Here is a 115343-nt window from a genome sequence, read left to right on the forward strand (position 1 = left end):
CGTGTCCAAGATGTTTAATTATATATCTTAATTTAGGGTAATTTAGAAAAATATGCTCCTATTATGGTAGACAGTTAATACTAGGCTGTCAAACATAATAAGGAGCATATTTTTTATAGCGTATGAATTATGGATTATCTAATTTAGTAAAATCTTACATGAATAATGTTGAAGTTTTAACATAAAATGTTACAATAAAATTAGAAAAATGTAAAAATTAAAAGGAGGGAGGTTATATGCAAAATGAAACCTCACCAATAATAATATGGACCTTTATAAGTGAATGCCCTATTCCTGACGATGTTAAGGATTTACTTGTAGAGGGTGAAGAGGCAATTGCAGCATATAAAACATTGCGAGATAGTGCAATCTTTACAAACAAGAGATTAATAGTAAGAGACGCGCAGGGATTAACTGGAAAGAAAGTAGAGATATATTCTTTACCCTATTCATCAATAAATATGTGGTCAACAGAAAATGCAGGAAGATTTTTGGATTTTAGTGCAGAAGTTGAATTGTGGACAAGAGCTGGACATATAAAAATAAATTTAAACAAAGGTGTTGATATAAGAAAATTTGACAAGTTAATTGCCAATGCAGTGTTGACTAAAAAATAACTTTGGTAAGTTATATTCAAGTAATTTTTATGGTAATTTTACACTCCTTATAAAAGCTGCTTTGAAACGATTCATATAGTATTACTTTTTATTGATATATCATAAAATCAATTTGTTAGATTTAAATGAAAATTTTGTATTTATTAAGAATTACAAAAATATTTATATTAGTAAAAGAAATTAATTGGGGGATAATTTATGCCAGAAAAGCTAAGAGGTTTAACGGAAATAATATTTAATTTAACTTATCTATTTCTTATATGGTTAATGGTTATTAGTATGAAATTAAAAGAAAAGAGTTTACCAAAAGAAAATAAGAAGGTTGGCGAATACTTGCTTTTAGCATTTTTCCTACTTGCATTAGGAGATACAGGACACGTTGGATTTAGAGCTTATGCATACATGCTTGGGGGCTTGAAAAATATCCATCCCTAGTAGGATATGGTGCTTTAGCTACAGCTATTACTGTAACATTGTTTTATATTGCTTTTTTATATATTTGGAAATATAGATTTAAAAGGGAATTTGGAGTATTCCAGTATTTTCTCATAGCAGCAGGCATTCTAAGATTAATTATTTTACTTTTCCCACAAAACAATTGGTCTAGCTTAAATCCGCCGTATACTTGGTCTTTGATTAGAAATGCACCTCTTGTAGTTCAAGGTTTAGGAGTTGCATTTTTAATTTATAACGATGCTAGGAGACTGAAGGACAATACCTTTAAATGGATAAGTATTATGATATTTATATCGTATGCTTGTTATATGCCAGTCATACTTTTCTACAATGTTTATCCTATGATAGGCCTTTTGATGATGCCCAAAACTGTTGCGTATCTAATAGCTGGATATATAGGATATAGAGGGATATACTTCAAAAATATTCTTAAAGCAGTTGATTAATATTATCGAATTAACAATGCATTACAAACAATAATAATAGATGGAACTTTAGAAAAATTTTGAAGCACTTTATTGAATATTTTAATATTCAATAAAGTGCTTTTTAAACTTATTTTAATAATCCAGATAATATTGGACGTCCTGTTCTACCTGTTTGTGAGTTACTTGGAATTACATATACTTGATCTCCAACTGATAATAATGGAAAAAGCGTTATACTTCCTATCCATAAACTAAAAAATTGGCTAGGGCAACGATTTAAAGAAAAACCATATCCTCCAACTCCAGGAATTCCTACAAAGCCATCATATCCATCGAAATTACCGAAGGTTGATGGTGGGGGCAAGTTAATTCCAGCTATTGTAAGTTGATGTTCGCTGGGAGGAATTTTTGAACCATTGCACTTCCAAAAGCAATTGTCATCGCCGGATTTACTGGCCTTAATATTGAACAGCTTGGAAATTTAAGGGGAACAGGAACACAAAGGACGTCACCTGGGAATATAACATTGGGATCCGGTATGTGAAGATTATTTACAACAATTAAATCATTTGGAACCCCAATATTTTGTGCGATTTTGCTTATAGTGTCCCCTGCCTTTACAGTATAGCGATTGAATCCTAATGGGCAACTCTCTGGAACTCTTGGTTCACCAGGTTTAGGCTGAACAGGAACGCATAAAACATCCCCAGGAAAAATCTTATTGGGATCTTGTATATGAGGATTTTCAGTAATTAAAAAGTCTACGGTTACATTAAAACGTTTAGCAATCTTTTCTATTGTATCTCCAGCAACAACAGTATACCTTTGGAAACCTACACGACATCTCTCGGGAATTTGGGCACGCATATTGTCAATATCTTTGTTATTTTGATAAGAGTCGTTCCTTTTCAAAATATCACCATACAAACATATTAGTTCTATTTTATTATATGTAGGGTGAAATTTTATGTTCATGAAAAATGTATTTATCATGATAATAAAACATAGTTGACTTATTATGAATATCTATAGTTAATTTTTACCACCAAATTGAAAAGGGAAATTATTTTGATAAAATTATAGTTATGAAATACGATAGGGGGATTATGGTGGATAAGAGGATATCTAAACTAATATTGTTATTTGCATTAATGCTTATTTTTTACTTTGCATATTCTATAGGATTAATTGATTCTATTAGGGATATAAATAAATTTAAAGAACTGATAAAGGATTCTGGAGGCCTTGGATATTTAATATATATTTTAGTATATATTTTGGCAGCAGTTTTTTCGCTTCCTGCTAGTGTAATAACAATTGGTGGAGGCGTTTTATTTGGACCAATAAAAGGGGCTATATTAGCTCTAATAGGTGCAACACTTGGTGCTTCTGTAGCCTTTTTGATTGCGAGATATTTTGCAAGGGATTTTATAACTAAAAATTCGGCAATAACCCTATATTCAGAAAAATTGAAATAGGGTTTGAGAAAAATGGTAGGGATTTTCTCATTTTAACGAGGCTAGTTCCAGTTTTTCCATATAATTTACAAAACTATGCCTATGGAATAACAAATATAAAGCTTTCAACCTATACTGGGATATCATTTATAACGATGGCACCAGGGGCCTTTATTTATGCATATATGGCTGGAGATATTGCACAAAATGGATTTAATAATACTCTCTTTTTAAAGTTATTAGCTGCGGGAACGATTTTATTTATTATATCCCGAATTCCTAAATTTTTAGCAAGAAAAAAGGATTTGGATTTAGGAGGAGATGATTTTGAAATTTAAACAAACAATAGCAATTTTATGGGTATTCATTATTTTGTTTACAGGATGTGCAACAAAAACATAGAAGAAAACGTTTTAGATAAAAGTTGGGATGATATTTTAAAAATTGCAAAGGGAACTACTGTAACCTTTTACGGATGGGGTGGGGATGAAAATATTAATAGATGGTTTGATGGTGTAGTTGCAAAGGAATTAAAGGAAAAATATGATATTACATTAGAGAGGGTTCCCATGCTTCCTAATGAATATTTACCTAAGCTATTAAATGAAAAACAACTAAATAGTAAAGGAACTATAGATATAGTTTGGATTAACGGAGAGAATTTCTATTCTGCCAAAAAAATGGACTTTTGTTTGGCCCCTTCACTGAAAAATTACCTAATTTTAATGCATATATAGATAAAACTTCAACAGATATTTCATATGATTTTGGATATCCTGTTGAGGGGTATGAGGCACCCTATGGAAGAGCACAAATGGTTTTGATTGCAGACACTAAAAAATAGATTTTTACCTAAAAACCATAAAGAATTTTTGAACTTGCAAAAATATCCAGGTAAAATTACATATCCAGATGTTACTGATTTTACAGGGAGTGCCTTTGTTAGAAATATAATTTGTGATATAGTGGGGGCGATGCTTTGTTAAATGTTGAACCAGAAAAAGAAAAGGTTAAAGAGATAATAAAGCCTGCATTGGAATATCTTAGGGAATTAAAGCCCTACCTTTGGAGACAAGGAAAAACCTATCCAGCTTCTATTGCACAACTTGATAATATGTTTGCCGATGGGGAAGTATATTTAACTATGAATTATGCTCCATTTCATGCGGTAACTAAAATTGAGGAGGGAATTTTCCCAAAGACGACTAGATCCTTTGTTTTTGATAAAGGAATGATTGGTAATACCCATTTTCTTGCAATTCCATTTAATGCTCCCAATAAGGCAGGTGCCTTAGTTGTAATTAACTATCTTTTATCTCCTAAGGCCCAAGCTTCAAAATATGATCCAAAGGTTTGGGGTGATTTACCTGTTGTTGATTATAAATTGATGGATGAAAATGAAAGAAGGCTATTTGATGATATAAATATTAGGGAAGGCGTAATTCATAAGGATATCCTTCTAAAACGTAGAATTCCAGAGATTAGGGCTGAACTTGTTCCAATTATAGAGGAGCTATGGAGGGAAGTTGTATTGAAAAATGAATAATTTATTAAAGAATTTATATCCTTATATTTTGTTATTACCAGTTTTGATATTTATTATTGGTATTTTTATATTTGGAATTTTATCAAGCCTTCTTCAGAGTTTGGGATATTTCCCTGCAATAGGTCTTTACACATTTACTTTAAGATATTTTAAAGATATAATTAAAAATCCAAGCTTTATAAGTTCATTGAAATTTAGTTTATATATATCATTTATTTCTTCTTTTTTGCTGTTGTTTTTGGAGTGTTATTAGCTTATTTGATTTTAAATAATAAAAATAAAATTTATAATATATATAAATTACCTATAATTGTTCCGCATACGGTTGTAGCTCTTTTGATTTTTATTTTATTTACTCAAAGCGGGTGGATTCCAAGGCTTTTTTATAATTTGGGATTTATAAGCAATATTGAGGCTTTTGATAAGGTCTTGTTTGATGCAAAAGGGGTTGGGATAATAATTGCATATACATGGAAGGGGCTCCCTTCATAACTTTGATAACTTACGACACATTGAAAAAGCAGATGTAAAATATTCAAAAATTGCAGCAAATTTAGGGGCATCGCCTTTACAGATATTTTTAAAAATTTTGCTTCCAATAACTTTGCCAACTATCCTTTTGGGATTTTTAATGCTTTTTACATTTTCGCTTGGTGCTTTTGAAATACCTTATCTATTAGGGCCATCTTCACCTAAAGCATTGCCAATAATGGCTTATATCTATTACAAAAGCATTAATTTATATGATAGACCTTATGCTATGGCTATAAACATGTTTATTACTTTTTTATCGTTAATAATTGCAATAATTTATATATTTATGCAAAGACTTGTTAAAAAATATAATAAGCTTTAGAGAGTGGGTTAACATGAAAATTAAAGGATTATTAACAGGTTTAATTATTTCACTTTTATTCTTACCAATTTTAATTATGCTTTTTGGAGTATATCAGCATCTTGGCCTTGGCCGAAGATTTTGCCTCATGATTTTACATTAAGAGCATATTTTTATATTTTTGATTCTTCTAATAAAATATTTAAAATAATGTTAAATAGCATGCTTTTATCATTTATTGTAACTGTCCTAACTCTTTTAATCAGCGTCCCTGCAGCAAGAGCTCTTGCTTTTTACAGCTTTAAGGGTAAAGAATTTATAAAGATATTAATTTTTCTTCCTTTAATCATTCCTATTCTTCCAGCAGCATTAGGTATTCACTTAATCTTTGTCAGCTTAGGATTAGCAAACACATATTTGGGTGTAGTTCTAATACATATTGTTTTAGGAATTCCTTATGGAGTTAAGATATTGACAAATGTATTTGAATTTAATGGAAATAGTTTTGAACTTCAAGCAAGAACTTTAGGAGCATCTTCATTTCAAGTTTTTAGGGATATCACTATTCCTTTAATTAAACCTGGACTTATTGTGGCAGGGAGCATTATTTATATTATATCCTTTACACAATATTTTGTAACATTTCTAATTGGTGGAGGTAGAATACTCACATATTCTATGTTGTTGTTTCCCTTTTAGAATCGGGAGATAGGACCATAGCTTCTGCATTAAGCGTAATATTTGTTTTATCTGTTTTAATTGTTTTGAAAATAACTGATATAATTTTGGGCAAATTATATGAAATAAAAAACGAATACTTAATGTAAAGTGAGGTAATTATGGCAAAAGTTCAGCTTTATAATATTAAAAAATCCTTTGGAGAAAAGAATGTCTTAAATAGTGTAAATTTAACTATCAATGAAGGAGAATTCGTAGCTTTACTTGGTCCAAGCGGATCTGGTAAAACTACACTTTTACACGTATTGCAGGAATTATTTCCTTTGATGAGGGAAGTATTTACTTTGATGGACAACAAGTTGACTTTATTCCTATAGAAAAAGAAATGCAGTTTTAGTTGACCAAAATATATTACTGTTTCCCCACATGACAGTTTATGATAATATAGCATTTGGTTTGAAAATTAGAAAAAGAGCAGAGAAGAAATACAAAATAAAGTTAAAACCTTTGTAGATATGATGGAACTTTGCGGATATGAAAATAAATATCCCCATGAGCTATCTGGAGGTCAAAAACAAAGGGTTGCTTTAGCTAGGGCTTTGGCTGTAGAGCCAAAGGTTCTTTTATTGGATGAACCCTTTTCAAAATTAGATATAGTTCTAAGAAAGAATTTACAAGAATTTGTAAGTGGGATACAAAAAAAGTTGAATATCACAACGATAATGGTTACCCATGATAAAGAAGAGGCACTTTCTTTATCCGACAGAGTAGCAATTTTGATTGAAGGCGAAATAAAGCAATATGGCTCCCCAAAGAATATATATGAGAAACCTTCATCAATGGAGGTCGCAGATTTTTGGAAGGACTAATTATTTTAAAGGCAGTATTGAAAATGGGAAATTTATAACACATTTAGGCACCTTTAACGTTAATTTGCCTGATAAAACTAAGGTGACCTTTATGTTAAGACCTGAACAAATAATTATTAGTCAAAAAGAAAAATCTTGCCTTAAAGGGAAAATAATTAAAAGCACTTATTTGGGTGATAAAGTAAATTATCTTATAGAAATAAATGGACAAATTATTTGTTGTTCAACATTAATGGACAAAAACTTTAATGAAGAAGATTACGTATATATTTCTTTAGATTTCAATAATGCAGTATATTTTAAGGAGGCATAAAATGTTAGACACAAAAGCAAGAAAAGTAGTCCAGCCTTTATTTGAAAAGGGAGCAAATTTTTTTATAAATTCAAATTTTAATGCTAACGGGGTTACTTTATTAGCTTTTGTAGTAGGATTGCTTCCTTCAATTATAATTTATTTTGAATTACCTAAAGTGTTAGCAGTATTATTCTTATGGCTATCTGGATTTTTAGATGCAGTAGATGGCACTTTAGCAAGAAAAACAAAAACCTCATCACCCTTTGGAACTGTAATGGATATAGTGTTTGACCGTTTGGTGGAAATTTCATTGATAATTTCTTTATCGATAAAGTATTCAAAAATCCTAACTTTTTTTGGCTTTAGCCTGCAGTATAATTTTATCTATGACTATATTTTTAACTGTTGGTGCTGTGTCAGAAAAAAAGGGTGAGAAGACTTTTTATTATCAGGCTGGTCTCATGGAAAGAACGGAAGGATTTATTATGTTTACTATAATGATTGTTTTTACAAAATACGTTGATATATTAGCATTGATTTTTGCTCTTTTGATATTTTATACAGCTATTCAAAGATTTAAAGAGGCGTATTGTAACTTAGCTAAATAAGGTAAATAAGGCCCCTTTTGTCGGGGCTTTTTTATTTGAAAATGTTTATTTGACTTATTATAATATTAAATGTTAAATCTATTTAACAAATATAATCACGTAGGAGGTTTATTCATGAAAAAATTTAACGACGTTTTAGTAATTGGACTTGCACTTTTTGCAATGTTTTTGGAGCAGGTAATTTAATTTTTCCGCCATTTATAGGATTGCTTACGGGCAGTAAATGGTATTTAGCACTATTAGGTTTTGCACTTACAGGCATCGGCTTACCACTGATTGGAATCATTGTAATGTCAAAAACGAAGGAAACTTTGAGAAATTTGCTGGGAAAGTAGGAAATTCTTTTAGTAAATGGTTAGGCGTAATAATAATGTTAGCAATTGGTCCATTATTAGCAATACCTAGAACAGGGGCAACTACATATGAGATGGGGATAAAACCTATTTTTCCAAATGTTAATCCATATTTAGCTACCACTATATTTTTGCGATAAATTTATATTTTGCAATAAATCCATCTTCCGTTATTGATAAGATTGGGAAAATATTAACACCTATTTTGTTACTGATGCTATCAATTGTTATAGTAAAAGGAATACTTTCCCCAATAGGAATTCCTATAACTACAGATATATCAAATCCATTTTCAAGGGCTTTTATAGAGGGTTATCAAACTATGGATGCTTTAGCATCAACAGTATTTTCAGGTATCGTTATTGCAAGCGTTGTAAGTAAAGGATATACTAATAAAAAGGAACAAATAAAACTTACGGTTTTATCTGGTGCTATTGCTGCCTTTGGACTTTTAATTGTTTATGGGGGACTTATGTATTTAGGCGCAACGGCATCAGGATTGTTTAATGGTGAAATATCTAAAACAGAATTAACAATCGCAATTACTGAAATAATATTAGGTAACTTTGGGAAGATTGCTCTTGGGCTTGCTGTTGGATTTGCTTGTCTTACTACATCTGTTGGTCTTACAGCAACTGCAGGAGAATTTTTTCAAAGCTAACTAAAAACAGATTAACCTATAAATCTGTTGTAATTGCAGTTACTATTTTTAGTGCTATTATTTCTAATTTTGGAGTGGAAAAAATAGTTAAAATTGCGGTCCCATTGCTTGTTACAGTTTATCCGGTGGTTATAGTTCTTATTATATTAAATATTTTCGATGAGTTTATAAAGAATAAAAATGCTTATGCGGTAGCAGTTTATATTACTTTGATAATAAGCATAATTGATGGGCTTGCAGCTATTGGTTTCAAATTACAAGATGTTCAAAATTTATTATATAAACTACCTTTTGCAATTTCAGGCTTTGGATGGCTAATACCAGCTTTAATTGCTTTTCTAGTAGCCACGTTATTTAGCGGACATAGAATTAGAAAAAACAACATTAATTGGATTAGGAGTTGTTTTGCTTGAATGAGTTTTTCCTAAAATCATTCCTGAATTTACTGTGTTTAAATTTTTGGCAAAAATTGCAATAAAAGCTGTAGGGCTTTTGGGATATTACTTTTTCTTTATAGGATTGACTGTATTTATATGTTTAAAGTATGCATATAAGGCACTACAAGACGACCATATGGAGACATTTGTGTTAATTATTATATTTATGCTAATTTTGATTGGCGGTATAATAGCCTTAGTGAACAGCTAAGGCTATTTTTATAAAAATAACAAAAATTAAATTAAATTTTATGTTGTAAAAAGTCACAAATGTATAATTTAAATAAACAAGAGATTAATTTTATTTAACAAAGGAGTGAATTTTCTAATGAAGATTGCTTTAATTGCACATGATAAGAAAAAGGATGATATGGTAAGCTTTGTAAAGAAATATATTGATATCTTTGACAAACACGAATTATTTGCAACGGGGACGACAGGGATGTTGATTGCTGAGGCTACTGGCCTTAATGTTCACAGGTTTCTATCAGGGCCCTACGGTGGTGACCAACAAATTGGAGCACTAGTTGCTCAAGGGGATATAGATATGGTTATATTCTTAAGGGATCCTTTAACAGCTCAGCCACATGAACCGGATGTTACAGCCCTTCTAAGAATTTGTGATGTTCATGATGTCCCACTTGCTACAAATCTTAAAACAGCGGAATTGTTTTTAAAGTATTTGAAAAGCAATTAAAACAAGTAAGATTTCTAATTTATTGGGAGGGGCATTTGTATGGCCACACTCGAAGATTTTATGAAATTAGATATTAGAGTTGGTGAAATAATAAAAGTTGAATATTTCAAAAAGGCTAAAAAACCTGCCTATAAATTATGGATAGATTTTGGAAAGGAAATTGGTATAAAAAAATCTAGTGCACAAATTACTGAATGCTATAAAGAAGATGAACTTATTGGCAAGCAGGTTTTAGGTGTAGTTAATTTTCCACCAAAGCAAATTGCAGATTTTATATCTGAGGTTTTGGTTTTAGGAGTATATGCAGAGCAAGGGGTTGTATTAATTCAGCCTGAACGTCCGGTTGATAAAGGAGATAAGTTAGGATGAATTTTAAATTTGAATATTCATAAAATTGATATTTTTAAAACTTTATTTACAAACCTTGACAAATTGTCGATTTTATAACAAAATATTTACTATATAACTCAATATGCGTTGGTCATGATAGAGGCGCGGTGCCTAAGAGCATGTATCTGAGGTAAGCACGATGAGGATATAGGAAAGGAGTCACCGCCGAAGCGTAGAGCTGAAGCTTTAAGGCTCTATGGCTGGGGCTACATAGAACATATGTAGCACTGTCACAAACGCATTGTTTGTGGAGAGCTATCATGCAAGGACAGGATGTATATTTTTGGACATCTTATGTCTTGCTGTGATGGACTCTCCTCCTAGAAAAATATTAAAAAAGGAGGAGTTTTTTTATGTTAGGAATTTTTACACTTTTACCACCCCTTGTTGCCATTATCTTGGCATTTAGAACCAAAAATGTAGTATTATCCCTTTTGATTGGTGTTCTTACCGGAACATATCTTTTAAGTTTGCCTTCCCATGGATTTGTTTTAAGCTTTTTCTATGCATTTTTAGGCCTAGTCGATAAGATTTTAAATTCCCTTGCTGATAAATGGAATGCGGGGGTTATCCTGCAATGCCTTACGATTGGAGGTTTAATTGCTGTTGTATCGAGGATGGGCGGAGCAAAGGCAATTGCAGAATCCCTCTCTAAAAGAGCTAAAACAGCTAAGAGTGCACAAATAATAACATGGCTTCTTGGAATATTAGTTTTCTTCGATGACTATGCTAATTCGTTGATTGTAGGACCTATTATGAGGCCAGTAGCAGATAAGATGAAAATATCAAGAGAGAAATTATCATTTATAATAGATGCAACAGCAGCACCTATTGCAGGAATTGCAATAATCTCAACATGGGTTGGTTATGAAATAAGCCTTATTAAAAATGGTTATTCTCAAATTGGACAAGATGTTAATGCCTTTGGGGTTTTTGTTTCAACAATTCCTTATAGATTTTATAATATATTTATATTGCTATTCATTGTTTTGACAGCACTTCTTGCAAGGGAATTTGGCCCCATGCTTGATGCAGAAAGAAGGGCAAGGATATTAGGAAAGGTTCTTGCAGATGATGCAAAGCCGATGGTTTCAAATGAAACATCAAACCTTGAACCTAAGGAAGGGATTAAGTTAAGCATTTGGAATGCAATAATTCCAATAGGTTCATTGATATTATTTGCCTTTTTAGGATTTTATTATAGCGGCTATACAGGGATAATGTCTGGCGACGATAAGGAGCTTATTAAGCTTATAAAAAATACACCATTATCCTTTGATTCAATAAGAGAAATATTCGGAGCTTCCGATGCTAGTGTTGTTCTTTTCCAATCAGCCTTGTTATCCAGTATAATTGCGATTATAATGGCTGTAAGTCAAAGAATTATGACATTAAGTGAAGCAATAGATACTTGGATAGAGGGTGTAAAATCACTTATTATAACTGGAGTTATATTGCTGCTTGCATGGTCCCTTTCAGGAACAATAAAGGAACTTGGAACGGCAAAATACTTAGCAAGTATATTATCTGGAGCTATTCCAAAGTTTTTACTTCCAAGTTTAATTTTTATATTAGGTTCTATAATTTCCTTTGCAACTGGGACATCTTATGGAACGATGGGAATTTTAATGCCCCTTGTTATTCCGTTAGCCAATAGCATTTCGCCTGATGCAACCTATATGACAAGTGAGCATAGGAGCAGTTTTAACAGGGGCTATATTTGGAGATCATTGTTCTCCTATTTCAGATACAACAATACTTTCTTCCATGGGTTCTATGTGTGACCATCTTCACCATGTAAGAACGCAGTTATATTATGCAATTACAATTGCTATCGTTACGGTTCTTTTTGGATATTTACCAGTATCTTTTAATGTTCCTGTAGTTTTAGTATTATTATTGGGCAGCTTTGTATGTTATTTGTTGGTTCGTTTTGTTGGAAGTCCAGTTGAAGAAATCGAAGTAGAGGCTATAAATGAAAGTATTAATTTATAAAAAGGAGCTTTAAATTGGGCTCCTTTTCTTTTTGTGCTATAATTAACTTAAGTATTAAACTAAGGGGAATTTTAGATGAAGGATATGAAAATTTATAATATAATTTTTCCATTGTGGTTTGTTTTGTTTTTGCCACCAATTATACTTTTAACTTTAATTGGAAATTTTATAATCGATAGTTTAGTTGTTATATTTTGTTTTTATATGTATAGGCTAAGCAGGGAAGGATATGAACTTGGGAGTTTTTATAAAAATAACATAGTCAAAGTGTGGCTGTTTGGATTTTTAGGAGATGCTATTGGAGCAGCAGTTTTGTTTTTAATTCAAATGATGACATATATTTTTAACTAAACAGCAACAGAAGTCGTCCACTTCTGTAAGTGGGTGATGAATGTTGCTTGATAATTCCTTACTTGTAGAAACAGAAGTAGAAGAACTTCCTGATACAGAGTTGTCTAAGTTTATAAATGTATATAAAAGTGCTTCATCAAGATTGATAAAGAAAGAGTATCCTAAAATAAAAGAGCAATTATGGAAAAAATATTTTTGGTCAAGAAGCTACTGTTTACTTACAACAGGTGGGGTTTCAATTGAAGTAATTGAAAAATATATAGAAAAGCAAGGGAAGGAGGTGTAACTTTGCTAAAGGCTTATAAATACAGGATATATCCAACAAAAGAACAAGAAGAATATTTTGCTAAAGTATTTGGTTGTGTAAGATTTATATACAACAAAATGCTACATGACAAAATAGAATACTATAAAAAAACAGGAGAAATGCTAAACAATACACCTGCACAATATAAAAAGAATATTCTTTTCTAAAAGAAGTAGATAGTCTTGCACTTTCCAACGCACAACTTAATTTAGAAAAAGCATATAAAAAATTCTTTAGAGATAAAAAAACAGGATTTCCAAAGTTCAAGAAAAAGAAAGGTTACCAGTCTTATACTACAAATAATCAAAATGGAACAGTAACACTTGAAGGTAGTTATCTAAAAGTTCCAAAGTTAAAGACAAAAATAAAAATAAAACAACACAGACAATTTGAAGGAAAAATTAAATTCGTAACTATATCAAAAACGCCAACAGGCAAATATTATGCTTCTATACTTGTAGAAGAAGAAATTAAAGAATTACCTAAAATAGATAAAAAAGTAGGTATAGATTTAGGAATTAAAGAATTTGCTATTTTATCTGATGGAACAAAGGTAGAAAATCCAAAATGGTTAAGAAAAACAGAAAAAAGAATTAAAATTACACAAAAATCATTATCAAGAAAGCAAAAGCAAAGTAAAAACTATGAAAGGACAAGACAAAAACTTGCAAAACTACACGAAAAAATATCAAATCAAAGAAAAGATTTTCTTCACAAATTATCTTCTAAAATTATACACGAAAACCAAGTGATAGTTTTAGAAGATTTACAGGTAAAGAATATGCAACAAAATCATAAATTAGCCAAAGCAATAACAGAAGTATCATGGGCAGAATTTAGAAGGATGTTAGAATATAAAGCAAGATGGTATGGCAGAGAAATAATAATAGCACCACAAAATTATGCATCAAGTCAAACATGTAGTGAATGTGGATATAAAAATCCTGATGTAAAGAATTTAGCATTGAGAGAATGGAAATGTCCAAAATGTGGTGCAGTTCATGATAGAGATATAAATGCAAGCAAGAATTTGCTAAAATTAGCCATGTGATTGGTATATATGGGGAAGGAACAGCCCTTTGAGCGTGGGATAACTTACTCCGCTTTGAGTATTGACCACGAAGCCACCACTTCTATAAGTGGGGGTAGTTCACAAGATAGTCAGGAGAAGGTCAGAGAGTATCTTTTATCAAAAGGTATAAACAAAAAGATATGATTTTTTCTTCTATTGTTACGATGACAAATTACGAGATACTTCCTAACGGAATGCAATCAACAAAAATAGAAAGCTACAGATTATCTCAAACAATAGAGATAACTTCTAATGATGTAGATGAACTTACTAAAATATCTAGGGAGGCTACAGAACTTATAAATTTAGGAGTTCAGTTTGAATCTTATCCTCCACAATATTATTACACAAAAATTGCTGACTTAAAGGTGGATATGTTAGGGCTTGCAACCAAGGATGCAATGCAAAGAGCAGAACAAATTGCCAAAAATACAGGGATTAAAATAGGCAAGTTAAAATCAGCGAAAATGGGTGTTTTTCAAATTACAGCACCTTATTCTACGGAAGTATCCGATTACGGAATATTCGATACTATGTCAATAAATAAAGAGATAACAGCCGTAGTAAATTGTGAGTTTGAAATAAAGGATTAAAAAAAGTAGGCACTTTATTTAAAGTAAAGTGCCTACTTTAATTCGGTTAATGGTTTAAACTCATATCCTAATTCGTGAAGTTTATCTATTATGGTTTCCAAAGCCTCGGTATTGCTTTTAGATACAGCATGAAGGAGCATTATTTCTCCATTGTGATATCTATTCATAACCCTTTCAATTGTTACTTCTACAGGCGGCTGCTCATTAACAAGCCAATCTTTGTGGGCAAAGCTCCAAAATACAGTTTTATATCCTAATTTTTGAGTATAATAGAGGGATCTTTCGCTAAATTTACCCATAGGTGGCCTAAAAAATTTTGGCATTTCCTGCCCAGTAACCTCTTTAAAGGCTAATTCAGTATCTTCAATTTCCTTTTTAAATTTATTAAAATCTGTAGCCTTAGAAGGCATAGATGGATGGGTAGAACTATGGTTACCGACAACGTGCCCTTCTTCAACCATTCTTTTAATAAGTTCTTTGTTTTGGTTAATATACGGTCTTGTTACAAAAATGCAGCCTTTACGTTTTTCTTTTTAAGATATCTAAAATTTGAGAGGTATAGCCATTTTCATAACCTTCATCAAAGGTAAGGTAAATTTCTTTTTGGTTGTATCTCCTAGATAATAGGCATCATATTTTTTAAACATTTCTTGCATTGCCTTTGGTATTTCAGGGGGCATATGGTTTCTGCTGGGTGAAAGTCCAAAATCGTATTCTTTATTGTCGATCATCTCATTATCAGTTTTCTTTACTGTTTCTAAATCTTTTACGTCTTCAGGTGAGGTCTCATTGATAACTTTATTGCTTTCATTTCCTGTTATGCTTTTTGTTTCCTCTTTAATCTCTTTATTTTGCTCATTTAAACTTGGAGGCTTTGGTGAATTTTTTGCTATATCTAAAGGTTTACTTTTACAAGATGTTAACATAAATAATGCAATTATAAGTGAAAGAAATCTTTTCATCGGTCTTCTCCTTTCTTTTGCTTTTAAACTTATTTTGCATCAAAAGGCATATAATTATCAACAGGATAAAAATAGAAATTTTATTGATTTAATAAAAAACTCCACCATTTGCCTGGTGGAGTTTTTTTATTTTGCCCTTGTTCTTTCTCTATTTCCAAATAAAGTTCCAATGTAAATTGTCAAAGGAATAGCAATAACATGGAGTATAATCCAATAAGTCCATCCCATTCTTGGAGTATACATATTTATACCTCCCTATTTCTTTCTCTTCTTATCATTGAACTTCCTATATAAAGAAGTAGAGGAATAGCGATAATATGAAGTAAAAGCCACCAACCCCAACCAATTGTTGGTGTAATGTTTGTCATATTTACACCTCCAAATATTATATTTCTTTTACTTATTTTTAACTAATTTTATAAAAATATTCGTTGTTAAATAAACTTTCTTAAAATTAGCTGCTTTTTAAAATTATTTTTATAAAATAGGGAAAAATATACTTGTAAACTACAAACAAAAGATATATAATATTAATAGAAAATAATTATTAATTAATATAAATTTTAAGGAGGTAACACTATGGAAAGACTAGTAGGTAAAAAAGCACCAAATTTTGAAATGAAGGCGGTTAGTGGCGACGGACAGGAATTTATAAAGGTTAAACTTGATGATTATAAAGGAAAGTGGCTTGTTATGTTCTTCTATCCACTTGATTTTACATTTGTTTGTCCAACAGAAATTACAGGTTACAGCAAGAGGGTAGATGAATTTAAAAATTAAATGCAGAGCTTCTTGCAGTAAGCACTGACAGTGAATATTCACATCAAGCTTGGATTAAGGGTGACCTTGGAAAGATCAATTTTCCACTTGCTTCTGACTTTACAAAGACAGTTTCAAGAGACTTTGGTGTGCTTGTAGAAGAAGATGGGGTTGCTTTAAGAGGATTGTTTATAATAGATCCCGAAGGAAATGTTAGATATTCTGTTATCCATGATTTAAACATTGGTAGAAGCGTTGATGAAACATTGAGAGTTCTTGCTGCACTTCAAACTGGAGGACTTTGTCCAATTGATTGGCATCCAGGTGAAGAAACTCTATAAAAGTATTGACTTTAAGTTTATGGTGTGATAAATTAAATTTAGAAAAGCCCACGAAGGGTTTAACCTTCGTGGGTTTATTGTTTTAAGGAGGGGTTTTTATGCACATGTCAGATGCTTTAATTTCACCATTGGTTGGAGGTAGTATGATAATAGCAACTTCAGCTACTATTGGTTACTCTATTAAAAGAATAAAATACGAATATGATGACAAAAAGATCCCTCTTATGGGAGTTATGGGCGCATTTGTTTTTGCTGCACAGATGATTAATTTTACAATTCCAGGGACAGGCTCCTCTGGACATTTAGGTGGAGGATTGCTATTATCAATATTGTTAGGTCCCTATGCAGGATTTATAACTATGGCAACAATACTTTTAATTCAAGCACTTTTGTTTGCTGATGGGGGCCTTTTAGCATACGGTTGCAATGTATTTAATTTAGGATTTTATTCAGCATTTATAGCTTATCCTTTTATTTATAAAAGATAATTTCAAAGGGATATTCCAAAAAGAACATATTTACAGCATCAATACTATCTGCTATTGTAAGTTTACAGCTTGGAGCCTTTAGTGTAGTTCTTCAAACGGTGTTGTCAGGAAAAACAGAACTTCCATTTACAACTTTCCTCTTGCTTATGCAGCCTATACATCTTGCGATTGGAATAGTAGAAGGAATAATAACAGCCTTTGTTGTAAGCTATGTTTATAAAGTTCAACCTGAAATTCTAGAGGATAAGGAAAAAGAACATAATGAAAAGTTAAATTATAAAAAGATTTTAGTTTCCTTTATTTTAATAACTGCTTTAACAGGTGGAATTTTATCCTGGTATGCATCTAGTTATCCAGATGGTTTAGAATGGTCTATATTAAAAACAACAGGCAGTGAAGAACTAGAAGCAAAAGGGGCTTTTCATCAGTATTTTGGAAAACTTCAAGAAAAAGTTTCAATAATGCCAGATTATAATTTTAAAAATGCTAAAGAAAATTCCGATGGGAAAATTGGAACAAGCACATCGGGAATTTTAGGAAGCTCAGCAACATTAGGAGTAATTTTATTAATAGGTTACGCAATAAAGCGTTTTAAAAAGACTAATAATGTATAATCGGTGATAGTATGTCTAAATTAAATTATTCATTAAGACAAATTAGATTTTTAGATGAATGTTCAGAGGGGAAAAGCTTAATCCACAGGATAAACCCTATAGTAAAGATTTTGGTAACTTTAATATATATAATATGCGTTGTGTCTTTAGAAGGCTATGAAGTTAATAGGCTAATTCCCTTCTTTTTATATCCTGTTATTATTATTTCTCTATCTGACATCCCTATTGCACCTTTATTGAAAAGAACAGTGATATCATTACCTTTTATATTAGGGATAGGCTTTTTAAATCTTTTAATAGAAAGGAATTTACACGGATTATTAATTTTTTTAAGTTTATTGATAAAATCCATTTTAACAGTTTTATCTTCCCTTCTTTTGATTGCAACGACTGGAATGGACAACATAGCAAAGGGGCTTTTAGCTTTAAAAGTTCCTAAAATATTTGTTTTACAGCTTATGATGACATATAAATATATTTTGATTTTTACGGAGGAATTAATTACATCAGTTAATGCCTATGAGCTAAGGTCAAGTGAAGGGGGCATATCTTTAAAGTTTGCAGGAAATATATTAGGAAGATTTTTTCTAAGGGTTTACGATAGAGCAAAGAATATTTATAATGCAATGATCCTAAGGGGATTCAACGGAGAGTTTAATATAGGTAAAAAATAAGCTTTGCTAATAAGGATATTATATTTTTAATACTTTGGATTATTTATTTTGTTCTTATAATGTTTTTGATGTTGTTAAATTCTCTGAGCTAATTTTAGGAGTGGTAACATGAGTCACCATATGATTGAACTTAAAAATGTAAGTTTTAAATATCCTCAAGGAAATGAAGTAATAAAAGATATAAGCTTTAGAATAACCCATGGCGAGTCAGTGGGACTTATAGGAGCCAATGGTGCAGGTAAATCCACCCTTTTAATGCTTTTATCGGGCCTATTAATCCCTACCAATGGCGATATAATAATTGGAGAGACAAAGCTGACTAAAAAGACTTTAAAATATATAAGACAAAGAATAGGATATTGTTTTCAAAATCCAGATGATCAGCTCTTTATGAATACAGTTTACGATGATGTAGCCTTTGGCCCTAGAAATTATGGAATAGATGAAATTGAAATTGAAAAAGAGTAGATAAAGCCTTAGAAAGGGTAGGTGCCCTACATCTTAAGAATAAGTTTAGCTACAAGTTATCCGGAGGAGAAAAAGGATGGTTTCAATAGCAACGGTTCTTTCTATGGAACCGGATATTTTACTTATGGATGAGCCATCATCCTTTTTAGATCCAGGGGCAAGAAGAAGATTAATAAATATTTTAAATTCATTTGAACATACAAAAATAATAGCAACCCATGACTTAGACTTAGTATTAGAAACCTGTAAAAGAACAATACTTTTAAAGAATGGGAAAATAGTTTTTGATGGTAATACAAAGGATATTCTGACAGATAAAAAACTTCTTGAAGAATGCGGTCTTGAACTTCCTTTTTGCCTTCAGACTATTGACAAACCCTCATTGATGTTTAGTCTATGCAAGAGCCCCGTGAATGGATTTCAAAAGGCATCTCTCATAAGCTTTAGCAATTCTTGCTTTTCGACTTTTCAAAAGTCCGTAATTCTGCACACGGACGTGCAGAGCCGAGTGGCCGACACGGATGTCGGCTCACGAGGGTAGGACTTTGAAAACAAAGAAAAGCTTAGAATTGCTTAGCGAAATGAGCGAATGCCAGGGAAATCCTTCACGGGGCTTACAAAAACAACTTTTTCAACAGTCTGAAGGCACTCGATTAGAGTGCCTTAATTATATCTACTGATACATTTTTAAACCCTTCTATAACCATATCAGCATCCTTTAAAATTTCCTTTGAACCTACTCCAACAACCTTCATGTTAGCTCTTCTTGCAGCTTCAATTCCTGCTATTGCATCCTCAAAAACAATACATTCTTCGGGTTTTAAATTGAGCTCTTCTGCTCCCTTTAAAAATACTTCAGGGTCAGGTTTTGCCTTTGTTACTTTATTTCCATCGATTATAGCATCAAAGTATTGTTTTAAATTAGTATTTTCAAGTATTATCATTGCGTTTTTACTTACAGAACCTAATGCAATTTTATATCCATTCTCCTTAAGTTGAGATAAAAACTCCTTAACTCCTGGAAGAATTTCAGATTCATCCATTTTCGATATGTATTCCACATACCAATTATTTTTCTTTTCGGCAAGCTTTAGTTTAGTTTCTTCATCAAAGGATAAATTTCCTATTTCAAGAAGAATCTCAAGGGATTTCATTCTGCTAACTCCCTTAAGCCTTTCATTGTCCTTTTCAGTAAATTCAAAGCCTAATTCATTAGCAAGCCTTTTCCAAGCAAGATAGTGGTATTTAGCAGTATCAACTACAACACCATCCAAATCAAATATGCATCCTTTAATCATTTTTGTCCTCCTTCCTGAAAATCATGTTTAAATTATACCAAAAACGATTTTGGTAATAAATAAAAAAATGAACGAAATAAATAAAAAAATTGTATAAAAATCTAACATTTTATGATATAAAAAAGAAAATTAAGTATTGAATTTAATTTCTGACTATTTTATAATAAAATTAACAAAAACGTTTACGAAAATTTTAGGAGGTAAAGGGATGCAGTCACTTTGGGAGATTAAGTTAGAAAAATACGATAATAGCCAAAACAGAAAATATGAAACAATTTATACTCTGGCAAATGGCTATAGGGGATTTAGAGGAGTTCAGGACTTTTCTAAAAAAGGAGAATGCGGAAACTTTATTGCTGGAGTTTTTGATAAGAACGATGCACAGGTTACTGAGATTGTTAACTGTCAAAACCCATTGGTATTAAATATATACTTTGATAATGAGCAGTTAGATATAGATAACAGCGAGGTTTTAGAGTTTGAAAGAAATCTTAACATGAAGGAAGGAATTTTATATTCTAAATATCTTTTAAAGCTTCAAAGTAGACGAATTGTAAAAGTCGAAGTTGAAAAATTCGTCAGCCGAAACAATGTCCACAGATGGGCAGCAAAGTATAAAATAACGCCTGTTAATTTTTCATCTAAAATGTTTATCGAAAACATAATAGATGGGACAGTTACAAATAGTTCTTTAGATCCTTTTCTAAAGACAAAACATTTTGATGTAGAGGATGTATTAGATTTAAAACCAGGGATAGCATTAAAGAGTATTACAATTGATAAAAAATACGAGTTATAGAAGCAACTACTTTATTTTCAGAAAATCCATCAGGAAATATATTTATAAGAAGAAAGTTTGGAAGATTTGGAGAAGTTGCAAGGGAAGTTTATGAATCCTTTGTAAAGGAAGGAAAAGAATACATAGTAGTTAAATACGGTGTAACTTATACATCAAGGGATACAAAGGAAAGTATAATAAGCAAAGCAAAGGATGAACTTTTAATTTTATAAGGGAAGGCTACGAATCTGAAAAGGACAAGCATATAGAATATTGGAATAACCTTTGGGACAAAATCGATATAGAAATAAAGGGAGATGATGCAGCTCAAAGAGGATTAAGGTTCAATCTTTTCCAATTATCCTCTTCAGCCTACGATGGTGATGATAAAGTTAGCATCGCTGCAAAGGCCCTTCATGGTGAAGGGTATAAAGGACATGTATTTTGGGATACTGAAATATTTATGCTGCCTTTCTTCATATACACTAATCCTAAGGTTGCAAGGGCGCTACTTATGTATAGATATAATACTTTGGATGGTGCAAGAAAAAATGCTGAATTAAATGGTTACAAAGGAGCTCAATTTCCGTGGGAATCTGCCGATGATGGAATTGAGGTTACGCCAAAGTGGGGATTTGACTATGACGGAAATCCTGTAAGAATATGGACAGGAGATGAAGAGTTTCATATAAACGCAGATATTGCATTTGCTATTTGGGAATATTATAGAGCAACAATGGACAAAGATTTTCTTGATAATTATGGTATAGAAATAATTTTAGATACGGCTAAATTTTGGAACAGTAGACTTGAATATAACAAAGAAAAAATAGATATGAAATAAACAAAGTTATAGGACCTGATGAATTCCACGAGCATGTTAATAACAATGTTTATACAAACTATCTTGCAAGATGGAATATGATAAAAGCGCTTCAGCTTGTTGAAATGTTAAAGATAGAAAATCCAGTTTTACTCAACAAACTATGTAATAAATTGGGATTATCAAATGCTGATTTTGAAGAATGGGAAAAGAAGATAGAGCTTATATACATCCCGATGGCGAAGGATGGAAAGCTTATTGAGCAGTTTGAAGGCTATTTTAACCTTTTGGATATTCCAATTACAGAATATGACGAAAATGGAATGCCAAAGTGGCCAGACCTTAAGGGGTATAAACTTCACGATACACAACTTATAAAACAACCCGATGTTGTTATGCTTATGCTTCTTCTTGGTGATGAGTTTGACTTGGAAAGCAAGAAGATAAACTATGAATACTACGAAAAAAGAACAATGCATAAATCCTCATTAAGTCCATCTATGTATTCGATAATGGGGCTTGTTGTTGGTGATACCCACAATTCATATAAATACTTTATGAAAACAATATATACTGACCTTGAAGATAATCAAGGAAATGCAGCATTAGGGCTTCATGCTGCATCAACAGGAGGCTCATGGCAGAGCGCTGTATTTGGGTTTGGTGGATTGAGCATAGACCATGATGAAATACCAAACATCAATCCATGGATACCAGAAAATTGGGAAGAATTATCGTATAAGATAAATTGGAGAGGATCTATTATCAAAGTCACCGTTAAACAAGATAAAGTAGAGATATTCTCAGATATGGATAATGAAGTAAAGGTTTATGGAAATAAGTATAGCATAAAACAAAATCAATTACTTGAAGTTTCAAGAATCTAAACCTAAATGGTGCTTGCAGAAGGGAGGATTCCAATGGAAAAAATTGTTACAATTAAAGATGTTGCTAAAAAAGCTGGTGTTTCTGTAAGCACCGTTTCAAGGGCTTTTAACAATTATAGCGATATTAACCCGGAAACCAGAGAATATATTTTAAAAGTTGCAGAAGAATTAGGGTATAGACCAAATCTTATTGCTAAAAGTTTAAGTTCAAATAAGAACTTTAGAATTGGGATGCTTGTTGAGGATTATGACCAAACTGGTATGCTAAATCCACTTGTATTTCAAATGCTCATGTCCTTTAAAAATGCTGCAGACAGACAGGGCTTTGAAACTGTTCTTTTATCAACAAGTAGTGATATGCAAAAATCTCAAACTTTATCTAAATTATATCAAGAGAAACAAATAGATGGTGCATTTATTATGGGGCTAAAGCTTACCGATGAGTATTATAAGGAATTAAATGAATTTCAGTATCCTTGCGTCCTCTATGATATATATATAAATAATCCAAATGTTGGATGTATAGGAGTAGACAACGTAAAAGGTGCCTTTATGGCAGTTGAGCATCTAATTAAATTAGGTCATAAAAGGATTGCGATGATAAATGGGCACAAGGATGCCTTTGTAAGTTTTGAAAGACTTGATGGTTACTTTTTAGCATTGAATAGATATAATATTCCAATTGATAAAGAGCTTATAGTCTACGCAGACTTCTCAGATAGAGGAGGAGAAAAGGCGGCTGAGGAGCTAATTAAAAATCATAAGGACATAACAGCAATTTTTGCGCAAGTGACCTTATGGCAATAGGGGTAATGAACGCACTTAACAATTTAGGATATTCTGTTCCGGATGATATTTCTATTGTTGGATTTGATGATTTATATCTTGCACAGCTTACCAATCCAAAGCTAACAACAATTAGACAAGACACAGCTATAATAGGAGAATCGGCAGCAAATGTCCTAATTAATATGATATCAGGTCAAAGGATTGGAAGAGTAATAATTCAACCAGAATTAATAATTAGGGAGTCTACAAAGAATATTTAAGTTTATTACCCTTAATGGGTAAAAATAAATAAAAATGTAAAGGGGGATCCACATGAAAAAGTTAATCGCTCTTTTTACAGCTGCTGTAATGGCGGTTGGACTTTTTGCAGGAAGCACATTTAAACCTGCAAAGGTTAATGCTGCAACAAAAAGGTTATCAGGTTAGGAGTATGGGCCTCATCTCCTGCAGAATCTGAGCTTCTCGACAACCAAATAAAAGAATTTGAAAGACTTTATCCAAACATTAAAATTCAAAAATTAGTTATAACAGGGGATTATAACCAAGTGATGCAAGTAAAAATTGCATCAAGAACAGAACCAGATGTATTCTATCTTGATGTTTATCAAGCACCTGCATACATAGCAAAGAAGGTAATAGCCCCACTTGATAGTTATCTTGACAAGAACGACGTAAAGGATTTTGAACCGCCGCTATTAAAGGGTTTTACAAGTGGTGGAAAGATTTATGGTCTACCAAAGGATTACAATACATTAGTATTGTTCTACAATAAGGATATGTTTAAAGAAGCAGGGATTACAAAGGCTCCAACAACTTGGAAGGAACTTGAAGAAGCTGCAAAGAAGCTTACAAAGAATGGTGTAAAGGGGTTATCATTATCAATAGATGCTGCAAGATTTATTCCATTTATGTTCCAATCAGGTGCTAAGATAAATGATGGAGACAAGCCAGTATTTAATACACCACAAGCTGCCAAGGGATTAGATTTCTATGTTTCATTGTTAAAGAAGGGCTATGCAGCAACTCCAAAGGAACTTGGTGTTAGCTGGAATGGAGATGCCCTTGCACAAAAGAAGGTAGCAATGGTTATAGAAGGTGGATGGATGATTCCATTCATGAAGGATGCAGCACCAAATGTTAACTATGGAATTGCAAGATTACCAAAGGGAGATAAGGAAGGAGATTTGGTATTTACAGTTGCTTATGCGATGAGCGCAAGAACAAAGAATAAGGTAGAAGCTGCTGAAGTTATTAAGTTCTTAACAGGAAGACAGGCACTCTCAATGACTGCTGAAAGCGGTCTTGCTATTCCGTCAAGAATTTCAATGGGTGGTGTTTATACTGCTAAATACCCAGAAAGAAAGCCACTTGTTGACATGGTAAAATACTCACAAGTATATCAATTTGGTATAAAGAGCTCAAAGATTCTTGATGCTCTAAATAAGGCTTGTGAAAAGTTATACTATAAGAAGGTTAAGGATGCAAAGACTGCATTAGATCAGGCTATTAAGGAAGTAAAATAATACAGGGAAGCGGTTTTCCGCTTCCCATTTTTAAAGGAGGTCTTTAAATGAGCCTAGAGGTTAAAACAAATGTAGCACCTTCTAAAACAAAAGTTATGACAATGAAAAGATTAAAAAGAAGGGAAAAAATAGAAGGATGGCTGTTTGTATTGACATTCGTCATATCGGCGGCTGTGTTTTTTATTGGACCGCTTTTAGTTGCTTTTATGCTCAGCTTTAAAGAGTATTCTTATCTTGATATGGTCAGCATGTTTGAGGCGCCATGGGTGGGTTTATCGAATTATATAAATGCATTTCAAGATTCAACCTTTCTAAGGGCCCTTTTAAACACTAGTTTGTATTCGTTAGGTGTTGTTCCAATACAGCTTTTTATTGCCCTTGTTTTAGCACTCATAGTGGATTCAAACATAAAGGGTAAAACTTTTTTAGAGTAGCCTATTATATTCCAACTGTTACCTCTACCGTTGCGGTTTCGGTTATGTTCTTATTCATATTTAAAACAGACGGAATATTGAATAAAATTTTGGGTTTTTTCAATTTGCCACCATATAATTGGTTTGGTGACACAAGGCTTGCACTTCCAACTATTATGATGATGGCAATTTGGTCTTCAGTTGGTCTTTATATGGTTATCTTCCTTGCAGGCCTTCAGGATATTCCTATGTCTTTATATGAAGCGGCAAGGATAGATGGTGCAAGTAAAATACAAGAAGTTTTATATATTACAGTTCCTCTTTTAAAGCCTACTATATTTTTTAATTTAGTCGTATCCCTTATAGGAACGTTCCAGGTATTTGATCAAGCTTTTGTTGTATCCAATGGAACAGGAGGACCTCTTGATTCAACTATGACGGTAGTGCTTTATTTATACAAAACGGGTTTTAGAGATTTTCAGATGGGATATGCAAGTGCAATAGCATTTATATTATTTGCAATAATTTTTATTTTAACTCTTATACAAAGAAAGTTCTTCGGCGAGGAAACTGAGTTTTAGGGGTGATTTGATGCAAAAGGGTTTTAAATTGTCCAAGGTATTGTTCTACTTAATTCTTGTAGGGTATGCAGTGATCTGTCTTGGCCCATTTTTATGGAGTTTTATAACCTCCTTTAAACCTACCAGCGAAATCAATAATTTTAACATAGATTTCAAAACGCTTTCAGCGAAAAATTATATTTTTTATGGAAGGAATTTCCCTTTGCAAGATGGGTATTTAATAGTATATACGTTGCTCTTTTAGTTACTCTTGGGAATATACTATTTAACTCAATGGCGGGTTATGCCCTTGCAAGAATCAATTTCCGGGAAAGAAGGCTTTGTTTTTAGCAATCCTTGGTATGATGATGGTTCCAGGGCAGGTTGTTATGGTTCCAACATTTATCCTTTTATCCAAACTTGGGTGGGTTAATACTTATAAAGGGCTTACAATACCCTTTTTAACAAGCTTATTTGGAATATTTTTAATGAGGCAGTTTTTTACAACAATACCTAAAGCCATCGAGGAATCTGCTATGATAGATGGACTTAGTCGATTTGGAATATTCTTTAGAATAGTTTTACCTCTTGCAAGACCAGCACTTTCTACACAATTTATTTTAATGTTTACAGGGAATTGGAATAGCTTTCTTTGGCCAAGCCTTTTGGCTCAATCTGAAGAAATGTATACACTCCCAGTTGGGCTTAACTCCTTCTATGGACAATATTATCAATTCTGGGATCAGGTATTAGCAGGTGTTATGATTTTATCAATTCCATCGATATTGATATTCTTAATTTTCCAAAAGAATTTTATAAAGGGTATTGCAACTACAGGATTAAAGGAATGAGGCTGATCGATCAGCCTTTCAGACTGTTGAAAAAGTTGTTTTTGATAAGCCCCGTGAAGGATTTCCCGGCATTCGCTCATTTCGCTAAGCAATTCTAAGCTTTTCTTTGTTTTCAAAGTCCTACCCTCGTGAGTCGACATCCGTGTCGGCCACTCGGCTCTGCACGTCCGTGTGCAGAATTACGGACTTTTGAAAAGTCGAAAAGCAAGAATTGCTAGAGCTCATGAGAGATGCCTTTTGAAATCCATTCACGGGGCTCTTGCAAAGTCCAAACACCGATGAGAGTTTGTCTACAGTCTGTGAGGCTGATCCATAGTGTAAAATTATTGTAGGACGAAAAAGACAAAAATTTAAAAGAGACAACCCCTGTGATAAAATAAAAGTGAAAAAACACACAAACCAATAAGGGGTGTCTCTTTTGAATAATATTATACAACAACATTTAATAAATTTCACTACTAAATTAATAAAAAATGTTGAAGAAACTATATCAAAAGAATGGGATCTAACAAAACTTGTTGATGTAGTTAAAAAAATGACTGATGAATTAGGAGCAAACATAATAAAGGACTTTTTAGAAGAATTAGATAAAACGATTAAAGAAGATGAAAAAAGGAAAAAGGGATGGGTAGTAGAAAGGAAAGACAAGAAAAAGATTGTAACAATGCTAGGCGAAATAGAATATGCAAGAACGTATTACAAATCTAAGAAGAATGGGGAATATAGATATTTACTTGATGAAATTATAGGGATAAGCAAACATGAGAAGGTAGATAAAGAAGTAAAGATAAAGCTGGTGGAGAACGCAATTAATATGTCCTATGAGGAGAGTAGTAAAATAACATGTCCGGAGAAACTAAGTAGACAGACAGTATTTAATGCAATAAGACAGGTAGGAGAAGTAGAAGTAAAAGGGAAGTAAAAGAAAAGAGGAAAGTAAGGGTGCTATACATAGAAGCAGATGAGGATCATGTGGCATTGCAGGATGGGAAGAAGGAGATGCCAAGGCTTGTATATATACATGAAGGAAGGCAAAGCAAAAATGGGAGAAACGAATTAAAGAATGTATATTACAAAGCATACGTTGGTGTAGAAGCTGAAGAAATATGGATAGATGTAGCGAATTATGTGTATGACAATTATGAAATAGAGAGCATAGAAAAGATATACATAGCAGGAGATGGAGCAAGATGGATAAAGGAAGGAATGGAATGGATTCCGAAAGCGAAATTTGTATTAGATAGATATCATTTGAACAAATACATAATAAGAGGGACAGCAAAGCGAGAAGAATATAGGCAAAAGATATGGGGAGCGATAAATGAAGGGGATAAGAAGGTTTTAAGGGAGATATTTAAGGAGTTAATAAATATAGCAGAAACTAAGACAGAAAAGGAGAGAGCAAAAGAAGCAAGGAGATATATATTAAATAACTGGGAAGGGATAGTAATATATAAAGAGGACGAGGATGTAATAGGATGCAGTGCAGAAGGGCATATAAGCCATGTATTATCAGCGAGATTAAGCAGTAGGCCATTAGGATGGAGTAAAGAGGGATTAAAGATAATGGCAAAGCTAAGGGTATTTAGCAGGAATGGAGGTAATTTAAGGGAAATAAGTATATACAAGGAAGATGTTGAAACATTTAGATTAAATAAAAAGAAGATAAAAGAAACAATTAAAAGAATAAATAATTCTTCACGAGAAGGAATAAATAATATAACAATATTAAACATTGGAAAAGTAACACCGATGTATAAGATATTAAAATCAATTAAATATGAAAATATAATTTAAAGTTTAAAAGTTTACGAAAGTCTTGATTTTAAACATTTTAGGGGGTTGTCTATAAAAAATTAACCTACAATATCTTGACACTATCGGCTGATCAATCAGCCTTTTTATTTTATTTTAATTTAGTATAATATATTGACTTGTGGAATATAATATACTAAAATAAATTTTGAAAATAAAAATATTTGATTATCAAAATAAAGGAGGAAGATAATTTGCCAATTAAAAAATTACAAAGATTGCTCTGTTTGCAGCAATTTTGAGTGTTTTATCCTTTATCTCAATTCCAATAGGAACTGTTCCTATAACCTTACAAACCTTTGGAGTATTTTTAGCAGGTTTATTATTAGGAGCAAAGGAAGGGGCTGTAGCTTGCTTAGTTTACATATTACTTGGTGCTGTAGGACTTCCTGTTTTCGCAGGCGGAAGGGGAGGATTAGAAGTATTAATTGGGCCTACTGGGGGATATTTAATCTCTTTTCCAATAGCGGCCTTTATTTTAGGAAAAGGGGTAAATTTTAAAAACAGGATTTTAGATCTATTAATTGTGATACTTTGCGTATTTTTTATATATGCCATCGGAGTTCCCTATTTAAAGTATGTGACAGGGATGGACTTTGATAAGGCGCTAAAGATAGGGATGATTCCATTTATAATTCCTGATATAATAAAGACAGTAGCAGCATATTTTATATCCGTTGAAGTAAACAAAAGAATAAATATTAGACTTTGAGGTGATTTGATGGATAAGTCCTACAGTGTATTAAATCAACTTCTTGTGGATATTTTTAATGATATCTTGCTGATTGAACAAAACGCCTTAAAAAGCGGTGAGCTTTCAGACCTTTCAATAACTGAAGTTCATGCCATTGAGGCAATAGGGAAAGCTACTGAAAGGACGATGGGGGAGGTTGCACAGGATTTAAAGGTTACAATGGGGACCCTTACAATAATGGTTGATAAATTAGTAAGAAAAGGATACGCAGAAAGGTTTAGATCAGAAGAGGATAGAAGGGTTGTTTTTGTAAGATTAACAAAAAAGGCGAGCTTGTTTACAAGCTTCATGAAAGGTTCCATCATGAGATGATAAGAAGTATTATCGATGGACTATCGGAAGAGGAAGAAAAGATTCTCATTAGTTCTCTTGAGAAACTCAAGGAGTTTTTAGAAAAAATATGACCTAATTTTAAGAAAAGAGTGATGAGATGTGAGAAATGTAAAATTATTATCAACCGGAAGTTATGTTCCTGAAAGCATCTTTGATAATTCATTTTTAAGCTCAATAGTTGAAACTGATGACGAATGGATTACAACAAGAACTGGAATTAAAACAAGGCATATATCAAAGGGTGAGGATACATCGGATTTAGCATATAAAGCAGCAATAGAGGCGATAAAAGGTGCAAAGATAAATCCTGAGGAGATAGAGCTTATAATCGCAGCGACGGTAACGCCAGATAATTTTACGCCTTCGGTATCTTGCATGCTACAGGAAAAGCTAAAAGCCTTACGGGCTGCCTGCTTTGATATAAACGCAGCCTGCAGTGGGTTTTTGTATGCCTTGTCGATTGCAACATCCATAATAAAGGGTGGCAGCGTTAAAAATGCCCTTATAGTTGGGGCAGAGGTTTTATCAAAGGTTGTGGATTGGAAGGATAGAAATACCTGCGTTTTGTTTGGCGATGGTGCAGGAGCAGCATTTTTAGGGCTAAGCCAAGAAAAAGGAATAATCAATCACTTTATTGCCTCTGATGGTTCAAAGGGAAAACTTTTAAAAATACCTGCAATTTCAGTAAATAATCCAATAGTTTCTAAGGAACAACCAAAATCACATATATTTATGGATGGAAGGGAAGTTTTTAAGTTTGCAACTGAGGTTATAGTCGACAGCATAGAAAGGGTGTTAAAGGACAGCAATTTAAGTTTAGATGACATAAAATTAATTATCCCACATCAAGCTAATATAAGGATAATAGAATTTGCAGCAAAGAAATTTAAAGTAAGCTTTGAAAAATTTTATATAAACATACAGCATTATGGCAACACTTCTGCAGCCAGCATTCCAATAGCCCTAGATGAAGTATATAAAAAGGTCTAGTTCAAAAGGGTGATAAAATAATCCTTGTAGGCTTTGGCGGAGGATTAACTTGGGGTGCGGCCCTTTTAGAAGTTTAATTTAATACCATATATTTTGAAAATAAAAATATTTGAAAATCAAATGAAAGGAGAAGTAATTATGGTATTTGAAAGATTAAGGGAAATAATTTCAGAAAACATGGGAATGGAAAAGGAAGAAATCAGTTTAGAAACAAGCTTTGAGGACTTAGGACTTGATTCATTGGACCTTGTTGAACTTGTTATGAATGTTGAAGATGCATTTGGAATTGAAATTGAAGAAGGACAAAACTTTAATACTGTTAAGGATGTTGTTGACTACATACAAGAAAGAATTTAATTGGGGGAATTGAAATGTTTGAAACAAGAATAACAAAGATGATAGGGACAAAATACCCTATTTTTCAGGGTGGAATGGCTTGGATTGCTGATGCTACCTTAGCATCAGCAGTTTCCAATGCAGGAGGCCTTGGAATAATTGCTGCAGGGAATGCCCCAGCAGAATGGGTTAGGGAGGAAATAAGAAGGGCAAAGGAACTTACAGATAAGCCCTTTGGAGTAAATATAATGCTTTTAAGTCCATATGCTGATGAGGTTGCCAAGATTGTTGCGGAAGAAAAGGTTAAGGTGGTAACAACAGGGGCAGGAAATCCGTCAAAATACATAGAGCTTTGGAAAAAGAATGGGACTATTGTCATTCCCGTTGTTCCTTCAGTTGCCCTTGCAAGAAGGGTTGAAAAATATGGTGCTGATGCTATTATCGCAGAAGGAGGAGAATCTGGAGGACATGTTGGCGAGCTTACAACGATGGCCTTAGTTCCTCAAGTGGTTGATGCAGTCAATATTCCAGTTATAGCAGCAGGAGGAATTGGAGATGGAAGAGGTTTTGCAGCAGCCCTAATGCTTGGTGCTGAAGGTGTTCAGCTAGGAACAAGGTTTTTAGTGGCAAAGGAATGCACTTGTCCATGAAAACTATAAAAAGATGGTTTTAAAGGCAAAGGATATCGATACTGTTGTAACCGGAAGATTTACAGGGCATCCTGTAAGGATACTTTTTAATAAACTTGCGAGGGTTATGCTTCAGATGGAAAAGGAAGGCGTTGATATTGAAAAATTTGAGGAAATAGGAAAAGGAAGTCTAAAGCGAGCGGTTAAGGAAGGAGATATTGAAAATGGCTCAGTGATGGCAGGACAGATTGCAGGACTTGTCAAGAAGGAAGAAACATGTAGTGAAATAATAGAGGATTTGGTAAAGGGTGCAGAGGATACTATAAAAAATATGGTTAAAAATTATATCAAGGAGGATTAGTGTGGGTAAGATCGCGTTTGTATTTTCAGGACAGGGTTCCCAATGCGTAGGCATGGGAAGGGAGCTTCATGAAAAGTTCGACGATGTTAAGGAAATTTTTAATTCAGCTAATCTTCATTCAAAAAAGACATAATAAATCTTTGTTTTAATGGACCTTCTGAGGAGCTTGATAAAACTGAAAATGCTCAGGTATGTATTTTAACAGTAAGCATAGCTTCCCTATTAGCATTAAAAAGTATGGCATAAAAGCTGATTATGTTGCAGGTTTTAGCCTTGGAGAATATTCAGCCCTTGTTGCTGCAGATGTTTTAAGCTTTGAGGATGCTGTAAAAATAGTTGCGTTAAGAGGTAGCCTCATGCAAAATTCCTTTAAAGAAGGAAATCATGGAATGGCTGCAGTTATAGGACTTGATTTAGATGAAGTAAAGGAAATAGTAGAAAGAGCACAACAGGAAGAATTTTTAAGCATAGCAAATCTAAATTGTCCAAAGCAGACGGTAATTGCAGGGCACATAAGGACACTGGAAGTTGCAAAGGAGCTTGTAGAAAACAAAAAGGAAAATTTGTAAGGCTTTCGGTAAGTGGAGCTTTTCATACAAAACTTTTGACGGAAGCGTCAAACATTTTTATGAGAATATTAAAGGGTTTGAGTTTAAAAATCCTTCAATTCCTATAATTGCTAATGAAACTGCAAAGCCCCTCGATGGAAATATAAGAGAATCCTTGAAACTTCAGATGATAAGTCCTGTCCTTTGGGAGGATAGCATAAGATATTTAATAGACGCTTGGTGTCGATACATTTATAGAGTTAGGACCTGGAAAGGTTTTAACAGGATTCATCAAAAAGATTGATAGAAAGGTAAAAACTTTAAACGTTAAGGATATAGAATCCCTTGAAAAAACTTTAAAGGAATTGGGAGTGGTTGAATGTTAAAGGGAAAGGTTGCATTAATTACAGGAGCTGCAAAGGGGATAGGAAGGGCAATTGCAGAAAAGTTTGCAAAAGAAGGTGCAAATTTGGTTATAAATTATAGGACTTCTCAAGATAATTTAAAGGAACTTGAGGAAAAGCTAATGGGCTATGGTTCAGAGGTTTTATTAGTCCAAGGCGATGTTAAAAACTATGGTGATGCAGAAAATATAGTAAAGGCTGCTATTGAAAAATTCGGAAAGATAGACATTTTAGTTAACAATGCAGGAATTACAAGGGATAACCTTCTAATGCGCATGAGCCTTGAGGATTTTGATGAGGTTTTAGATGTTAATCTTAAGGGTGCCTTTAATGTTATAAAGGCAGGATTGCCTTTTTAATAAAGCAAAAAGCGGAAGAATAATAAACATATCATCGGTAATAGGCATTATAGGGAATGCAGGACAGGCAAACTATGCTGCATCAAAGGCAGGCCTTATAGGTCTTACAAAGTCTGTTGCAAAGGAAATAGCATCAAGGAATATAACTGTTAATGCAATTGCACCTGGGTATATAGTTACCGATATGACTGGAAAGCTTCCAGAAAAGATAAAGGAAAAGATGATGGAATTAATTCCTTTAAAAAGACTTGGAAATCCTGAGGATGTTGCGAATCTTGCAGCATTCTTAGCCTCAGATATGGCTTCATATATAACAGGTCAGGTCATAAACGTTGATGGTGGCATGGTAATGTAAGGAGTGAGTAAGATGAAAAGAAGAGTTGTTGTTACAGGACTTGGAGCGATAACGCCTATAGGGAAGGATGCTAAGTCCTTCTTTAAAGGAGTTAGGGAAGGAAGGCTTGGAATTGACTATATAAGAAGCTTTGATACAGAGAATTTTAAAGTGAAGGTTGCAGCAGAGGTTAAGGATTTTGATCCTAACAATTATATGGATAAAAAGAAGCAAAGAGGATGGATAGATTCTGTCAATTTGCAGTAGCATCATCCATCGAAGCTGTTAAGGACTCAGGACTTGATGTAGAAGAAATAGATAAAAATAAATTTGGAGTTGTGATAGGATCTGGAATTGGTGGACTTTTAACCATCGAAAAGGAGCATAGGAATCTTTTGGAGAAGGGACCTAACAAGGTAGGACCGCTATTTATTCCTATGGCAATAGTAAATCTTGCAGCGGGAAACGTTGCTATTAAATTTGGTGCAAAGGGAATTTGTTCATCGGTTGTTACTGCCTGTGCCTCTGGAACTAATGCAATAGGTGAAGCCTTTAGATATATTCAGATGGGCTATCTAGATGTTGCAATAGCAGGAGGTGCTGAGGCACCTATAACTCCCCTTGCCCTTGCGGGATTTACAAACCTTACAGCCCTTACTAATTCAAACGACCCTAAAAGGGCAAGTATCCCCTTTGACCTTGAAAGAAGTGGATTTGTTATGGGGGAAGGGGCAGGGATTTTAATTTTAGAAGAATATGGGCATGCTATAAAAAGAGGAGCAAAGATATACGCCGAAGTTGTAGGATATGGATTTACCTGCGATGCATATCACATGACGGCACCGGATGAGGAAGCAGAAGGAGCCTCAAGGGCGATGGAGATGGCCCTTTTAGATGCCAATATAGAAAAAGAAAAAATATCATATATAAATGCCCATGGAACAAGCACACCTTTAAATGACAAACTTGAAACCCTTGCTATAAAGAAGGTCTTTGGTGATTATGCAAAGAATATCCCAATAAGCTCAACAAAATCCATGACGGGACATCTTTTAGGTGCTGCAGGGTCTATCGAGGCAATCGTTTGTGTTAAGGCTATAGAGGAGGGCTTTATTCCTCCAACTATTGGATATGAAAAGAGGGATCCAGAGTGCGACCTTGATTATGTTCCAAATGAAGGAAGAAGGGGAGAGGTAAACTATGCCCTTTCAAATAGCTTTGGGTTTGGAGGTCACAATGCCTGCCTTATATTCAAAAAGATATAGTTTGGGGTGATTTAATTGGACATTAAGGCTATTCAGGAAATAATAAAGGCAATGGATAATTCAAGTCTTACTTTTATTGAGATAATAAGCAATGATATTACTATCAGAATGAAAAAGGAAGGCTATGAAGTCAAAGAGGTTGTAAAGGAAGTTAAAAAGAAATGACACCTCAAGAGGAAAAACTTGAGGATAAAGAAGTGAAAGTAAAGGAAGAAAACCTACATGTCATAAAAGCCCCATTAGTAGGAACCTTCTACAGATCCCCAGGTCCTAATTTAAAGCCCTTTGTTGAAGTGGGAACAAAGGTAAAAAGGGAGATACCTTATGCATAATTGAGGCTATGAAGATAATGAATGAAATCCAAAGCGATGTGGATGGCGAAATCGTAGAGATACTAATAGAGAATGAAACGATAGTGGAATACGGACAAGAACTATTTAAAATCAGGGTGTAGGTGATGATTATGCATATAGAAGATATTATGAATATTATCCCCCATAGATATCCTTTTTGCTTATAGATAGGATAGAGGAAGTTACTCCTGGTGAAAGGGCTGTGGGGACAAAATGTGTTAGCATTAATGAGCCATTTTTTCAAGGTCATTTCCCAGGAAAACCGGTTATGCCTGGAGTTTTAATAATTGAAGCTCTGGCACAGGTTGGTGCAGTTGCAATCCTTTCTTTAGATGAATTTAAAGGTAAGGTTGCCTACTTTGCCGGTATAGATAAAGCAAAATTTAGAAGAAAGGTTATTCCCGGCGATGTATTAAGGCTTGAGGTTGAGATAATAAAAAGAAGGGGACCTATGGGAATTGGAAAGGCGATAGCTTATGTTGGCGATAAAAAGGCCTGTGAAGCGGAGCTTTCCTTTGTAATTGGGCTTGAGGAGTGATGCTATGTTTAAAAAGATTTTAATAGCAAACAGAGGAGAAATAGCTGTTCGAATAATAAGAGCCTGCAGGGAAATGGGAATTAAGACTGTTGCTGTTTATTCAGAGATAGATAAGGATGCTCTGCATGTTCAAATGGCGGATGAGGCTGTTTGTATAGGACCTGCAAGGGCAAAGGATAGTTATTTAAACATGGAAAATATAATAAGTGCAACAGCCCTTACAAAGGCTGAAGCCATCCATCCTGGATTTGGCTTTTTATCTGAAAATAGCAAGTTTGCAAAGCTTTGTGAGGACTGCAATATAACCTTTATAGGTCCTTCCCCTGAATCAATTGACATGATGGGGGATAAGGCAAAGGCAAGGGAGATAATGATAAAGGCTAATGTTCCTGTAGTCCCCGGTTCTGAAGGTAAAATTAAAAATTTAGAAGAGGCAATTGAAATTGCAAGGAAAATTGGCTTTCCTGTTATGGTTAAAGCTGCTGCAGGCGGCGGTGGAAGAGGCATTAGAATTGTAAGGGATGAAGAAGAGCTTAAAAAGGCATTTGATATGGCAAAGAATGAGGCAAAAATGCCTTTGGTGATGATTCTATGTATATTGAAAAATTCATCGAAAATCCTAAACACATAGAATTTCAAATACTTGCCGACTCTTATGGGAATATAGTTCATCTCGGTGAAAGGGACTGTTCAATGCAAAGAAGAAACCAAAAGATTATAGAAGAAGCTCCATCGGTTGTGTTAGATGAAAAATTAAGAAGAAGGATGGGGGAGGTTGCAGTAAAGGCTGCAAAGGCGGTTAACTACAAAAACGCAGGAACGATTGAGTTTTTATTAGATAGACATGGTAATTTTTATTTTATAGAAATGAATGCAAGAATTCAGGTAGAACATCCAATAACCGAGATGATAACCGGAATAGACCTTATAAAGGAACAGATTAAAATTGCAGCTGGAGAAAAGTTAAATATAAAACAGGATGATGTTATGCTAAAGGGACATGCAATTGAATGCAGAATAAATGCTGAGGACGTTCAAAATGGCTTTAGACCTTCCCCAGGAAGGATAGACTTTTGCATTTCCCGGGAGGACTTGGAATAAGGATAGATAGCGCAATTTATCAAGGCTATAGCATTCCACCAACCTATGATTCCATGATTGCTAAACTAATAGCCCATGGAAGGGATAGAAACGAGGCTATAGAGAGGATGAAAAGGGCCCTTGAGGAATTTGTTATAGAAGGGATTAAAACTAATATTGACCTTCATTATGAACTTCTAAATCAAAGGGAATTCATAGAAGGAATTTATGATACAGGATATTTAGCAAGATTTTTACACCTAAAATAGGGTGGTGATTAGATGATAAATCTTTTTAAAAAAGACAATATGTAACGGTTCCTCAAAAAGTGGATAAAAAAGAGGAAAGGGAAGAAAAAGAGGTTAAGGTAAATATTCCCGACGGCCTTTTTACAAAATGCGATGACTGTGGAAAGATAGTTTTAAAGGAAGATATAGAAAAAATCTTATGAAATGCCCCAACTGCAATAAATATTTTAGAATGACGGCATGGCAGAGGATAAAGTTGATTATAGATGAAGGAACATTTTTGGAATATGATAAGGATCTTTCAACTCTAAATCCCCTTTCTTATCCGGATTACGAAGGAAAAATAAAAAAATTAATAGATGAAACAGGACTTAAAGAAGCAGTTGTAACAGGAGAAGGAAAAATTAAAGGAACTGATTGTGTAATTGCAGTAATGGACAGCCGTTTTTTAATGGGCAGTATGGGCTCGGTTGTAGGTGAAAAAATAACAAGGGCAGTTGAAAGGGCAACGGAAAAAAGGCTGCCTGTTATAATATTTACAGCATCAGGAGGAGCCAGGATGCAGGAGGGTATATTTTCCCTTATGCAAATGGCAAAGACAAGTGCAGCATTAAAAAGGCATTCTGATTTAGGCTTTTTATATGTTTCCGTTTTAACTGACCCAACTACAGGAGGAGTTACCGCAAGCTTTGCAATGCTTGGGGATATCATAATATCTGAACCAAATGCATTAATCGGCTTTGCAGGACCAAGGGTTATAGAGCAGACAATAAAACAAAAGCTTCCGGAAGGCTTTCAAAGGGCAGAGTTCTTGTTAGAGCACGGATTTGTAGATCTAATAGTTGAAAGGGAAAATCTTAAAGAAACCCTCTACCAAATCCTTTTAATCCATAGGGGTGATAGTTTGAATATTTTTGAAATCGAAAAGGCTTCTGAGGAGCTGCAGAAAAAGATAAAGGAATTAAAGGAGTTTTCTAAACTTCAAAATATAGATTTAAGCAGCGAAATTGAAATTTTAGAGAACAAATTAAAGGAACTTCAAAGGGATTCTTTTAAGAATATAACCCCTTGGGATAAGGTTTTACTTGCAAGGAAGATAGAAAGGCCAACTTCATTAGACCTTATCAAAAGGATATTTGATAATTTTATAGAGCTTCATGGTGATAGGTTATATAAAGACGATGCTGCAATCTTAGGAGGTATTGCCCTTTTAGAAGGAAAACCTGTTACGGTAATTGGACAGCAGAAGGGCAAAAATACTGAGGAAAATATAAAAAGGAATTTTGGTATGCCCCATCCTGAAGGTTATAGAAAGGCTCTAAGGCTTATGAAGCAGGCGGAAAAGTTTAAAAGACCAGTTATTTGTTTTATTGATACACCTGGTGCCTTTTGTGGAATCGGATCAGAGGAGCGCGGTCAAGGAGAGGCAATAGCAAGGAATTTATTTGAAATGTCTAATTTGAAAACACCGATAATTTCTATTGTAATAGGTGAAGGAGGGAGTGGTGGCGCCCTTGCCCTTGCAGTAGGAGATAGGGTTTGGATGTTGGAGCATGCTATTTATTCCATTTTATCTCCCGAGGGTTTTGCAAGTATTCTATGGAAGGACGCTTCAAAGGCCAAAGAGGCAGCTTCTTTGATGAAATTGACGGCACAGGACCTTTTAGATTTTGGAATAATAGATAGGATAATTAAAGAGCCTATAGGTGGTGCCCATAGGGATGTTGATGAAACTGCAAAATCAATAAAACAAAGCCTTGTAGATGAATTAGAATTATTAAGGAATCTAGATATAGAAACTTTGCTCAATAGTAGATACGAAAAATTTAGAAGAATGGGCAAATTTCTAGAGTGATGGTGAAGTTCTGATGATTAAAAATGAGTATAAAGTCTTTGGAAGGGTTGATTTTGACTTTGAAAAGTTTTTTCGAATTTAAACACAGATGTTTTAGGAAGAAAAATACTTTTTTTGAATCTGTTACCTCAACAAATGATATTGCAAGGGAATATGCCGAAAATGGAGAATGGGGACTTTGTATATTAGCTGAGGAACAAACAAAGGGCAGAGGAACTCATGGAAGAAGCTGGTCTACCTATAAGGGGAAATCTATAGCCCTATCGATAGTTCTCCATCCTGATTGGATAAAGGATACGTCTTTATTAAGCATTGCTGCAGCAAAGGCTGTGATTAGAACATTAGAAAAATATAACCTTAATGCCACTTTAAAATTCCCAAATGATGTTTACTTAAATGAGAAAAAGGTATGCGGAATATTAACGGAAATATTTTATTCCTCAGAAAAAGTTAAATATGCCATATTAGGCATAGGAATAAACATAAATCAAGAGGAATTTGAAGATGAACTAAAAGATATTGCAATATCCATAAAACAGGTCTTAGGATATGAAATATCCAGAGAGGAATTTCTAGCGATATTATTAGAGTGCCTGCCACTTGACATTTTGACTTTTTGACATTTCTAAAATATGGATTTATTTATATAGGCTTAAGTTTAGTAAGGGGTGGTGTTAATATTAGATGCCATCCCTTACTAATTCTTATGATATTTTAATAAATGATAAAAGATAAATTAGCTGTTTTATATCCATTATGTTTTACACCTAGAAAATATGTTAATATATTAATAGGAAAAATTTACAAAGGATAGGGGGAAAGGTATGGGGAAAACTTTGTATATCAATGGGGTTATAAGGACGATGGATGATAAAAACAGTGTGTATGATTCGATGTTTGTAAGGGATGGCAGGATTGAGGATTTGGGGGATTATGATAGTTTAAAAGAAAAATATTATGACGCTGAAATTGTCGATCTTCAGGGAAGGCTTGTTTTACCTGGATTTACAGAAAGCCATATTCATGTGATAGAAGCTGCAAGGAGTATAGTTGACTTAAATTTAAAGGGAATAGAAACCTTTGAAGAGTTTAAAAATGTATTAATAAGCTTTAGCAAATCAAAGGACACTGAATGGGTAATAGGTTCTGGATGGGATGAGGGAATATTTGGAGGTAGAATGCCTAACAGATACGATATAGATAGAGTTATAAATGATAAGCCTGTTTGCCTTGTAAGGCAGGACGGACATTCTATGGTTTTAAACTCTAAAGCTTTAAAATTATTAGGATTAAATGAGGACGAAAATATTAGAATTTCTAAAAATGCTATAAAGGATGATGAGGGATTAACGGGGCTTTTTATGAAGAATGGGTTTTTGAAATATTAGGGCTTGTTATGGAAAGGATAGATGAGAGCTACTTTGAAAATGCACTAATGGTGCTTCAAAGGGAGCTTTTAAAAAGTGGAATTACAATGGTTAACGATATTATGACGCAATATCCAAGGATTTTTAAAATTTACAAAAGGCTTCAAGAGGAAGGAAAATTAAAAATTAGGATGGCCTGTGGAGGCTTAGGCAAAAGCAAAGAACTTGAAAAGTTTTTAGAACTTGAAGATGGGATGAAAATAAAAAAGGCCCCTGTAAATATTTTTTAGATGGAAGTTTTGGCTCTAAAACAGCTTTACTAATAGAAGGCTATGAAGATGAACCAGATAATAAAGGAGTTCAGACGCTAAGGGATGATGAGCTTGAAGATATTATTGAATTCTCATTAAAAAACACTTTTCCTATAGCTCTTCATGCAATCGGAGATCTTGCAATTAAAAAGTTTTTGGATATATATGAAAGGCTTTATAAGATATATCCAAATAAAAATGTAAGAAATAGGGTTGAACATATTCAAATAATAAGGGATGAAGATATTGAAAGATTTAAAAATTTAAACCTCATAGCTTCATTCCAGCCTATTTTTACTTTAGAAAAGGAATTAACTTTAAAGAGGGTAGGAGAGAGAAGAATAAAGGATACATATAGGTTTAGAACATTTTTGGAAAAGGGAATCAAGGTAATATTCAATAGCGATACGCCCTTTGGAGCAGCAACATTGAAAAATAAAGAAGGGAAAGATTTTAATGGATTCGAACCGCTTCTTGGAATACATTGTGCTGTAAATGATATTAACTTAAACAAAGGGGAAAATGTAACAGTAAAACAAGCTGTAGAATGTTACACTAAAAATGCAGCATATGCAAATTATATGGAAAATATTTATGGAACCTTGGAAAGGGGCAAATATGCGGATTTTGTTGTTCTAGAGGAGGACATTTTCAATATAAATACTGAACAAATTAAGGATGTGGAAATATTTATGACGGTTATCGACGGTGAAGTGGGTTATATAAAGTAATAGGGGGATTACATGATAGATTCTTTTTATTTTTTATGGACATATCTTAAAAGGATTAAAATTTATGCATTTACATATTTTTTCCTCTCGGTATTACATAAAATTACTATAATTTTTATTCCTATGATTACAAAAACTTAATAGATGAAGCTGTAAAAGGGAATAATTTAGAACAACTTATGAATAACGCTCTTTATTTTTGGTAGCTACACTTTTATTTATTTTATTTTTAAGTTTAAAATACTATTTTCAAAATTTTATTGAAATTAATGTTATTAACAGTTTAAAACAGGATATGATAAAGAAGATTAATAACATAGAATATGGAGAATTATTAAAAAAGGACTTAGGTTATTTTACACAAAGAATCAATAAAGATATTGATAAAATAAAAAATTTAATTATTTCAGATTACTCAACTTTTATTATTAACTTATTCTATGTTTCAACAGTTATATTAATCATGATTAAGTTGAATATATTTCTTACATTGGTTTTACTTTTATTAATACCTATTTTTATATTATTTACAAAGATTTTTATTCCAAAATTAAATGAGCTTAATAGCGAAATTATGAAAAAGAATGAAGAGATAGATAGTATAGTAGAAGAAGCTTATAATGGAATTTTAACATTAAGAGCACATAATTCAATATTTTATATTGAAAAAAGATAAAAAAGTAATAGAGAATATTTTTGGATTATATAATAAAGAGATTAAGCTTAATATTATTTATGAATTTGTGATAGTAACAGGAACCATGAATTTAGCTTCACTTTTAATTTACTGCATTGGAGGTTATTTGGTTTATAGAAGGGTAATAACAGCAGGAACTTTAGTGGCATTTTCCTTATATTTTTCACGTTTATGGGACCCCATTGAATTTTTATGGAATTTCCTAAAAATTAAGATTATCATTACTTTCATTAGAAAGAATTAAGAGTTTATTTGATATTGATGAAGAAAATAAGGGATCAATTTTTAAACTTGATGACTTTAAATCTCTAAAATTAAAAGATGTAGATTTTTATTATGATGATAAACAAATAATCAAAGGCTTAAACTTTATTATAAATAAGGGAGATAAAATTGGTATAAAGGGAAGAAATGGAATAGGAAAATCGACTTTGAGTTATTTGATTATTAAATTAATTAATCCTATATCTGGCACTATTTATTATAATGATATAAACTATCAGTTAATTGATCCATCTGGCTTAAGAGAAAAAATTATTCTAATTCCTTCTGAAGCCTACATCTTTAATACAACAATAATTGAAAATATTAATTTGAACTCAGAATCAGATATTAAAAAAGAGATTAAAGAAGATTTGTTGGCATTAATCAATAACAATAATGTTATTTTAGAAGAAGGGGTTAGTAATAAAGGACAAAGTTTATCTGGTGGCGAGAAGAAAATAGTTCAGCTTGCAAGGGGATTATCTAAAAATGCTGATATTTACATTTTAGATGAACCTTTAAATTTTATTGATATAAAGTATAAGAAAAAGGTTATAAACTTTTTAGACTCATATCTTAAGGACAAGACCTTTATAATTATATCTCATGATGAAGATATTTTTGAAATTTGTGATAAGGTTTATAGACTAGAAGACGGGGTTTTACTATTAGAGAATATGTAAAAAGAAAAGTAATAATTACCTTCCTTTAGGGAAAATTAAATATAGAAAAATTATGAAGGAAGGTGTTTGGATGAAAAGAATTATTGCAATTTTTTAATCGCAATAAACGTAATGTTTTTTAATGCAGCAAATGTTTTTGCAGAACCTAATCAATCTAAAGCAACCCAAGAGTGCAATGTTAACGTTAGAACCTTCCATTATGAAAAAATTACGGATCTTATTAAGTCTAACTTGGATGTTCCAAATTTAACGGGGCTAAAGAATTTGCACATTCAGTCGAGAATAAACAAAATGTTTGTTAAAGACATATTTGCCTTTAGCAGGAGAATAGAAAAGCTTGCAATGCAAGCTAAAAAGGACGGAGTTTTAAGAAATCCTTATGAAGCATATACAAGGTTTAAGGTCGCTTATAACTGCAACTGCATATTAAGCATTCCTGTTACATTCTACGAATATACAGGTGGAGCCCATGGAAATACTACATTAAAACCATATAACATAAACCTAAAAACAGGGAAAATCATTGGATACAAAGATATATTTAAAAAGGCTTTGATTATAAGACTATTATAATAAATGAAATCCAAAGGCAGATAAAGGAGAACAAAAACGATATTCCTTACTTTGATGATGCCCTTGAAACTGTTTCACAGTTTACTGATAAACAGCCCTTTTATATCACAAAGGATGGAATAGTAGTAATTTATGGCCTCTATGAGCTTGCACCATATGTTTCTGGAATACAAGAGTTTAAGATTCCTTTTACCTTGTTTGGTGATGGAATAAATACTGAGATAATTAAAGAATGTAAATAAAAATAAGACGGCTTTTCAAGACTTATGTTGGGCTATGTAGCCCAACATTCAGATTAAAAACAAACCTTCTTTGATGTTTATACATTGCAAGAGTCCCGTGATAGGATTTCAAAAAGGCATCTCTCATAAGCTTTAGCAATTCTTGCTTTTGACTTTTAAAAAGTCCGTAATTCTGCACACGGACGTGCAGAGCCGAGTGGCCGACACGGATATCGTCTCACGAGGGTAGGACTTTTGAAAACAAAGAAAAGCTTAGAATTGCTTAGCGAAATGAGCGAATGCCAGGGAAATCCTTCACGGGGCTTATAAAAAAATAACCATTTCAACAGTCTGTGTTGGGCTATATAGCCCAACATTTTTTATATTCTAAATAAATTTTTTTATAACTCCACAGGCGATTCTTTTACCTGAATTTCCAGCAGGCTGACTTCTATAATCATCAGGATTTTCGTGTATTATTACTGATTTTCCAATTATGTCTCTTACTTTAAACTTATTTGTGTAGAAAACCATAAAGGCTTTACCATCGTTGGAAAAAGAACTGGAAAGTCTCCGGCATGATTTCCATGGGGCTGATTAGTAGGATTATAATGCCCACCGGCTGTCATAAAGGAGTCTGCATCTTCAGAACAATTCCCAAATTCGTGGATATGAAAACCATGGGGCCCTATAGGACTTACATTGTTTGGGTCACTTTTATAATTTGGTAGCCCTTCTACATTAACATATACTAAAACTCCATCGTCTGTTTGATAGAAAATCACTAAGCCTTTTATACTTGGATAAATCCGGCTTCCTTTTATTTTTGCATAGGCAACATCATAAATCATTGAAGAGAAAAAGTTTAAATAGTTCATCATATCTTTCACCATTAAAAATTCATCAATTTTAATATATGCAATTAAGACTAAAGCGTGAGTGTAAATTTTAAAGAATTCTTTACAAATTTTTCCTTGGTGTTATAATTTAACTTAGATATTGCAAAAGGTGGGGTGAGGGCGTGATAAAAACATCGTTTTTGATCTTGGAAATGTCTTGATTAGATTTGAACCAAAAAGTATTTATTAAACTTTTGCGAAGGGGATGTTTTAGAAAGGGTTTACAAAGTTATTTTTGAAAGTCAAGAATGGAAGATGCTAGATAGAGGCACAATTACAGAGGAAGAAGCCATTGAAAGGTTTTGTAGGGTTTCAGATGAGGATTCACATATAATAAAAAAGGCAATGGCAAATTGGCATGATATTTTAGTCCCAATCGATGAGACGGTTAAAATACTAAAAAAATTAAAGGAAAAAGGATTCAAACTTTTCGTCCTCTCTAACTATCACAAAAAGGCCTTTGAATGGACAATAAAGAAAAATGATTTTTTAGGTTATTTGATGGGATGGTTATATCCTGTGATATTAACTTTGTAAAACCCGAAAGGCAGATTTACGAACATCTATTAAATAAGTTTAATCTAAATCCAAGGGAAACCTTATTTATAGATGATCTTGATGAGAATTTAGAAGGGGCTAAAATACTTGGAATTAACACAATAAAATTTAAGGATGCCAATCGGCTTCTTGAGGAGCTTAATAATTTCAATATAAATTTAGATTAAAGTAAAGGATTTAGGAGGATTATATGCTCAAAAGGTTTGCAAAATATTATAAGCCTCATTTGGCCTTGTTTATTTTTGATATTTCCTGCGCGTTATTTGTTACTATAACAGATTTAATATATCCTCTTTTGACGAGAAGGCTTATTAACATAATTATTCCAACTAAAAACATGATTATGATTTTAAAATTTAGCCTACTGCTTTTCTTAATTTACTCCTTTAAAATGCTAATGGAATACTTCGTAGGATATTACGGCCATGTTCTTGGGGTTAGAATAGAATACGACATGAGAAAGGAAATATTTTCGCATATTCAGAAATTATCCTTTAGCTACTTTGATAACACAAAAACAGGGCAAATAATGTCAAGGATTGTTAACGATTTAAGGGAGATTTCAGAGCTTGCACATCATGGCCCGGAGGATATTTTCCTCTCTGTCATTCTATTAATTGGAACGTTTTTGTCCTTCTAAATATCAATGTTAAGTTAACATTGGTATCCTTCACGATTATTCCATTTATGATCTACTTTATGATAAAGTTTAATAACAAATTCGAGAGCGTTTTTATGGAACAAAGAAGAATTATTGCGGATATAAACAGCAGAATAGAGGACAGCATCTCTGGAATTAGGGTGGTTAAATCCTTCACAAACGAGGAATATGAAATTAAAAAGTTTGATGAGGGTAATTTAAGGTTTAAAAATCAGAGGACTAAAGCAGTAAGATATATAGGCATATTTGATTCAGTTAACAACTATTTTGCAAATATTGCCGTCCTAATAACTTTGACCTTTGGAGGGCTTATGGTTTCTAAAGGTGAAATAAACGTAGGTGATTTAGTGGCGTTTATGCTCTATATTGGCCAGTTTTTAAGACCTCTTACAATAATACTAAGATTTACTGAAGATTTTCAAAATGGGATGTCAGGCTTTAAAAGGTTTATTGAAATAATAGATATGAAACCTTATATTGAGGACAAAGAGGGTGCAATTGAATTAGAAAAGGTAAAAGGGGATATTGAATTTATAGATGTTAAGTTTAGCTACGATGATAAAAGGACAGTTTTATCAAATATAAATTTTAAAATCAAAAGCGGTGAAACCGTTGCAATCGTAGGACCTTCAGGTTCAGGTAAAACTACTCTTTGTAATTTAATTCCAAGATTTTATGAAATCGATGAAGGAAGGATAACTATAGATGGAATAGATATAAAGTATATAGCATTAAAATCTTTAAGGAGAAATATTGGAATTGTTCAGCAGGATGTTTTCTTATTTGCAGGAACTATAAGGGAAAATATAGCCTATGGAAAACTCGATGCAACCTTTGAGGAAATTGTTGAAGCTGCAAAGGCTGCCAATGCCCACGATTTTATAATGCAGCTTCCAAATGGTTATGATACATATATTGGAGAAAGGGGAGTTAAACTTTCTGGTGGGCAAAAACAGAGAATTTCAATAGCAAGGATGTTCCTTAAAAATCCACCAATTCTAATCTTAGATGAGGCAACTTCTTCCCTTGATAATGAAAGCGAGGCTATCATTCAAAAGTCCATAGAGGATCTTGCTAAAAATAGGACAACATTAATTATAGCCCATAGATTAGCTACAGTTAAAAATGCAGATAGAATAATAGTCCTAACCGAGAATGGTATAGAAGAGGAAGGAAGCCATCATGAACTTTTAAGAAAAAAAGGAAAATATTATAGTCTTTATGTAAATCAGTTTGATATTGCATAAAATTTTTAAAATCCCCTGTTTTTATAGGGGATTTTGTTGTATAATAATTATGTGTTCAAACGATTGCATAAAGCTATTTATTAATTATTAAGTAATTTTTAAGGAGGCAATTTATGGGGTTAGATAGTGCTTTAATAAAAGTTTTACATGAGCTGAAACTTAAAATAAAACATGGGGAAGGGATGGATTATAGAATACCAGCCCTTTGGGATACATTTTCATATTCCGGAGAAGAAAAAAGCAAAATGAAGACGGAACAATAACAGTAAACCCATATAGATTCTTTGCAGAATGTATTGAAAAGAATTTTCTGCCTTTAATGAAGGATAACAATAATTACAGTTTGCCTTTGTCAAAAATAAAAAAGGAAGGACATGAAAAGGGATACATAGGAGGAGATTGGATTAAAAAAGCAATGTATATGGCATGCAGATAAGAACGTCTTCGGCTTGGGACCATGATGGTGATAGAAGTCTTGAGGTTAAAAACAAATTTGGGCTTAACGATACAGGAACATTTATAAAAACATTAGCTTTATTACCCCTAATAAAGAGAATGGGATTTAAGGCAATATATATGCTTCCTATTACAAAAACAGCACAAAATATGCTAAGGGTGAAATGGGGTCCCCCTATGCTATAAAAAACTTTTTGAAATAGATCCTGTTCTTAAGGATAATATGTTAAACACAACAACTGTTGATGATGAATTTAAGGCCTTTGTTGAAGCATGCCATATATTTGGAATTAGAACTATGATAGATATTATTCCAAGAACTTCGGCGAGGGATTCAGATCTTATATTAGAACATCCAGATTGGTTTTATTGGATAAGAAAAAAGATTTAGATAAGTATCATCCACCTAAAATAGAAGGCTTTGAACCTTTTACAAAGGCTGAAAAGGATAATATTGAAAAAATTTATGCTGCCAAGGAGGTTAAGGAGCACCTTAAATTATTTGTTCCGTCGCCAGATAAATTAGATCCTGCAAAATGGGAAAGCATAAAGGAAAGATGTAAAGAAAATAAAAATATCGACTTTTTCCAATTAATTGAAGAGGAATTTGGAATAACGACAGCACCTGCCTTTTCAGATTGTATTAATGACCCGCAGCCTCCCTGGAGCGATGTTACTTACTTAAGGCTTTATCTTGATAACCCAATAAAATCGGCAAAATTTGTTGGAAAAGATCAGCCGCCATATATTTTGTTTGATATCATAAGGGGAAATGTGTTTAAGGGAAAAATTAAGAATATTGAGCTTTGGGAAAAAATTTCTGACATTATTCCCCACTACCAAAGAAATTTTGGCATCGATGGTGCAAGAATAGATATGGGTCATGCCCTTCCATCGGAACTTGAGAAGATGATCATAGAAAAACCAAGGCAATTTGATAAGGATTTTTGCTTTATTGCTGAAGAATTAAATAATAAAGCTGACAAAAAGGCTAAAAAAGCCGGATATAATATGGTTATAGGAGAATACTGGTGGACTGAACCTAGAATAGAGGAAGGCCATTTTAAGAGGATGATTTATGATGTTGCAAAGCTTAAAGTTCCTGTTTTTGCTGCATCAGAAATGCCAGACACTCCAAGGGCAGCATCGAGAAAAGGCGGAAGGGATTTTTCAAAGCTATCAGTTGTTTTAAATAACTTCTTACCAAATGCTGTTCCTTTTGTTACATCAGGTATGGAAATATTTGAAGTTCAGCCAATGAACTTAGGATTAGATCCTCAGCCTGATGGGAGATATGTGCTGCCTAAGGAGGATCCTTTCTATGGCAAGCTAGCCTTTTTCGATAAATATGCCCTTCACTGGACAAACGAAGGTAAGGAAGAAATGATAGATTTAATTGAAGGGGTAAATAAAATAAGGGAAAAATATTTAAAATATTTAAAGGTAGAAAACTTTATAAAGATAAATTCTGGAGATGATTCTACAATAGTTTTAGCATATAAATTAGATGGTAAAAATGAAAAACTCTTATTAATAGCTGCAAATGGGGATTTTGATAGGGATGTTAATCTAAAGGTAAGGTTGTCCAATATTGAGAAAAAATTGGAGAAAAATTTAAAGATGCAAAATTGATATTATCGATAAAAGATGATGATAATGCCTATATTAAAAATAACAATTTAGAAATTTCCCTTCCAAAGGGTGATGTAAAGGTAATAATTATAAGATAGACTATAAAATATGCTCCCCTAATGGGGAGCATACAGACTGTTGAAAAAGTTATATTTTGATAAGCCCCGTGAAAGATTTCCCTGGCATTCGCTCATTTCGCTAAGCAATTCTAAGCTTTTCTTTGTTTTCAAAGTCCTACCCTCGTGAGCCGACATCCGTGTCGGCCACTCGGCTCTGCACGTCCGTGTGCAGAATTACGGACTTTTGAAAAGTCGAAAAGCAAGAATTGCTAGAGCTCATGAGAGATGCCTTTTTGAAATCCATTCACGGGGCTCTTGCAAAGTCTAAACACAAATGAGAGTTTGTCTACAATCTGTATGCTCCCCTAATGGGGAGCATAAAATTTTGAGGAAAACACAATTTCACATTATAATTTCAACATAATGTTCAATTCCGTCATCTACAAGAGGGACTTCTTTATTATCAAGGGCATTTCCATCTAATGTAACTGTAGTAATCCCCTTGCTTTTCCCATCGGGATTCTTAACTGTGATATTGTAGATGGTATTGATAAATTTATATCTTATTTTGTATTCCTTCCATGATTTTGGGATGCATGGATCGATTATAAGCTTATTCCCTATCTTTTTAAAACCTAAAATTTCCTCAAGGCCTACTTTATACATCCAGCTGGAGGATCCGGTATACCACGTCCAGCCGCCACGACCAACATGGGGCTCGACAGCATATACATCTGCAGCCATTACGTATGGTTCAACCTTATACTTCGACACTTCATACATAGTTCTTGTATGATTTATTGGGTTTATCATGTTGAAAAGCTCAACTGCCTTATCGCCTTCACCAAGCAGGGCATAGGCATATATTACCCAGGTAGCTGCATGGGTGTATTGTCCTCCATTTTCTCTAACACCAGGAACATATCCCTTTATATATCCTGGGTTCAATTCGCTCTTATCAAAGGGTGGAGTAAAGAGCATTATTATCCCCGCTTCTCTGTTAATCAAATAGTTTTCCACGGATTTCATGGCAATCAAAGCTCTATTAAAATCTGCACCTTTGCTTATTAAGCCCCAGGTTTGTGCAAGGGAGTCTATCTTACATTCTGAATTTTGGGAAGAGCCAAGGGGTGTTCCGTCGTCGAAGTAGGCCCTTCTATACCATTCTCCATCCCATGCATTTTCTTCTATAGATTTTACAATTTCTTCTGCAACTTTTTGATACCTTGCAGCTCTATGGTAGTCATATTTAGTTTTGCAAATGGGGATGAATTTTTGCAGGATGCTATATAAAAACCAACCAAGCCAAACGCTCTCGCCTTTACCTTTATTTCCGACTGTATTCATTCCATCGTTCCAGTCGCCGGAGCCCATGAGGGGGATACCGTGTTCTCCAAATTTTAACGAGCGTTCTATAGCTCTTATGCAATGTTCATAAATCGATGCTTTTTCTTCAGACTTTGAAGGAAGGAAATACTTTTCATCCTCATGTTCTGCCAAAGTTTCGCCTTCAACAAAGCGGGCCTTAATGTCAAGGATTGAATAATCTCCTGTCTTTGTGATATATTCTGCAACTACAAAGGGAAGCCATAAAAGGTCGTCGGAGAATTTTGTTCTTATTCCTTTTATATCTTTACACATATGCCACCAGTGCAAAACATCTCCTTCAACAAACTGATGCTTTGCATGGAGGATTATTTGTTCCTTTGTAATTTCTGGAGCTATGTTTAACAAGGATAATACATCCTGTAATTGATCTCTAAATCCAAAGGCTCCACCACTTTGATAAAAGGCGCTCCTTGCATATATTCTGCAGCAAAGTGTTTGATAAATTAGCCAGCTATTTAGCATTATATTCATAGACTTTTCGGGTGTATCAACCTGGACTATTTCAAGCAAAGATGACCAGGACTGTTTTACATTTTCAAATTCAGTTTTACAAGTATTAATTTCTTTATATTTTTTTATTAGTTTTTCAATTTCATCCTTACTATTGGCAGCTCCTAATAAAAGGGCTATTTCTTTTTCTTCCTTTGGATTTAGTGTTATTGAAATTTTAATTGCTACACATGGATCAAGACCCGCTCCAAATGTATTTGAAAGTTCATCTTTAAAAAGGCCATAGGGAGTTTTTAAATTCTTATAGGGTCCTATAAATTCCATCCTGTCACAAGTAAAGGAATCCTTTATCTCTGAACAATCAACAAAGCCAATAGAGTCTGGGAAATCGGAGTTATAGTTATTTTTGAATATTATAGTTCCTGTATTCGACAGAATATCTGTTACTATAAACTGTTGAGTGCTATGTTCACTGACTCCAAGCATTGGCCTTATATAGTAGAATAGGGCTATTTTTCTTTCGATATTGGAATTATTGCAGAGTTTAATAAGATTTATCTTGACGCTATCGTCTTTTGGAACAAAACACAATAATTCTTGATATATATTGTGGCTAAACTGTTTGAAAATTGTATAACCAATTCCATGATGAATGAAGTAATTGATGTTTTGTCTTATAGGATTTGGAGTGAGGCTCCAAAATTCCCTTGTATGTTCATCTCTTAAATATATTATTTCGGAAGGCGGGTCTGAAACGGGGTCGTTACTCCACGGAGTTATTTTGTTTTCACGGCTGTTTTCAAACCAGGTATATCCTCCGCCACCTTCTGTAATTAAAAATCCGAATTTTTGTTTGCGATAACGTTAGACCATGGCAGAGGAGTGTAATTGTTTTCTTTTAGCTTTATGATATATTCTTTATTCTTTAGATCGAAGCCACCATATTCATTGAAGAATTCTAATTGCGGCTTTTCTATTTCACTGGACACTTCATTTCCGTTAGAATTTCAATTTCTAATTTTTGACTTTCTAAGGATGTAGGTAATAATTTTATTTGTTTTGAAATAGAACCCTTCTGAGCATGGATTATCAGTTTTGCCACAGTAAATAGTAAAGTTACGTCTTTCATTTCAATTTCATTAGCATTTAGAACGTATATTCCACCGGACCTGTTTAATAGGTCTCTTGTTACACTTCGCATAACGGTATCTTGAATTAAATCCCTCAAAGGTTGCAGATATGAACTTTCATCCTGATTAAGGATTACAAGATCTAATTTTAAACCTTTGTTTCTCCAATATTCATGGGCCTTTAACATTGTCTTTACTATATCTATGTCTTCAATCTTATCTATAGTTACTAAAACGATTGGAATATCACCGGATATACCGAATTTCCAAAGTGCCTTTTGACCATTAGTATTTTCTTTAATTATATCGTTATATTTTTTCTTTAATGGACTTAGGTATAAAATATGCGACAGCATGTTATCAAAGTCTATTACCTCTTCATATTTTAAATTTAGGTATCTTAATTCCATCTTGCTTCTTATATTTGCAAGTTCAAAGGCTCTTTGAATATTAGTAAAATCGTTATATTTTTGCTAAGCTCTAAAACTTCATCTTTACTTTTACCATATCCTAAACAGTATATTATTGTTGCTGATTCTCCTGATTTTATTCTAATTCTACCTCTTAGGCTGAATATAGGGTCCAAAACTGCTCCTGTAGATTTTGAAAGTGGTTGGAAGAGGGCTTGAGGTTCTGAAATAGTTTTGCCTCTTCCTAAAAATTTTAGTCTATCGGTTTCATATTCTATCGAACCTATCAGATTGCCAAGTATTAAGATTGAATGGAATGCAAAGTGAGGTTCACGACCTTCTTCCCTTGGCCTCCTGGAGGCAAAGATTGTGCTATATTTTTCTTCAAACTCAGTTCTGACGAATAAATTACTAAATGTAGTATGGGCAATGTCGGCGTTTAAATTATTCAATACTATTTCGGAATAGCTTGTTGCTTCTAATACAATATCGTCTGAGTTAAAGTTTGTTATAGTAATTTTTCTTATTTCACAATTATCCTCAGGTGAAACACAAATTTCTGTATGAACTTCTAAGTTGTCCTCCTTAAGCAAATATTCTGCTTTATCAGGTGAAAACTTGGATTTATAGAATTTTGCCTTTTTACATATAGGTTCAAATGTTGTTGATAAAATTTTATTGGTATTTAAACTTCTAATAAATATAAAGGTTCCGTATCTTCTTATTGTAGTATCATCTCTCCATCTGTTTATATAAATATCATTATATTTGCTAAAATTAGAGCCTCCGTTGGTTAACATAAGTGAATAGTTTCCATTCGATAATATATGGCAAACAGGCAAATCGGATTCGAAGGCACCAACCTCCCTAGTAATAACTTGCTCTTTATATTCTTCACGTTTAAATGGTTTTACAATTTCTTTATGTTCTTTAGTTATTATAACTCTTAATGGAACCTTTTCTTGAAGCAAAAATTCACCACATTTAATAACGGGATCGCTATGGAAATATTTAACTAGTATGTTTTTGTTGATAAAATTGTTGATTGAAGCTAATATCATTCCCTGATGATGGGCCATAAAGCTCTCGACTATTGCAGCATTTTTATTCCTGGGAAGCCTTTCAGGAGTATAGTCAATTGCTTCATAAAGCCCATAAATTCCTTCACCTATATCGTTAATAATCTTTTTTAAATTTTCAATTGCATCATAGGGGCTGAAGGGAAGAGCTAAAACGGTTGAATAGGGTGAAATAACCATGTCGTTTATTAAACCCCTCTTTAAACCTAAGTCAGGAACACCAAAGGCTTTATATTGGTAATTTAAAAGTAAGTCAAAGGTATAAAATCCGGACTCCGATGTTCCCCATGGAACTTTTCTACTAACACCATATTTTATTTGAGCTTTTATGGCCGTATAATATGTTTCACTCAATAAAGTATTGTCAAAGGTTTTCATTATAATAGGTGGCATGAAATACTCAAACATTGTTCCTGTCCATGAAACTAAACTTCTGTAGCCATTTATTTTTACAAGGTTTCTTCCTAGTCTAAACCAGTGGGTGACAGGAACTTCACGCTTTGCTACTGCTATATAGCTTGCAAGTCTGCTTTCAGATGCTAAAAGATCATAGTATGAATTAGTAAGTTTGTTTTCTTCCACATTAAATCCTATAGAGAAAAGATCCCTTTTTTCATCGTATAACAGTGAAAAATTGGTATTTTCAATAATAGTTTCGATTCTTGATATAATATTTTTTGCAAAATTTATCAATTCATTAATATTATAGAGACATTTTTCCACTTCAAATTTATATGATGCTTCTATTTCATTTTGCAATAATTCTTCATACAATTGTTTTAATCGGTTAATCGAAGGAGATTTTAAAACTTCATTTTTTATATTCTGCAATAAATTGCCGTCGTTTAAAATAAAGGATGGGATATATTTCTCTACCTCCTCTTTAAAATCCTTTGCAGTTTCTATAACCTTTGAAGTCCAAATTGAATTTGGAGAAGGAATTCTAGAAAGTTCAATAAAAATATTTAATAATTCTTTGTAATCCATTTTATCAGCATATAACATATCTTGTAGTCTTAGAATATATTCATTTTGTGAAGGAATTTCTGATGATAGTTCTAAAGTATCAATTAAACCTTGAATTTCAGCTTTTGAAATTATGGATTCATCCAGCAAAGATTTTATAGCTTCTTTTAAAGTAATTAAATATCCTATAAAGTTTCCGTTATCAACAGTTGAAATATAATAAGGATGCAGAACCTCTAATGTCTTTGTATCATACCAGTTAAAAAGGTGCCCATTCCACTTTTTTAATTTTTCTACTGTTGTTAGGGTAAGATTGATTTTTTCTAACATTTTACTAAAGCTTAAATAGCCTAAATTTCTTGCTGATAAGCAGCTAAGCAAATAAAATCCTATGTTTGTTGGAGAAGTCCTGTGGGCTAATTTTTTTACAGGACTTTGCTGATAGTTATCGATAGGAAGATAGTTGTTATCTTTATCGGTAAACTCCTCATAAAATAACCATGTTTTTCTTGCAATGCGTCTTATCATTTCTAAATCTTCAATGCTAAATTTATCTTCAGCTATATTTTGCTGGCTTATATAATAAGCAATATATGGAGATATTAGCCAAAGTAGTGTAAATAATGAAGATAAATATGCATTACCGGTTAAAAAGGATAAAGCAAGATAACCTAATGAAATTAAAAGGCCTGGATACATCCTGATAAAAAAGCTCTTTAGGTCATTGCTTAATGAACTTTCAACATCGGCAGCTGTTACCCATTCTAAAGTATTTTTTCTTGAAATCCATATTCTGTATAGGGTCTTTAAAATAGCATGCCCCATCATATAAACGTGATAAGGTAAAAATATAAAATTTAATATTGTTTGATAAAATGTCGCCTTAAGTCCATATATTAAATTACCATTTAATTTTTCGCGCGGTGCAATAAACCACTTTATGTTTATATAATCAAATAGGCTTAGTATAATTGGAAAGAATATAATAATTAAAGATGAAATAATAAAGTATATGTCTTTGAAATAAAGGGTTGAAAGAGAAAGCAGGACAAAATATGCTATAGGAACTAAACTGCGCCTTAAATTATCTATTATCTTCCACTTAGATACAAAATTTAATGGATTTTTTATTTTTCTACCATCAGAAGTTTTAATTTGAGATTTAAGCCAAGGAATTGTTTGCCAATCTCCTCTAGTCCATCTATGCTGTCGTATTATATATGAGCTATACTTTTCTGGGTAATTGTCTATAAGCTCAATATCAGTAGCAAGCCCTACCCTTAAATAGCTGCCTTCGATTAAATCATGGCTTAAAAGGGTATTTTCAGGAATATTTTTTAGACTTTCTTTAAATATGTCAATATCAAAAATCCCTTTGCCGGTAAAGATGGCTTCTTTAAATATATCTTGATAGATATCTGATATTGCCTTTGAATATGGATCTATTCCTCCATTTCCAGCAAAGATCCTTGAAAACATGGTTTTGTTTGTGCTTTCGATGTTTATACCAATCCTCGGCTGAATAAGACCGTATCCTTTAGTTACAACTCCTTTTTGAGGATTATATTCAGCCTTATTTAAAGGATGAGCTATAGTTCCTATCAATTTTTCTGCAGTTCCTATTGGCATTATTGTATCTGCATCTATAGTTATGATATATTTTGCATCTTTGATTGGATTTATATCGGAGGATATTGTTATAAAAGTTGAATCGGTTTTACCTCTTAAAACTTCAACAAATTCAAAAATTGCGCCTCTTTTTCTTTCCCAGCCCATCCATTTACCTTGGGTAGGGTTAAATATTCTCCTTCTATGTAGGTAATAAAATATATCTTCGCCCTTTGAATATTTTTTATTTAAATTCCTAACAAGCTCCAGACCGGTTTCTAAAATTTTTTCTTCATTACCTAAAAATTCCTCTTTAGAATCTACAAAATCTCCAATAACTGCAAAATATATATTTTGGTTTTTATTTGCATTATAATTTACTTCAAGTTGATTGAATATTGATTTTACCCTATTTATATTTGGCAATACAGTTGGAATGATTACTATTGTTTTAAATTCCTCAGGGATACCATTTTTAAACTCAAGCTTTGGCAGAAAAGTTGCATCTAAAAAATGAGTAAACAGCCAGTTAACAAGGTTTATTACTATTTCACTTAATGGGATCAAAAATATTATAAAGGCTAATATAGTTCTTGCTAAATTTAAAGTATTTAAGTAGTAATAATATGAAAGTGCGAAATCAAGTAAAATTATTGGGATAAAAATACTCATAAAATAAAACCAAGGAAGCAATTTTTTGTTCTTATTACGAGCTTTCCCTGTAAGTTTTTCGATTAAAAGACTTATACCATTATCAAGCAAGTAATATCCTACATGCTTGGTTTTATCATCTTTATCAGAGGAGCTTGAAAGGAGAATTAAATGTTTTGCAACTTTGCTTTCAGATACTCCATATTTAGAAGCTAATTTTTTAATCTTATGCCTATAGTAATCTCTTGTTTCTTTATCTTGAAGTTTAAAAAATTTATCTTTTTCCAATATTTTGTCAACAATACAAATTTCTTCAAATATCTCGTTCCAATCAAGAGCGTTAATTAATCTTAAGCTGTTAATGCTATTGCCAAAGGAAACTGCAAGCTGGGCTTGTTCTTGATGTTCAATATTGATTAAATTATCGATGCTTATATTTTCATCTGATAATTTAGATTTAACGAAATCTAAAATAGGATCATAATACATGTCCTTATTTTTTAATACTTCCAAAAGATGTTCAATAAAGCTTGAAGTAAATTTTTTATCTTCAAGTTCTTTTGATAGGAATTCAATTATTTTTTCATAGTCATCCAATTCAATTTTTTTTCAGATTTTTCCCATTCAGAATGAACGCTATTAAGCTTTTCGCAAAGATTTCTTATTTTCTCCAAAAGAGCAACAGAAAGGGCTAATGGTAAAGACCAAACTTCGCTCATGGAAAGATGATGGACTTTTTGGTATGAGTTTAAAAAATCTATCAATATATCTTTGTCAACTCTTCCGTCAGTGTGAGATATAAGTTCAACTGCTAATATAAAAATTCTAGGAAAATCCTTAAAATAGCCCTTATCGATTATTTCGAGCTCTTTATATGTTTTACTTTTTATATTGCGAATGATGTTTTTATAGCTATCTTCTATTATATAAAAATTATCTAAGAGCCAATCACTACCTGAAGGAAGACTTTTTCTTACTTTAGCTGCTTCGTTGATTTTTAAGTAGATATTTGTTATATATTTATAATTATCAATTAAACGGGGTGATAAAATATCAAGCCCCGCTTAGTTTTAGATATTATATGATTTCTTGCTATATCCTTTGCATGTTGAATCAATTCATCATAATTTAAAATAGCATCTTTAGTTTCTATATATTTATTTAACTTAATGTTAGGCCTATTTATTATGATTAAAGATATAAAAAGGGATGAGAAAAATATAGCAACGTAAATCATCGGCTACAACCCCTTTCATTACGAGTTATTTAAAAGTTTCACTACTTTATCGAAAACGTCAGCGCTTATTTCATCGGCAAATTCTTCTGAATATCCTTCGCTATATATGCTGAATATTGGTTTTTCATTGTCAGGAACTATAATTGCCCATCCCTTTTCTGTATTTATTTTTAATCCCTCAAACAGCTCAATATCCTTATCTTTATTTTCCTCTATAAGCTGTCTTATAATTCTTCCTCTTTCAGAAATATCACAGAGTATTTCTCTATATTTTGTATAGAATTTTGGTATTTCGTTTACAATCTCATGTGGAGCAACGTCAGAACCTACGATAAAGTCTATAAAAAGTGCTGATGCTGCTATTGCATCGAAGTTTAAGAAATATTGATAGAAGGAGTTTTCGTCCTTTAAAATTTCATTTAATAGGCTAGATACGCTGGATTTTGTCCTTATTACATCTATTGAATAGTTCTTTGCTATTTCTTCTACTTGTTTGGTTATGGTATGAGGAACAATAAATTTATTGGATCTTCCTGATTTTGCTATTATAAGCTCTGTAAGAAGTAAATATTTTTCTCTGTCGACTACGCTCCCTTGATCATCGATTATTTTTAAGCTTTCTCCGTTGCCACTTATTATAAAACCCAAGAAATATCCTTCATTGACAACCTTTTTACATAAATTTTCTATTGCCTTATTATCCCAATCCTTATCCTTTAAACTATAATCGATGTTTATTCGGCAACCTATTTCTGATAAAAGCTTTGATGCAATTGTAATTGTAAGGTCACTCTCAGAGGATATTAGTATCTTTGGATTTTTACTTTTAATCTTTTGAGTATGCTTTAGCATGGAGGAAATTGTATTTATATAAAAGGAGGAATAATTGTAAACCTTAATCACATCTTTAATTGAATCTGGGTTACATCTTTCAAAGTCTTGACGATGATAAAGATGCTCTAATTTTTTTCTGTTGCCCTATCGATGTTTCCACCCTTTTCGTTGATAAACTCTATGTGGGCTTTACTGCTTAAACTGCTATCCATGTAAACATGGATTCCTCCGGATGCTGAATAGAATTTAACTGCATTTCTTGCTATTGGAAGGGTAATATCTTCAATATCAATTATTCTAACCCCTGAGGATAAAAGGCCAGATAAAATGGAATTTTTATGGCCTTTGCAGAATTAGTGTTATCACATGACACTATAACGGGTTTATCCTTTTTTACTATGCTTGCATAAGCTGAACCTAGAAGGCTTGAAAATTCAGGAGTTATATCTATATTTATGTCACCTGAAATATCTCTGTTACCAAAGAGGGTTTTACTAACCTTTGTCCCCCAAACGAGATTATTGTTAACGATGGAGGATTCTTTTATTTTCTTAAAGGGCCAAATTTTTACACCTGGTTTTATTGTTGAAAAGGCTTCAACTATGGATTCTGAACCAACAACAGAATCTTCAAATAGATTTACGTTGCTTTTTATTATTACTTTGTTACAGATTATTGAAGACCTAATTTGTGTAGATGTCCCGATGGTTGAGTTATCCCAAATGATTGATTTTTTGATATTTACATTTTCTGAAATATCGCAATTATTTCCGATTATTGTAAAGGGTTCTAAAACAACCTTAGAATCGATAAAGCAATTTTTGCCTATGTATACAGGAGGTTTAATAATGACATCTTCTTTAATTACGCTTCCTTCTCCTACAAATATACCTTCTTTTAGCATAGGATTTTCTAAATCTATATTAACTTTACCGCTTAGAATATCAAAGTGAGTCTGTTTATATGAGTTTATATCTCCTATGTCATTCCAATATTCCTCTGTTATGTAACCAAACATTGGAACATTATCTCTCAAAAGTTTTGGAAAAAGATCTTTGCTGAAGTCAAAAACATCTCCTTTTTTATAATACTTAAAAACATCCCTTTCAAGTATGTATATTCCTGTATTGATAGTATCGCTAAAAACTTCACCCCAACTTGGTTTTTCTAGAAATCTTTGTATTCTGCCATCATTAGAGGTGATAACTATTCCATATTCGAGTGGATTGCTTTCCCGCTTTAATATAAGGGTTGCCATAGAATTTTTACTTTTGTGAAATTCTATTGCCTTTGAAAGGTCTATATCCGTTAATACATCACCGCTAATAATTAATATGGAATCATCTAAAAAGTCTCCTGTGTTAAGAACGCTTCCTCCTGTTCCTAATGGAGTTTCTTCAATAAAATACTCTATTGATACTCCAAACCTACTGCCATCACCTAAATAATCTATTATATGGTTTGATAGATAAAAGGTGGTTATAGCTATTTTATTAAAATTATGTTTTTTAATAATTTGATTGTATATTCTATAACAGGTTTGTTAAGGACAGGAACCATGGGTTTAGGTATTCCACAGGTTAAAGGTCTTAGTCTGGTTCCTTCGCCACCTGCCATGATAACAGCCTTCATGATAAGCACTCCCTTTTTAAAATTATGCCTATATAATATTTTTTAATAAAAATAGCATGTTTATACTTTATATGAGTTAAAAATTATGCTTTAATTTATTCAAAATTGTGATAACATTAAATTAAAATAAAAGTAGGGGATGAAGTAATGGAAAATCTTTATAAATCAATCTATCATATTTTCGGTGCGATATATGTTCCAAAGGACCTAAGACATAGTAATGCCCTTGTTCACATAAGCGATACGCCTTCTTTTATATATAAAGCCATAATAAAAATGATAAAAAAATAAAACCAAGAGTGATAATTCATACTGGTGATATCGTTGATGATATAAAATTGGAAATTAGACCACAATTAATCGAAGTCTATAAAAAGGAGGCAAATAAATTTATTAATGAAATCTCAAAATATGCCGAATTAATTATTTTAGTTCCTGGTAATCACGATGATTTTACTAAACTAAGATTAAAGGACAACGTTAAGATATTAAACGAGGGAGATGTATTTATATTCGATGGAATAAAGCTTGGGCTCTCTCATAAATATGAAAATCTACCTTTAAATTGTGATTTTTATTTATATGGACATGATAAAAATTGTTTAAAGGATTATTATCTAAACGGTATTAAATATATTAATGTTATAAAGGATAAAAAAATATTTAAGTTATGTTATCCAATAGGAACTGATAATTATAGATTAAAAATAAGTAGAATGGGTAAATAGGAGGGGATAAATTTGTTATCGATTATAAGAAGTGGACCTAAAATGATAGTTTTTGGCAGCAAGGATTATAAAGGGCTTGAAAGTTTTCTTATTACTAATTTGCAAGGGGAAAAGTTAGAATTAGATTCTGCTCTTGAACTTTCTGATGAAAATAGCACAATAGTTTTAATAACGCAACCTTATAAAAATATTGCCCATTACAATGATATTCTTTCAATAGTTTTGTTTGAGATGTCCTTTGATGAGTTTTTTACAAGGATGTTTAACCTTAAGGGATATAAATTTATAGAAGATTGCCACATAGCGCCAGGGATAGTTTTAATGAGAACTATGGGGGATGAGAAAAAAATTATCGAGTCTGTTAAGGATGAATATGGCGGTAAATTACTTCCACTTCATAAAAGCTTAGACGAAGGAACCTATAACGATTCCATAATTTGTTTTACATCTTTGCCACTTGATAAAAAGATTCATCTTTCGGATATAAATGAACAAACATTGCTTGTTAATGTTGATTTTCCAAGGTTAACAAGAAAACTTAGAATTCAGGCCCTTAGATTTTTAAATGAAGGATTAGTAGGGGTGGATTGGAAGGAAATTTATATAAGAATATATGATAGATATAGTGAATACAAATTACATTATGAAAGGTTATCAATAATTTTGGATAACATGGATTTAGGCATTATTTTAGGAGAAACTTGGGCTAAGGATTATCCAAGGTTTATGATGTCCGTTTTAGTTTATCAAATTAGGCTTTTTACTTTAAAAGATCCTAAGGAAATTAAAAAAGTGCTATTAGGTTTAGAATACCTTGAAAATGGAGAAAGAATCGTAGATTTTGATTTAATATATAAAAACAAAAAATTGATTGGCCGGAGGTTTTAGATAAAGAAAATAGAGGACTAGATAGATGGCAATTAGGGTTAAAATTTAGAGATATGATATTTAAAGATCTGGATGAAGAAATGAAGAGTAGAATATTGAATTGTGAAAAAGAGATTATAAAAAGCAGGACATAAATAATAAAGGAGAGCTAAGCTCTCCTTATTTTCTTATCTTCTGAAGTTGTCTTGTCTTCTTTGTTGCTTCTTTACTTTTCTGCATTCTGGGCATCTTTTTGGTTCGTTTTCAAAGCCTTTTTCTCTGTAGAATGCTTGTTCCCCTTCAGTGAAGATAAATTCCTTTCCACAGTCTTTGCAAACTAGAGTTTTGTCTGACATTTTAACATACCTCCTAAAATTTAAGGGTTTTAGATTTAACATCTAAAGTAACATATCCTCTAAAACCCTAGGGGGTATGTTAACTTTATATGTTAAATCCTTCTTTACTTTAATCATTATAACACTCATTTAATTGCTAATCAATACTAATCTTGTAAAAAGTAAAAAAATAATTGTATAATATTAGATGAAGAAAATAATCATAGTGAGGGATAAGATGGAATTAGAAAAACTTAAAACAAGATTAAATAATATTGGAATCGTAGGGGAGGGCTTAGACCTTAAATCCTTTGCTGTTACTATTCCTTTAGTTGAAGAAAAGGTCAATGGAAGATTCTTTTTCAAGTAAGGGGTAAAAATTTAAGCCAAGCTGGAGAGGTGTCCCTGCCGGGCGGAAGGATAGAAAAGGGAGAAAAAGAAAAGATGCTGCTATAAGAGAAACCTGTGAGGAACTCTTAATAGACCCATCAAATATCGAATTGATAGGCCAAAGCGATATATTGGTAACTCAATACGGTAAAATAATATATCCTTTTGTAATAAAAATTCTAGACAAGAATAAGATAGGTTTTTCTAAAGATGAAGTGGAGGAGATATTTTACGTTCCTATTAAATTTTTTATAGAAAACGAACCTAAGGTTATGACTGTTAGAGTCAAGACTGAACCTTTAGAGGATTTCCCTTATAAATTAAATGTTCCTGCAAGTGAATATAATTGGCAGGAGGGAAGATTAAATGTTTATTTTTATAAATATCAAAACTATATTATTTGGGGCCTTACTGCTAAAATAATATATAATTTTATCCAAAAATAAAAAACTTAGGGAGTGAATTTTAATGCTACTAATTAAAGAATTCGAATTTGATGCTGCCCATAATCTTATTCATTATCATGGCAAATGTGAAAGATTGCATGGCCATACCTATAAGCTTGTCATAAAGCTTGAAGGTGAACCAGATCACGAGGGAATGATATTTGATTTTGTGGAGCTTAAAAGGATTGTTAAGGAAAGAATAATAGATAAGTTTGATCATGCATATTTAAATGATATAATCAGTCAGCCGACAGCTGAAAATATTGCAATTTTTGTATATAAAGAATTAAAGGATGTTTTGAAAAGAGATAATTGTAGATTGTATGAAGTTGAAGTTTGGGAGACAAAAACTAGCGGAGTTGCGTATAGGGGGTAAAGTATGAAGGACGTTCAAAGCGAAAAGGATTTTAGAAATGTTCCATTGAAGAAAGTAGGAATAAATAGCTTAAAATGGCCAATAGTAGTTAAAGAAAAGCATGGTGGGGTTCAACATACCATAGCTGATATGTCACTTTCAGTAGATTTGCCTTCTGATGTTCGAGGAACTCACATGAGTAGATTTGTGGAACTTGTCCATGAGCTTCAGGAGATAACACCAAAGGAAATAGAGAGGGCCCTTGACAGACTAAAAGAGAAATTACATGCAAAAACTGCTCATATTAAAATAGACTTTGATTATTTTATTAAAAAATCATCGCCGGTATCGGGCATTATTTCTCCCAATGATATAAAATGCTCCTTTGATGCAGAAAAAGGAGAGGATTTTAAATTTATTATGGAGGTTTCGGTGCCGGTTGTTACGTTATGCCCTTGCTCGAAGGAGATAAGCGAATTTGGAGCACATAACCAAAGGGCTACAGTTAATATTAAGATTTATACTAAAAAGCTTATCTGGATTGAAGATTTAGTTGCAATAGCCGAAGAGAGTGCAAGCTGTCCTGTTTTTCACTTTTAAAGCGTAAAGATGAAAAATACGTAACTGAAAGGGCATATCTAAACCCAAGGTTTGTCGAAGATGTGGTTAGAGAAGTTGCCCTGAGACTTGATGAAAACAAAGATATTCTTTGGTATAGGGTATATGTTGAAAGCATGGAAAGTATACACAATCACAATGCCTTTGCATGCACAGAGAAAGGGGAAATATTATGAATTATATTATCTTAAGGGATGGAAGGAAATTTTTGTTTGATACAACAAAAATAATGGGTATAATTAATGCAACTCCGGATTCCTTTTATTCAGGTTCTAGGGTTAATGATGTTGAGATAGCATTAGAAAAGGCTAAGAGGATGATTGATGAAGGTGCTGATATATTAGATATTGGAGGAGAGTCAACACGACCAGGGTCTGATCCTGTAACGGAAGAGGAAGAAATAAGCAGAGTAGTTCCAGTTATAGAAGCCATAAGAAAGTATAATAAAGAGATATTGATTTCTGTTGATACATATAGGGCAAGGACAGCAGAATACGCTATAAAAGCTGGTGCTGATATCATAAATGACATAAGTGCAATGACATTTGATAATGACATGGTTAATGTAGTTAAAAAATATAGTGTTCCTGTAATTCTTATGCACATAAAGGGAACTCCTAAAAATATGCAGAATAATCCACATTATGATGATGTTGTAAAGGAAGTTTATGATTTCCTCAAGGAAAGAATTGAGTTTTCCATAGAAAATGGGATTTCAAAGGATAAAATAATCGTTGATCCTGGCATTGGGTTTGGAAAACTTTATGAACATAATATTGAACTTATAAAAAACATCGAAGTTTTTAAGCAATTAGGCTGTCCAGTTTTACTTGCCCATTCGAGAAAATCCTCAATTGGGATAGCCTTAGGTAATCTTCCACCTGAAGAAAGGCTTGAAGGAACTATTGCAATATCATGCTATGCTGCAATTAAGGGTGTTGATTTAGTTAGGGTTCACGATGTAAAAGAAAACAAAAGGGCAATTAAGATGATTGAGGTGTTAAAATGAATTTAGCATATATAGCCTTTGGGACGAATGTTGGGGATAGAGAAGAAAATATAAACGTAGCTCTTAAAATGATGGAGGATAGAGGAATTAAAATAATAAAAACTTCTAAAATTTATGTTACTGAGCCCTATGGATATAAGGATCAACCTGAATTTCTAAATGGAGCAGTAGAGGTGGAAACTAATTTAAGTTGTAGAGAGCTTTTAAATGTGCTATTAAATATAGAAAAGGATATGGGGAGAGTTAGACACTTTAAGTGGGGGCCAAGGAATATAGACCTTGATATAATTTTTTATAACGATGAAGTCATTGACGAACCAGATCTTAAGGTCCCTCATCCAGATATGCACAATAGGGATTTTGTGTTAAAACCGCTTTGTGATTTAAACCCTAATTTTGTTCATCCTATTTTAAAAAAACCGTCAAGACTCTTTTAGATGAACTCAAGGGGTGATAATATGAAAAGTTATAGAAAAGAGCTTTGGTTTGAGTTAAAAACAAGAAGGGGATTTGTAAATATAACACATGAATTAGAAAGGTGCGTAAAAGAAAGTGGGATAAAGGAAGGACTTTTATTGTGCAATGCGATCCACATAACAGCTAGCGTATTTATTAATGACGATGAAGCAGGACTGCACCAAGATTTTGAAAACTGGCTTGAAAAATTAGCCCCAGAAAAGCCCTATAGTCAATACCATCATAATGGTTTTGAGGATAATGCAGATGCCCATCTAAAAAGAACGATTATGGGAAGGGAAGTTGTAGTTGCAATAACAGATGGAAAACTTGACTTAGGCCCATGGGAACAGATATTCTATGGTGAATTTGATGGAAAGAGGAAGAAAAGGGTATTGGTTAAAATTATAGGAGAGTAGAGAAATCCCTATTGATTTTTAAATCAATAGGGGTATTTTTCTTTTTAGAATTTCAAAAATATTTTTAAAATGGTATAATGTTTTTGGGGGGTGGTATTTTGGAAAATATTAAATTTGAAAAGGATGGTAATATTGGAATAATTACAATATCAAGGCCTAAGGCATTGAATGCATTGAATTTTAAAACGCTGGTAGAATTAAATGAAGTTTTAGACCAAGTTGAAAAAGATGAGGAAATTTATGTCCTTTTGATAAGAGGGGATGGAGAAAAGGCCTTTGTGGCAGGTGCGGATATTGCTGAAATGAAGGACATGAATCCAAAAGAGGCTAGAGAATTTAGTATAATAGGCAATAAAGTATTTAGAAGGATTGAAAATTTAAGAATTCCAACTATAGCAGTAATAAATGGTTATGCTTTAGGAGGAGGATGTGAACTTGCTTTATCTTGCGATATTAGAATAGCCTCCGAAAATGCAAAACTAGGTCAACCTGAAGTAGGACTTGGAATAACTCCAGGATTTGGAGGAACACAAAGACTATCGAGGGTTGTAGGATTAGCAAAGGCAAAGGAACTGATTTTTACTGGAGATATGATCGATGCTAATGAGGCATTTAAAATTGGCCTTGTAAACAGAGTAGTAAAAAAGAAGAACTTATGGATGAGGCATTAAATATGGCTAAAAAATAGCCAGCAATGCTCCTTTTGCAATTAGTGTTGCAAAGGCTTCAATTAATAGGGGGTATCAGGCGGATATAGATACAGCTCTTATGTATGAAGTTGAAGTTTTTGCCCAGTGTTTTGCCACAGAAGATCAAAAGGATGCAATGACAGCTTTTTTAGAAAAAGAAAAATTGAAAAATTTAAAAATAGATAGGGGGATAATTATGAAGGTTTTTGTTGTTGGTGCAGGAACTATGGGTTCTGGTATAGTTCAAGCTTTTGCACAAAATGGAGTTGAAGTTTATTTAAACGATATAAAGGAAGAGTTTATTGAAAGAGGGTATAACAATATAGTTAAAAACATAACAAAATTAGTAGAAAAGGGAAAGATATCTGAAGAGGATAAAAACAATATATTAAATAGCATACATAAATCTATAAACATAGAAGATGCAAAGGATTGTGATCTTGTAATTGAAGCGATAATCGAAGATATGAAGGCAAAAAGGAATTGTTTAAAAGGCTTGATGAAATTTGCAGCGAAAAAACTGTCCTTGCTTCAAACACTTCTTCACTATCAATAACTGAGATTGCAGCTGCAACAAATAGACCCGATAGAGTTATAGGAATGCATTTTTCAACCCAGCACCTGTAATGAAGCTTATTGAAATTATAAGAGGTATTGCAACATCGGATGAAACCTTTGAAAAGATAAAAGAAATTTCATTAAAGATAGGAAAGGACCCTGTAGAAGTTAAAGAGGCACCAGGATTTGTAGTTAATAGAATATTAATACCGATGATAAATGAAGCAATAGGAATACTGGCAGAGGGAGTTGCAAGCAAAGAAGATATAGATAAAGCGATGAAATTAGGTGCAAACCATCCTATGGGACCACTTGAATTATCAGATTTTATCGGAAACGATATAGTTCTTGCAATTATGGAATATCTTTATGAAGAAACAAAGGATGCTAAGTATAGACCACATATCATGCTAAAGAAGATGGTTAGGGCAGGATATCTTGGAAGAAAAACTGGAAAAGGATTTTATGATTATAAATAGGAGGAGGAATACCCTCCTATTTTTTATGCAAACGGCATTTGCGACAGCTTAGCGGTGAAACCTTTGTGGGCCTAGTAGTGGGGATCACTAGCAAATAGCAAGGGTGCCATACTCGAACCGGATGTATTAAAAGTGGCAAGTAATGAGAGAAATATGGCCATTCATACATTGGAAGGTATATATTACATATTGCTAATAAAAAACTTTTTAATTGTAACCTATAATTATGATAATTTAGTAAGACTAAACAACAATATTATTTCAACAGGTTCAGCATCCTTTACAACAAACTACAGCTATGAAGTAGGTGCATACCTAAACTCAATAACAGATATGATTTAAGATTAAAATAATGAAGTATTCATAAATTTAGAATAAGGAAGCATATTAGATGATAATAAAATAATAGATATTTTTATAGTAACAAATAAACGAGTGCCATCAGAATTGAATTATCAAGATAACATTTTAACTCTTGAACTAGACAAAGAAATTATTAAATTCCATATAGAACGACTTAACAGATGTATATTAGAAGAATTTTTACATCAGAAATTTGTGATGTATACTACAATAATATTGAATTGACTATATGGGGTATACTATGTGTCTGAGTTTTAAATTAAACACACTAAAATTTAAAAGATAAAAGTAGGCTTTGAAAAAATATTTTTGGTTGGCCCCGTGAAGGATTTCCCTGGCATTCGCTCATTCGCTAAGCATTCTAAGCTTTTCTTTGTTTTCAAAAGTCTTACCATCGTGAGCCTATCTCCATGTCGACCACTCGGCTCTGCACGTCCGTGTGCAGAATTACGGACTTTTGAAAAGTCGAAAAACAAGAATTGCTAGAGCTCATGAGAGATACCTTATTGAAATCCATTCACGGGGCCATTGCAAAGTCTTCAACAAATAAGGGGTTTGTCTACAATCTGAAAAAATAGTGAAAATTTAACTTTAAGTTAAATTTTCACTATTTTTTCAAAGCATGTTCAAAGTTAAAGATTTAAAAAGAAAAAATTAAATAAATACAATTTTTACAAAAATTCTATTAACAATTAAATTATATAAAATTTGATAATTATTGTAAATATTGGTTCAATAATATTAAGGGGTAGGGAATATGCAAAGGATCAAGAGATATATTCTTTTATTGTTAATCATTATTTCCATCGCAGCCAATATTTCAATGATTGCTAATATCAACACCAATAAAAATTATATAATAAGTGAAGAAGAACCTAAATTCCTATCAATTGACGAAATAAACCTTGTAAATTTAAACTTCTATGAAAAATTTGATAAGGGAGGCGATACTGTATAAAAATAGATGATTTTCTAAATAAGACTCATGATTATAAAGTTATAAGATCTTTAAAAGGGGGTAAAAAACTATGAAAAAAATAATATCATTTTTGTTGTCTTTGACATTACTCCTATCGACAACAATTGCATTTGCAGCAACAGGTGCAAATAAGGTATCAGATCAAGGAGTAAATAAAAGTAAGTTAAAAATAAAGGACATTTATGTAACGGTTCCATATGATATTTCTGAAGTAAAAATAGAAAGAATGCAAAAGGATGGTTATGAAAGAGTTGAAATAAGAGACAAGAAGACGGGAGAATTAATAGAAGCATTTGGAGAAAAGGTTGTTCCTCTCATTAATAGCAGTAATAGTAAAGATAGTAAAAGCCAATTTTTAAGCCAATATACAGTAAACTTAATTCAATCTACAAGTGGTGATTATTCAATACATTATGTATACAAAGAAAGAAAAGATGGACCAGCAGTTACAAGATTGTATACAATTTTAACAGTATATAGTTATGGCTCATTTAGGCAAATTGAATCAGTAAATGATACGTATTGGACTGCAGAAAGTGGCGGAACTTGGGAATTAGTGAATCCACATGCTACCACTATTTCTACATCAGGAAGTTTCCCAACAATTGAGATTGAAACATTCGGAACGGCTACTATTGAAGTAAGAACGACTTTAAGTGCAGGGGAGAATACTCAATAAGTTATCTACAATCAATTGGATTTAGTATAAGTTATCAAATAGGAAGTACTTATTATTTAAGAAAAAGTATTTCAATAGGGTATACTTATAGTGTATATTAAAACTATCTAGGAAAAGTGAGAAACAACAATTCTATCCTTATTAAATAAAATATAAAAGAAAGGAGGATTAAATAATGACGGATTATTTAAGTGCATTACGGGGATTGGTAATGGGATTAGTAATGGATTAGATAATATTGGAAGAACGTTATTTCATTTGCAAGGGCACTTTACTTACTTAGGTAATTTAATAAAAATAACAAACATTTTACTCCTATTTATAGTTGTCATTTTAGGTATAAATGCATACATTAACTGGAAGAGATATAAAAACGATATTCACAAATAAAGATCTCAACATTATACAGCGGTTTCAAGCAGTCAAAAGTCCCACTTTACAAGAATCAAATGTGGGACTTTTGACTTTGGCTTTATGTAAATAGTTTGGGATTGGCAAATTATCTAGATGTCCATCTTTGCTAATTTTTAAGAAGTTTTTATGTAATTAAGATTAAGTAAAGCAAAATTAATAAAAATGGACATGTCAAAAATGCCAATGAAAGGTTGGCTTTTGTAAAAACTCAGCGTATTGTTTGGTTTTGCGTGAGGCTATTAAAAATTAAAGAGGAAAGGCAGTTTGTAGGGATACAAGGAAATGGATTTAACATTTTAGTAATTACTTGAAAGATTAGCTTCAATCTTTTCATATTTTAAAAAAGAAACTTTTGCAGTGAATCTCTTTTAGAGATTATATTTTGTCAAGATTCTGTGTTGAATAAAAAATTATTCAGTTTATACTGGATTGCTAAAAAATAACTATTATTGAAGATTTTATAAAAAGAATATATCATAAAATTGTGTAACATTTTAAATATTTTGAATAAAATTAATATAGCAAATAATTTAAAAAGAGGGGGATAAAATGAGAAAGGTAGCGATAGCAAGTGCAAAAAGAACTCCAATAGGATCCTTTATGGGTTCGTTATCAAGCTTTAGTGCTGTAGAACTTGGAACTAAAGTTATTGAGGCGATTTTAAAGGAAAATCCTCAGGTGAAAGAAAAAATAGATATGGTTTATATGGGTAATGTTCTACAGGCAGGTAATGGTCAAAATCCTGCAAGGCAAGCAGCTCTAAAGGCAGGCATTCCAATCGAAGTTCCAGCAACAACAGTAAATACGGTTTGCGGTTCAGGACTTCATTCGGTAATAATGGCATATACATCTATTATTGCAGGACAGGAAGATATCAGTATTGCAGGCGGTATGGAGAGCATGTCAAATGCCCCCTTTCTAGTTAAGGGAATTAGAAATGGTATTAAGATGGGCAACACTGAACTTATCGATGTTATGATTCATGATGGATTAACATGTCCTTTTAATTTATATCACATGGGAATAACAGCAGAAAATCTTGCTGAGAAATACAATATTTCAAGGGAAGAACAAGATAGTTTTGCTTATAATAGCCAAATGAAGGCATCAAAGGCAAGAAAAGAAGGTAAATTCCAAGATGAAATAATTCCGGTAACTATTAAAACTAAAAAGGAAGAAATAATTTTTAAAGATGACGAATATATTAGAGAAGATACAAGTTTAGAAAAGCTTGCTAAATTAAAGCCAGCATTTAAGGCTAATGGAACAGTAACTGCTGGAAACGCATCAGGTATCAATGATGGTGCAGCTGCAGTATTAGTGGCATCAGAGGAAATGTGTAATGAATTAGGTTTAAGGCCACTAGTATACATAAAAGGTTTTGGCCTTGTTGGAGTTGAGCCAAGTATAATGGGGATTGGTCCGGTTTTTGCTATCAAAAAATGCTTGCAAAGCTGAATATGTCGATTGATGAAATTGATTTATTTGAACTTAACGAAGCCTTTGCTTCACAATCTTTAGCAGTTTTAAAGGAATTGGGAGTTAATCCAGATAAGGTTAATGTAAATGGCGGTGCAATTGCCTTAGGTCATCCTATTGGAGCAAGTGGAACCAGAGTATTAGTAACATTGATTCATGAGCTATTAAGACAAAACAAGCGTTATGGTATTGCATCCCTTTGTATAGGTTCAGGCATGGGTGTTGCAATTTTAGTAGAAAATGCAAATCTTTAAAAAATTCAAAAAATATATTAACAAAAATTTTAACTGATGTTATAATAAGATTAGAATTAAATATGCATATTTTGGCATAAATAGAGGTGCGGGTAAAAGGGTAGCTTAAGGGTGTTAAGGGAAGGAACTCCCAATATCTTAAGCGAAGGGTTTACTCGCCGAAAGGTTATGTTGGTTCCTCAGCATATCCTTGGGGATAGGGTGTAAGCTCTATCACTGTCATGGCTGTGCCATGAAGCGCTATTTATGCAGTGGGCTAGTCTCATTGCATGAATAGCGCTTTTATTTTTAAGTAGATATGTCGAAAAATTTAAAATTAATCGAAAACAGGGGGATGGTTTTGAAGGCGTTAATTAGAGTAAGAATGAGTCTTCATGATGCACATTATGGAGGAAATTTAGTGGATGGAGCAAGGATACTAAACTTATTTGGTGATGTGGCAACAGAGCTTTTAATCAGGCATGATGGTGATGAAGGATTATTTAGAGCTTATGATTCAGTAGAGTTTTTAGCACCGGTATATGCAGGAGATTACATAGAAGCAGAGGGTGAAATAGTTGAAGTTGGTAATACTTCAAGAAAGATGAATTTTGTAGCAAGAAAGGTAATTCAGTCAAGACCGGATATAAACGATTCAGCAGCAGAAGTTTTAGAAGAACCTATTATAGTATGTAGAGCAAGTGGAACTTGTGTGGTTCCAAAGGACAAGCAAAGATTTAAATAGGGGGAGCTTATGGAAAAACTTATTATTACTGCTGCAATATGCGGTGCAGAGGTTACTAAAAAGCACAATCCCAATGTTCCATATACTGTAGAGGAAATTGCAAGGGAAGCTGAGGCAGCATATAAAGCAGGGGCAAGCATTATACATCTTCATGTAAGAAATAATGATGGAACACCAACTCAGGATAAGGAAAGGTTTAGAGTTTGCATGGAGGCAATAAGGGAGCGCTGCAAAGATGTCATAATTCAACCTTCAACAGGTGGAGCTGTTGGAATGACAAATGAAGAAAGACTTCAGCCGATTTATTTAAAACCAGAAATGGCGACTTTAGATTGTGGAACGCTGAATTTTGGTGGAGATGATATTTTTGTAAACACCGAAAACACGATTATATATTTTGCTAAAAGGATGAAGGAGCTAGGAATAAAGCCAGAGCTTGAGGTATTCGACAAGGGTATGATAGATATGGCGTTAAGATTACATAAGAAAGGTTTCATAGAAGGCCCCTTCATTTTAATTTTGTTATGGGCGTTAATGGTGGAATATCAGGGGAGCCAAGGGATCTTTTGTTTATGGCTGAAAGCATTCCCAAGGATGCTACTTGGACAGATTACTGGAATAGGAAGGTATGAAATGCCGCTTGCTACTATGGCTATTATTATGGGTGGACATGTAAGAGTCGGTTTTGAAGATAATGTTTATATTTCAAAAGGAGTTCTTGCAAAATCAAATGGAGAACTTGTTGAAAAGGTTGTTAGGATTGCAAAGGAATTAGGAAGGGAAATAGCAACGCCTGATGAGGCAAGAAAGATTTTGGGTATAAAGGGGTGATGATATGAATAAGGTTGTGGATATTGAAAAAGTAAAACCTTTTTTTAAAGATGGAATGACGCTTATGATAGGCGGATTCTTAGCGTGCGGAACACCTGAGAAACTAATCGATATGTTGTTGGAATTAAATGTTAAGGATTTAACAATTATTGCAAATGATACCTCCTTTCCAGACAGGGGACTAGGAAGGTTAGTTGTAAACGGACAAGTTAAAAGGTCATTGTTTCTCACATCGGAACTAATCCAGAAACAGGTAGACTCATGAACGAAGGAAAATTAGAGGTTGAGCTTTGTCCTCAGGGAACTTTAATCGAAAGAATAAGAGCAGGCGGAAGCGGACTTGGGGAGTTCTAACTCCAACAGGCGTTGGAACTATAGTTGAAGAGGGTAAGCAGAAATTAACTATAAATGGAAAGGAATATCTTCTTGAACTTCCTTTGAGAGCTGACGTTGCCCTTATAAAGGGTAGCATAGTTGATGAGTTTGGAAATACATTCTACAAGGGAACAACAAGGAATTTTAATCCAATAATTGCTTTTGCAGCTGATACTGTTATAGTTGAGGCAGAGGAGATTGTAAAGGTTGGTGAATTAAGACCTGAGGATGCTATGACGCCTGGTGTTTTAGTTGATTACATTATAAAGGGGGCGAAGGATTTGATTCCTAATCAAGAATTAGCAAAGGAAATAATTGCAAAGAGAATTGCGAAGGAATTAAAGGATGGTCAGCTTGTAAATTTAGGGATTGGACTTCCAACCTTAGTGACAAATTATGTTCCTGAAGGAGTTCATATAATCTTCCAATCAGAAAATGGTATGGTAGGAATGGGACCAGCACCAGAGAAGGGAAAAGAGGATAAAAATATAACAAATGCAGGCGGAATGCCAGTTACTATAATGCCCTTTGGTGCCTTTTTCGATAGTGCAACATCCTTTGCTCTGATTAGAGGGGGACATGTCGATATTACTGTTCTTGGTGCACTTGAGGTTGATCAGGAAGGAAACTTAGCAAACTGGATAATTCCAGGAAAGATGGTTCCTGGAATGGGTGGTGCAATGGACCTTGTTGTTGGAGCAAGAAAGGTAATTGTTGCTATGCAGCATACAAGCAAAGGACAGCCAAAGATTTTGAAAAAATGTAGACTTCCATTAACTGCAAAGGCAGAAGTTAATATGATCGTTACAGAACTTTGCGTTTTAGAAGTTACCGACAAAGGTTTAGTATTAAGGGAAATTTATAAGGATACAACCATAGATGAAGTAAAATCATTAACTGAAGCTGATCTTATTATCCCAGAAGATATAAAAATAATGGACATTTAGGAGGTTTTGTTATGAAAAGGGGATGCAAATACGGAACACATAGAGTTTTAGAGCCACAGGGGTTTTACCACAACCTGCAGTTAAAATTTCAAATGACATGGAAATATACGACAATGAAATTTTGATTGATGTTATTGCTTTAAATATAGACTCAGCAAGCTTTACCCAGATTGAAGAAGAACAGGGCAAAGATGTAGAAAAGATTAAAAGAGAATTTTAGAAATAGTTAACGAAAGAGGAAAAATGCAGAACCCAGTAACAGGATCAGGTGGGATGTTAATAGGGATAGTTGAGAAAATAGGAAGTGCCTTAATCGGCAAAACAGATCTAAAGATAGGAGATAAGATTGCAACATTAGTTTCACTTGTCTCTAACACCCCTTAGAATTGATGAAATAATCGATGTTAAGCCAGAAATAGATAGAGTTGAAATTAAAGGAAAGGCAATTTTATTTGAAAGTGGAATATATGCAAAGCTTCCTGAGGATATGGACGAAACTTTAGCATTAGCTGCCCTCGATGTTGCTGGTGCACCTGCTCAAACTGCAAAGCTTGTAAAACCAGGGCAAAGCGTCCTTATTTTAGGTGCAGCAGGAAAGTCAGGGATGCTCTGCTGCTATGAAGCTATGAAGAGGGTAGGACCAACAGGGAGAGTTATAGGGCTTGTTAGAAGTGAAAAGGATAAAGAAAGATTAGAAAGCTTAGGATTATGCCATAGAATAATTGTTGCAGATGCGCAAAAGCCTGTTGAAGTTCTTAATAAAACCTTAGAAGCAAATGACGGTAAGGAAGTGGATATATCAATAAATTGTGTTAACGTGTCAAATACAGAAATGTCTTCAATTCTTCCTGTAAAGGACGAAGGAATTGTTTACTTCTTCTCAATGGCAACAAGCTTTACAAAGGCTGCATTAGGAGCAGAGGGTGTAGGAAAGGATGTAACCATGATTATTGGAAATGGATACACTAAGGGTCATGCTGAAATCACTTTACAAGAGCTAAGAGAAAATGAAAAGTTAAGAAGGGTTTTTGAAGAAATGTATGCAAAATAATTTGGGGGATTTTAATGAAGGTTAATAGAAGATGGGAGCTTTTTAAGGATATTCCAGATGAGCTTTGGAATGACTGGAAATGGCAGCTAAGAAACAGAATCGAAACATTAGAGGATCTAAAAAATATATTCCGCTTACAGAAGAAGAGGAAAAGGGAGTTGCTACCTGCCTTGGGACGCTTAGGATGGCAATTACACCATATTATCTTTCCTTAATCGATCCTAATGACCCACATGATCCTATAAGAAAACAAGCTATTCCAACAGAAAATGAGCTTCATAAGGCAAGTGAGGATTTACTTGATCCTTTGCATGAAGATACGGACTCACCTGTTCCAGGTCTTACCCACAGATATCCTGATAGAGTGTTGCTTTTAGTTACAGACCAATGTTCTATGTATTGTAGACACTGCACCAGAAGAAGGTTTGCAGGACAACAGGATATGCCTATGCCTATGGATAGAATAGAAAAAGCTATCGAATATATTAAAAATACACCAGTTATAAGAGACGTTTTAATATCAGGTGGGGATCCTTTAACTTTATCCGACGATAGGCTTGAATATATAATTAAAAAATTAAGAGAAATACCACATGTTGAAATTATTAGAATTGGTTCAAGAACCCCAGTTGTTATGCCACAGAGAATAACTAAGGAATTAGTTGATATGCTTAAAAATATCACCCAATTTGGTTAAATACCCATTTTAATCATCCAAATGAAGTTACTGAAGAATCAAAAAGAGCAATTGCAATGCTTGCTGATGCAGGAATACCTCTTGGAAATCAATCAGTGCTTTTAAGGGGAATCAATGACTGCGTTCATGTTATGAAAAAGCTTGTTCATGAACTTGTTAAGATGAGGGTAAGACCATACTATATTTACCAATGTGACCTTTCAATGGGATTACAGCACTTTAGAACCCCTGTTGCTAAGGGAATTGAGATTATAGAAGGATTAAGAGGTCATACATCGGGTTATGCAGTTCCAACATTTGTTGTTGATGCACCTGGTGGTGGAGGTAAGATCCCTGTAATGCCAAATTATATAGTTTCAATGAATCATAACAAGGTAATTTTAAGAAATTTTGAGGGAGTTATAACAACTTATACAGAACCTGATGAATATACACCAAGTTGCAACTGTGAAGTTTGTAGTGGTGAAAGGGAAGCAAAATTAATAGGGGTTGCAGGATTATTACAAGGAAATCAATTGTCATTAGAGCCTGAAGGACTTGAAAGAAAACAAAGAGGTCATAAGCATGAGTAATGTTTTGAAGCTTATAAAACCCTATAGAACAATATCCATAATTGGGATGGAAAAGAATGTTGGAAAAACAACGGTTCTAAATCATATTTTAAACAAGACCAGGGGAGTTATCCCCTTGGTCTTACATCAATAGGAAGAGACGGAGAGGATATAGACAGAGTTACAAATACAGAAAAGCCAAGAATTTATATCGAAAAGGGGACAATTTTTGCAACATGTAAGGAATTTTTCTTAAAATCAGATGTTACTAAAGAAGTCTTAGAAACCACAGGAATTAATACTCCCCTTGGAGAAATTATAATTGGAAGGGCATTGAGCGATGGATATATTGAAATTGCAGGTCCTTCTGTAAATTCAGCAATAAAATGGATAAGCGAAAGGATGCTATACTATGGTGCAGAAAAGGTCTTAATAGATGGCTCTTTAAGTAGAAAAACGATGGCATCGCCAAGCATAACACAGGCCACAATTTTATCAACTGGAGCAGCACTATCAAGGGATATTAACAAGGTTATAGACAAAACTGAGCTTACCTTAAAGCTTTTATCGATTAAAAAGAGGATGATGATAAAGTCATAAATAATGCTCTAAAAATTATAGAAAATTTTAAGATAGGTGTTATCTATAAAGATTATTCCTATAAGGCCATAAATGCCTTAACGTCTTTAGAGTCTTCAAAGGATATAGTTGAAAATTTAATGGATGATGTAACCCATGTAGTTATAAAAGGAGTAGTAACAGATAAAATTTTAGAGGACATAATAAAATCAACTGATAAATATAAGGGAAAAATTTTTTGGTAAAAGATGGGACTAAGTTGTTTTTAAATAGGGAAATATTAGATGTGTTTATTAAAAGTGGGGGAGAAATAAGGGCCTTAATACCTATAAATGTTATATGTATAACAATTAATCCTAAATCGCCCTATGGCTATGAATTTGATGCTAAAAAGTTTCAAGAAAAAATGAAGGAGAAAATAAATATCCCTGTCTTTAACGTATTAGGAGATGAATAGGATGAATTTTTTGATATAGACCTTAAAGAAATAGGATTTGACTATGTATATGAGCAGCTTCAGCCTAAAACTGTTTTTGGAATGGAACTTAAAAAAATATAAAGTTTTACAAAAAAAGAATAAAAAAATCTTTTGCAGGAATTTGAAGAGCTTGAGGATATAACATGTTCAATCAAAGAAAATAGAAAAGCTTTTGATGAAATTGAACATATTCTTTATAAATTCAAAGATATAAGAAAAAGTATAGAAAGATGTAAGAATGGTTCAGTTTTAGATGAAGTGGAATTGTTTGAAATCAAAAATTTTTGCTTAAATTTAAGAGCTTTAAAAAGTTTAATATCAGAAGCAAAAATAAGCAATATTATTTTACATTCTTTAGATGATGTTTACACAATTTTAGATCCAGAAGGAAAGAACATCCCTACTTTCTATATATATAACGTTTATTCTGAAAAATTAAATGAGATAAGAAATAAAAAGCTTGAAATAGAAAAAAGATTTTTCTTGAAGTTGATGAAAAAACATAAATCGTTTAAAGGAACAAAGATTAAATCTGGTGATAGCTGAAGAAGAGGAAGAATTAAAAATTAAGAAGGAATTGTCTAAAAAGATAAGTAAATATGTTAATGCTTTTGAAGAAAACTTTAGAGGCATTGGAAAATTAGACTTTTTAATAGAAAAGGCAAAACTTGCGATAAAATATAATGCTACAAAGCCAATTATTATTGATGATTTAAAAGTTAATTTAATAAATCAAATTAATCCTTATGTCCTTGATATATTAAAGGAAAAAGGCAAAAGCTTTACTCCAATAACTATTGAAATGTTTAAAGGCACAACGGTTATAACCGGTGCTAACATGGGTGGGAAAAGCATATCTTTGAAGACTACTACACTGAACTTACTTTTAGGACATCTGGGATTTTTGTGTTTGCGGAATATGCAGCTTTCCCAATATTAGATTTTATTTATTTTATCTCAGATGATCTTCAATCGGTATCAAGGGGACTTAGCACCTTTGGTGCAGAAATAATAAAGCTTAATGAGGTTATAAGCAGAATAAAAAGGAATTCGGATTTGCTGCCCTTGATGAGGTGGCAAGAGGAACAAATCCTAAAGAGGGACATGCAATAGTAAGGGCAGTCTGCCAATATCTTAATAGTTTTAGCAGTTTTGTTTTAGTGTCCACCCATTATGATGGAGTAGTTGACAAAAATATGAATCACTATCAAGTAGTGGGGCTAAAAAATGTTGATCTTGATAATCTTAAAAAGATCTGACAATTAAAAATTCAATTGAAGTTATCCAGGAATACATGGATTATAGGTTAGAAAGGATAGAAGGCATAAGAGAAGTCCCAAAGGATGCACTAAATATTTCAAAACTATTGAATTTTGATGAAGAAGTAATAAAAATAGCTGAAAATATATTAAAAGAGGGGGATAGGAATGAAAAGTAAACTTAATTTAAATTGGGAGATAGTTGAAAAGGCAAGGGAATGTGCAAGGAATATTGCCAATGATACTCAAAAATTCATTGACAAACATACTACAGTAGCTGTTGAAAGAACAGTATGTAGATTGCTCGGAATTGATGGTGTGGATGAATTTGGTGTTCCTTTGCCAAACGTAGTAGTTGATAATATTAAAAAGGAAATGGACTTTCTGTTGGTGCAGTAATTTATATTGGAAATGCAATGCTTCATACAAAGTTAACTCCTCAGGAAATTGCAGAAAGGGTAGCAAAGGGAGAAATAGAACTTACAAAGCTTCCAATGCATGACTTGTTTGATATTAAATTAGAAGTTCTTAAGGTTGCAAAACAAACTGTAGAAGGAATAAAGAAAAATAGGCAAACCAGAGAAGAACTATTAAGAAAATACGGAGATAAGCAAGGTCCACTTTTATATGTTATAGTAGCAACAGGTAATATATATGAAGATATTGTTCAGGCAAAGGCAGCTGCAAGGCAGGGGGCAGACGTTATTGCGGTTATTAGAACAACTGGTCAAAGCCTTTTAGACTATGTTCCTTATGGCGCTACAACAGAAGGCTTTGGAGGAACCTATGCGACTCAGGAAAACTTTAGACTAATGAGAAAAGCCCTTGATGAAGTAAGCGAAGAGCTTGGAAGATATATAAGATTAACCAATTACTGTTCTGGACTTTGCATGCCTGAAATTGCAGCGATGGGCGCTTTAGAAAGATTAGATGTCATGTTAAATGATGCCCTTTATGGAATACTTTTTAGAGATATAAACATGAAAAGAACATTAGTTGACCAGTTTTTCTCAAGGGTTATTAATGGATTTGCAGGTGTTATCATAAACACAGGAGAAGATAATTATCTTACAACAGCGGATGCCGTTGAGGAAGCCCACACAGTTTTAGCATCACAATTTATAAATGAGCAGTTTGCTCTTCTTGCTGGAATTCCAGAGGAGCAAATGGGACTTGGACATGCTTTTGAAATGAATCCAGATCTTAAAAATGGATTCTTATTAGAACTTGCTCAAGCCCAAATGGCAAGGGAAATATTCCCTAAGGCACCTTTAAAATACATGCCCCCAACAAAGTTTATGACAGGAAATATATTCAAAGGGCATATTCAAGACGCACTATTTAACATGGTAACTATAATGACAGGTCAAAGAATACATCTTTTAGGAATGCTTACTGAGGCTATCCATACTCCGTTTATGCAGGATAGAGCCCTTTCAATTGAAAATGCAAGATATATCTTTAATAATATGGAATCATTTGGAGATGAAATTGAGTTTAAGAAGGACGGAATAATTCAAAGAAGGGCTAATGAGGTATTAAATAAGGCTTATGAGTTGTTGAAGGAGATAGAAAGGGAAGGATTATTCAGAACATTAGAGCAGGGTAAATTTGCAAATATCAAAAGACCAATAAACGGTGGAAAGGGACTTGAAGGCGTAGTTGAAAAGGATGAAAAATATTACAATCCATTTATTGAGCTTATGTTGGGAGGTAGAATCTAATGAGCGGAGGACTTTATTCAACCGAAAGAAAGGATTACGACAAGACGTTAGATCTTACTAAGGTAAAACCCTATGGAGACACAATGAATGATGGAAAGGTTCAACTTAGCTTTACTTTACCAGTTCCAAATGGTGAAAGGGCAGTTGAAGCTGCAAAGCAGCTTGTAAAAAAGATGGGTATTATAGATCCTCAGGTAGTATATAATGCTGCATTAGATAAGGAATTTACCTTCTTTGTAGTGTATGGCAGTGTAGTTCATACCGTAGATTATACAGCTATCCATGTTGAAACGGTAGACGTTCAGACGATGTCTATGGAGGAGACAAATCAATTTATCAAGGAACATATAGGAAGAAAGCTTGTTGTTGTAGGAGCAAGTACGGGAACAGATGCTCATACTGTAGGAATCGACGCAATAATGAATATGAAAGGATACGCAGGGCATTATGGTTTAGAAAGATATGAGATGTTTGAGGCATATAATCTTGGAAGCCAAGTTCCAAATGAAGAATTTGTTAAAAAGGCAATTGAACTTAAAGCGGATGTGTTATTGGTATCACAGACAGTAACTCAAAAGGATATCCACATACAAAACTTAACCCATCTTGTTGAACTTCTTGAAGCGGAAGGAATTAGAGATAAAATTTTATTGATATGCGGAGGTCCAAGAATAACCCATGAACTTGCAAAGGAACTTGGATACGATGCAGGATTCGGACCTGGAAAATTTGCCGATGATGTTGCAACTTTTATAGCAACCGAATTTGCACAAAGGAAATTACCTGGAATAAAATAAGGACAGCGACTGCTGTCCTTATTTGTTAACATTTTATTAATTAAACTCCATCTCCTTTGACTTCAAATTTTTATAATATTATACTAAATGATGTCGAAAAATAATAGGGGAAGTGAAAAGGGATGGAGAAGTTAAAGTTAAGTTTGAAATTATTACCTGATGTATATTTATTTGTCTTAATAATCTTTATTAAAACATTATCTGCCAATATTGCAATGAAATTGGTTCATCAATCAACCTTTTATACTTTATTTGGTATTTTAGGTTCTTCACTCATTTTTGCATCTATTTTAAGCTTATTTAAGTTTAAAACACGATATATCGCTTTTTATATATTTGACTTTTTAATAAGTTTGATACTTCTAACTGATATAGTTTATAACAGATATTTTTTAGATGTAACCTCTGCTGCTTTAATTAAACAAGCAGGGCTTGTTGGGGAAGTTAAAGATAGCGTATTTGCCCTTTTAAAACCGTGGGATCTATTTTACTTTGTGGATTTTATATTTATTTCTTTATTTTATAAGTATTTTAAGAGAAATCTAGTTGAAAACGAAACAAAATTAACTAAAAGATTAACATCCTTTGCTATGCTTGTTATTTTAGGATTGACCTTTAGTTATCAAAGTGTAAAGGCATTGGATAAAAGACAGCCGGGAATTTTAAAGACTATGTATGATAAAAAGTATATCGTTTCCAACATTGGAAATATCAATTTCCATGCCTTTGACCTTTATAATTTTATAAAAAGGAATGTATTAAATATAAAAAGATAGATGAAAATGAGATTAAAGAAACTTTAAAATGGTTTGAAGACAAAAATATAAATAAAAATAAAAATTATTTTGGAGAATATAGGGGCAAAAATCTTATAGTAGTTCAGCTTGAGGCCTTTCAAGGATTTGTTTTAGAAAGAAAAATCAATGGTCAGGAGCTAACGCCAAACTTAAATAAACTTGCAAAGGATAGCCTCGTGTTTGAAAATTATTACTATCAAACTGCCTGGGGTGGAACCTCAGATGCAGAGTTTTTAAGCAATGTATCTTTGCTTCCTGCAAGGGACGGGTCTGTTTATTATCAATATGCAGGGAATAAATACGATGCACTGCCAAAAGAATTAAAGGGAATAGGATATTTCACAGCAGTAATGCATGCAAACAGGCCTGGTTTTTGGAATAGGACTAATATGTATAGGGCTTTAGGCTTTGACAAATATGAAAGTGAAAAGGACTTTAATATAGATGAGATTCAAGGTATGGGACTTTCTGATAAATCCTTTTTAAACAGGCAGTTGAAAAAATGAAAAGCTATGATAAGCCCTTTTATTCCTTTTTAATTACTTTATCCAGTCATTTCCCATATAAAGATTATCAAAATAAGATAGCCAAAATAATTAATGTCGGAGAGTTTGAAGGGGATGTTGTGGGTGACTATCTAAAGGCTGTGAAATATACTGATGAAGCTGTTGGGCTTTTTATTGATGAGCTAAAAAGATCAGGGCTTTGGGATAATTCGATTGTTGTATTTTATGGTGACCATGCAGCCATCCCTTATGAAAAAAGAGTAGCCTTGCAAAGATAATTTATGGCAAAGATGATCTTACGACCCTTGAGTGGGTAACCAATCAAAAAGTTGTAATGATGATACATTTTCCAGATGAAAGGATAAAAGGCATAGATAAAACTACAGCCGGACAGATGGATTTATATCCTACCCTTGCTAATTTGTATGGGATAGAGCCAAAGTATGTTTTGGGAAGAGACCTTTTAAATCAAAAAGATGGATTTATATTAACAAGGGAAGGGAATTTTGTTACAAATGAATATGCTTATTTAAAATCTACCGATAAACTTGTTGAGCTAAAGAATGGAAAAGAAGCTGATAAGGAAAAGTTTAAGTATCTGTTTGATAAGTATAAAACTTATTTTGATATGTCAAATAAAATGATAGAATATGATTTGCTAAGGTATTTAGAAAGATAGATTCTATGTCAATTATGGGGTGGGCAAATTATTTAGATGCCCGCCCCTTGCTAATTTTCAGGATATTTTTGAGAGATTAAGATTATGTTAAGAATAATATTTAAAATTGGGCATGATAAAAAGACGAAGCTAAGGCTGGCTTTTTGAGTCAGTATAACGAATTGTGCATGCTTAAGCTTTTAAACGATTTGGATAGGTGAAAATGAAAACTCAAGATTCTGGCTAGGAGTATTAAATGAACTAAAAAATCGAGGAGTAGAAGACGTATTGATATTCTCAGTTGATGGATTAAGTGGCTTAAAGGAAGCAATTGAAGCAACATTCCCAAAGGCTGAAATTCAAAGATGCATAATCCACCAGCTAAGAAATTGCTTTAAGTATGTATCATATAAACATCTTAAGGAGTTTAGTAAAGATTTTAAAGCAGTATATCAGGCAGCAAGTGAAGAAATTGCAAGAGATAAATTTGAAGAAGTAAAGAAAAATGGCAAAGCTCTTATCCGTTTGCGATAAAAAGTTGGGAAAACAACTGGGAAGTATTAATTCCATTTTACAAATTTCCGGAAGAAATAAGGAAGATAATGTATACAACGAACATAATAGAAGGATTTCATAGACAATTAAGAAAGGTAACAAAATCAAAGGTTATATTTCCAAATGATGAATCGCTAGAAAAGATGTTGTTTTTAGTAGCAAAGAATGTAATGAAAAAATGGACACAAAGATATAAAAACTGGGACATGGTATTAAACCAATTAATGATAATGTATCCAGAAAGAGTGGAGAAATTTATAAGATAAAACTCTCGCCGCGGGCAAATTCTTACCAAGAAAGAGTGCAAATTAATTTAAATACACAAATTTACTTACACTACCTTTAATAATGTTATAGACAGTTTTGAGTGACTTATTGTTTTTAATATATGTAGAATTATGTAGTAATTAGTTGGGTATTTTTTATTGACATAAATGGTAGTTGAGGTATAAAATGGTAATAGAAGGTAACAACTTGAGTTTTACTTAAATTTATAATATTTAATAAAACATACGGTGTAATGTCTAGTAGTGAAATTGTAGAAGTTTTAATGGAAGAAGCATCTATTTTAAGATCATAGACAATAATATCAGAGATTAATTTGTAAGCATCTTTAAGGTTATTAGGAATAGAAAAAGATTTGGAAGGTCGAATGGCTATTGGGGCATAAAACTAACAACAAGCGATTGTCTACTACAAAAGTATTGGGCGCGCAAAAACTCCTTTTATGTAATATTTAGCCCAATGCAACGGTATATCCCTGACAGGCTGCTGCATTAAGAGCTTCGTCTATCAGAACAATCCTACCTACCTAACGGAAGCACCTTACTTTGCTAAAGGTAAGGAAAAGATAAGAGAATGGACAGCATACGAGTAAGAAGATAACAAAAAGTCCTAGGAGGGTTAGGTTACTTAGAAGTAACCAGCAAAGATTTTGTAATAGGAAGCAAGGGCTACTGCGCCATTGTTGAGGCTATATAACACTGATACTAATACGCCTAAATTTAATAAGGGTCTAAATAAACATGAAAAAGTTGGTTGGTATAGCACATCTTGTTGAACTAAAACTATTATTAAATTATCAAAGGACAACAAAACTAACGATTAAAATATTTCCCATTTAAGCCCTTAAACTTGAACTGGAAATTCTCTATAAGGTATATTATACATTATACAAGGAGGTTTACATGAATAAGAAAAAATTTTGCTTATAGGAGTGTTGATTACACTTATTGTAGTAATATTAATATACAATTATATTTCTGATTCTTCAAAGACTATGATGAAATTAGGTGAATCTGATAATTGGAGAATTGAAGCTTTTATAGAAAACAATAAGGATATATATATATTTAGACCTACTTTATACCCTAAATTTTATCCAAATAATAGTTTGGAAATAAAAGTTATGTGGAATCTAAATGAAAAATTATTAATATCTGATGTTAATTCCCTAAATTAACTGGTAGCTACTCATTTAGTGAGTTCCAAGCAAAAATCTTCCAGATATACCATTGCAACATTTTAATTTTTTAAATGGAAATAGGAAAGAAATTTACAGATTGTTATCTCAAAGCTCAATCGACATATTATGGAAACAAGGTAATGGTGAGTTAAAAAAAGATACAATATTTTTAAAATGCAAATAATAAATAAAATCTTATGGTAATAAGTTAAGATAAAAAACACTTTATACAATGTATGAAATACTGCCTTAATTTATAAAATTTAATATATAAAAGATAAATTAGAAACAATATGGAAGTATTATGCATAGAGCATTATTTGATAATATATACTCATTTTCAGTGAAAAAAGTTTGTAATTACGTAGTAGCACATTTGACGTATTGAAACAAATAATGATAAATATAATGATTTATTTGTTTAATAATAGCTTTTCTTATCAAAGATATCAGATTTTTTCGTTTCAAGTTAAATTGGTAAACTTGTCAATTTTATTTATACTCATAGAGGTAAACTTAATTTAGTATTTTATAAACACTGAAATTAAAATTTACTATAAGAGGAGTGAAAATAATGAAAAGAATATTGTCATTAGTTGTTATTTTCTTTTTATTATCGAATACGTTAGTTTTTGCTGCAACTGTAAAAAATACGGTTTTTCGGGGAAAAACAAGGTTACTTTGATTTAGATATTGAAATGTATCAAAATGAATATGGTCTAATTAATCCACAAGTTATCTATATTCAAAGACCTGATGGTAAAAAATATGAAAGTAGAGATTTAGAAGAATTATTTTTACAAAAAATATTCTATCTAATTGTAATAGTAATCAAGAACTCATAATATTACAGATACCAATAGAACCTGGAACTATTAGAATTGTTACAGGAAATGCTAGTGTTAGTCCTTGGGTAATTAAAGATTCTATATCTAAGCGAGCTTGGAATCTATTAAAAGGTTTAACATTGGCAGGAATTGGTTTTTTATTAAACCTATTGGTGGATTTATATTAGGTGCTGGAGATGCAGTAATAAGTAATGCTGTAACAAATGCATATCAAGTAAGTAGTGTTTCCCAATTTAATAATAGAATAATAAGAAAAATTGGAGAAGTTTATGATGGAAGTTCATGGGTTCCATTAGCTGAGTTCCAAAGATGGGAAGAATATTGGCAAAAATATACATATACATACGATAATCAAGGGGTAGAAACAAATTCATTTAGGTATGTATCTTTTCCAGGGGCTTCTGGAAGCATTTTGTTGCCTAATGTTCCAACTAAAATACAAAAATATGTTGATTATGATGATAATTCAAAACTTTCTTCCATAACATATGAACGTTGGCTAATGAATCGTGGATATTATGTATATAAATATAATGAGTGGGGCGATAATATATTAATTGATAATTCAAATTGGTGGCAAAATTACGTAAATAGTAAAACAATACAACCATAAGTAGCGTTTATAAAATGATATTTGTTTTAGATAAAATATATATTATGGTAAATATGGGTATAATATCATATTTGGACGTCAATTTGCAGTATTTGAAATAAATTGTTCTAATGAGATTAATTGGCATAATAATTCTAACTATGTCGATAACTTAAAAATAAAACTACAAAATATAACAATGAGAAAATAAATAAAAGCCTTGAGAAATCAGGGCTTTTTTATTTGGCTCTATGTCAATAGTTGGGGTTGGAATTTGATTAGTGTGATTGTCCCTTCTAATTTTTGATAGTAACTATATGACATGTATTCGTGATAATGGAACTAAAGCACAAGACTAAGAAAAATATGTGGAAAAAGATATAATGATTTAATTGAAAGGTATGAAGGGATTAGAAAGTCAATTGAAGATGTTGAAAATCAGAGGTTTAAAGGGCTTATAAAGAAGGATAGGATAGAGGAATTTATGAAAGTTTTAAGAGATAGGAATGGGTTAATAGATGAGTTTTGTGGGAATATTTGGAATATGGTAATTAAGACGGTTAAGGCTTATGAAGATGGAAAGATGGTGTTTGTATTCAAGGATGTGATGCGGACTGACCCCTAATTTTGGACAATATCTTAAGTTTTCATGGTTAATCTTAGAGATTCGAAATTTTACTTCTACTTATTCGGTCCGCCCTTGACATTGAGCCTCTACATGCATGATTCCTAGCACTAGCATCAGCACCAACAATAGTGCAGCTTTTTTAGGCTATCATGCATGTCCTCAATGTCAAGGGGGCGCAAGATGGACCTTACTTTACTACAAATATATGTTTATACTCTCCCCAGTAATTTTAAGATATTCAAAATACTCGGCTGGCGGCATGTATTTCGTTGATGAATAGATTCGTTTTGTGTTGTATCTCCTTATAAATTCATTGGCAGTTTTATAGGCCTCAGCAAAGGTTGAAAATTCGTTTATGCTTAAGCATTCTTCCTCTAAAATTCTATGGTAGGATTCAATATCAGCATTCATGTTAGGGGTTTTGTAAGGTATTCTCTCATGTTCTATATTTAACTGTTTACAAGAATTTTCAAAAGTTTCACTTATAAATTGTAGCCCATTGTCTGAGCGTATAGCTGGTTTATTTTCAACTTCGTATAATTGTCGTTTCAATAACGCAATTTTTAAAGTCCTTGCTGCGTCTTCGCCTGTACAGCTTAGCCCTATGTGATGTGAAATGATATTACTATCAGCAACATCAATAATGCTAATTATATAGAAAAATCTGTCTTCTCCATTTATATACCCATATTTTATATCAGTTTGCCATTTCTGTTTGAAGCTGTAACAGTTCTATTTCTTGCAATTTTTCTTGGATGTCTAGATTTGATTTCTCTTTGAGGTTTTAATATATTTAATTCCTTACAAAGTCTGTAGACTTTCTTCTTATTAATATTAATTTTAAAGTTTCTACTAAGAGCATGTGTTATTTTTAGATATCCATAATAAATACTTTCTTCTTCAATTATCTGGATAATATATTCCTTTATTTGTTCATCTGATATTTTTCTCCGCTTAGAGTAAAATAATAACATGTTTTTGGTCTTCCAGTTGATTTATTCTTAATAATTTTTAATCCTGACAAATGATAATAATATGTCGAACGATTAAGCCCAATTATCCTCAATACTTTTGTTTTTGGATAACCAGCCTCAATCCATTTATTTAAAATTTCAACTTTATCTGCTATAGTTGGTTTGTTTTTTTAGTAAGTCTTTAAGTATAGCTATTTCAAGGTCTTTCTCGCCAAGAAGTTTTTTAAAGTTTTGTCCTATGCTTCAAGGTTCTTAACATTAGAATTATCAAGTGACTTTTTAATATTAGCTTTAGGCTCTCTATTTGATTCCCTATTTTGTCTAACCCACTTGTAAACTAACTCTTTAGATAGCCCATTTTGTCTTGCTACTAAAGCAATATTTCCTGTTTCAATTGCTGCTTTGATTATTGAATCTTTAAATTCTTGAGTATACTTTTTTGTGTCATTATTATTCCCCCTCGACAATTATATCTTATCATATTAAGATACATTGTCTAAATACTTTAGGGGGCTAAATAGGAGACAAAGCTGTATTATTTGCAGAGTAGATATTACAACCTTGAGTGGTGTAGATTTGTTAGTGCGGATGCGATTGTTGGTAGGATTGGAGAACTTTTAACGCATAATATGTTTTCGTATTGTTTCAACAGGCCAATAATGTTTGAAGATTCTTCAGGATTTGATGCAGAAGATATAGGAAGAACGTATAAGCAAATTCCTGTTCCAAATGTGATTCTTGAAATAATGGATTATTTTTCACCAATTCCTATTTCATTGTTTATTGGTGTTTTACAAAAAACGAGTGTAACTATAAATAAAAACAAGCCTATTGAAGTAGTTATAAATGGTAAGAAAGAGTCACTTAGAGTGGATGTCGAACCTGATTTAAATAAAATTCAAATTCAGTCAGGGCATGGCAAAAAATCAAGTATTGACATTAGAATAAATCCTAAAAAGCCTTTAGACGATCAAATACCAAAAACATCCGAAGGAGTTTAAGCAAAGGGCAATATAATGATTTAATGAAATACTTGAAAAGGGCAGTTGATATTTTAAAAAGCTTAAAATAGGAGGTCTAAAGTGGAAACAATAATTTATATTAAAGAAACAATAAATTTACCAAAATTTGATGATTTAGTTTCTTATATGTGGGAAAAGGGTATTAGTTTATCTTACGTTCGAACAGGTGATGATTTTTACGATAGTAATATTGTAGAGTTGGCATGGAATAAATGGATCGATAATCCTGAATGGGATGATTTTACAAATGAATATATAGATTTTGAAATTAAACAAATAAAAAAATAATCTTTCAAAGCAGAAAATAAGTTTGTTTTCAAAGTTTTACAATCCAAAATACATTGTAAAAGTTGAATTATCAGATAGTGCACTCTTAATAGATAAAAGGGCATATTTGCGCGCAATTTATTTAATAGCTAAAAGTTGCAATGGATATATTTTAGAAAAAAATAGCAAAAGTTTATTAACATCAGATGAATTTTATGAAAAATATTAAGATATTATTGAAATGCCTTTTACTATAATTAAATTTTAGCAAAGCGGGCATCTGAATAAAGTATTTTTTGTATGCAAAAAATGTTGAGGTTTATTTAGCACCCCAACATTTATTATAGAACCTTTTTAGTTAAGCTCAATTTTGTTGTAGTTCTTTTTACCTCTTCTTACAAGCATGAAACCTTCTTTAAACATGTCTTTTTTAATATCTCATCAAAATTAGTTATCTTTTCATTGTTTACATATAAACCACCCTGCTGAATGAGGCGTTTTCCTTCGCTCTTTGAAGGAATAACCTTAGCTTCAACAAGAGCATCAAGAAGCTTTGAACCAAGTAGATCCTTTGAAATTACAGATGTTGGAACATTGCTTAAATCACCGCCAGCACCGAAAAGTGCTTCTGCAGCCTCTTGGGCTTTTTTAGCTTCTTCCTCTCCATGGATAAGTTTTGTAATTTCAAATGCAAGAACCTTTTTGCTTCATTTATCTCTTTATCCTTTAAGGAAGATAGTCTATTAACTTCATCCATTGGAAGGAATGTTAAAAGTTTTAGGCATTTTTCAACATCTGCATCGTTAATGTTTCTCCAGTATTGATAAAATTCGTATGGTGATGTTTTATTAGCATCAAGCCAAAGGGCGCCCTTTTCAGTTTTACCCATTTTTTGCCCTCTGAATTTGTAAGTAGGGCTATAGTCATACCATAAGCTTCCTTGCCTTCTTTTCTTCTAATAAGGTCAACTCCAGCAAGAATGTTTGACCACTGATCGTTTCCGCCGACCTCTAATTTGCATCCAAAGCGCCTATTTAATTCAAGAAAATCATAGGCCTGCATTAACATATAGTTGAATTCAAGAAAGGATAGTCCCTTTTCAAGTCTTAACTTAAAGCATTCAGCTGTAAGCATTCTGTTTACAGAGAAATGAACTCCAATGTCCCTTAAAAATTCAATATAGTTTAGATTCCATAGCCAGTCTGCATTATTTACTAAAATAGCCTTTCCATCAGAAAAATCTATAAACTTTTCCATTTGCTTTTTTATATTTTCTACATTGTGCATTATTTCTTCCTTTGTTAGCATTTTTCTCATATCCGTTTTTCCTGATGGGTCACCGACCATAGCGGTTCCACCACCGATAAGGACAATTGGTCTATGTCCAGCCTTTTGAAGATGGGACATAACCATAAGCTGTATAAAATGGCCAACGTGAAGACTATCTGCTGTTGGGTCAAAACCGATATAAAATGTAACTTTTTCTTCCTCAAGCAATTTCTCTATTTCCTCTTCATGGCTTAGCTGTTCTATGTAACCTCTTTCTCTTAAAACATTTAAAATTGACAAATCTTGTCCCTCCTTAGTTTAAGCTTTGAAGTATATTTTAACAAAGTAAAAACAAAATTTCAATGCAGTTGGATATAATCATAGTGTAAAATTATTGTAGGACGAAAAAAGACAAAAATTTAAAAGAGACAACCCCTGTGATAAAATAAAAGTGAAAAAACACACAAACCAATAAGGGGGTGTCTCTTTTGAATAATATTATACAACAACATTTAATAAATTTCACTACTAAATTAATAAAAAATGTTGAAGAAACTATATCAAAAGAATGGGATCTAACAAAACTTGTTGATGTAGTTAAAAAAATGACTGATGAATTAGGAGCAAACATAATAAAGGACTTTTTAGAAGAATTAGATAAAACGATTAAAGAAGATGAAAAAAGGAAAAAGGGATGGGTAGTAGAAAGGAAAGACAAGAAAAAGATTGTAACAATGCTAGGCGAAATAGAATATGCAAGAACGTATTACAAATCTAAGAAGAATGGGGAATATAGATATTTACTTGATGAAATTATAGGGATAAGCAAACATGAGAAGGTAGATAAAGAAGTAAAGATAAAGCTGGTGGAGAACGCAATTAATATGTCCTATGAGGAGAGTAGTAAAATAACATGTCCGGAGAAACTAAGTAGACAGACAGTATTTAATGCAATAAGACAGGTAGGAGAAGTAGAAGTAAAAGGGAAGTAAAAGAAAAGAGGAAAGTAAGGGTGCTATACATAGAAGCAGATGAGGATCATGTGGCATTGCAGGATGGGAAGAAGGAGATGCCAAGGCTTGTATATATACATGAAGGAAGGCAAAGCAAAAATGGGAGAAACGAATTAAAGAATGTATATTACAAAGCATACGTTGGTGTAGAAGCTGAAGAAATATGGATAGATGTAGCGAATTATGTGTATGACAATTATGAAATAGAGAGCATAGAAAAGATATACATAGCAGGAGATGGAGCAAGATGGATAAAGGAAGGAATGGAATGGATTCCGAAAGCGAAATTTGTATTAGATAGATATCATTTGAACAAATACATAATAAGAGGGACAGCAAAGCGAGAAGAATATAGGCAAAAGATATGGGGAGCGATAAATGAAGGGGATAAGAAGGTTTTAAGGGAGATATTTAAGGAGTTAATAAATATAGCAGAAACTAAGACAGAAAAGGAGAGAGCAAAAGAAGCAAGGAGATATATATTAAATAACTGGGAAGGGATAGTAATATATAAAGAGGACGAGGATGTAATAGGATGCAGTGCAGAAGGGCATATAAGCCATGTATTATCAGCGAGATTAAGCAGTAGGCCATTAGGATGGAGTAAAGAGGGATTAAAGATAATGGCAAAGCTAAGGGTATTTAGCAGGAATGGAGGTAATTTAAGGGAAATAAGTATATACAAGGAAGATGTTGAAACATTTAGATTAAATAAAAAGAAGATAAAAGAAACAATTAAAAGAATAAATAATTCTTCACGAGAAGGAATAAATAATATAACAATATTAAACATTGGAAAAGTAACACCGATGTATAAGATATTAAAATCAATTAAATATGAAAATATAATTTAAAGTTTAAAAGTTTACGAAAGTCTTGATTTTAAACATTTTAGGGGTTGTCTATAAAAAATTAACCTACAATATCTTGACACTATCGGATATAATCTCTGTCAATATGGATAATGACTTTATAGTTTGGATGGATGATATTAATTTTGTTTATTATATCTTTAATTAAAGTGGGCTCATCCTTTTTAAGAACGTCATGGGATACTACTAAATCAAATATAATGCTTTTTTATCGTTATGTCCAATTATTCTAAAATCATGAAAGGATAAAACTTCTGGATAATCCTTTAGTATTTTTATAACCTCCTTCTTAGTTTCTAAAACTTCATTATCATCCATATTTACTGGATCCATATGGATTATTAATGTTATATTTAATTTTTTGAAATTTCATTTTCTGCTTTATCTATAATCTCGTGAAGTTCCATGATATCGATATTGGAGGGAACTTCAGCATGAACGGATACAAGATGGGTCTTATGTCCGTAGCTGTGGATTATAATGTCGTGGACACCGAGTATGTGTTCATAGGAGAAGAGTTCTGTTATTATTTCATCCACAAGCTTAGGGTCAGGCGCTTCACCAAGTAGGGGGCTTATGGTTTCCTTTATCAATTTATATCCTGCAAAAATTATAAATAGTGCTACTATAAGGCCTATATATCCATCTAAGGGGAAATTAATATATTTTGAAAGTAAAAAACCCAATGCAACAGTAGAAGTAATTAATACATCAGAAAAACTGTCAAGGGAAGTCGCATCTAATATATTGGAATTTGTGATTTTTGCGAGTCTAGAGTTAAATTTTCCAAGCCAAAGCTTAAAGGATATAGAAATTATAAGAATAAAAAAGGATAAAAGGCTAAATTTAAGTTTTTCTGGATGCAATATTTTAGAAAATGAACTTTTAAAAATTCAAATCCCACTAAAATTACCATTATCGATACTATAAGTCCTGCGATGTATTCTCCTCTTCCGTGACCAAAGGGGTGTTCCTTATCGGCAGGCTTATCTGATAATTTAAAACCAATTATTGTTATTACTGAGGATCCCATATCAGAAAAATTATTGAAGGCATCAGCCAATATTGAAATACTATTGGATAAAAAACCGATGCTTAGCTTTATTATAAATAGAATTAAATTGATAAATATTCCAACATAACCGCTTAATAGTCCTAAACTTTTTCTTTCATCCTCAGTATTTTTGATAAATTTTTTAATTAAAATGTCTGTAAGCATATAATCCCCTCGCAATTTTAAATATTAATTTAACAAAAAATATTATATTGCATTATAAAAAGGTTTTAAACATGGATAATACAAAAATTTTGTGTTATAATCTTCATGTCTTATTTTTACACCAAGGGGATGATTTTATGAGGATTTTTTATCTGCTTTAATTGGAGCTATCATAGGGTATATTACCAATTTCATTGCTATAAAGATGCTTTTTAGACCCCATGAAGAAAAAAATTGTTTGGAATTAAAATTCCATTTACTCCAGGACTTATTCCAAAGGAAAGGGAAAGGATAGCAAATAGCATAGGAAATACAATAGGAGATCACCTTCTAACACCAGAAGTTATAACTGAAGCATTATCTAGTCAAGGCTTTAAGATTAAAATTCGAAAATGGATAGAAGACAAATTAAAGGATTTTATTAAAGGCGATAAGTCATTATTGGATTACTTTAAAAGCTTATTTGGGGAAAGATATATTACAATAAAGGAAAAGCTCAATGGCATTATTGCCAATGCATTGATTGAACAACTAAAAAATGAAGAAAGTAAACGATTAATTATAAATTATATCGTCCATGAAATTAAGAAAATGGATATAAAAGAAATCCTTGAGTCTGTAATTGTTAATAATAAAGAAAATATTAAAATATTAATAAATGAAATGATTTTCAAAGAAGATTTAAAAAACATTACATTAAAGAATTTAATATCAGAAGATTTTGCGGATAAAATTAAGGATTTTATAATAACAAACAGAGATAATATTGTAAGCTTTATCAAAACAAAACTAAAAACCCAAAAGGTAAGGGCAAAGATATCTGAACTATTATATGATATTTTACAACAGAATATTGGAAAATTTGTAGCTATGCTTATAAGCCCTGAATTTATTACACAAAAAGCATTAACTTCTATTGATGAATATTTAAGTAAGTCAGAAAATAAAACGGCCATTGCCCTAATGATAAATAATATTATTGATAATCTTCTTGACTTAAAAGTAAACGATATTATTAAATTAAATGCAAATGAAGAAGAGCTTAAGGACAAAATATGTGAAAAAATATTAGAACTTTTAAGTAAAACTGGAAACCTAGAAAAGGTATCATTGACTTTAAATGATATGATTAAAAATAATCCTAATTTGACTGATAATCTTTTAAGCTGGGTAAATAAATTTTTTGAGGATCCTAAATATGCTAATGGTCTTCAACTATTTATAGCTTCAGTTATAGACAAAATATTAAACACTAAATTAAATTCTATATCTCATTTTATTGATGAAGAAACTATAAATGAATTGATAGATTTATTAACTGAGTCAACTTACTATGTTTTAAAGGAAAATGCCCATTATTTTATAGAAAGCATAGATATCCCAAGAATTGTAGAAAACAGGATCAACCAATTAGATGTTGAATATGCCGAAAAAATTATATTAGATGTAGCCAATAGGGAACTTTCTGCTATAACTTGGCTTGGTGCTCTATTAGGGGCATCTTAGGCCTTATGAATCCACTAATACAAATTTTGTTAAAATAAGAGCCCTAATTTTTGGGGCTCTTTTGACTGGGCTTGAGGCTTTTTGGTTCTTTAAGCACTTCCTTTATAGGTGCTCTTATAAAGGCATCCAAAAGATCTTTAAACCTGCTTGGCACAATAGGTGAAAAATAAGCTATTCCAAAGGATTCGAGCTTTGTAAGGTGAATTAGTAAAAAATAAAACCCTATTAATAAGCCGAAGAAGCCAAACATTTGACCTAATATAATCATTGGGAATCTAATAAACCTAATAGTTAGGGCCATTTGATAGTTTGGAATTATAAACGTAGAAATAACTGTTATAGCAACTATAAATAAAGTTGCAGGGCTTACTAGGTTAGCCTTTGTTGCAGCATCCCCAATTACTATTCCACCTACTATGGCAAGGGTTGTTCCTATTGGATTTGGAAGCCTAAGGCCACCTTCTCGTAGAATTTCAACAGCCACATCCATTGCTAAAATTTCAAGCAAAGGAGGCAGGGGAATATTCTGTCTTGATGATATTATAACCGACATAAGCTTATAAGGAAAAAGCTCTGGGTTATAAATTAACAAAACAAGGTAAATAGGTTCTAAAACCATAACAGTAATTATAGCTATAAATCTCATAAGCCTTGAAAAGTTTGCAGTAATCGTTCTTTCTGAGTAGTCTTCAAATCCTTGAAAAAACTCAAAAAAAGTTGCTGGAAGAATAAGGGCACTTGGAGTTTCAGAAAGAAAAATTGCAGCTTTCCCTTCTAAAGGTCAAATATAACTTTATCGGGCCTTTCTGTGCTCTTAGATAAAGGAAATATATTATAGGTTCTCATATCTAAAAACTGTTCTAATACTCCTGAAGATATTGCAGCAGGAATTTTTAAATTAGAAATTCTTGCTTTAATATTTGTTAAAACTTGCGGATCGATTACACCATCGATATAGGCCAAGACTAATTCGCTTTTGAATTTTTCGCCTATGATATATTTTTCAAGCTTAAGATTTGGATTTTTAATTTTTCTTTGAAGAATAGTCAAATTGAGCTCTAAATTTTCAGTAAAACTTTCTCTAATACCATAAACAGATTTTTCACTTGTGGATTCTTCAATTGGCCTATAATTGTTATTTGTTGTATTGCAAATAATAGCAGCGTCGCAATTATCTAAAAGGATTATAGATTTACCACTTATTAATTGAAAGGCTATGTCAGGGATGGAATTTGTTACTGAAACATCCGAAGAATAAAGATGCTTTTTTAATATCTCATCTATAATATCTTGATTTTTGCCTTTATATTAGAATTAAGAAGGGGTTTTAATATATATTCCTCAACTAGATTCTTATCAGCGATACCTGATATAAATAAAACAAAGCAGGTTTTATTATTCAAATCTATTTCCCTTTTTATAAAATTAAAATTGCTTGGAATTGTGGAAATTATAAATTCTAAGTTAGAAAAAATATCTTTAGTTAATTTTTCCATAATATTATCACCTACCTTATAAGCCTTCCTGAGGATAATATTTTTATTTTTGCACTAATTTTTATATTTGAATTTATAAAATTTTCCTCAATAAAATCTATCTTATCCCTTCCAAGCTTAGCTACGGCATATTTTTGAACGTCAAAGATATCAGTCCCATATTTGTTTTGATACTTATCAGCAATTTCTTGAAGTTGTTTCGTTAATTCGTCAGAGTATTTTTCTTCGAGTTCTATTAATTTATCCTTAGTAAGTTCTTGTGCATCATCTATGTTAGCTTCTTTAACAGAAGAATATATTAAAAGATATATATTATAAGCGATTTTATTATCATTTATCTCCACTTTAACGTTTCTTCTGCTGCTACAAAATAAATCAAGGGATTTTAAATTTCCATCGAAAAATGTTAAATAGCCTTGGGCTTTTTCATTTCTTAATAGATTAATATATTTTGTATCTTCTTCTGTAATTGTAAAAATGAGTTTATCCTTTTTAAAAACAGCAATACCACTTACTTTTACAGTATCTTTATATTTTTCTATATAAGGAAGCATAATGTGTCTTCCTTCTTGATAATACATATTAAAAAATCCTTAATGTTAGTATCCCTTTGGGTGAAGTTTGCTTCATAGGAAGATTTAATTAAATCTTCGATTTCTTCAGCCATAGTATTGCTATCCTTGGCATTTAGTTTTAAAATTTCTTCTGTTCTTTGTTTTGATACTGCAACTGTTGTGTTAAGATTCCTTTCCTGATCCCTTAAAAAGGCATCTATTATATCGGAAATACCAAATTTGCCTCTTTCTTCGCTTATTAAAAGTGTTCTTACAGTTCCAGGTAGATGTCTACGTTTAGTTATTAGTAATCTTTTATTAAACATCTCAAATATACTTTTTCCTTTTGTCGTTACAACACTTTTATCAAAAACGTTTTGGGATTTAAAAACAATAAATTCAAAGCTGGAGGATAATGTTTTATCCTTATCAATATCGTGGCCTATTCCAGCTATTACTGATGTGCGTTCGATGGATGGTTTGCCATAACAGGAGGTAAAAATAAGCATAAATAAGAGAACTAAACTAATTTTTTTCAAAGGTCTTACCCCTTTGAAGTAGCTTAATATTAGGGTTAGCGTTGAGTAAACCAAGATAAATCCTACTAAGTATGGTTCTACCTTAACTATAACCATTGTTCGCGTATGTTCCGGAACTAACATTGAGGATACGAACATAATAATAAGGCAACTATATAAACAACAGCGGTTATAGGACTTTTTATTATTTTTGATAGGGTATAGGATAACCCATATCCCCCAACGGCTAATGTTTGGAATATCTTATTACCCCATAGAAATATAAACAAGGGTTCAAAATTTGAAAGAACAGGCAAATCAGCTCCAGCAACAAGATATAAGAGGGGATATTGAAGCTTTGAAGTTAATATGTGTCCACAATAGTTAATAGTCAATAGAACGGTTAATGTATATATAAATATAGTTATTAAACTTCCTATCACTCCAGAGGGTAAAACCTTTTTAAAATCAGTTACATAGGGAATAATTAAAAGGCTAATTTCAACTCCAGAATAGGCAAAAAATGTTTCAGGAACAGCTTTAAATATTGAACTAACATCGTCAACCAAAGGAAGCAGATTGGTAATGTGACCTTTGTTGATGAAATAGGAGGGGATAATTAGTATTAGAATGGTTAGATAAAACAATAGTTCAGATAATCTACCTATATTTGTTAATCCGTTATTAATTGTAAAATAGGTTAAAATAACTGTTATTACAATTATGGTATGGGGTGATAAAAATTTAGTTGTTGAAAAAACTAAAACGTTAGCAAATCCTGAAAGGACAAATGAAGAAAAGAAAATAAAATTGATAAAGAAAAATATTGTAAATATGTAGGCTAAAAATTTCCCCAAATTCTTTTGTTGGTTTCCAAAAACTCATTATAATTAGTATTTCTGTATATAAGGGCTGCAACTATACAAATATAAATAGGATATATTCCTGCCACCAAAACGGAGATCCATCCTGACTGCTTGGCTACTTTACATACCCCAGATGCTAAAGATAAGATTCCAACGCCTATTATCGAATTTTGGATGATAAACATATATTGATTTTTGTAATTTGATTGTTTATTTTAAACATAAGTATCACCTTTAAATATTTTTGCATAAAATAAAAAATTATGTTTAGTGGGAATAATAAAAATAAACCGTGTAAGAATAATAAAAGAAAGATTAATTTATGGAGGTATTACTATGGCAAGTAAAGAGCAACTTATGGCTGTTGCAAGAAGTTGTAGTTATTATAGGGTAGAAGGTATGCATAATCTCTTAACATATCCTGAAAGAAGCTGTGAAAATTGCTTGAACTGGGATGGAGAAAGGTGTAAAATAAACGTTTTTGATAATGTATTAACTGGACTTGATCAAACATAAATTCCCCTAAAGACTCTCCTTTAGGGGAATTTTTTATTACAATTATTAGTCAAATATAGTATAATAATAAAAAAGGGTTTGTGGGGTGTTTATATGAAAAGTTATTTATGGGGACTTGTCTTTATTCTTGTTGGAATATTTTTAATAATTCAACGAACATTTTTGTTTGATGTTAATTTGTGGAATTTTGTGTGGCCCATCTTTTTAATAATCCCAGGGATTGCAATTCATTATAATTATTTTTCAAAAACAAAGGAACAAAAATTTAATATTAGGTGGAACCTTAATTGTTTATGGATTTTACTTTTTATTTTCTATTTTTACTAGTTGGAAGTATGTAGAATATACAAACTTTATTTATCCTTTGGGTGTTGGAATAGGCTTTTTAGAGGATTATGCCTTTGAAAAGCATAAAAATAGTTTTGTTATATCAGTTATTTTAATTGCAGTATCTATATTTATGTTTTTAAAATCTTTAAATCTATATTATGGCATCGAACAATATGTTTTACCAGTTGCTTTTATTTTACTTGGTATCTATATTTTAATAAAAGGAAGAAGATGAGGTGGGTTATGGTTCTTATAATAGATAATTTCGATTCCTTTACTTATAACTTGTATCATTATTTTTTAATATTAGGTCAAGATGTTTTGGTAAAGGGTAGACATGAAATTGATATTAGAGATGTTAAAAATATAAATCCAGATTATATAGTTTTATCCCCTGGACCAGGAAGCCCAGAAGAGGCCATTTTGCCCCTTGAGGTTATAGATAAATTTAAGGGGAGATTCCAATCCTTGGTGTCTGCCTCGGACATCAATGTATTGGCCATTATTTTGGTGGTAAGGTTGTTAAGGGGCTAAGACCTGTTCATGGGAAGGTTAATGAAATCAACCATTTTAATAAAGGGGTATTTAAAAATTTAAAAAATCCTTTAAAGGTTACAAGATACCATTCTTTAGTAGTTTCTAAAGAAGATTTGCCGGATGAACTTGAAATTACTGCTCTAACTTTAGAGGGAGAAATTATGGGTATAAGGCACAAAGAATATAACATTGAAGGGGTTCAGTTTCATCCTGAAGCAATTTTAACTGAAAATGGACTAGATATGCTAAATAACTTTTTAAGGAGTGGCAAAAATGCATAGGGCAGAATTGAATTTTTAATAGATCCATTTTTAACTTTTAAAAGGGTTAAAAAGGGATATTCTATGCTTTTAGATAGCAGATACCAGCTTAAAGATTATGGTGACTACTCAATAATTGGTTTTAATCCCAAAATTATTTTAAAACAAGTTAATGGAGAAATTTACATTACTGAGGATAATAAAGATTTTAAAAGGGAAGGAACTTTTCTTGATGTTTTAGACTACTATTTAGATCTTTACAAAAACCTAAATCTGATTTGATTTTTGATGGAGGATTTATTGGTTATTTGTCCTATGATTTTGGAATGGATCTTTGTAAGATAAAAAGGAAAAATAAAGCTTTAACAAATATTCCAGAGGCTTTTTTGCTTATTATGATGAATTTATTATAATTGATCATAAAAATAATACAACAATAATCAATACGAAGGATTTTGATGTAGTAAATTTACTAAAAAATATTGAAGAGGAATACAAAATTGATAATAATATTGGGGATTTAGAATTAACTTCAAATTTTACGAAGGAAGAATATAAAAAGGGAGTAGAAAGGGTTAGAGAATATATTAGGCAAGGCGAGGTCTATCAAGTTAATATATCACAACAATTTTATGCCAAAGGCTTTATTAATCCTTATGATGCTTATGCTATATTAAGAAGGGCTAATTACGGCCCTTATAATGCCTTTTAGAGGTTGATGGCGGGTTTATTTTATCTACATCTCCAGAGCAGTTTATAAGAAAAAGGGGAGAATATATAACAACGAGGCCGATAAAGGGAACAACAAAACGAAGTTATGATAAAGAGGAAAATGAAAAATTGAAGAAAATGCTTTTAGAAAGCGAAAAGATAAAGTCTGAGCTTTTAATGATAATAGACCTTGAAAGGAATGACCTTTCAAAGATTTGTTATCCAGGGACCGTAGAGGTTAAGAATTTATTTGAAGTAGAAGAATATGCTACAGTTAACCATCTTGTTTCAACAATCCAGGGTAAGCTTTTAGATGACATAAAATTTAGTGATATAATAAAGGCTATGTTCCCAGGAGGATCTATAACAGGTGCACCAAAGCTTCGTTCAATGGAGGTTATTGAGGAAATAGAAAATATGTCAAGAGGAATATACACGGGTTCCATAGGATATATTTCAAATAATGGCAATTTTGACTTTAACATAGCAATAAGAACAGTTGTCATCGATGAAAATGGTCTTTATTATAATGTTGGTGGAGGAATAGTTTGGGATTCTGATCCTGAAGATGAATACGAAGAAACTCTCCACAAGGGAAGGGCAATATATAGCACCTTTTCGACTAAGTAAGTTGATCATCATGAAACAATTCTTCTAAATTAAATTTTATATTTTTAAATATTTTCGATGTAATGACTTCATTTGATTTGTATATATCAGGTGACAAATAACAGTTATCACTATAATAATATTGAATGATTGTTTTATTCAAGGGGTTAACGATCCAGTATTCTGTAACTTTAAATTTTTCATACAGATTAAGTTTTTTAACATAGTCTGTAGATTGACTTGAATTTGATACTATTTCTATAATAAATTCTGGTGAACCTAAAATGAATTTTTCCTTTATTTTGCTTTTATCACATATAATAAAAATATCCGGTTGAATTACGTTTGTTGCAGATTCTATATTGCTAGCGTTTAAAGTTAATATTACATCTAATGGAGCACTAAAAACTTCACAATTTAAATTTTTTAGACTGTCGTTTATCGCAATAAACATTTTCCTTAATATTCTTTGATGCTGAACTGAAGGAGAGGGACTCATTAAATATGGTGTCCCTTCTATTATTTCATATTTAAAATCATCAGGAAAGCTTAAATAATCCTTATAGGTGTAGATTTTATTTTGCTGAATTGCTAAAGACATAAGATTCACCTCACTTTATATATTATTTTATTATTTAATAAAGAAAAATACAACGTTTATAGGAGATGAATATATGGACATAGATATTTTTGAAAAGAATATTTCATTTGGGCTAATGCCATTTGAAACTTTGTATTTTAATAATAACGAAATAGAGGATGTAGATAAACATTTTAAAAGGTTGAAAAGGGCCCATAATATCTTAAAAATTGATTTTGACGTTAATTTAAGTGAGTTTAGCAAAGCCTTATATGATTATGTAGCTAAGTTAGCCTGTAGCGAAGGAGTTTTAAAGGTTGTATATTATAATAAACAAATTAATATTTCATACAGATTACCAAATTATACAAATAATATGTTTAAACAGGGATTAAAATTGAGAACCTCTAATATAATAAAGGGTAAAAATAATATATTTAATTATATAAAAACCTTTAATTATGGAGTTAATTACATAGAGGATGTTAGGGCAAAAAAGAAGGGTATGATACTGCACTTTTTTAAATGAAAAGGGTTATATATGTGAGACCTCTTATGCTAACATTTTTTTGTAAAGGATAATGAAATTTATACTCCTCATTTAAGAAGCGGAATTCTCAAGGGGATTATGAGGGATAATATTATACGCTTTTTAAGCTCAAAGGGATATAGAATAAATAAAACATTTATTGGTTATAATAATATTAATAATTTTGATGAATGTTTTTTAACCAATTCAGTTATAGGAATCATGCCTGTAAAGCAGATTGATGATGTTTTTTATAACGGTAGGTCTATCATTGAATTAATTATAAAATTCAAAAATTCTGGAGAAGTTGGATGTTTTGACTTGCAAATTATAAAATTTGTGATAAAATATATTTAAAGAAAATAATTTTCCAAAGGGGCTATATTATGGCCAATTTAAAGGAAGTTTACAAATGTGAAATTTGTGGAAACATAGTTGAGGTTTTACATGCTGGAGCTGGGCAGCTTGTTTGCTGCGGAAAGCCGATGAAACTTTTAAATGAAAACACAGTAGAAGCTTCAACAGAAAAGCATATTCCGGTTATTGAAAAGGTTGAAGGTGGAGTTTTAGTTAAGGTCGGAAGCATAGAACATCCTATGGAGGAAAAACACTATATAGAATGGATAGAACTTCATGTTGATGATAAAGTTTTCAGAAGATATCTAAAACCAGGGGATAAACCCGAAGCCTTCTTCCCTATTGAGGGAGAGAATATGTTTGCAAGGGAATATTGTAATCTTCACGGTTTATGGAAGAGCATAATGGGATAAATAAATTAGGCGGGAATGATTCCCGCCATTTATATTTTTGTTATGTTAAAAAATAAACTTTTGATTTTTATTGAAATTATTAGCATTATATTGTAATATTATAATATAAAAATACATAAAGGGGGTATAGGTATAATACACGATAAGAATATTACAAAAGTTTCAGAATTGTTTAAAATATTAGGGAACCCGATTCGGGTATCTATATTGATTTGCCTTTTGAAGGGTAATTCAAATGTAACCAAAATTCAAAAGTGCCTTGATCTTCCGCAATCAACCGTTTCCCAACAGCTTGGTATTTTGAAAGGTGCAGGAATAATAGAGGGCAACAGAAATGGACTTGAAATAATCTATTCTATCGTTGATCAAAAAGTAGTTGAAATTTTAAAAAGCATGTTTGACATTAAAAATTTTGATTCCTATTTTGTTGGAGGTGCTGATCTTTGATAAATTTTATTTTAACTTTTCTTAGTATGTTCTTAATATGGACAGCCCTAAGTTATCCGTTAAGTAACCAAGAAGTCGTATTTGGGACTATTTTATCTTTCTGCATTTCTTTGCTTACTATATTTTACAATAAAGATGCAAAAAATTTAAGTTAAAAACTTTGTTTTATCTTTTTAAATATTTTTTGGTGTTCTTGGTTGAATTAGTAAAGGCAAATCTTAATATGGCCAAAATTGTATTGACTCCTTCATTACCTATATCTCCAAAAGTTTTAAAGTTAAAAACTGAGTTAAAGTCACCTATTGCAAAGGCCATTTTGGCTAATTCTATAACCCTAACCCCTGGAACAATTTCCGTAGAGCTTGTGGATGATTCTTTGTTTATTCATGTGGTTGAGGGGGACAAGGTAGCAAATATTGAAGATCTTAAAGGGCCCTTTGAAAGGTTGTTAAAGGAGGCTTTTGAAGAATGATTACATTTATATTAGTTTTATCTTTACTTGGGATGGTCCTTGGAATTTTTAGGTTGATTAAGGGAAAGTCAATAGAAAGTAGAGTAGTTGCAATCGATGTTTTAACAACTATAACCTCTGCTATAATTGTTATTTTTTCCTTTACCAATGATAATAGTTTGTTATTGGATGTAGCGCTAGTTTATGGACTTCTATCCTTTGTTGGAGTTGTTGCAATTGCTCGATACCTTGAGGGAGGAATTTGATTATGGAGATTTTAGGATGGATATTTTGTTTAATTGGAGCGGTGTTCTTGTTCTTGGCAGGTCTTGGAATTTATAGAATGCCAGATGCATTAAATCAATCTCAAGCTGGAACCAAAGCATCAACTTTAGGTATTGTTTCATTATTTGTAGGATTTTCTATTTTAAAACCTGAATGGGCTCCAAAGCTTATAATAATGGCACTGTTTTTCTTGTTTTCTTCACCAATAGCATCCCATGCTATTTGTAAAGCAGCACTTAGACACAATAAGGGAAATTTCTATTTGAAGGAAAATGCCTTTTTAAAGGATGGTGAATAGAGTGTATTACTTAGGTTTAATAATTGCTTTTATTATGGCTTTTGGCTCTTTATGGGCGCTTTTAACGGATGATTTATTTAAAGCAATAGTTGTTTTTGGTATAGTTTCATTGTCTTCCTCAGTAATGTTCCTATTGATGCAGGCACCTGATGTGGCTATAACAGAAGCTGCTATAGGCTCAGGAATTACAACTGCACTTTTTATATTCACTTATAAGAAATTGGAGGATAGGAAAGATGAGAGATGAAAGGTCATTATTTATAAATATAGTTGCTCTACTTATCCTTTCAGTAATTGGATTTTATATTTATAAAGTTTCAATGGATACAGGAAAAGGAATAAAAATAACCGATAATATTACTCCTCAGATGAGGGTTGCCGACAGGTTTATGAACAAAAACGTTATTAAAGAAGAGAGTAAATATGTTTGGGGAGGGACTGCTGAAAATACTTCTGCTAATATAGTAACTTCGGTTGTTGTTGATTATAGATTGTTTGATACGACCCTTGAAGTTATAGTTTTATTTGTAACGATATTAGGTTTTGGTTTTGTGATTCCAAAGGATAAAAGAAAGATCATAAAACCTACAACTATTTTAAACAGATGGGCACCTATTCTTATGATTTTAATGCTAATGATTGGAGGATATATGTTTGTAAATGGGCATCTTTCACCAGGTGGTGGATTCCCAGCGGGGGCTATAATATCTACTGCAGTATTAATTGGAGTTTTAGCAGGCAGAAAAACACTAAGTCAAAAGACATTAAAAATAATTGAAGCAGTAGCTGGAATCTCGATATTTAGTTTAGGAATTGCAAGCTTTGTAATAACCGGTAATTTCTTTCAGAATTTTATATTGAATGATAGAATAGGTGATTTATTTTCTGCAGGATTGATTCCAATATTTTATGGTCTTATAGCTTTTAAAGTTGCAGCTGAACTTTCAAATATTTATTTTGAATTTTATGAGGAGTGTTGATTATGGCACAACTATTTATTTTATCTTCTATTTCATTGTTGTTTATAGGATTATTTGGAGTTTTAACGAGAAAAAATATAGTAAAAATATTGATAGCATTAAACATAATGGAGACTGGAATCAACCTTCTTTTGGTTGCCTTTGGTTATGTTGAAAATGGGATTGTCCCAATTTTAACTTCAAATGAAAGCATAATGAATCTTACAAAGATGGTTGACCCTGTTCCGCAGGCTTTAGTTCTAACTTCAATTGTAATTGGCCTTGGAACAACAGCCTTTTCTTTAGCTCTTGCAATAAGATATAGATATAATCACAACTCATTATCAATTAGAGCATCAGAGGAAGAAGAGGGGGTTAATATATGAATAGTATAGTTTTTTAATAGTAATCCCTCTTATTGCAGCATTTTTATCTTTGTTTTTGGGAAAGAACGATAAGATATTAGCATATATAGTGACATTATTTAATATTATCTTTTCAATATTGATTCTATTTAGCGGGAAAATTCCTTTTAATGTTGCAATTGGAGGATGGAGAGCACCTTATGGCATAAATTTTGCTGTAACTGATTTGACTATATTCTTTTTAGTATTGGTAAATGTTGCAGCTTTATTAGCGTTAACGTCAGTAAGAGAAATAATGGAATATCAATTTTATTCATTTTATTTTGTTCTTTTATCTTCAACAAATGGAATTGTTTTAACTGGAGATCTATTTAATTTTTTCTTATTTATAGAGCTTTCAACCTTTGCAGTGGCAGGCCTTATATCATATAAAAGAGACAGGCTATCGACGGGTGCAGCATTAAAATATTTAATCTTATCGTCTACTGCATCAATATTTAGCTTAGCAGCCATTGGGCTTATATATAAAACACTTGGGACTTTGAATTTTGCCGATATAGCCAATAAGGTAAATAATCTAAATGAAGCATCTTTAAGTTTAATTTTAATCCTATATATATCGAGCCTATTAGTTGAACTAAAAATATTCCCATTTAATATGTGGGTTGTAAAGGCCTATGAAGCTTCTAAGACTTCTGTAAATCTTTTTATTCATGGAATGCTTGGAACAGCTGGAATATATGGAGTTTTAAGAATACTTTTAATGGTTTTTTCTAAAGAAACAGGGAAGTTAACTTTAAGTGGGAATTTATCATCTATTTTAATGTTATTTGCTTTTGTTACGGTTATTATCGGAGAAATTGGTGCTTTAACGGAAAAAAATATGAAAAAGATTTTAGCTTTTTCATCAATGGCTCAACTTGGAATAGTTTTGTTTGGAATTAGTTTAGGAAGCTTTGATGCCTTGAAAGGGGTTCTCTATATCGTTATATCAAATTATCTTGCTAAATTTGTAATGTTTTTAACAGTAAATGAATTTTCGAAAGTTTCAGGAAGTACAAACTACCTAGATATGAAGGGACTAGGAAGAAGATATCCTGTTTTAGCAATTTCCTTTACTATTTCAGCTTTAAGCCTTATGGGTATTCCATTTTTCGCAGGATTTTGGGGTAAAATTTCTATCATAGGAAATGCGATTTTTTCTGGTAAACTTGAATTGATCGGAGCTGTATTAATTTTAATAGCGTCGGTCATAGAAGGAGTATATTATCTTAGGATTTCCCACACATTTTTTAGCCAAGGACATGAAAGGGAAGGAAGGATATCAAGAGTTTATTGTTTATTGCCTATGATCTTAGCGTTAGTAATTTTATTTATTGGAATTAACCCAGATTCATTTGAAAATATTATTTCGTTTTTGATGGATGAAATAAAGTCCCCTGAAAAATATATTAAATTAATTTTATCATTGAAGTGAGGTAGGGAATATGGTGGAAATCTTTATCATTCCTCTTGTGACAGCATTTTTATTAGCTATATTCATTAGAAATAAGAAGGTTGTTTGGCCTCTATTTTTAATTTCAAATTTATATATTTTATTAAAACTTTGGACTTTGTTTGGGAAGTGGGAAATAGAAAAAACAATATATACAAACTATGAATTGTTTGGAGCAAAGTTAAGTTTTACACTTTCCAATAATCCACTTGGATGGTATTTTGCCTTTTTTCAGCTGTCATAACTCTTGTAATTTCTGTTTTTTCACTTGGATTTAATCAAAAACAAAGGAAAACGTAGCACCGATTTGGATGCTTATAATATTTTCTAATCTTGGAATTTTCTTTGCTGCAGATTGGATTACGTTTTTTATGATGTGGGAACTTATGGGATGGACATCCTTCTTTGCCATAACTAATGGTAGAGATAAAGCTTTAAATGAGGCTAAGTATTACCTTGTTTTATCTTTACTTGGTGCTTCTTCAATGTTGATCGGAATAATATTGTTAGGTGCTCTTACAGGTTCCTTTGAAATATTTGCTTCGGCTTATGGATTAGTTCAAGTTTTCTATTCTGAAAAAGCTTTATCAATAGCAGCTATTATGTTACTATTGTTTGCCTTTTTTATTAAATCGGCTATTTTCCCATTTTACATGTGGCCATCTAAAGTTTATGCTGTTGGACCAGAAGATTATATAACTTTCATGTCTTCAGTTATGATTAAATACGGAATTTACCCAATAGCAATGTTTATTGTTCCTGTTGTTGGAAGTTTAGACTTATCAAAGATTTTAAATACTGCAAACTGGATTCAATATTTCGTTGGATATTTAGGTGCCATTAGTGCTGTATTAGGAACTATCTTAGCTATATTCCAAACTGATATGAAAAAGCTATTTGCTTACTCATCTGTAGCTAATATGGGATATATATTATTAGGATTTGCATCAATGAATATTGTTGGATTTGAAGGAGCTCTTTTTCATGCAGTAAATCATATGGTTTTAAAGGCAGCTATATTTTTAACTCTTGCGGCGGTAATTTTTAGAACTGGCGAAAGCGAAATGCATAAACTTGGTGGGCTTGTATATAGAATGCCTATAACTTTCTTAACATTCTTATTAGGAATTATTGCAGCAGCTGGAATTCCTCCTCTAAATGGATTTGGATCAAAATGGATGATAATACAGGCTCTCATGTCACAAAAATGATTATTTTTGCTATTGCAATGATATTTGCATCAACTGGTGCATTTATGTATCTATTTAGAGCATTAGCTTCAATATTTCTAGGGCAACTTCCAGATAGATTTAAGGATATTAAGGAAGTTCCACTAACAATGCTAATTCCTATGATAATAATGATGATTGGGATGCTTTTAATTGGAGTAGTTCCAGGAGTTGTTATGAAACCATTAACAACAGCTTTAAGAGCGGTTGGATATAATGTTAATATTGCCTCATGGACAAGTCTTGAGGGAGCACTTAAAAATTCGACGATAGACTTAACCTTGGTATTCTTAATCTTCCTTGGAGGTTTTGTAATTTCAGCAATAATGTATATTCTTGGAAATAAATCAGAAACAGTCCCACAGGAGGACAATTATACTGGTGGCGAATATCCAGAGGAATGGGGAGTAAATGCTGATAGATTCAATTATTCATATTCATTTTACCAACCATTTAAGGAAATGTTTGAACCATTGCTTGAAAAAATATCCATCGATGAATTTTTCGCAAGCATAGGAAGAAATTTTGAGTATATGAGCGCTACAGTTCAAGGATTATTTAGAAGAGGAGAAGGAGCAGTATTGCTCTTTAGTATAGGTGTTCTCCTACTAATACTAGGAGGTTGGATTATATGATAGAAATTTTAAGAGTATTTTTGTTTGGTTTCTTTGCAATATTTATAGGACTTCTCTTTATGGGTATCGGTAGAAAGATTATTGCAAGAATTCAATTAAGACTTGGACCACCATTTTATCAAGCATTTTTAGACGTAGGTAAATTATTTTCAAGAAAATCAATTACACATAATTTTGTTATGGACCTTGGAATGGTAATGTCCCTTGCTGGACTTGTTGCAACAATGCTTTTTGTTCCAATTGCTGGGCATACAGCTATAAAAACAAGTTCTAACCTTATAGTTATTATGTATCTTATGGCAATAGGTTATCTTGGTATGGCGATGGCTGTAGCAGCAAGCGGAAATCCTAATGCTACAATTGGAGTATCCCGTGCTCTTACCATGATGTTAGGCTATGAGGTTCCATTTTTACAGTTATGCTAGGGCTGATAATAATTAATGGGACATCGTCTTTAGAACTTATTGCAAACAGCCAAGCAGGCTCAATTTTAAATTGGAATATGATTAAATTCCCGTTGGGATTTATAGCTGCAGAAATTGCACTTCAAGCTATGATGGGAGAAAAGCCCTTTGATGCTATGATAGCACCTGCAGAAATTGCATCAGGGCCTATGGTTGAACTTAGCGGTAAATATTTAGGTTTGGCCTTTTTAACCCATGCGGTTTCAATATTCGTAGAAACTGCAATAATTGTAAATCTATTTATGGGAGGAGCTTCAAATATATTTACATTTGTTTTAAAACAATTTGAAATATATCTTATTACTGTTATAATAGAGGCGGTTTTCCCAAGATTTAAGATTGAACAAGCTGTAAAGTTCCTTTGGACAGTTCCTATGAGCATAGCATTACTTCAGCTTGTTTTGATAGTATTCTAGGAGGCGATACCATGGAAGAATTAAAGGTTGAAAAGAAAAGAAGTTGTATTGAAAATGTAATAGATTTCTTTAGGCAAAGGTCTATATGGATGCTTCACTACTGAACGGGCTGTGGTGCGGTGGAGTTACCACCAACTATGACATCCAGGTGGGATGTTGAAAGATTTGGTATAGGACCTATGGCAACGCCAAGACAAGCAGATGTTCTTCTTGTTACAGGGTATGTTTCTGTTAAAACATTAAAAAGAATTATAAGAACCTATGAACAAATGCCAGAACCTAAATGGGTTTTAGCATTTGGATCATGCACAGTTAATGGTGGAATTTATTGGGATTCATATAATACAATTACGAATTTAGCAGAGTATATTCCAGTGGATATAACAGTATCAGGATGCATGCCAAGACCAGAAGCTGTTATGGATGCTCTACAAACGCTTATGAAGATGATTCAATCGGGAGAAGCTGGGGCATACAAAAAGTATAAGGAAAATTATGAGTATTACAAGGCAAATCAGGATAGGGTATTAAGAAAAACTTATCCTATATTGGGTGAAAAATTAATTCAAAATGAAGAAGCAGCAACAAGCATTGAATAATTACCCAATAATGAAATTGGAGGGAAATTATGAAGCTTAGCAAAGAACAAATAATAGATTTATTAAAACAAAGAGGTCTCGAGGTTAATAACCTTTATCCTACACAAATAAGTGTGATTGTAAATAAGGAAAACTTAATAAATCATCTTGTATACTTAAAATCAATAGGATTTGACCATCTTTCCTTCATAAATGCAGTTGATTTTATAGATGAAGGCGAATTTGAACTTGTTTATCATGTTTGGTCATATACAAATAAAGTTCATGTATTAAATAAGGTTAGAATAGATAGAAATGATCCTAAAATACCAACGATAGTTGATCTATGGGAACAGGCTCAATTTTATGAACAAGAGGTCCATGAATTCTTTGGCATAGTATTTGAAGGAAATAAGGATTTGTCACCTCTTTTCCTTGAAAATTGGCTGGATATTCCACCGCTAAGGAAGGATTTTGACACAAGGGAATTTTCAATTAGGCTTTTTGATGCTAAGCCAAATGGAGGTGACAAGTAATGGATGCGCCATCTTATATGCTAACTAAAATAGCTGAAAAGGATGATTTAGCTGTTTATGAGCTTTTCTTTGGTCCAAATCATCCTGGAATGCATGGTAATTTTGGATATGTTCTTGAAATGATTGGAACAGAAATAGTAAAGGTAAGACCTAATGCAGGACAGCTCCATAGAGGATTTGAAAAGTTGATGGAACAAAAACTTTGGGTTCAAAACATTGCACTTGTTCCAAGAATATGCGTAGTTGATCCTGATCCTAATGAAGTTGCTTACTGCACAGCAATAGAAAAAATTATGGGAATTGAGATCCCTGATAGAGCAAAATTCATAAGAACAATTACCCTTGAGATGAGCAGATTAACTTCTTTCCTTATGGGAATGGGGGCTTTAGGCGCAGCACTTGGTCTTTATACTCCGATGTATATTATGACTGCTGATAGAGATTTAATTCTTGATCTTTTTGAATGGCTTACAGGAGCAAGAATTTATCATATATTCAATATTCCTGGAGGAGTAAGAAATGATTTGCCTGCAGGATGGGTGGATAGATTAAATAAAGTTCTTGATCATCTTGAAAAAGATTAATAGAATACGATAAGATTTTATTTGAGAACCCAATTGTCCATAAAAGATTGAAGGGACTTGGCTATGTATCAAAGGAAGATGCCGTAAGATTTGGCCTTACAGGTCCCAATTTAAGAGCTTCGGGTAATCCGTATGATGTAAGGGTTGATGACCCTTATGCAGCTTATTCGTATCTTGATGTAAAATTAATAACACAAGAGGGCGGAGATGCATTAACTAGAGCGGTTCAAGTTAGAATTGAATTCGAGGAAACAATAAAGTTAATTAGACAAGCATTAAAGCTTATGCCTGAAGGCGAAGTAAGGCTGAACCTTGGAAATTTAGCTATGTTAAAGGTTCCAAAAGGAGAAGCCTATGCTAAAGTTGAATCATCAAAGGGAGAATTTGGATATTATGTGGTTTCTGATGGGGGAATGAAGCCCTATAGAGTTGCAGTAAGAGGTCCATCACTTCCAGCAGGACTTTTACTTGCACAAAAACATCTTCCAAAGATGAAGATCGATGATGTTGCAGCATGGATGGGTTCGTTAGCGATTTGTCCACCTGATATAGATAAGTAGGAGGGAAAACTATGGCATTAGGAGATAAGAGCGTGTATTCTCCTTTGACAACCCTTAAAAATCTCTTTAAAAGACCTATGACAATAAAATATCCAAAGGAAATTTTAAGGGTTTTCCCAAAGGAAGGAGTTTCACCGAATTATAGGGGACTTCATACAAATGATTTAGAAAAATGCGTTGGATGTGCAGCCTGTCAAAGAATATGTCCCTTTGATGCAATAGAAATGAAGATAATTGGACAAAACGAACAAGGCAGAGCAATAAAAAAGCCTGTAGTTGATTATGGCAGATGCAGCTTCTGTGCCTTTTGTGTGGATGTTTGTCCAACAAATTCACTTAAAATGTCAAGACATTATATTTATAAAATCAAGACAGTAAAATCATTATCAGCTAAAGATGAGGTTGAATTTGTAAAAGATAAATTCAGAATAATGCCGGATGAAAAACTAGGAGATGACATTGGATATAATACTGGAAAAGCTAAAAGGTGTTAGGTTAGGGTTTAAAAAGGGCTGTTTATTAAAGACAGCCCTTTATCTCTCCTTTAGCTTGTTTTACCAAGGTATGCAGTTTTAACTTCTTCATTTTGAAGCAATTCATTTCCAGAACCTTGCATTGTTATTTTACCTGTTTCAAGAACATATCCATAGTCGGCAATTTTTAAGGCAGCATTGGCATTCTGCTCAATTAAAAGTATCGTTACCCCTTGCTTTCTTATTTCTTTGATTATTTCGAATATTTCCTTAACGATTATAGGGGCAAGACCTAAGGACGGTTCGTCCATCATTAATAGTTTAGGCCTTGACATAAGGGCTCTACCGACAGCAAGCATTTGTTGTTCACCACCTGAAAGCGTTCCAGCAAGCTGCCATGTTCTTTCTTTAAGCCTTGGAAAAAGCTCAAAGACCCATTTAATATCATTATCTATTTCTTTATCATTCCTTATAAAGGCTCCAATTTTTAAATTTTCTAATACCGTTAAGTTAGGGAATATTCTTCTTCCTTCCGGAACTAACGTTATACCCCTTCTTACTATCTCTTGGGTATTCAGTTTTAAGAGGTTAATATCATTAAAGTAGATGTTACCTGATCTTGATTTGACCAATCCTACTATTGCTCGAAGAGTAGTGCTTTTGCCTGCACCATTAGCACCAATAAGGGTAACTATTTGACCTTCCTTAACCTCAAAATTAATTCCCTTTAAAGCTTCAATTCCACCATAGT

At 32.4% G+C, this 115343-nt stretch carries 114 protein-coding genes, 48 pseudogenes and 2 riboswitches (1 of these 164 only partly in view); of the genes and pseudogenes, 133 read left to right on the forward strand and 29 right to left on the reverse strand.

All coding sequences use genetic code 11. The annotated features are described in order from the left end of the window. Positions 1-236 precede the first annotated feature (236 nt). The 3 genes from PWK10_RS03085 (at position 237) to PWK10_RS03095 (ending at position 1519) form a co-directional block, all read left to right on the forward strand. Positions 237-617 carry a PH domain-containing protein gene (locus PWK10_RS03085; protein WP_274767341.1) on the forward strand — a complete coding sequence of 127 codons (381 nt, stop codon included), beginning with the start codon at positions 237-239 and terminating at the stop codon, positions 615-617. Between the two features lie 198 nt (positions 618-815). Continuing rightward, on the forward strand, positions 816-1052 hold the full coding sequence (locus PWK10_RS03090; protein WP_274767342.1) for a hypothetical protein: 237 nt from the start codon (positions 816-818) through the stop codon (positions 1050-1052). 38 nt (positions 1053-1090) lie between these two features. Further along, positions 1091-1519 (forward strand): hypothetical protein, encoded by a 429-nt coding sequence (locus PWK10_RS03095; protein WP_274767343.1) that lies wholly within the window; start codon positions 1091-1093, stop codon positions 1517-1519. Positions 1520-1628: 109 nt separating this feature from the next. Here PWK10_RS03095 and PWK10_RS03100 read toward each other — a convergent pair whose 3' ends face one another. Beyond that, a complete protein-coding gene (locus PWK10_RS03100) occupies positions 1629-1865 on the reverse strand; it encodes a hypothetical protein (protein WP_274767344.1) in 237 nt (78 codons plus the stop codon). Positions 1866-1876: 11 nt separating this feature from the next. Next, complete coding sequence (locus tag PWK10_RS03105) at positions 1877-2413, reverse strand: LysM peptidoglycan-binding domain-containing protein (RefSeq protein ID WP_274767345.1); 537 nt, start codon at positions 2411-2413, stop codon at positions 1877-1879. A 197-nt stretch (positions 2414-2610) separates the two neighbouring features. Between PWK10_RS03105 and PWK10_RS03110 the strand changes: the two genes are divergently transcribed. The 22 genes and pseudogenes from PWK10_RS03110 to PWK10_RS03210 all read left to right on the forward strand — a co-directional run bounded on the left by PWK10_RS03110 (position 2611) and on the right by PWK10_RS03210 (position 14645). Further along, the gene (locus PWK10_RS03110) at positions 2611-2979 is read left to right on the forward strand and encodes a TVP38/TMEM64 family protein (RefSeq protein ID WP_274767346.1); all 369 of its coding nucleotides are present in this window, start codon (positions 2611-2613) and stop codon (positions 2977-2979) included. 29 nt (positions 2980-3008) lie between these two features. After that, positions 3009-3086 (forward strand): annotated as a pseudogene (locus PWK10_RS19365) (hypothetical protein); the annotation flags it as partial. A 27-nt stretch (positions 3087-3113) separates the two neighbouring features. Further along, positions 3114-3296 carry a hypothetical protein gene (locus PWK10_RS03115; RefSeq protein ID WP_274767347.1) on the forward strand — a complete coding sequence of 61 codons (183 nt, stop codon included), beginning with the start codon at positions 3114-3116 and terminating at the stop codon, positions 3294-3296. Positions 3297-3314: 18 nt separating this feature from the next. Then, positions 3315-3695, forward strand: coding sequence for a hypothetical protein (locus PWK10_RS03120; protein WP_274767348.1), 381 nt, complete (start codon positions 3315-3317; stop codon positions 3693-3695). An 87-nt stretch (positions 3696-3782) separates the two neighbouring features. Continuing rightward, entirely contained in the window at positions 3783-3944 is a 162-nt protein-coding gene (locus tag PWK10_RS03125) for a hypothetical protein (protein WP_274767349.1), read from the forward strand. Beyond that, positions 3938-4504: an ABC transporter substrate-binding protein gene (locus tag PWK10_RS03130; protein ID WP_274767350.1), complete on the forward strand. Its 567-nt coding sequence runs from the start codon at positions 3938-3940 to the stop codon at positions 4502-4504. Before PWK10_RS03125 ends, PWK10_RS03130 begins: the two co-directional genes overlap by 7 nt. Before the next feature lie 258 nt (positions 4505-4762). Next, positions 4763-4996, forward strand: a complete 234-nt coding sequence (locus PWK10_RS03135; protein ID WP_274767351.1) for a hypothetical protein — start codon at positions 4763-4765, stop codon at positions 4994-4996. Then, positions 4965-5360, forward strand: a complete 396-nt coding sequence (locus PWK10_RS03140; RefSeq protein WP_274767352.1) for an ABC transporter permease subunit — start codon at positions 4965-4967, stop codon at positions 5358-5360. Before PWK10_RS03135 ends, PWK10_RS03140 begins: the two co-directional genes overlap by 32 nt. A gap of 120 nt (positions 5361-5480) precedes the next feature. Beyond that, the gene (locus PWK10_RS03145; protein WP_274767354.1) at positions 5481-6038 is read left to right on the forward strand and encodes an ABC transporter permease; all 558 of its coding nucleotides are present in this window, start codon (positions 5481-5483) and stop codon (positions 6036-6038) included. A gap of 140 nt (positions 6039-6178) precedes the next feature. Next, on the forward strand, positions 6179-6394 hold the full coding sequence (locus PWK10_RS03150; protein ID WP_274767355.1) for an ATP-binding protein: 216 nt from the start codon (positions 6179-6181) through the stop codon (positions 6392-6394). A gap of 108 nt (positions 6395-6502) precedes the next feature. Then, positions 6503-6886: an ABC transporter ATP-binding protein gene (locus tag PWK10_RS03155; RefSeq protein ID WP_274768083.1), complete on the forward strand. Its 384-nt coding sequence runs from the start codon at positions 6503-6505 to the stop codon at positions 6884-6886. Between the two features lie 91 nt (positions 6887-6977). Beyond that, positions 6978-7199: a TOBE domain-containing protein gene (locus PWK10_RS03160; RefSeq protein WP_274767356.1), complete on the forward strand. Its 222-nt coding sequence runs from the start codon at positions 6978-6980 to the stop codon at positions 7197-7199. A 1-nt stretch (position 7200) separates the two neighbouring features. Continuing rightward, on the forward strand, positions 7201-7614 hold the full coding sequence (locus PWK10_RS03165) for a CDP-alcohol phosphatidyltransferase family protein (RefSeq protein ID WP_274767357.1): 414 nt from the start codon (positions 7201-7203) through the stop codon (positions 7612-7614). Between the two features lie 28 nt (positions 7615-7642). After that, positions 7643-7789: a hypothetical protein gene (locus PWK10_RS03170; protein WP_274767358.1), complete on the forward strand. Its 147-nt coding sequence runs from the start codon at positions 7643-7645 to the stop codon at positions 7787-7789. 206 nt (positions 7790-7995) lie between these two features. Beyond that, a pseudogene (gene brnQ, locus PWK10_RS19370) lies at positions 7996-9216 on the forward strand (branched-chain amino acid transport system II carrier protein). Between the two features lie 352 nt (positions 9217-9568). After that, complete coding sequence (gene mgsA, locus PWK10_RS03180) at positions 9569-9937, forward strand: methylglyoxal synthase (RefSeq protein WP_274767359.1); 369 nt, start codon at positions 9569-9571, stop codon at positions 9935-9937. A 39-nt stretch (positions 9938-9976) separates the two neighbouring features. Further along, entirely contained in the window at positions 9977-10306 is a 330-nt protein-coding gene (locus PWK10_RS03185) for a tRNA-binding protein (protein ID WP_274767360.1), read from the forward strand. A 110-nt stretch (positions 10307-10416) separates the two neighbouring features. Continuing rightward, positions 10417-10593, forward strand: a riboswitch (Lysine riboswitch). Positions 10594-10683: 90 nt separating this feature from the next. Further along, positions 10684-12322, forward strand: a pseudogene (locus tag PWK10_RS03190) (Na+/H+ antiporter NhaC family protein); the annotation flags it as partial. 75 nt (positions 12323-12397) lie between these two features. After that, positions 12398-12673 (forward strand): hypothetical protein, encoded by a 276-nt coding sequence (locus tag PWK10_RS03195; RefSeq protein WP_274767361.1) that lies wholly within the window; start codon positions 12398-12400, stop codon positions 12671-12673. 88 nt (positions 12674-12761) lie between these two features. Further along, positions 12762-12959: pseudogene (gene tnpA, locus PWK10_RS03200) on the forward strand (IS200/IS605 family transposase); the annotation flags it as partial. A 2-nt stretch (positions 12960-12961) separates the two neighbouring features. Continuing rightward, positions 12962-14031: pseudogene (gene tnpB / locus PWK10_RS03205) on the forward strand (IS200/IS605 family element RNA-guided endonuclease TnpB). Positions 14032-14192: 161 nt separating this feature from the next. Beyond that, positions 14193-14645, forward strand: coding sequence for an SIMPL domain-containing protein (locus PWK10_RS03210; protein WP_274767362.1), 453 nt, complete (start codon positions 14193-14195; stop codon positions 14643-14645). Positions 14646-14677: 32 nt separating this feature from the next. Here PWK10_RS03210 and PWK10_RS03215 read toward each other — a convergent pair. The 3 genes and pseudogenes from PWK10_RS03215 to PWK10_RS03225 all read right to left on the reverse strand — a co-directional run bounded on the left by PWK10_RS03215 (position 14678) and on the right by PWK10_RS03225 (position 15975). Beyond that, positions 14678-15242 (reverse strand): annotated as a pseudogene (locus PWK10_RS03215) (polysaccharide deacetylase family protein). After that, a complete protein-coding gene (locus PWK10_RS18340) occupies positions 15188-15607 on the reverse strand; it encodes a hypothetical protein (protein ID WP_342455613.1) in 420 nt (139 codons plus the stop codon). Before PWK10_RS18340 ends, PWK10_RS03215 begins: the two are co-directional and overlap by 55 nt. 245 nt (positions 15608-15852) lie before the next feature. Further along, positions 15853-15975: a hypothetical protein gene (locus PWK10_RS03225; RefSeq protein ID WP_274767363.1), complete on the reverse strand. Its 123-nt coding sequence runs from the start codon at positions 15973-15975 to the stop codon at positions 15853-15855. A 211-nt stretch (positions 15976-16186) separates the two neighbouring features. Between PWK10_RS03225 and PWK10_RS03230 the strand changes: the two are divergent. The 4 genes and pseudogenes from PWK10_RS03230 to PWK10_RS03245 form a co-directional block, all read left to right on the forward strand. Next, a pseudogene (locus tag PWK10_RS03230) lies at positions 16187-16707 on the forward strand (peroxiredoxin). 98 nt (positions 16708-16805) lie between these two features. Further along, positions 16806-17809: pseudogene (locus tag PWK10_RS03235) on the forward strand (energy-coupling factor ABC transporter permease). Positions 17810-17820: 11 nt separating this feature from the next. Continuing rightward, positions 17821-18483, forward strand: coding sequence for an energy-coupling factor transporter transmembrane component T family protein (locus PWK10_RS03240; RefSeq protein ID WP_274767364.1), 663 nt, complete (start codon positions 17821-17823; stop codon positions 18481-18483). A gap of 108 nt (positions 18484-18591) precedes the next feature. Then, a pseudogene (locus PWK10_RS03245) lies at positions 18592-19315 on the forward strand (energy-coupling factor ABC transporter ATP-binding protein); the annotation flags it as partial. A 289-nt stretch (positions 19316-19604) separates the two neighbouring features. Here the strand turns inward: PWK10_RS03245 and pgmB are convergent. Next, positions 19605-20249, reverse strand: a complete 645-nt coding sequence (pgmB, locus tag PWK10_RS03250) for a beta-phosphoglucomutase (RefSeq protein ID WP_274767365.1) — start codon at positions 20247-20249, stop codon at positions 19605-19607. Between the two features lie 208 nt (positions 20250-20457). On the opposite strand from pgmB, the gene PWK10_RS03255 reads away from it, so the two are divergent. From PWK10_RS03255 to PWK10_RS19375, 31 genes and pseudogenes are all read left to right on the forward strand, one after another. After that, positions 20458-21048: a hypothetical protein gene (locus PWK10_RS03255; protein ID WP_274767367.1), complete on the forward strand. Its 591-nt coding sequence runs from the start codon at positions 20458-20460 to the stop codon at positions 21046-21048. 376 nt (positions 21049-21424) lie between these two features. After that, positions 21425-22434: pseudogene (locus PWK10_RS03260) on the forward strand (glycoside hydrolase family 65 protein); the annotation flags it as partial. Continuing rightward, positions 22408-22737, forward strand: a complete 330-nt coding sequence (locus tag PWK10_RS03265) for a glycosyl hydrolase family 65 protein (protein ID WP_342455682.1) — start codon at positions 22408-22410, stop codon at positions 22735-22737. The pseudogene PWK10_RS03260 and the gene PWK10_RS03265, both read left to right, overlap by 27 nt. Before the next feature lie 33 nt (positions 22738-22770). Further along, positions 22771-23786, forward strand: a pseudogene (locus tag PWK10_RS03270) (LacI family DNA-binding transcriptional regulator). A gap of 249 nt (positions 23787-24035) precedes the next feature. Then, on the forward strand, positions 24036-25049 hold the full coding sequence (locus tag PWK10_RS03275; protein ID WP_274768087.1) for an ABC transporter substrate-binding protein: 1014 nt from the start codon (positions 24036-24038) through the stop codon (positions 25047-25049). Between the two features lie 47 nt (positions 25050-25096). Further along, entirely contained in the window at positions 25097-25483 is a 387-nt protein-coding gene (locus tag PWK10_RS03280; RefSeq protein WP_274767368.1) for a carbohydrate ABC transporter permease, read from the forward strand. Positions 25484-25527: 44 nt separating this feature from the next. Further along, entirely contained in the window at positions 25528-26043 is a 516-nt protein-coding gene (locus PWK10_RS03285; RefSeq protein WP_274767369.1) for a carbohydrate ABC transporter permease, read from the forward strand. A 320-nt stretch (positions 26044-26363) separates the two neighbouring features. Continuing rightward, positions 26364-26873, forward strand: a complete 510-nt coding sequence (locus tag PWK10_RS03290) for a carbohydrate ABC transporter permease (protein WP_274767370.1) — start codon at positions 26364-26366, stop codon at positions 26871-26873. 409 nt (positions 26874-27282) lie between these two features. Further along, positions 27283-28670, forward strand: a pseudogene (locus PWK10_RS03295) (ISLre2 family transposase). A 235-nt stretch (positions 28671-28905) separates the two neighbouring features. Continuing rightward, on the forward strand, positions 28906-29400 hold the full coding sequence (locus tag PWK10_RS03300; RefSeq protein WP_342455683.1) for a biotin transporter BioY: 495 nt from the start codon (positions 28906-28908) through the stop codon (positions 29398-29400). A gap of 9 nt (positions 29401-29409) precedes the next feature. Beyond that, a pseudogene (locus PWK10_RS03305) lies at positions 29410-29846 on the forward strand (MarR family winged helix-turn-helix transcriptional regulator). Between the two features lie 28 nt (positions 29847-29874). Beyond that, positions 29875-30842: pseudogene (locus tag PWK10_RS03310) on the forward strand (beta-ketoacyl-ACP synthase III). A gap of 61 nt (positions 30843-30903) precedes the next feature. Next, positions 30904-31122 (forward strand): acyl carrier protein, encoded by a 219-nt coding sequence (gene acpP / locus PWK10_RS03315; RefSeq protein ID WP_008908880.1) that lies wholly within the window; start codon positions 30904-30906, stop codon positions 31120-31122. Between the two features lie 14 nt (positions 31123-31136). Beyond that, positions 31137-32091 (forward strand): annotated as a pseudogene (gene fabK, locus PWK10_RS03320) (enoyl-[acyl-carrier-protein] reductase FabK). A 1-nt stretch (position 32092) separates the two neighbouring features. Beyond that, positions 32093-32224, forward strand: a complete 132-nt coding sequence (locus PWK10_RS03325; RefSeq protein WP_274767372.1) for a hypothetical protein — start codon at positions 32093-32095, stop codon at positions 32222-32224. A gap of 58 nt (positions 32225-32282) precedes the next feature. Beyond that, entirely contained in the window at positions 32283-32660 is a 378-nt protein-coding gene (locus tag PWK10_RS03330; protein ID WP_274767373.1) for an ACP S-malonyltransferase, read from the forward strand. A gap of 358 nt (positions 32661-33018) precedes the next feature. After that, positions 33019-33757: pseudogene (fabG, locus tag PWK10_RS03335) on the forward strand (3-oxoacyl-[acyl-carrier-protein] reductase). A 12-nt stretch (positions 33758-33769) separates the two neighbouring features. After that, positions 33770-35001 (forward strand): annotated as a pseudogene (gene fabF, locus PWK10_RS03340) (beta-ketoacyl-ACP synthase II). A gap of 15 nt (positions 35002-35016) precedes the next feature. After that, positions 35017-35455 (forward strand): annotated as a pseudogene (gene accB / locus PWK10_RS03345) (acetyl-CoA carboxylase biotin carboxyl carrier protein). A 3-nt stretch (positions 35456-35458) separates the two neighbouring features. Next, positions 35459-35892 (forward strand): annotated as a pseudogene (gene fabZ, locus PWK10_RS03350) (3-hydroxyacyl-ACP dehydratase FabZ). 4 nt (positions 35893-35896) lie between these two features. Next, a pseudogene (locus PWK10_RS03355) lies at positions 35897-37241 on the forward strand (acetyl-CoA carboxylase biotin carboxylase subunit). 59 nt (positions 37242-37300) lie between these two features. Beyond that, positions 37301-38112 (forward strand): annotated as a pseudogene (accD, locus tag PWK10_RS03360) (acetyl-CoA carboxylase, carboxyltransferase subunit beta); the annotation flags it as partial. A gap of 75 nt (positions 38113-38187) precedes the next feature. Continuing rightward, positions 38188-39075 (forward strand): annotated as a pseudogene (locus PWK10_RS03365) (acetyl-CoA carboxylase carboxyltransferase subunit alpha); the annotation flags it as partial. A gap of 59 nt (positions 39076-39134) precedes the next feature. Then, the gene (locus PWK10_RS03370; RefSeq protein ID WP_274767374.1) at positions 39135-39695 is read left to right on the forward strand and encodes a biotin--[acetyl-CoA-carboxylase] ligase; all 561 of its coding nucleotides are present in this window, start codon (positions 39135-39137) and stop codon (positions 39693-39695) included. Positions 39696-39899: 204 nt separating this feature from the next. Beyond that, the gene (locus tag PWK10_RS03375) at positions 39900-40463 is read left to right on the forward strand and encodes an amidohydrolase family protein (RefSeq protein WP_274767375.1); all 564 of its coding nucleotides are present in this window, start codon (positions 39900-39902) and stop codon (positions 40461-40463) included. A gap of 8 nt (positions 40464-40471) precedes the next feature. After that, positions 40472-40732, forward strand: coding sequence for a hypothetical protein (locus tag PWK10_RS03380; protein ID WP_274767376.1), 261 nt, complete (start codon positions 40472-40474; stop codon positions 40730-40732). Positions 40733-40761: 29 nt separating this feature from the next. Further along, a pseudogene (locus PWK10_RS03385) lies at positions 40762-41484 on the forward strand (amidohydrolase); the annotation flags it as partial. Between the two features lie 199 nt (positions 41485-41683). Then, positions 41684-42160 carry an ABC transporter transmembrane domain-containing protein gene (locus PWK10_RS03390; protein WP_274767377.1) on the forward strand — a complete coding sequence of 159 codons (477 nt, stop codon included), beginning with the start codon at positions 41684-41686 and terminating at the stop codon, positions 42158-42160. Between the two features lie 374 nt (positions 42161-42534). Continuing rightward, positions 42535-43128 carry an ABC transporter ATP-binding protein gene (locus PWK10_RS03395; protein ID WP_274768089.1) on the forward strand — a complete coding sequence of 198 codons (594 nt, stop codon included), beginning with the start codon at positions 42535-42537 and terminating at the stop codon, positions 43126-43128. Positions 43129-43194: 66 nt separating this feature from the next. Then, positions 43195-43701, forward strand: coding sequence for a DUF4163 domain-containing protein (locus PWK10_RS03400; RefSeq protein ID WP_274767378.1), 507 nt, complete (start codon positions 43195-43197; stop codon positions 43699-43701). 20 nt (positions 43702-43721) lie between these two features. Beyond that, entirely contained in the window at positions 43722-43943 is a 222-nt protein-coding gene (locus PWK10_RS19375; protein ID WP_446715330.1) for an RsiV family protein, read from the forward strand. Positions 43944-44309: 366 nt separating this feature from the next. Here PWK10_RS19375 and PWK10_RS03405 read toward each other — a convergent pair. After that, positions 44310-44800: pseudogene (locus tag PWK10_RS03405) on the reverse strand (superoxide dismutase family protein). Between the two features lie 366 nt (positions 44801-45166). Here PWK10_RS03405 and PWK10_RS03410 point away from each other — a divergent pair. The 6 genes and pseudogenes from PWK10_RS03410 to PWK10_RS03435 all read left to right on the forward strand — a co-directional run bounded on the left by PWK10_RS03410 (position 45167) and on the right by PWK10_RS03435 (position 49375). Continuing rightward, positions 45167-45546 (forward strand): annotated as a pseudogene (locus tag PWK10_RS03410) (HAD family hydrolase). A 23-nt stretch (positions 45547-45569) separates the two neighbouring features. Continuing rightward, positions 45570-47287: pseudogene (locus PWK10_RS03415) on the forward strand (ABC transporter ATP-binding protein). Positions 47288-47400: 113 nt separating this feature from the next. Continuing rightward, positions 47401-47550, forward strand: coding sequence for a hypothetical protein (locus tag PWK10_RS03420; RefSeq protein ID WP_274767379.1), 150 nt, complete (start codon positions 47401-47403; stop codon positions 47548-47550). 163 nt (positions 47551-47713) lie between these two features. Next, positions 47714-47929 carry a hypothetical protein gene (locus tag PWK10_RS03425; RefSeq protein WP_274767380.1) on the forward strand — a complete coding sequence of 72 codons (216 nt, stop codon included), beginning with the start codon at positions 47714-47716 and terminating at the stop codon, positions 47927-47929. A 37-nt stretch (positions 47930-47966) separates the two neighbouring features. After that, positions 47967-48134, forward strand: a complete 168-nt coding sequence (locus tag PWK10_RS03430; RefSeq protein ID WP_274767381.1) for a hypothetical protein — start codon at positions 47967-47969, stop codon at positions 48132-48134. Then, a complete protein-coding gene (locus tag PWK10_RS03435; RefSeq protein ID WP_274767382.1) occupies positions 48113-49375 on the forward strand; it encodes a hypothetical protein in 1263 nt (420 codons plus the stop codon). The genes PWK10_RS03430 and PWK10_RS03435 overlap by 22 nt, the downstream gene beginning before the upstream one ends. A gap of 461 nt (positions 49376-49836) precedes the next feature. Here the strand turns inward: PWK10_RS03435 and PWK10_RS03440 are convergent, their stop codons facing one another. The 8 genes and pseudogenes from PWK10_RS03440 to PWK10_RS19385 form a co-directional block, all read right to left on the reverse strand. Beyond that, positions 49837-52107 carry a GH36-type glycosyl hydrolase domain-containing protein gene (locus tag PWK10_RS03440; RefSeq protein ID WP_274768090.1) on the reverse strand — a complete coding sequence of 757 codons (2271 nt, stop codon included), beginning with the start codon at positions 52105-52107 and terminating at the stop codon, positions 49837-49839. Between the two features lie 139 nt (positions 52108-52246). After that, positions 52247-52813 carry a hypothetical protein gene (locus PWK10_RS03445; protein ID WP_274767383.1) on the reverse strand — a complete coding sequence of 189 codons (567 nt, stop codon included), beginning with the start codon at positions 52811-52813 and terminating at the stop codon, positions 52247-52249. Between the two features lie 8 nt (positions 52814-52821). After that, positions 52822-57714: a glucoamylase family protein gene (locus PWK10_RS03450; protein ID WP_274767384.1), complete on the reverse strand. Its 4893-nt coding sequence runs from the start codon at positions 57712-57714 to the stop codon at positions 52822-52824. Between the two features lie 436 nt (positions 57715-58150). After that, positions 58151-58354: a hypothetical protein gene (locus PWK10_RS03455; protein ID WP_274767385.1), complete on the reverse strand. Its 204-nt coding sequence runs from the start codon at positions 58352-58354 to the stop codon at positions 58151-58153. A gap of 18 nt (positions 58355-58372) precedes the next feature. Next, positions 58373-59206, reverse strand: a complete 834-nt coding sequence (locus PWK10_RS03460; protein ID WP_274767386.1) for a hypothetical protein — start codon at positions 59204-59206, stop codon at positions 58373-58375. 107 nt (positions 59207-59313) lie between these two features. Then, positions 59314-59517, reverse strand: a complete 204-nt coding sequence (locus tag PWK10_RS03465; RefSeq protein ID WP_342455684.1) for a hypothetical protein — start codon at positions 59515-59517, stop codon at positions 59314-59316. Beyond that, positions 59481-60206, reverse strand: a complete 726-nt coding sequence (locus PWK10_RS19380) for a hypothetical protein (RefSeq protein WP_446715331.1) — start codon at positions 60204-60206, stop codon at positions 59481-59483. Before PWK10_RS19380 ends, PWK10_RS03465 begins: the two co-directional genes overlap by 37 nt. Next, positions 60189-60820, reverse strand: a pseudogene (locus PWK10_RS19385) (nucleotidyltransferase family protein); the annotation flags it as partial. The pseudogene PWK10_RS19385 and the gene PWK10_RS19380, both read right to left, overlap by 18 nt. Before the next feature lie 147 nt (positions 60821-60967). Here PWK10_RS19385 and PWK10_RS03480 point away from each other — a divergent pair. The 3 genes from PWK10_RS03480 to PWK10_RS03490 are packed head-to-tail and all read left to right on the forward strand — an operon-like array spanning position 60968 to position 62436. Further along, on the forward strand, positions 60968-61111 hold the full coding sequence (locus PWK10_RS03480) for a hypothetical protein (protein ID WP_274767388.1): 144 nt from the start codon (positions 60968-60970) through the stop codon (positions 61109-61111). An 8-nt stretch (positions 61112-61119) separates the two neighbouring features. Then, positions 61120-61548 (forward strand): metallophosphoesterase, encoded by a 429-nt coding sequence (locus PWK10_RS03485; RefSeq protein ID WP_274767389.1) that lies wholly within the window; start codon positions 61120-61122, stop codon positions 61546-61548. Positions 61549-61560: 12 nt separating this feature from the next. Next, on the forward strand, positions 61561-62436 hold the full coding sequence (locus PWK10_RS03490; RefSeq protein WP_274767390.1) for a hypothetical protein: 876 nt from the start codon (positions 61561-61563) through the stop codon (positions 62434-62436). A 167-nt stretch (positions 62437-62603) separates the two neighbouring features. Here the strand turns inward: PWK10_RS03490 and PWK10_RS03495 are convergent, their stop codons facing one another. Further along, positions 62604-62771 carry a zinc-ribbon domain-containing protein gene (locus PWK10_RS03495; RefSeq protein WP_008908903.1) on the reverse strand — a complete coding sequence of 56 codons (168 nt, stop codon included), beginning with the start codon at positions 62769-62771 and terminating at the stop codon, positions 62604-62606. 217 nt (positions 62772-62988) lie between these two features. Between PWK10_RS03495 and PWK10_RS03500 the strand changes: the two genes are divergently transcribed. The 35 genes and pseudogenes from PWK10_RS03500 (at position 62989) to PWK10_RS03670 (ending at position 88396) form a co-directional block, all read left to right on the forward strand. Next, positions 62989-63120 carry a hypothetical protein gene (locus tag PWK10_RS03500; protein WP_274767391.1) on the forward strand — a complete coding sequence of 44 codons (132 nt, stop codon included), beginning with the start codon at positions 62989-62991 and terminating at the stop codon, positions 63118-63120. Between the two features lie 28 nt (positions 63121-63148). Then, positions 63149-63586, forward strand: a pseudogene (locus PWK10_RS03505) (NUDIX hydrolase); the annotation flags it as partial. A 22-nt stretch (positions 63587-63608) separates the two neighbouring features. Continuing rightward, on the forward strand, positions 63609-63962 hold the full coding sequence (gene queD / locus PWK10_RS03510) for a 6-carboxytetrahydropterin synthase QueD (protein WP_008908905.1): 354 nt from the start codon (positions 63609-63611) through the stop codon (positions 63960-63962). Between the two features lie 3 nt (positions 63963-63965). After that, positions 63966-64735: pseudogene (gene folE2, locus PWK10_RS03515) on the forward strand (GTP cyclohydrolase FolE2). Next, the gene (folP, locus tag PWK10_RS03520) at positions 64732-65568 is read left to right on the forward strand and encodes a dihydropteroate synthase (protein WP_274767393.1); all 837 of its coding nucleotides are present in this window, start codon (positions 64732-64734) and stop codon (positions 65566-65568) included. Before folE2 ends, folP begins: the two are co-directional and overlap by 4 nt. Next, positions 65565-66005 (forward strand): 2-amino-4-hydroxy-6-hydroxymethyldihydropteridine diphosphokinase, encoded by a 441-nt coding sequence (folK, locus tag PWK10_RS03525; protein ID WP_274767395.1) that lies wholly within the window; start codon positions 65565-65567, stop codon positions 66003-66005. Before folP ends, folK begins: the two co-directional genes overlap by 4 nt. Positions 66006-66026: 21 nt before the next feature. Beyond that, on the forward strand, positions 66027-66443 hold the full coding sequence (locus PWK10_RS03530; RefSeq protein ID WP_274767396.1) for a secondary thiamine-phosphate synthase enzyme YjbQ: 417 nt from the start codon (positions 66027-66029) through the stop codon (positions 66441-66443). A 77-nt stretch (positions 66444-66520) separates the two neighbouring features. Next, positions 66521-67318, forward strand: a pseudogene (locus tag PWK10_RS03535) (short-chain-enoyl-CoA hydratase). A gap of 7 nt (positions 67319-67325) precedes the next feature. Further along, a pseudogene (locus PWK10_RS03540) lies at positions 67326-68169 on the forward strand (3-hydroxybutyryl-CoA dehydrogenase). A gap of 132 nt (positions 68170-68301) precedes the next feature. Then, positions 68302-68511 (forward strand): hypothetical protein, encoded by a 210-nt coding sequence (locus tag PWK10_RS03545; protein ID WP_040306252.1) that lies wholly within the window; start codon positions 68302-68304, stop codon positions 68509-68511. 778 nt (positions 68512-69289) lie between these two features. Next, entirely contained in the window at positions 69290-69490 is a 201-nt protein-coding gene (locus tag PWK10_RS03550; RefSeq protein ID WP_008908913.1) for a hypothetical protein, read from the forward strand. A gap of 70 nt (positions 69491-69560) precedes the next feature. After that, on the forward strand, positions 69561-70190 hold the full coding sequence (locus tag PWK10_RS03555; protein ID WP_274767397.1) for a hypothetical protein: 630 nt from the start codon (positions 69561-69563) through the stop codon (positions 70188-70190). A 963-nt stretch (positions 70191-71153) separates the two neighbouring features. Next, positions 71154-72337, forward strand: a pseudogene (locus PWK10_RS03560) (acetyl-CoA C-acetyltransferase). A gap of 73 nt (positions 72338-72410) precedes the next feature. Then, positions 72411-72588, forward strand: a riboswitch (Lysine riboswitch). Between the two features lie 89 nt (positions 72589-72677). Further along, a complete protein-coding gene (gene kal, locus PWK10_RS03565) occupies positions 72678-73061 on the forward strand; it encodes a 3-aminobutyryl-CoA ammonia lyase (protein ID WP_274767398.1) in 384 nt (127 codons plus the stop codon). A 9-nt stretch (positions 73062-73070) separates the two neighbouring features. Further along, positions 73071-73892 carry a 3-keto-5-aminohexanoate cleavage enzyme gene (gene kce / locus PWK10_RS03570; protein WP_446715288.1) on the forward strand — a complete coding sequence of 274 codons (822 nt, stop codon included), beginning with the start codon at positions 73071-73073 and terminating at the stop codon, positions 73890-73892. Positions 73893-73896: 4 nt separating this feature from the next. After that, positions 73897-74542 (forward strand): annotated as a pseudogene (gene atoD, locus PWK10_RS03575) (acetate CoA-transferase subunit alpha); the annotation flags it as partial. A gap of 6 nt (positions 74543-74548) precedes the next feature. Further along, a complete protein-coding gene (locus PWK10_RS03580) occupies positions 74549-75214 on the forward strand; it encodes a CoA transferase subunit B (RefSeq protein ID WP_274768093.1) in 666 nt (221 codons plus the stop codon). 11 nt (positions 75215-75225) lie between these two features. Beyond that, positions 75226-76265 (forward strand): annotated as a pseudogene (gene kdd / locus PWK10_RS03585) (L-erythro-3,5-diaminohexanoate dehydrogenase). Positions 76266-76279: 14 nt separating this feature from the next. After that, a pseudogene (gene kamA / locus PWK10_RS03590) lies at positions 76280-77534 on the forward strand (lysine 2,3-aminomutase). Between the two features lie 150 nt (positions 77535-77684). Then, positions 77685-78113 (forward strand): hypothetical protein, encoded by a 429-nt coding sequence (locus PWK10_RS19390; RefSeq protein WP_446715332.1) that lies wholly within the window; start codon positions 77685-77687, stop codon positions 78111-78113. 217 nt (positions 78114-78330) lie between these two features. After that, positions 78331-78549: a hypothetical protein gene (locus PWK10_RS03600; protein ID WP_274767400.1), complete on the forward strand. Its 219-nt coding sequence runs from the start codon at positions 78331-78333 to the stop codon at positions 78547-78549. A gap of 132 nt (positions 78550-78681) precedes the next feature. Beyond that, a complete protein-coding gene (locus tag PWK10_RS03605; RefSeq protein WP_274767401.1) occupies positions 78682-79116 on the forward strand; it encodes a hypothetical protein in 435 nt (144 codons plus the stop codon). Next, positions 79106-79510: a hypothetical protein gene (locus PWK10_RS03610; protein WP_274767402.1), complete on the forward strand. Its 405-nt coding sequence runs from the start codon at positions 79106-79108 to the stop codon at positions 79508-79510. Before PWK10_RS03605 ends, PWK10_RS03610 begins: the two co-directional genes overlap by 11 nt. Positions 79511-79643: 133 nt before the next feature. Then, positions 79644-79829, forward strand: a complete 186-nt coding sequence (locus PWK10_RS03615; RefSeq protein WP_274767403.1) for a hypothetical protein — start codon at positions 79644-79646, stop codon at positions 79827-79829. Positions 79830-79864: 35 nt separating this feature from the next. Continuing rightward, a complete protein-coding gene (locus PWK10_RS03620; protein WP_274767404.1) occupies positions 79865-80008 on the forward strand; it encodes a hypothetical protein in 144 nt (47 codons plus the stop codon). Continuing rightward, positions 79998-81553: pseudogene (gene kamD / locus PWK10_RS03625) on the forward strand (lysine 5,6-aminomutase subunit alpha). The gene PWK10_RS03620 and the pseudogene kamD overlap by 11 nt, the downstream one beginning before the upstream one ends. Continuing rightward, positions 81553-82350 carry a lysine 5,6-aminomutase subunit beta gene (kamE, locus tag PWK10_RS03630; RefSeq protein ID WP_008908925.1) on the forward strand — a complete coding sequence of 266 codons (798 nt, stop codon included), beginning with the start codon at positions 81553-81555 and terminating at the stop codon, positions 82348-82350. Before kamD ends, kamE begins: the two are co-directional and overlap by 1 nt. Positions 82351-82472: 122 nt before the next feature. Further along, positions 82473-83126: a hypothetical protein gene (locus PWK10_RS03635; RefSeq protein WP_274767405.1), complete on the forward strand. Its 654-nt coding sequence runs from the start codon at positions 82473-82475 to the stop codon at positions 83124-83126. A 95-nt stretch (positions 83127-83221) separates the two neighbouring features. Beyond that, positions 83222-83653 carry an LTA synthase family protein gene (locus tag PWK10_RS03640; RefSeq protein ID WP_274768094.1) on the forward strand — a complete coding sequence of 144 codons (432 nt, stop codon included), beginning with the start codon at positions 83222-83224 and terminating at the stop codon, positions 83651-83653. After that, the gene (locus tag PWK10_RS03645; protein ID WP_274767406.1) at positions 83650-83931 is read left to right on the forward strand and encodes a sulfatase-like hydrolase/transferase; all 282 of its coding nucleotides are present in this window, start codon (positions 83650-83652) and stop codon (positions 83929-83931) included. Before PWK10_RS03640 ends, PWK10_RS03645 begins: the two co-directional genes overlap by 4 nt. 59 nt (positions 83932-83990) lie before the next feature. Next, on the forward strand, positions 83991-84332 hold the full coding sequence (locus PWK10_RS03650) for a hypothetical protein (protein WP_274767407.1): 342 nt from the start codon (positions 83991-83993) through the stop codon (positions 84330-84332). A 186-nt stretch (positions 84333-84518) separates the two neighbouring features. Next, positions 84519-85132 (forward strand): annotated as a pseudogene (locus PWK10_RS03655) (IS256 family transposase); the annotation flags it as partial. A 953-nt stretch (positions 85133-86085) separates the two neighbouring features. Further along, a complete protein-coding gene (locus PWK10_RS03660; RefSeq protein ID WP_274767408.1) occupies positions 86086-86328 on the forward strand; it encodes a hypothetical protein in 243 nt (80 codons plus the stop codon). A gap of 945 nt (positions 86329-87273) precedes the next feature. Next, positions 87274-87792, forward strand: a complete 519-nt coding sequence (locus tag PWK10_RS03665) for a hypothetical protein (RefSeq protein WP_274767409.1) — start codon at positions 87274-87276, stop codon at positions 87790-87792. 463 nt (positions 87793-88255) lie between these two features. Continuing rightward, on the forward strand, positions 88256-88396 hold the full coding sequence (locus PWK10_RS03670; protein WP_274767410.1) for a hypothetical protein: 141 nt from the start codon (positions 88256-88258) through the stop codon (positions 88394-88396). Between the two features lie 198 nt (positions 88397-88594). Here the strand turns inward: PWK10_RS03670 and PWK10_RS03675 are convergent, their stop codons facing one another. The 3 genes from PWK10_RS03675 to PWK10_RS03685 form a co-directional block, all read right to left on the reverse strand. Continuing rightward, positions 88595-89095, reverse strand: a complete 501-nt coding sequence (locus PWK10_RS03675) for an integrase core domain-containing protein (RefSeq protein WP_342455686.1) — start codon at positions 89093-89095, stop codon at positions 88595-88597. Continuing rightward, positions 89092-89373 (reverse strand): transposase, encoded by a 282-nt coding sequence (locus PWK10_RS03680; RefSeq protein WP_274767411.1) that lies wholly within the window; start codon positions 89371-89373, stop codon positions 89092-89094. Before PWK10_RS03680 ends, PWK10_RS03675 begins: the two co-directional genes overlap by 4 nt. A gap of 236 nt (positions 89374-89609) precedes the next feature. Then, positions 89610-89840, reverse strand: coding sequence for a transposase (locus PWK10_RS03685; protein ID WP_274767412.1), 231 nt, complete (start codon positions 89838-89840; stop codon positions 89610-89612). Positions 89841-89903: 63 nt separating this feature from the next. Between PWK10_RS03685 and PWK10_RS03690 the strand changes: the two genes are divergently transcribed. Beyond that, entirely contained in the window at positions 89904-90374 is a 471-nt protein-coding gene (locus PWK10_RS03690) for an RHS repeat-associated core domain-containing protein (RefSeq protein ID WP_274768096.1), read from the forward strand. 81 nt (positions 90375-90455) lie between these two features. Then, positions 90456-90683, forward strand: a complete 228-nt coding sequence (locus PWK10_RS03695; protein ID WP_274767413.1) for a hypothetical protein — start codon at positions 90456-90458, stop codon at positions 90681-90683. A 333-nt stretch (positions 90684-91016) separates the two neighbouring features. On the opposite strand, the pseudogene tyrS reads toward PWK10_RS03695, so the two are convergent. Then, a pseudogene (gene tyrS / locus PWK10_RS03700) lies at positions 91017-92231 on the reverse strand (tyrosine--tRNA ligase). Between the two features lie 236 nt (positions 92232-92467). On the opposite strand from tyrS, the pseudogene PWK10_RS03705 reads away from it, so the two are divergent. Further along, positions 92468-93798 (forward strand): annotated as a pseudogene (locus tag PWK10_RS03705) (ISLre2 family transposase). Positions 93799-93877: 79 nt separating this feature from the next. Here the strand turns inward: PWK10_RS03705 and PWK10_RS03710 are convergent. Beyond that, positions 93878-95035, reverse strand: a pseudogene (locus PWK10_RS03710) (cation diffusion facilitator family transporter). Between the two features lie 160 nt (positions 95036-95195). Here PWK10_RS03710 and PWK10_RS03715 point away from each other — a divergent pair. Next, positions 95196-96541: pseudogene (locus PWK10_RS03715) on the forward strand (DUF445 family protein). 43 nt (positions 96542-96584) lie between these two features. Here PWK10_RS03715 and PWK10_RS03720 read toward each other — a convergent pair. The 6 genes and pseudogenes from PWK10_RS03720 to PWK10_RS03745 form a co-directional block, all read right to left on the reverse strand. Then, a complete protein-coding gene (locus PWK10_RS03720; protein WP_342455687.1) occupies positions 96585-97301 on the reverse strand; it encodes a spore germination protein in 717 nt (238 codons plus the stop codon). Positions 97302-97315: 14 nt separating this feature from the next. Further along, positions 97316-97828, reverse strand: coding sequence for a spore germination protein (locus PWK10_RS03725; protein ID WP_342455688.1), 513 nt, complete (start codon positions 97826-97828; stop codon positions 97316-97318). Further along, the gene (locus PWK10_RS03730) at positions 97822-98037 is read right to left on the reverse strand and encodes a spore germination protein (RefSeq protein ID WP_274767414.1); all 216 of its coding nucleotides are present in this window, start codon (positions 98035-98037) and stop codon (positions 97822-97824) included. The genes PWK10_RS03725 and PWK10_RS03730 overlap by 7 nt, the downstream gene beginning before the upstream one ends. Positions 98038-98048: 11 nt before the next feature. Then, a complete protein-coding gene (locus PWK10_RS03735) occupies positions 98049-98591 on the reverse strand; it encodes a Ger(x)C family spore germination C-terminal domain-containing protein (protein WP_274767415.1) in 543 nt (180 codons plus the stop codon). Continuing rightward, positions 98576-99130, reverse strand: coding sequence for a Ger(x)C family spore germination protein (locus PWK10_RS03740; RefSeq protein ID WP_274767416.1), 555 nt, complete (start codon positions 99128-99130; stop codon positions 98576-98578). Before PWK10_RS03740 ends, PWK10_RS03735 begins: the two co-directional genes overlap by 16 nt. Positions 99131-99246: 116 nt before the next feature. Further along, positions 99247-100160 (reverse strand): annotated as a pseudogene (locus PWK10_RS03745) (GerAB/ArcD/ProY family transporter). A 151-nt stretch (positions 100161-100311) separates the two neighbouring features. Between PWK10_RS03745 and PWK10_RS03750 the strand changes: the two are divergent. From PWK10_RS03750 to PWK10_RS03770, 7 genes and pseudogenes are all read left to right on the forward strand, one after another. Further along, entirely contained in the window at positions 100312-100491 is a 180-nt protein-coding gene (locus PWK10_RS03750) for a hypothetical protein (RefSeq protein WP_008908943.1), read from the forward strand. A 93-nt stretch (positions 100492-100584) separates the two neighbouring features. After that, a complete protein-coding gene (locus PWK10_RS19395) occupies positions 100585-100818 on the forward strand; it encodes a LiaI-LiaF-like domain-containing protein (RefSeq protein WP_446715289.1) in 234 nt (77 codons plus the stop codon). Beyond that, the gene (locus tag PWK10_RS03755) at positions 100712-101056 is read left to right on the forward strand and encodes a hypothetical protein (RefSeq protein WP_274767418.1); all 345 of its coding nucleotides are present in this window, start codon (positions 100712-100714) and stop codon (positions 101054-101056) included. Before PWK10_RS19395 ends, PWK10_RS03755 begins: the two co-directional genes overlap by 107 nt. 8 nt (positions 101057-101064) lie before the next feature. Next, positions 101065-101639 (forward strand): annotated as a pseudogene (locus PWK10_RS03760) (anthranilate synthase component II). Between the two features lie 63 nt (positions 101640-101702). Continuing rightward, positions 101703-102031 (forward strand): annotated as a pseudogene (locus tag PWK10_RS19400) (hypothetical protein). A 98-nt stretch (positions 102032-102129) separates the two neighbouring features. Further along, positions 102130-102330: a chorismate-binding protein gene (locus PWK10_RS19405; RefSeq protein ID WP_446715333.1), complete on the forward strand. Its 201-nt coding sequence runs from the start codon at positions 102130-102132 to the stop codon at positions 102328-102330. A 17-nt stretch (positions 102331-102347) separates the two neighbouring features. Further along, the gene (locus tag PWK10_RS03770) at positions 102348-102959 is read left to right on the forward strand and encodes an anthranilate synthase component I family protein (protein WP_274768099.1); all 612 of its coding nucleotides are present in this window, start codon (positions 102348-102350) and stop codon (positions 102957-102959) included. On the opposite strand, the gene PWK10_RS03775 is transcribed toward PWK10_RS03770, so the two are convergent. Beyond that, entirely contained in the window at positions 102952-103539 is a 588-nt protein-coding gene (locus PWK10_RS03775) for a Uma2 family endonuclease (protein WP_008908947.1), read from the reverse strand. The two genes, PWK10_RS03770 and PWK10_RS03775, sit on opposite strands and share 8 nt — an antisense overlap. A 115-nt stretch (positions 103540-103654) precedes the next feature. Here PWK10_RS03775 and PWK10_RS03780 point away from each other — a divergent pair. The 18 genes and pseudogenes from PWK10_RS03780 (at position 103655) to PWK10_RS03870 (ending at position 114613) form a co-directional block, all read left to right on the forward strand. Next, positions 103655-104404 (forward strand): annotated as a pseudogene (locus PWK10_RS03780) (aminotransferase class IV). Positions 104405-104433: 29 nt separating this feature from the next. Further along, the gene (locus tag PWK10_RS03785) at positions 104434-104817 is read left to right on the forward strand and encodes a desulfoferrodoxin (RefSeq protein WP_008908949.1); all 384 of its coding nucleotides are present in this window, start codon (positions 104434-104436) and stop codon (positions 104815-104817) included. 168 nt (positions 104818-104985) lie between these two features. Next, positions 104986-105264, forward strand: a complete 279-nt coding sequence (locus PWK10_RS03790) for an ArsR/SmtB family transcription factor (RefSeq protein ID WP_341350036.1) — start codon at positions 104986-104988, stop codon at positions 105262-105264. A 160-nt stretch (positions 105265-105424) separates the two neighbouring features. Next, positions 105425-105736 (forward strand): Na+/H+ antiporter subunit E, encoded by a 312-nt coding sequence (locus tag PWK10_RS03795; RefSeq protein ID WP_274767420.1) that lies wholly within the window; start codon positions 105425-105427, stop codon positions 105734-105736. Further along, positions 105733-105981: a monovalent cation/H+ antiporter complex subunit F gene (locus tag PWK10_RS03800; RefSeq protein ID WP_008908952.1), complete on the forward strand. Its 249-nt coding sequence runs from the start codon at positions 105733-105735 to the stop codon at positions 105979-105981. Before PWK10_RS03795 ends, PWK10_RS03800 begins: the two co-directional genes overlap by 4 nt. 2 nt (positions 105982-105983) lie before the next feature. Beyond that, positions 105984-106298 (forward strand): monovalent cation/H(+) antiporter subunit G, encoded by a 315-nt coding sequence (gene mnhG, locus PWK10_RS03805; protein WP_274767421.1) that lies wholly within the window; start codon positions 105984-105986, stop codon positions 106296-106298. A gap of 1 nt (position 106299) precedes the next feature. After that, a complete protein-coding gene (locus tag PWK10_RS03810) occupies positions 106300-106545 on the forward strand; it encodes a Na(+)/H(+) antiporter subunit B (RefSeq protein ID WP_008908954.1) in 246 nt (81 codons plus the stop codon). Further along, positions 106535-107278 (forward strand): MnhB domain-containing protein, encoded by a 744-nt coding sequence (locus tag PWK10_RS03815; RefSeq protein ID WP_008908955.1) that lies wholly within the window; start codon positions 106535-106537, stop codon positions 107276-107278. The genes PWK10_RS03810 and PWK10_RS03815 overlap by 11 nt, the downstream gene beginning before the upstream one ends. 2 nt (positions 107279-107280) lie before the next feature. Beyond that, complete coding sequence (locus PWK10_RS03820) at positions 107281-107643, forward strand: sodium:proton antiporter (protein ID WP_008908956.1); 363 nt, start codon at positions 107281-107283, stop codon at positions 107641-107643. Between the two features lie 49 nt (positions 107644-107692). Continuing rightward, the gene (locus tag PWK10_RS03825) at positions 107693-109099 is read left to right on the forward strand and encodes a complex I subunit 5 family protein (protein WP_274767422.1); all 1407 of its coding nucleotides are present in this window, start codon (positions 107693-107695) and stop codon (positions 109097-109099) included. Between the two features lie 10 nt (positions 109100-109109). Further along, entirely contained in the window at positions 109110-109361 is a 252-nt protein-coding gene (locus PWK10_RS03830) for a hypothetical protein (RefSeq protein WP_274767423.1), read from the forward strand. Between the two features lie 67 nt (positions 109362-109428). Further along, positions 109429-110328, forward strand: coding sequence for a proton-conducting transporter transmembrane domain-containing protein (locus tag PWK10_RS03835; RefSeq protein WP_274767424.1), 900 nt, complete (start codon positions 109429-109431; stop codon positions 110326-110328). Continuing rightward, positions 110325-110981, forward strand: coding sequence for a hypothetical protein (locus PWK10_RS03840; RefSeq protein WP_274767425.1), 657 nt, complete (start codon positions 110325-110327; stop codon positions 110979-110981). The genes PWK10_RS03835 and PWK10_RS03840 overlap by 4 nt, the downstream gene beginning before the upstream one ends. Before the next feature lie 59 nt (positions 110982-111040). Next, a pseudogene (locus PWK10_RS03845) lies at positions 111041-111861 on the forward strand (respiratory chain complex I subunit 1 family protein). 116 nt (positions 111862-111977) lie between these two features. Next, a pseudogene (gene nuoB, locus PWK10_RS03850) lies at positions 111978-112460 on the forward strand (NADH-quinone oxidoreductase subunit NuoB); the annotation flags it as partial. 29 nt (positions 112461-112489) lie between these two features. Continuing rightward, entirely contained in the window at positions 112490-112975 is a 486-nt protein-coding gene (locus PWK10_RS03855; RefSeq protein ID WP_274767427.1) for an NADH-quinone oxidoreductase subunit C, read from the forward strand. 425 nt (positions 112976-113400) lie between these two features. Next, positions 113401-114119: pseudogene (locus PWK10_RS03865) on the forward strand (NADH-quinone oxidoreductase subunit D-related protein). Between the two features lie 11 nt (positions 114120-114130). Further along, entirely contained in the window at positions 114131-114613 is a 483-nt protein-coding gene (locus PWK10_RS03870; RefSeq protein WP_274767430.1) for a 4Fe-4S binding protein, read from the forward strand. A 50-nt stretch (positions 114614-114663) separates the two neighbouring features. On the opposite strand, the gene PWK10_RS03875 is transcribed toward PWK10_RS03870, so the two are convergent. Next, positions 114664-115343 carry the 3' portion of an ABC transporter ATP-binding protein gene (locus PWK10_RS03875; protein WP_274767431.1) on the reverse strand. 28 nt of this gene lie beyond the right edge of the window, so 680 of the gene's 708 nt are visible here — the last part of the coding sequence; the start codon falls outside the window, past its right edge; its stop codon occupies positions 114664-114666.

This window comes from Caloramator sp. Dgby_cultured_2 (genome assembly GCF_028872215.1).
GTDB lineage: Bacteria > Bacillota > Clostridia > Clostridiales > Caloramatoraceae > Caloramator > Caloramator australicus.

Coding starts and splice junctions, on each gene's coding strand:
- PWK10_RS03870 (WP_274767430.1), top strand. CDS start 114,131: ATGGCATTAGGAGATAAGAGCGTGTATTCTCCTTTGACAACCCTTAAA.
- PWK10_RS03645 (WP_274767406.1), top strand. CDS start 83,650: ATGAAAAGCTATGATAAGCCCTTTTATTCCTTTTTAATTACTTTATCC.
- folP (WP_274767393.1), top strand. CDS start 64,732: ATGAATTATATTATCTTAAGGGATGGAAGGAAATTTTTGTTTGATACA.
- acpP (WP_008908880.1), top strand. CDS start 30,904: ATGGTATTTGAAAGATTAAGGGAAATAATTTCAGAAAACATGGGAATG.
- PWK10_RS03170 (WP_274767358.1), top strand. CDS start 7,643: ATGGAAAGAACGGAAGGATTTATTATGTTTACTATAATGATTGTTTTT.
- PWK10_RS03330 (WP_274767373.1), top strand. CDS start 32,283: ATGTATTTTAACAGTAAGCATAGCTTCCCTATTAGCATTAAAAAGTAT.
- PWK10_RS03735 (WP_274767415.1), bottom strand. CDS start 98,591: ATGCTTCCTTATATAGAAAAATATAAAGATACTGTAAAAGTAAGTGGT.
- kce (WP_446715288.1), top strand. CDS start 73,071: ATGGAAAAACTTATTATTACTGCTGCAATATGCGGTGCAGAGGTTACT.
- PWK10_RS03680 (WP_274767411.1), bottom strand. CDS start 89,373: ATGTTATTATTTTACTCTAAGCGGAGAAAAATATCAGATGAACAAATA.
- PWK10_RS03620 (WP_274767404.1), top strand. CDS start 79,865: ATGGATTATAGGTTAGAAAGGATAGAAGGCATAAGAGAAGTCCCAAAG.
- PWK10_RS03150 (WP_274767355.1), top strand. CDS start 6,179: ATGGCAAAAGTTCAGCTTTATAATATTAAAAAATCCTTTGGAGAAAAG.
- PWK10_RS03530 (WP_274767396.1), top strand. CDS start 66,027: ATGAAAAGTTATAGAAAAGAGCTTTGGTTTGAGTTAAAAACAAGAAGG.
- mgsA (WP_274767359.1), top strand. CDS start 9,569: ATGAAGATTGCTTTAATTGCACATGATAAGAAAAAGGATGATATGGTA.
- PWK10_RS03225 (WP_274767363.1), bottom strand. CDS start 15,975: ATGACAAACATTACACCAACAATTGGTTGGGGTTGGTGGCTTTTACTT.
- PWK10_RS03460 (WP_274767386.1), bottom strand. CDS start 59,206: ATGCTAAAGCATACTCAAAAGATTAAAAGTAAAAATCCAAAGATACTA.
- PWK10_RS03375 (WP_274767375.1), top strand. CDS start 39,900: ATGGGGAAAACTTTGTATATCAATGGGGTTATAAGGACGATGGATGAT.
- PWK10_RS03650 (WP_274767407.1), top strand. CDS start 83,991: ATGATACATTTTCCAGATGAAAGGATAAAAGGCATAGATAAAACTACA.
- PWK10_RS03730 (WP_274767414.1), bottom strand. CDS start 98,037: ATGGAAAAATTAACTAAAGATATTTTTTCTAACTTAGAATTTATAATT.
- PWK10_RS18340 (WP_342455613.1), bottom strand. CDS start 15,607: ATGAAAAGATTTCTTTCACTTATAATTGCATTATTTATGTTAACATCT.
- PWK10_RS03500 (WP_274767391.1), top strand. CDS start 62,989: ATGGAATTAGAAAAACTTAAAACAAGATTAAATAATATTGGAATCGTA.
- PWK10_RS03635 (WP_274767405.1), top strand. CDS start 82,473: ATGGAGAAGTTAAAGTTAAGTTTGAAATTATTACCTGATGTATATTTA.
- PWK10_RS03280 (WP_274767368.1), top strand. CDS start 25,097: ATGAGCCTAGAGGTTAAAACAAATGTAGCACCTTCTAAAACAAAAGTT.
- PWK10_RS03455 (WP_274767385.1), bottom strand. CDS start 58,354: ATGATTTACGTTGCTATATTTTTCTCATCCCTTTTTATATCTTTAATC.
- PWK10_RS03380 (WP_274767376.1), top strand. CDS start 40,472: ATGGAAAGGATAGATGAGAGCTACTTTGAAAATGCACTAATGGTGCTT.
- PWK10_RS03210 (WP_274767362.1), top strand. CDS start 14,193: ATGATTTTTTCTTCTATTGTTACGATGACAAATTACGAGATACTTCCT.
- PWK10_RS03835 (WP_274767424.1), top strand. CDS start 109,429: ATGCTTATAATATTTTCTAATCTTGGAATTTTCTTTGCTGCAGATTGG.
- PWK10_RS03445 (WP_274767383.1), bottom strand. CDS start 52,813: ATGGAATTAAGATACCTAAATTTAAAATATGAAGAGGTAATAGACTTT.
- PWK10_RS03265 (WP_342455682.1), top strand. CDS start 22,408: ATGAAAACAATATATACTGACCTTGAAGATAATCAAGGAAATGCAGCA.
- PWK10_RS03285 (WP_274767369.1), top strand. CDS start 25,528: ATGTTCTTATTCATATTTAAAACAGACGGAATATTGAATAAAATTTTG.
- PWK10_RS03240 (WP_274767364.1), top strand. CDS start 17,821: ATGTCTAAATTAAATTATTCATTAAGACAAATTAGATTTTTAGATGAA.
- PWK10_RS03420 (WP_274767379.1), top strand. CDS start 47,401: ATGGGGTTAGATAGTGCTTTAATAAAAGTTTTACATGAGCTGAAACTT.
- kamE (WP_008908925.1), top strand. CDS start 81,553: ATGAGCGGAGGACTTTATTCAACCGAAAGAAAGGATTACGACAAGACG.
- PWK10_RS03085 (WP_274767341.1), top strand. CDS start 237: ATGCAAAATGAAACCTCACCAATAATAATATGGACCTTTATAAGTGAA.
- PWK10_RS03430 (WP_274767381.1), top strand. CDS start 47,967: ATGTTAAACACAACAACTGTTGATGATGAATTTAAGGCCTTTGTTGAA.
- PWK10_RS03800 (WP_008908952.1), top strand. CDS start 105,733: ATGATTACATTTATATTAGTTTTATCTTTACTTGGGATGGTCCTTGGA.
- PWK10_RS03495 (WP_008908903.1), bottom strand. CDS start 62,771: ATGTCAGACAAAACTCTAGTTTGCAAAGACTGTGGAAAGGAATTTATC.
- PWK10_RS03550 (WP_008908913.1), top strand. CDS start 69,290: ATGCAAAGGATCAAGAGATATATTCTTTTATTGTTAATCATTATTTCC.
- PWK10_RS03090 (WP_274767342.1), top strand. CDS start 816: ATGCCAGAAAAGCTAAGAGGTTTAACGGAAATAATATTTAATTTAACT.
- folK (WP_274767395.1), top strand. CDS start 65,565: ATGAATTTAGCATATATAGCCTTTGGGACGAATGTTGGGGATAGAGAA.
- PWK10_RS03160 (WP_274767356.1), top strand. CDS start 6,978: ATGTTAAGACCTGAACAAATAATTATTAGTCAAAAAGAAAAATCTTGC.
- PWK10_RS03750 (WP_008908943.1), top strand. CDS start 100,312: ATGGCAAGTAAAGAGCAACTTATGGCTGTTGCAAGAAGTTGTAGTTAT.
- queD (WP_008908905.1), top strand. CDS start 63,609: ATGCTACTAATTAAAGAATTCGAATTTGATGCTGCCCATAATCTTATT.
- PWK10_RS03840 (WP_274767425.1), top strand. CDS start 110,325: ATGATTATTTTTGCTATTGCAATGATATTTGCATCAACTGGTGCATTT.
- PWK10_RS03195 (WP_274767361.1), top strand. CDS start 12,398: ATGAAGGATATGAAAATTTATAATATAATTTTTCCATTGTGGTTTGTT.
- PWK10_RS03785 (WP_008908949.1), top strand. CDS start 104,434: ATGGCCAATTTAAAGGAAGTTTACAAATGTGAAATTTGTGGAAACATA.
- PWK10_RS03115 (WP_274767347.1), top strand. CDS start 3,114: ATGGCACCAGGGGCCTTTATTTATGCATATATGGCTGGAGATATTGCA.
- PWK10_RS03255 (WP_274767367.1), top strand. CDS start 20,458: ATGCAGTCACTTTGGGAGATTAAGTTAGAAAAATACGATAATAGCCAA.
- PWK10_RS03855 (WP_274767427.1), top strand. CDS start 112,490: ATGAAGCTTAGCAAAGAACAAATAATAGATTTATTAAAACAAAGAGGT.
- pgmB (WP_274767365.1), bottom strand. CDS start 20,249: ATGATTAAAGGATGCATATTTGATTTGGATGGTGTTGTAGTTGATACT.
- PWK10_RS03830 (WP_274767423.1), top strand. CDS start 109,110: ATGGTGGAAATCTTTATCATTCCTCTTGTGACAGCATTTTTATTAGCT.
- PWK10_RS03555 (WP_274767397.1), top strand. CDS start 69,561: ATGAAAAAAATAATATCATTTTTGTTGTCTTTGACATTACTCCTATCG.
- PWK10_RS03185 (WP_274767360.1), top strand. CDS start 9,977: ATGGCCACACTCGAAGATTTTATGAAATTAGATATTAGAGTTGGTGAA.
- PWK10_RS03775 (WP_008908947.1), bottom strand. CDS start 103,539: ATGTCTTTAGCAATTCAGCAAAATAAAATCTACACCTATAAGGATTAT.
- PWK10_RS03815 (WP_008908955.1), top strand. CDS start 106,535: ATGAGAGATGAAAGGTCATTATTTATAAATATAGTTGCTCTACTTATC.
- PWK10_RS03480 (WP_274767388.1), top strand. CDS start 60,968: ATGGAAAATCTTTATAAATCAATCTATCATATTTTCGGTGCGATATAT.
- PWK10_RS03165 (WP_274767357.1), top strand. CDS start 7,201: ATGTTAGACACAAAAGCAAGAAAAGTAGTCCAGCCTTTATTTGAAAAG.
- PWK10_RS03670 (WP_274767410.1), top strand. CDS start 88,256: ATGAAAGTTTTAAGAGATAGGAATGGGTTAATAGATGAGTTTTGTGGG.
- PWK10_RS19395 (WP_446715289.1), top strand. CDS start 100,585: ATGAAAAGTTATTTATGGGGACTTGTCTTTATTCTTGTTGGAATATTT.
- PWK10_RS19380 (WP_446715331.1), bottom strand. CDS start 60,206: ATGTTTGGTTACATAACAGAGGAATATTGGAATGACATAGGAGATATA.
- PWK10_RS03820 (WP_008908956.1), top strand. CDS start 107,281: ATGGCACAACTATTTATTTTATCTTCTATTTCATTGTTGTTTATAGGA.
- PWK10_RS03425 (WP_274767380.1), top strand. CDS start 47,714: ATGCAGATAAGAACGTCTTCGGCTTGGGACCATGATGGTGATAGAAGT.
- mnhG (WP_274767421.1), top strand. CDS start 105,984: ATGGAGATTTTAGGATGGATATTTTGTTTAATTGGAGCGGTGTTCTTG.
- PWK10_RS03120 (WP_274767348.1), top strand. CDS start 3,315: ATGGGTATTCATTATTTTGTTTACAGGATGTGCAACAAAAACATAGAA.